Here is a 94,511-nt window from a genome sequence, read left to right as displayed (position 1 = left end):
CTGTGTTGTCCGACTTCACGCGGACCTTCACGTTGTAGTCCACCACGCGCTTGACGGGTACGAGAACTTTCATGGGAACGTCTTTCCTTGGTTTTTGTTGCTGGTGTGCGGGTGGCACATTGAGAGCGGCTGACAAAACTCGGCGAAGCGGCCCTGGCTAGGCGTTCCGCCGCAGACAGTACAAACAGTACGACAAGGCGGAACAACGACGCCAGGGGAGTTTTGGGAGCTGCTCTTACTCGTTCGAGATGCCCTTGTCGCGGATGACAGCGCCCCACTTGGCGTAGTCGCTCTTGATGCGCTGGGCCATCTGGTCAGGCGACTGGAAGGCGGCGATGGCACCGGCGGTGAGCAGCTTGTCCTGAATTTCCTTGTCGGCCAGGATCTGCTTGACCTCGCTGGCGATGCGGTCCACCACGGCCTTGGGCGTGCCGGGTGGCGCCATCAGGCCACCCCACGACACGGCTTCGTAGCCCTTGAAGCCCTGCTCGGCAATGGTCTTCACATCGGGCAGCATGGCCACGCGCTGGGGCGAACCCACGGCAATGGCGCGCAGCTTGCCTGCCTGGATGTGGGGCAGCGCTGCCACCAGGTCGGCATACATCAGCGGCACCTGGCCGCCGATGGTGTCGGTGATGGCGGGCACGCCGCCCTTGTAGGGCACATGCTGCATTTCAAAGCCGCCCATCTGCTTGAGCAGTTCCATGCTCAGGTGGCCAAAGCTGCCTGCGCCCGAGCTGGTGTAGTTGAGCTGGCCAGGCCGCGCCTTGGCGTGGGTGATGAGCTTTTGCACATCGGTCACCGAAGGCATCTGCGCGGGGTTGACGACCACCACGATGGGCAAGTCGTACACCGTGGCCACGGGCGTGAAGTCTTTCGTCGTGTCGTAGCCTGCCTTCTTGTAGAGGTGCGGCGCCAGCAGCGTGGGCGTGGCCAGCATCATCAGCGTGTAGCCATCGGCCGGACTCTTGGCCACCTGGGCTGCCGCGATGGAACCCGAAGCACCTGCGCGGTTTTCCACCACCACCGGCTGGCCCAGGCGCTCAGACAGGCGCTGACCGACGATGCGCGAGGCCGTGTCGGTGGGGCCGCCCGCCGGGAATGGCACCACCAGCTTGATCATCTTGGTGGGCCAGGCCTGGGCATGCGCCGGGGCCGTGCCCAGCAGACCGATGGCAGAGACTGCTGCAGTTGCGGCGAGCACCGCGCGGCGCGAAAAGGTGGCGGGGAAAAGGGATTGTTTTTTCATCAGGAATCCGTTTTTTCTACTTTCAGTTGTTGCGCTGGGCGCGCCCTATGCAAACGACGCTGCCCAAGCGCGGGCGGCCACGCAGGGGCAGCGGCTCCGAGGGCGTTAGTCGAGCTTTGCGCCAGAGACCTTCACCACCCGTTCCCACACAGGCGCATCTTTCTTGAACTGGGCGTTGAACTGCTCGGGGCTGCTACCCACGGGGATGAAGCCCATCTGCTGGATGCGCTCGCGCACTTCGGGCATGGCGATCACGGCCTGCAGCTCGGTGCCCAGGCGGGCGATCACTTCAGGGGGCGTCTTGGCAGGTGCGCTCATGCCAAGCCAGCCGGTCACCTGGAACACCTCGTCCTTGATGCCCTGTTCGGACATGGTGGCAACCTTGGGCAGTGCGTCCATGCGCTGCGTGCCGGTCACGGCCAAGGTCTTGAGTCGACCTGACTCGATATAGGGCCGAGCCGACTGCAGGCTGGCAAACGCCATCTGGAGCTGACCGCCCACCAAGTCTTGCAGCATGGGCGCCTCGCCCTTGTAGGGCACATGGTTCATGTCGGCCTTGAGCTTGTCCGAAAGCCACGCGCCGGCCAGATGAGCATACGAGCCCGCGCCCCACGATCCGTAGGCGACCTTGCCTTTGTTGCGGTCGATGTACGCCATCAGCTCCTGCGCGTTGGACACCGGCAGTTGCGGGGGCACCACCAGCACCACCGGCGCCAGGGCAATCTGCGTGATGAGGGCCTGGTCTTTTTGCGGCTGGTAGGGAAGGCGCTCGTACAGGAACTGGTTGATGAGCATGGTGGTGCCCAAAGACACCAGCAGCGTGTAGCCATCGGCAGGTGACTTGAGGGCGTGGTCGGTGCCGCTCACGCCGCCCGCGCCACCCCGGTTGTCCACCAACACGGGCTGGCCCAGGCGGGCCGAGAGCTTTTCGCCCAGAGCGCGGGCCGTGATGTCGGTCGCGCCGCCCGCCTGGTAGGGCACCACCAGCCGGATGGGTTTGCTGGGCCAGCCGTCTTTGCCCGCCTGGGCCAGGGCCGAGCCCAGCAGGCCCGTGCTGCCCAAAGCGGCCAGGCCTCGCAATACGCTGCGGCGGTGGATGTTCGATGTACGCATGTTTTGTCTCCTTGGGTTGTAGTGAAATCCGGCTGCAGCGCCCTATTTAAAAGCGCTAGCAGCTATTACTTATATAGCAATCAAAGCGGTGGCAGGGTCAGTACACCCTTGTCGCGCAGGGCTTGCAGCTCGGCCTCGGGCAGTTGCAGCAGCTGCTGCAGCACATCGCGCGTGGCCGCGCCCAGCGTGGGCGGCGCGTTGCGAATGGGCAGGCGCTGGCCGTCGAGCCGGTACGGCGGCGCGAACACATGCGTGGTGCCGGCCACGGGGTGAGGCATCTCTTGGAGCAGGCCGCCACGGCGTGTGCGTTCGCTGGTCAGCGCTTCATGCAAACCAGCCACCTTGCCGCAGGGAATGCCCGCAGCAGACAGGCGCTCCAGCAGCACATCGCGCGGGAAGCCGGCAATCAACTCCTTGAGCATGGGGCCCAGCACCAGGCGGTTCTTGGCGCGCTCCACATTGGTGGCAAAGCGGGGGTCTTCGACGATGTCGGGGCGCTGCACCACCTGGCGGCAGAACTTGTCGAACTGCGCGTTGTTGCCCACACCGATGATGAGCGGGCCATCGGCCGCGTCGTACATGCCGTAGGGCACGATGGACGGGTGCGCGTTGCCATAGCGCTGCGGGTCGTGGCCCAGCAGCAGGGCATCGAGCCCGTAATAGCCGGTGATCATCAGGCCGCAGTCGTACAGCGCCATTTCAATGTGGCGGCCCTTGCCCGTGCGTTCGCGGCGGAACAGCGCGGCCAGCACGGCCTGCGCGGCGTACATGCCGGTCATCATGTCCACCGCGGCCACGCCAAACTTCAGCGGCGGCTGGCTGGCTTCACCGTTGATGGCCATGAGCCCCGCCTCGGCCTGGATCACCAGGTCGTAGCCCGGCCGCTTGGCTTCGGGCCCCGAGCTGTCGTAGCCCGACACCGAGCAATAGATCAGATCAGGCTTGATGGCCTTGAGCTGCTCGTAGCCCAGGCCCAGTTTTTCGGCGCCACCGGTCTTGAAGTTCTGGACCACCACGTCGCACTGCGGCAGCAGGCTGTGGATGATCTTCACGCCCTCGGGCGTCTGCAAATCCACCGTGATGGACCGCTTGTTGCGGTTCATGCTGTTGTAGTAGGTGGTCTCGGTCTTGCCGATGCGCATGCCCCAGTCGCGGGTGTCGTCGCCCCGGCCGGGGTGCTCCACCTTGATGACATCGGCACCAAAGTCGGCCAGCACCTGGCCGCACAGCGGGCCGGCGAACACGCGCGAGAGGTCGAGCACGCGCACGCCTTCGAGCGGGAAGTCCATGCCCTCGGGCAGCGGGGGTGTCGGTGTTGTAGTGGTCATTTCGTAGTGTCGGGTTGGGTAGCGGCAGTGGCAGGAGCCTGGCGCAAGCGTGCGAAATCGGCCGGGCGCTTTTCCAGAAACGCAGCGATGCCTTCGCGGGATTCTTCGGTGGCCTGTGACAGCACCATCAGCTGCGCCTCCAGCTCCAGCTGGTCAGCCAGCGGCTGCGCGTAGGCGCTGCGGCACAGGGCCTTGATGTTCGCCATCGCGGTGTCAGGCCCGGTGGCTACCTGCGCAGCCAATGCCAATGCCTGCGTCAGCGCCTCACCCGGTTCGGCCAGTCGGTTGACCGGGCCGAGTGCATGCAGCCGCTCGCCCGAAATGCGCTCGCCCGTCAGGCACAGCTCGGTCAGCACCTGGCGCGACACGAACTCGGCCAGGAAGGCCGTGGCGCCACCATCGGGCGTGAGCCCAACCTTCACGTACGCGACCGAGAACACGGCGTTGCGCGCAGCCACCAGCATGTCGCAAGCCAGCGCCAGCGACAGGCCGGCACCGGCAGCAGCGCCCTCCACTGCGGCAATCACCGGCTTGCGGCAATCGCGCACGGCGCGGATCAGGTCGTGCAGGCCTTCGAGCTTGGCGCGGCGCTCTTCCACGGGCAGCTCGCGCCGCTTGGCCAACTGGCGCAAGTCACCGCCCGCGCAAAAGTGCCCGCCCTCGCCCGTGAGCACGATGGCACCCACGGTGGGGTCGGCCTCGGCCTGCGCCAGGGCCTCCGTCAGCGCCGCGTAGAACGCGGGCGACAGCGCATTGCGCGCCGCAGGGTTGTTGTTGGAGAGCACGAGCACCGCGCCCTCGCGGCGTTGCAGCAGAGGCAGTGGCTGCTCCATGGCTTCAGCTCCGACCAAGTTCAATGAAGCGCACCAGGTGGTGGTCTTCATCACCAAACTGGTGGTCCACCATGACCAGGCGCTTGGCGTAGTGCGACAGCGGCAGCTCCCATGTCATGCCGATGCCGCCGTGCAGCTGGATGCTTTCTTCAGCCACCAGCGCACCAATGCGGCCCATGGTGACCTTGGCGGCCGACAGTGCGCGCTCGCGCTCGGCGCGATCGTTGCTGTCCATGGCGGCCGCGGCATTGATGACGGCGGAGCGGGCCTGCTCCACTTCCAGCAGCAAGTCGGCCATGCGGTGCTGCAGGGCCTGGAAGCTGCCAATCGGCACACCAAACTGCTTGCGCGTTTGCAGGTATTCCAGCGTGTGCTTCTTGGCCACATCCATCGCACCCAGCGCTTCGGCACACACGGCCAGAATGCCCCAGCCCACGGCGCGCTCCAGCGTGGCAAAGCCCTGCCCTTCCGCGCCCAGCAGCGCACCCGCGCCGACTTGCACGTTCTGCAGCGTGACTTCGGCCACGCGGCCACCGTCGATGCGGCCCATGCCGCGGCGGGTGAGGCGCGCGGCATCGGCCGGCACCAGGAACAGCGAGATGCCGTCTTCATCGTCCACCGCGCCCGAGGTGCGGGCGCTTACCAGCAGCATCTGCGCCTGGTCACCATGCACCACCACCGCCTTGTGGCCGGTGAGCAGCCAGCCGTCGCCATTGCGCACAGCACGGGTCGTCACGCGGTTCAGGGCGTAGTGCGCACCAGGCTCTTCGTGCGCCAGAGTCACCACGGTGCTGCCGTCGATGATGCTGGCAATGTGTTCCTTTTGCGCTGCGCTACCGGCCAGGCCCAGCGCCCGGCCCACCACCAGTGCGCCCAGGAAAGGCTCCACCACCAGGCCGCCGCCCAGGGCTTCAAACACCACAGCCACATCAAAGCCTGCGCCACCAAAGCCACCATCGGCTTCGGGGAACAGCGCGCCAATCGCGCCCAGTTCGGCAAAGCGGGACCACAGGGCGGGGTCCATACCCTTGTCGCCGTAGGCAATGTGGTTGCGGGTTTCGATGCCGTACTGCTCGGCCACGAAGCGGTTCAGGGTGTCCGCCAGCATGCGGCGGTCTTCGGTATGTTCAAAGTTCATCGCGGCAACCTCACAGGCCCAAGATCATTTTTGAAATGATGTTCTTCTGGATTTCATTGGAGCCGCCAAAGATCGACAGCTTGCGGTAGTTGAAGTAGTTGGCGGCAGCCGTGGCAGCCTCTTTCGGGCCCACGGGTTCGTCGGCATAGCCTTCGTACTGGGCTTCTTCAATGAAGGGCAGCGCGTACGGGCCCACGGCGCGGCGCATCAGCGACAAAATTTCCTGGCGAATCTCGGTGCCGCGGATCTTGAGCATGGAGCTTTCAGCCCCCGGCACTCCGCCACCCGCCACGGCGGCAATCACGCGCAGGTTGGTGGTCTTCATGTTCTCCAGGTCGATCTCGACCTGGGCCATGCGGGCGGCAAACAGCGGGTCCTGGTCCAGCGGCTTGCCGTTTTTCATGACCTTGGCGGCAATCACCTGGAGCTTGGCCAGCGCGGCAATGCAAAAGCCCACGCCTGCGATGCCGGTGCGCTCGTAGGTCAGCAGGTACTTGGCGTACGTCCAGCCCTTGTTTTCCTCGCCCACCAGGTTTTCCACCGGCACCTTCACGTCGGTGAAGAACACCTCGTTGACTTCCTTGTCACCATCGAGCGTGCGGATGGGGCGCAGCTCTACGCCGGGCGACTTCATGTCCACCAGCAAGAAGCTGATGCCCGACTGCGCCTTGGCCTCACGGTCTGTGCGCACCAGGCAGAAGATCATGTTGGCGTGCTGGCCCTGCGTGGTCCAGGTCTTTTGGCCATTGACGATGTAGTGATCCCCCTGGCGCACGGCTGTGGTTTTCACCGAAGCCAGGTCCGAGCCCGCGCCAGGTTCGGAGTAGCCCTGGCACCACCAGTCCTCACCGCTCAGGATGCGCGGCAACCAGTATTTCTTCTGCGCCTCGTTGCCAAACTTGATGAGCACCGGGCCCAGCATGTTCACGCCAAAGGGCACGATGCGCGGGCCACCGGCCAGGGCGCATTCGGTGTCGAAGATGAACTTCTCGACAGCACCCCAGCCGGGGCCGCCATATTCCTCGGGCCAGTGGTTGGCCAGCCAGCCGCGTTCGTTCAGGATGGCGTGCCACTCGTCCTGGTCGGCCTTGGTCAGGCGCTGGCCAGCCTTGACCTTGTTGGCGATGCGTGCGGGCAGCTTGTCTTTCAGGAAAGCCTGCACCTCGGCGCGGAAGGCTTCTTCTTCAGGGGTGAAATTCAGGTCCATGTCGGTCGTCTGCTTCAGGAAAAAGTTGCGTTGTGTGGATCAGAAAATCTCGAACAGGCCGGCTGCGCCTTGGCCGCCGCCGATGCACATGGTCACCACGGCCCACTTCACGGAAGAGTCCTTGGCCTTGCGGCGCTGGCCTTCGAGCAGGATGTGACCGGCCAGGCGCGCGCCCGTCATGCCAAAGGGGTGGCCGATTGAGATGGCACCGCCGTTGACGTTGAGCCGCTCCATCGGAATACCGAGCTGGCGCTGGCAGTACAGGGCTTGCGAGGCAAAGGCCTCGTTCAGCTCCCACAGGGCGATGTCTTCGACCTTGAGGCCCGCGCGCTCCAGCAGGCGGGGCACGGCAAACACGGGGCCAATGCCCATCTCGTCGGGCTCGCAGCCCGCCACGGCAAAGCCACGGAAAGCGCCCAGGGCCTGCAGGCCACGGCGCTCGGCCTCTTTGGCTTCCATCATCACGCAGGCGGCCGAGCCGTCTGACAGCTGCGAGGCATTGCCTGCCGTGACGAACTTGCCCGCGCCCTTCACGGGCTCCAGCTTGGCCAGGCCCTCCAGCGTGGTGCTGGGGCGGTTGCAGTTGTCCATGGTGGCCACCACCTCGCGGTAGGTCACCTCGCCGGTGTCCTTGTTCTTCTCGGCCATAGTGGTTTTGCAGGGCACGATTTCGTTGTCGAACACACCGCTGGCCTGCGCGGCTGCGGTGCGCTGCTGGCTTTGCAGCGAGAACGCGTCCTGGTCTTCCCGCGTGATGCCGTAGCGCTGGGCCACCACATCGGCGGTGTCGATCATTTCCATGAACAGCGCAGGCTTGTGCTCGACCAGCCAGGGGTCCAGGTGCGATGCACCGCTGCGGCCGGCGGGGTTCATCAGCGAAATGCTTTCCACGCCACCCGCCACGATGGCCGGCACGCCTTCAAGCACGATGCGCCCGGCGGCCACGGCAATGGCCTGCAGGCCCGAGGAGCAGAAGCGGTTGATGACCGTGCCGCCCACGGTGACGGGCAGGCCTGCGCGCAGCGCCGTCTGGCGGCCAATGTTGCGGCCGGTGGTGCCCTCAGGGTAGCCGCAGCCCCAGATCAAGTCTTCGATCAGGCCGGGGTCAATGCCTGCGCGCTGCACGGCAGCCTGCACCGAGAAGGCACCCAGCTGGGCGCCAGGGGTTTGGTTGAATTCGCCGCGGTGCGACTTGGCCAGCGGGGTACGGGCGGTGGAAACGATGACGGCTTCGCGCATGGCGGGCTCCTGGGTGTGTGAGAGTGCTTTGTTTTTGATAGCTGCTGGCGCTTGATTCACGGGGCTTTCAGCATGAAAACCCTTTGAAATTATTGAAATACAAGCGCTGGCAGCTCCTGTTTTTGATGACCGCTGGGGCGATCAAGCCGCCTTGTTCAGGCTGTCGAAATTGCGGCCTTCGGCCACCAGTTGTTCCAGCAGCGGCGCGGGCTTCCAGAACAGCGGGTCTTCCTTGGCAAAGGCCTGGATGTCGGCCAGCACCTTGTCCAGTCCGGTCATGTCGGCCCACTTCATGGGGCCGCCACGGTGGCGCGGGAAGCCGTAGCCCGCGACGAAGGTCACGTCCACATCCAGCGGGCGCAGGGCAATGCCTTCGGCCACCACCTTGGCACCTTCATTCACCATGGCCGCCATGTAGCGGCGCATGATGTCGTCGGCACTGAAGCTGCGCGGCGTGATGCCTTTCTTGGCGCGCTCGGCATCCACAATGGCCAGCACTTCAGGGTCGGGCTGGCCTACGCGGGCGCCTTCGGGGTAGAGGTAGAACCCGCGCCCGGTCTTCTGGCCAAACCAGCCGCGCTCGCAGATGCGGTCGGCAATTTCCACGTAGCGGGCCTTGGGGTCGCGCGTGGCGGCGCGGCGCTTGCGCGTGGCCCAGCCAATGTCTCCACCGGCCAGGTCCGTCACCTGGAACGGGCCCATGGCAAAGCCAAAGCCGCGCACGGCCGCGTCGATTTCGTAAGGGCTGGCGCCGTCTTCCATGAGGTAGTCAGCCGCCTGCTTGTACACGGCCAGGATGCGGTTGCCGATGAAACCGTCGCACACACCGGCGCGCACGGGCACCTTCTTGAGCTTCTTGGCCAGCTCGAACGCCGTGGCCACCACGTCGGCCGCCACCTTGGCGGGCACCACGATCTCCAGCAGCTTCATGATGTTGGCGGGGCTGAAGAAGTGCAGGCCAATCACGTCCTGCGGGCGGCTGGTGGCTGCGGCGATGGCGTCGATGTCAAGGTAAGAAGTGTTGGTGGCCAGCACGGCACCGGGCTTGCACACGCGGTCCAGCTCGCGGAACACGGCCTTCTTCACCTCAATGTCTTCAAACACGGCTTCGATCACCAGGTCCACCTGGGCGATGTCGGCGTAATTGGTACTGCCGGTGTAGCGCGCCATCACGGCAGCCTTGGCGGCTTCAGTCATGCGGCCCTTGGCCACCAGGCCGTTGTAAACCTTCTCGACATTGGCACGGCCACGGGCGATGGACTCGGCATCGCGCTCGATCATGGTCACCGGCAGGCCGGCATCCAGCGCCGCCACGGCAATGCCCGCACCCATGGTGCCGCCACCGATCACGGCAACACTGGCCACGGGGCGTGGCTGCGCGGCCTGGGCTTCAGGCACCTTGGCCACTTCACGCTCGGCAAAGAAGGCGTGGATGAGGCCGGCGCGTTGGGGGCTGTCCAGGCATTCGATGAACAGCGCGCGTTCGCGGGCCAGGCCTTCGTCAAACGGCAGTTGCACAGCGGCTTGCACGCATTCGATGATCTTGAGGGGCGAAAACAGGCCACGCGCTTTCTTCGCGGTCTCGGCCTTTTGCTCTTCCAGCCAGGCCAGCGCAGCCTGAGGTTCGGCAATCGCCAGGTCACGGGTGCGGCGCACGGGGGCCTTGGCGGCGAGCAGTTCTCGCACATAGGCCAGGCCTGCGGCCTGCGCGTCGGCGCCTTCAACCAATTTGTCCACCAGACCAGCCTGCAGCGCAGCCTGGGCCTTGAGGTGCTGGCCGCTGAGCATCATGGCCGTAGCCCCCTGCACGCCCATCAGGCGCGGTGCGCGCTGCGTGCCGCCCGAGCCGGGCAGCAGGCCCAGGTTCACTTCGGGCAAGCCCACCGTGGCGGCGGGCAATGCCAGGCGGTAGTGGGCGGACAAGGCCACTTCCAGCCCGCCACCCAGCGCTGCGCCGTGCAGCACGGCCACCACGGGCTTGTCCGAGCCTTCGATGGCGCGGCAGACCTCGGGCAGTGCCGGGGGCACGGGCGGCTTGCCAAATTCGCGAATGTCGGCCCCGGCGATGAAGGCCTTGCCTGCGCCCACCAGCAGCACGGCGGCCACGGCCGCGTCGGCCTGCGCCTGTTGCATGGCGGCCAGCAGGCCCTGGCGCACGGCAGCGCCGAGGGCGTTGACCGGTGGGTTGTCGATGGTGACCACCAGCACGTCACCATGCAAGGCGGTGGTAACAACGGAAGAGGCGGAAGCGGCAGCGCCCATGCGGGGAGTCTCCTGGTCGGTGGCTGTTGATGACCGGGTGATTGTTGATGCGCGAAACTATCTTGACAATTACATAGTCCATTGACAGACTGTCAAAACGCTTTTGACAAAAGCGGCGCATGGCCTCATCACACCACCTTTGTTATGGAACTCACTTCGCTCACCGTGCTGGTGGACATCCTGGACGCAGGCAACCTCAGCCAGGCAGCCCGCAATTTGAAGATGACGCGGGCCAACGTGAGCTACCACCTGCACCAGCTGGAAAAGTCAGTCGGCGTGCAACTGGTGCGCCGCACCACGCGCCGGGTGGAGCCGACCGAAGTGGGCCTGCGCCTGTACGCGCATGGCCGCGCCATCCAGAACGAGATGCTGGCCGCGCGCGAAACCATTGCGACGCTGGGCCAGGGCCTGCAGGGCCGCGTGGGCCTGAGCGTGCCCAGCGGTTACGGGCAGATGGTGATGTCTGACTGGCTGATCGACTTCAAGCGCCTGTACCCCGGCATCGTGCTGGATGTGCGCTTTGAAAACCGGGTAGACGACCTGATCCGCGACGAAGTGGACATCGCCATCCGCGTGATGCCCGAGCCCCCGCCCACGCTGGTGGCCCGCGACCTGGGCAGCGTGCGCTACATCGCCTGCGCATCCCGCGCCTATGCCGAAGCGCAGGGCCTGCCGCAAACCTTCGAGGCGCTGCGGGCTGCGCCGGTGATCACGTCAGGCGTGGTGGGCAAGCAGCTGCGCCTGCGGGGCTACCAGGGTGAGCAGCGCCAGGAGGTGCTGCTGGAGCCAACCATCATCTCCGAGCACTTTCCGTTTCTGCGCCAGGGCATTCTGGCCGGGCTGGGCGTGGGCCTGGTGCCCGACTACGTGGTGCAAGACGCCGTGACCAGCGGTGAGGTGCTGACCACGCTGGACGAATGGCGCCTGAGCATTTTTGGCACGCAGATGTTCATGCTCTACATGCCCGACAGGCACCAGACGCGCGCGGTGCGCACCTGCATCGACTACCTGCTGGGGCGCGCACTGCCCACGCAGGCGTGATTCAGATCCACATACAAAAATAGCCTCTAGCGCTTGATAGATAAGCGCCAGAAGCTATTTTTTTGATAGCAAGCCTTACCCACAGGTATGGGCAGAGATGGCTATTGAGATCAGAAAGCGTACCGGGTGTGCGTTTTCACGCCCCCTCAGATGCGCCCTTCTTCCACCGCATGGCACGCAATGCGGATGCCGCCCAGCGTGAGCAGTTGGGGCCGCTCGGTGCGGCAGCGCTCGTTCACATGCGGGCAGCGCGGGTTGAAGGCGCAGCCCGGTGGCGGGTTCAGCGGGTTGGGCACCTCGCCCTGCACGGGGGTGCGGGCCTTGCCGGTGTCGTGCATCTTGGGGATGGCATCGAGCAGCATGCGCGTGTAGGGGTGGCGGGGCGTGTCAAACAGCGTGTGCTTGTCGGCCAACTCCACCAGGCGGCCCAGGTACATCACGCCCACCTGGTCACTCACATGGCGCACCACGGCCAGGTTGTGGCTGATGAACAGGTAGGTGAGCTGCCGCTCGCGCTGCAGGTCCTTCATGATGTTGAGCACCTGCGCCTGCACCGACACGTCGAGCGCGCTGGTGGGCTCGTCGCACACCAGGAACTCGGGCTCGGTGGCCAGGGCGCGCGCAATCGAGATGCGCTGGCGCTGGCCGCCCGAGAACTGGTGCGGGTACTTCACCATGTCCAGCGGCGACAAACCCACCGACTGCAGCAGCTCGCCCACGCGTTGCTTGAGCTGGGCCTTGTCGGTGATGAGGCCATGCTCCTTGAGCGGCTCACCAATGATGTCTTCCACCAGCCAGCGCGGGTTCAGGCTGGCATAGGGGTCCTGGAAGATCATCTGGATGCGGCGGCGCATGGCCTTGGCATTGCCGCCCTTGAAGGCGGCGTGGGCGTCTTGCCCATCAAAAGTGAGGCCACCACGAGTGGGGTCGTACAGGCCCACCAGCAGGCGGGCCACGGTGCTCTTGCCACAGCCGGATTCGCCCACCAGGGCCAGCGTCTTGCCCTTCTCGATCTCGAAGCTCACCCCGTCCACAGCGTGCAGCAGCGTGCGGGGTTTGCCCTCCAGCACGCGGTTGAGCCAGGGGGCGGACACGTCGAAGGTCTTGGCCAGGTCGTGCGCCTGCACCAGGGGCTTGTGTGTGGAATTCACTGCGCTGCTCATGCGGCCACCTTGGTGTTGTCAGCGGCGTGCAGCCAGCAGGCGGCGCGGGTGTTTCCGGCACTCATCAGGTCGGGACGGTCGGTCATGCAGCGGTCAAATTTCTGTGGGCAGCGCGGGTTGTAGGCGCAGCCCTGGGGAATGGCGTTCAGGCGCGGCATGGCGCCATCGATCTGGTTCAGGCGCTCGCGGTCTTGCTCCATGTCGGGGATGGAGGCCATGAGGCCGGCGGTGTAGGGGTGCGAGGGCTGGTTGATCACATCGTGCACCGGGCCAATCTCGGCCACGCGCCCGGCGTACAGCACGGCCACGCGGTCGCAGGTTTCGGCAATCACGCCCATGTCGTGGGTGATGAGCATGACAGCCGCACCGCGCGATTTGCAGATGTTTTTCAGCAGCGTGATGATCTGCGCCTGGATGGACACATCCAGCGCCGTGGTGGGCTCGTCGGCCACGATCAGCTTGGGCTCGGCCGCCAGGGCCAGGGCAATCACCACGCGCTGGCGCATGCCGCCCGAGAACTGGTGCGGGTAGTGGTCAATGCGCTCTTCGGCCGCCGGAATGCCGGTGTCCTTGAGCAGCTGGATGGCGCGCTGGCGGGCTTCGGCCGCGTTCACGGGCAGGTGGGCCAGGATGGTTTCCGTCAACTGGCGGCCCACTGTGTACAGCGGGTTCAGCGAGGTCAGCGGGTCCTGAAAAATCGCACCGATGCGGCGGCCACGGATGTGGCGCATTTCTTCGTCGCCCAGGTTGTCGATGCGCTGGCCTTCGAGCAGGATCTGGCCCGAGGCCACACGGCCTGGAGGTTCGAGCAGGCCGATGATGGCCGCGCCGGTGAGCGACTTGCCCGCGCCCGATTCACCCACCACGCCCAGGATCTCGCCGGGTGCGATGGAGAAGGAAATGTCGTCCAGAGCGCGCAGGGTGCCGCGGCGGCCTGGAAATTCGACGACGAGGTTTTTGACTTCTAGAAGGCTCATGGGAGTATCGACTTTTGTTCTTGTGATGGCTTAGCGAAGGCGCGGGTTCAGGGCATCACGCAGCCAGTCGCCCAGCAGGTTCACAGAAAGCGCAATCAGCACCAGCATGACGCCGGGGAACACGGTAATCCACCATTCGCCCGAGAACAGGTAGTCGTTACCAATGCGGATCAGGGTGCCCAGCGAGGGCGATGTGGGAGGCGCGCCCACCCCCAGGAAGGACAGCGTGGCCTCGGTGATGATGGCCGTGGCCACCTGGATGGTGGCCAGCACCATGACGGGGCCCAGCACATTGGGCAGCACATGCTTGCGCATGATGCGCAGCGGCGAGACACCGGTGACGCGGGCTGCCTGCACATATTCCTTGTTGCGCTCCACCAGCGTGGAGCCGCGCACGGTGCGCGCGTACTGCACCCAACCGGTGAGCGAAATCGAGATGATGAGCACGCCAAACGCCAGCGACTCGTGCGCGTTGGGGAACAAGGCCCGGCCCACACCAGCGATCAACAGAGCCACCAGGATGGCTGGGAACGACAGCATCACGTCGCACAGGCGCATCAGCACGGCATCGATCCAGCCGCCCCGAAAGCCGGCCAGCAAGCCCAGGCCCACGCCCACGACCACCGACAGCAGCACCGACGCCAGGCCCACCACCAGCGAGATGCGGGCGCCGTAGATCAGTGCAGAAAGAATGTCACGGCCCTGGTCGTCCGTGCCGAGCAGATATTTGGTGGTGCCATGCTCGCTCCAGGCGGGTGGCAGGCGCGCATCGCTCAATTCGAGCGTGGCCAGGTCAAAGGGGTTGTGCGGTGCCACCCAGCCGGCAAAGATCGAGCAGAACACGCACACCAGTGCAATCAAGGCCGCCACCATCGCCATGGGCGAGGTGCGGAAGCTGTAGCCAACGTCGCTGTCGAGCCAGCGGGCAAGTGTTTTTTTCATCGTAAGAACCAGAGGCATCCGCCAGCGCACCAGGCTTGTGGCCTTCGTGCGCTGCGGTCAACAGAAAAAGCGAAACGGGAAACAGCGTGGAATCAGGGCAGGCTGATCCACTTGAAGTACATGAAGTTGTCGGCCAGCTGCACGAGCTTGACCTTCTTGTTCACGCCCCAGGCCAGTGCTTGCTGGTGCAGTGGGATGTGGCCCACATCGGCGGCATGCAGGTCAAACGCTTCCTTGATGTAGGCGTTGCGCTTGTTCTTGTCCGTCTCGGCCTGGACCTTGAGGGTCAGCTCGTCCACCTTGGGGTTGCAATAGGCCCCTAGGTTGAACTGGCCTGCGCCCTTGTCGTCCACGCAGCGCATGATGGCATTCATGACGTTGTGCGCGTCGTAGGTCGCGGGGGTCCAGCCCAGCATGTAGAAGCTGGTGTCGCGGCGCAGCACCTTGGGGAAGTAGGTGCCCTTGGTTTCGGCCTGCAGGTTGATCTTGACATTGATGCGCGAGAGGTTGGCCGCCACCGTCTGGCAAATGCGCCCGTCGTTCACGTAACGGTCGTTGGGGCAGTTCATCGACACTTCAAAGCCGTTGGGGTAACCGGCCTCTGCCATCAGCTTCTTGGCGGCTTCCACGTCGTAGGGCAGTCGCTTCATCTCAGGCTGGAAGCCGTTGATGCCAGGGCCCACCAGTTGCGCGGAGGGGTTGGAAGCACCGCGCATCACGGTCTTCTTGATGCCTTTGATGTCGATGGCCTGATAGAAGGCCTGGCGCACGCGCTTGTCCTTGAAGGGGTTCTTGCCCTTGACGTTGGAATACAGCAGCTCGTCGCGCTTTTGGTCCATGCCCAGGAAGATGGTGCGCAGCTCAGGGCCGGTGACGGCGCGGGTGTTGGCGCTGCTGTTGACACGGTCAATGTCCTGAACGGGCACGGGCTCCATCACATCCACTTCGCCCGAAAGCAAGGCCGCCACGCGGGTGGCATCGTTGCCGATGGGGGTGAACACCACCTCGGTCACGTTGCCTTCGATCTTGCCCCAGTAAGAGCCGTTGCGCGTGAACACGGTGCGCACGTTGGGCTGGCGCTCGCGCACACGGAAGGGCCCGGTGCCATTCGCCTTGAACGATGCCGTGTTCTCCACCCCCTTGCGGCGGTCCACAGGCACGGTGGCCTGGTTGGTCTCGCACCACTTCTTGCTCATGATGTACACGAGCGAGAGCACGTCGGGCAGGATGGGGAAAGGCGTCTTGGTTTCAATCTCGACCGTATGGCTGTCGATCTTGCGCACTTCCTTGAAGTCGTTGGTGTAGCTCTTCATGTCCGAGCCTTCGACCTGGGTGCGGGCCAGGCTGAACACCACGTCATCGGCGGTGAAGGGAGTGCCGTCGTGGAATTGCACGCCCTTGCGCAGCTCAAAGCGCCACACCGTGGGCGATGTCTGCTTCCAGCTGGTAGCCAGCATGGGGGTGAGGCTCAGGTCCTTGTTGCGGCCCACCAGGGGTTCGTAGACGTTGCCCGTCACGCTCAACTGCAGGGTCTCGTTGAGCGAGTGCGGGTCCATCGACAAGGCGTCGCCCTGGTTGGCGATGCGCACAGTCTGCGCGCTGGCTACAACGCCGACTGCAGACAGGGCAACAAACAATGCTGTCGCGGCCATTTTCCGTTCGATCTTCATGCGGTTCTCCTGGGAGGGGTGGGGAATTGCGGGTGTGCCCATCATCGTCAAACGGGTTGCGTCAAGGCGTGGGCAGCGGCATGGCCTGCTCGATCAGGCTCGCATGCAAGGCCGAGCCCAGCGGCAGGATGTCGTCATTGAAGTCGTAGCGGCTGTTGTGCAATGCACTGCCGCTGGAGCCGGTGCCCTGCCCTATGCGCAGGTAGGCGCCAGGCTTGGTCTGCAGCATGAAAGAGAAGTCCTCTGCGCCCATGCTGGGCTCCAGGTCGCGCACCACATGGTCCGCCCCCACCAGAGATTCAGCCACATCGCCAGCAAACAGCGCTTCACTTTCGGTGTTGATGGTGGCGGGGTAAATGCGCTCGTAATGCACCGTGGCGGTGGCGCCAAAGCCCAGGGCAATGGCGTTGCACAGATCTTTAAGGCGGTTCTCCACCATCTCCTGCACGAGGGGATCGAACGTGCGCACGGTGCCCACCAGCGTGGCCGACCCGGGCAGCACACTGAAGGCCCCCAACTCGCCAGCCTTCATCGCGCACAGGCTGATGACTGCGCTCTCAATCGGGCGCACGTTGCGCGAGACGATGCTCTGCGCCGCCGTGATGATGTGGGCTGCCACCAGCACCACGTCCACCGTCTGGTAGGCGTGTGCGCCATGGCCGCCACGGCCTGTGATCTCGATGGTGATGCGGTCTGCCGCGGCCATCATGGGGCCCGGGTTGATGCCAATCGTGCCCGGCTTCATGGCGGGCCAGTTGTGCATGGCGTAGATAGACTGCACCGGAAAGCGGTCAAACAATCCGTCTTCCATCATTACCCGCGCACCGGCAAAGCCTTCCTCGCCCGGCTGGAATACCAGCACGGCCGTGCCGTCGAAGTTACGCGTCTGCGCAAGGTAACGCGCAGCCCCTACCAGCATGGCCGTGTGCCCGTCATGGCCGCAACCGTGCATCAGTCCGGGCTTGCAAGACTTCCAGGAAAAGTCGTTGTGCTCCGTCAGCGGAAGCGCATCCATGTCAGCCCGCAAGCCCACCATGGCGCCGCTGGCCACGCTGCGCCCACGGATCACCGCCACGATGCCTGTGCGGCCAATGCCTTGGTGGATCTCATCCACCCCGCAGACCTTGAGCGCCTCTACCACCCGCTTGCCGGTGTAAACCTCTTCAAAACCCAGTTCAGGATGCGCGTGCAGGTCGCGGCGCAATGCAGTCAGCTCAGGATGAAACTGGGCGATGTGGGCAAACGCCCGCCCGCCCGCTTTCAGGCGAGAGCCTTGCATCAGTGCCCCCCGGCCTTGCCCACGCGCAGGCGCGGGTCGACCACGAAGTACAGCAAGTCCACCACCAGATTGATGACCACGAAAATCAAGGCAATCAGGCACAGGTAGGCTGCCATCACAGGGATGTCAGCGAACGTCACCGCCTGGATGAACAGCAAGCCCATGCCGGGCCACTGGAACACCGTCTCGGTGATGATGGCGAATGCGATCAGACCACCCAGCTGCAGACCCGTGATCGTGAGCACCGGAACGAGCGTGTTCTTGAGGGCGTGACCAAAGTGGATGGCCCGGTTGGACAGGCCCCGCGCGCGGGCAAACTTGATGTAGTCGGTGCGCAGCACCTCCAGCATTTCAGCACGCACCAGACGCATGATCAGGGTGAGCTGGAAAATGGCCAGCGTGATGGCTGGCAAAGTGATGTGGTGCCAGCCCTTGGCTGTCATCAGCCCCGAGCTCCACCAACCCATCTGCACGACCTGACCCCGACCGAAGCTGGGGAACCAGCCTAGCGTCACCGAGAACACCAGAATCAGCAAGATACCGATCAGGAAGGTGGGCAGCGATACGCCCAGCAGCGAGATCGTCATGAACAGCTGGCTGGTGAAAGTGCCGCGCTTCAGCGCCGCATACACGCCCATCGGAACGCCCACAATCAGGGCGAGGAACGCGGCTACCAGAGCCAGCTCCAGGGTAGCGGGGAAGCGTTCTGCAATCAGGCGCGACACCTTCGCCCCCTGACGCAGACTCAGGCCAAACTCGCCCTGCGCCGCATTGACCAAGAAGTGCCAGAACTGCACGATGAAGGGCTGATCCAGCCCCAGTTGTGCGCGCAATTCACGAATTTGCTCAGGGGTGGCGTCCTGCCCCAGCAAGAACACCACGGGATCGCCCACATACTGGAACAGCATGAAAGCGATGAAAGCCACCGTGACCATGACAATCACGGCCTGAATCAGGCGGCGCAAAATAAAAGCAAGCATCAGAAAAGCGAAGAATGATGGACCATGCTAACAGGGAAGTTTCTGGCAACGAACGATGGTTTTCGAGCACGCACTGCCGAAAATGACAGGTCCTTCACTCCCTGCATGCAGGAACAGTGCCAGCCATCCCGCCGCTGCAGGCACCTGAAAAATGCCTCGTCCCGCGCCCATTCGGGTTGGGGGGCGAATTCTTGGTTTTTTTTTGTGCCGCCCGCGAGATTCGGATTTTTCCAAAAAAGAAAAAAACCGGATCACTATCGCTAGCGACCCGGTTTTCCCTTGGAAACCTGCGCCACTCTGTTGCCAGAGCAGCGCTTTTCCCCCACCAGTGATTAGAAGCGGTGACGAATACCCATGGTGACACCGGTACGGCTGCGGGCGTTGCCGCCGCTGCCGTCGAGCACCAGCGCACTACCGCCGCTTATGCTGGTGTGGTCCACGCCAAAGTAGGCGTCAGTGCGCTTGCTGAAAGCATAGTCCGCCACGGCGACATAGAAGTTGACGTTGCCATTAGACGTGCCGTTGACCGAGCCTGATTGCTTGCCGCGGAAGTAATGCGCACCCAGGTTCAGTTGAGGCGTCAGCTGATAGCCCACGCCCACCTTGAACATTTGGCGCTTGTCGGCATCACCCGGCTGGAAGCCGCCGTTGGTCTGACCCGCCCAGAACTGGCCCAGGAGTGCTCGGTCTACGATGTTACGGAAACCCTGGACCGGGCTGGTCACCGCAGCGTATTTCGCCTTGTTCAGGCCGTAGCCGGTGCTGAAGTACCAAGGGCCGGTGCGATACGAACCGCCCAGGGTCCAGGCATCGACATCGGTGCCGCCAGGCAGCGTCGTGCGCATGTAACCGCCACCCAATGCGAAGCCGTTGGCGGCGTAGCGCAGATAGCCGCCAGCCGTCTGCCAGGCGCCGCCGTTGAGCGTGCCAGCCACATAGGCAGGAACCTGTGCCGCAGAAGCTGGCAGCCCCGCTTCCAGTGCCTTGGTGTCGTTGTTCTCGTCAAACGAATATTGCAGCGAACCCACGAAGCTGCGGTCCGGCGTTGCGAAGGTGTACTTCAGCATGTTGCTGGTGCGCGCTCCCATGGCCATGCCCAGCTCAGGCTTGTAGGCCTCCATGTACGGAGAATAGGGGAATGAAGCGTAGGTGCTGGTCACGACGTCGAACAGCACGTTCCACTGGCGCCCGGCGGTCAGGCGACCATAGGGGCCCTGCAGGCCCACATGGGCGAGCTGGAAAAACGGCGCATTGGCGGCGGGTGTGCCTGAATCGGCGTCAAAACGGTTTTCCAGGGTCACCAAGGCCTTGGAACCACCGCCCAGATCTTCCTCCACGTTGATACCCAAGCGGCTTTGCGACATGCCGCCACCAATCATCTTCGACAGACCATCTTTACCGGCGCCTTCGTTATTGGTATGGCGATAAGCCACATCAACGATACCGTAAAGCTGCACCGAACTGGTGCTGGTGCTGGCTTGTGCAAATGCAGAACCAGAAGCGAGAGCAATAGCTCCCAGAGCAAAGAATTTCTTAGCAGCGACTTTTTTCATGGATCCCATCTCTTTCTGAGGTTGAAGTGGCTAGGGGCAGTTTAGTAAGCACCCTCCCCGTCAGGACCCCTTTGTTGCTCAATCCCTACACAGGGTTTCCCTAATAGAACGACCGTTCACTTATAAAAGATTCACGCAGAACCCCTCTTCTGCAAAAGTGGATGCGTGACCCTCATCCACCCACTTCTGCAACGCCAGGCTTCAAGGCCATATCCACCTCCCACAAAGTGGCGAAACAAAGCATCCGTAAAGAAAATAAACACCCATGAAAAAAGCCACCCGTCTTTCGACGGGTGGCTTGGGTCACGTCTGTGAATGCTGGCACAAGGCCAGCAAGTCATCAGAAGGCGTGACGGATACCGACTTGGTAGCCGGTCTGGCTGTCGCCAGCGCGGGCATCAATGGTACCCAGGCCCTTGGCAGACAGATTCAGTTTCGAGGCATCCTTGTTGTCCATGTATGCCACGGTGCCGTACACAGCGGTGCGCTTGGACAGGTTGTGGACATAACCCAGGCTGATCTGGTGGGCCTTGGAGTCGATGGCCTTCTGGTCATACAGAGCGTATTGCAGCTTGACTTCGCCAGCGCCCACAGGAGCGGATGCGCCCAACATGTAGGCGTTAACCTTGCGCTCGGAACCGCCAGGGACATCATCCTTGGTCTGCTGCAGGATGGCGTTCAGCTTGACAACGTTCAGGTTGTACGAACCGCCCAAGGTCAGACGATTGCGGTCAGCACCATTGACGGCAGTAGCACCGGAGCCCAGGGTCAGGGCGCTGCTCTCGTCATAAGACAGGGCAACACTCAAAGGGCCGTTGTCATAGGCAACATAACCACCAACGTAACGACCCTTCTTCGAGTTCGTCGTGTCAGCCTTTTCGTCGAAGCCATAGCCCAGGCCAGCGGTGAAGCCGCTGAAGTTGGGGGTGTAGTAGCTGATCATGTTGCTCGAACGGATGCCGTTGGCATCGTTGTTGTTGTTAGCCGTGGTTTGGTTGTTGCCATTCCAGTCGCTCCAGCCCATGAATTGGCCGATGCCGACCTGGCCGAACAGGTCGTAGGAGATGAACTTGGAGTAGCCAGGGGTCAGGTCACGGCCCAGGCGCACTTCACCGAAACCACCAGCCAGGCTGACCGTGGAACGACGCTTGAAATTGAAGCCAGAAGCATTGCCGTCGTCACCGAAGATTTCGCCTTCCAGCCAGAAGCCAGCCTTCAGACCGCCACCCAGGTCTTCCACGCCGCGGAAGCCCAGACGGCTCGTTGCGTTGCCGCTGGTGCCAATGCCATACTTGCTGTCAGTGTTGGTGCCAGCAGCGTTGGAAACGCCGTCGAGGTAGCTGACGTTGGTATCAACAATACCAAACAGGGTCACGGAAGATTGGGCCATTGCAGCGCCGGAAGCAGCCAGCACAGCCAGGGCAATCAGGGATTTTTTCATTGCGAGTTACTCCAAGGTTAAACATAGGGCGCCGGTACGGGGGGTCTATGGTGAAAGCACCTGCACAGTCCCGCCGGTTCCCCGGGCCAACCTCCTGGTGGGGAAGTTGCCCCTATTGCACCAGAGCCCGCCGGGTTTCGCAAAGGAATTCACCCACAATCGGCCGGAACGGAGAAAATCGTTGCAGTGGTGCAACATCCACCAGAGTCATCAATTCGCAGCATTTCCTTGCAAAGAAGGATCTGAGCGGCATGATTTCTGTATCTTTGTGAAATTGATACGTCAAAACACCTTTGAAGCATGGACCGCCTACTTTCCAGTCTCGACAATGCCCTGCGCACCTTGTTTGCTCAGCCTCATGCGCATGAAAATTCACCAGCCCAGGGGGTGAACGAAGCCGCGTTGAACGACGAGCAGAAAAAACTGGCGGGAGCTTTGATGCGGGTGAACCATGTGGGTGAAGTTTGCGCCCAGGCGCTGTACAGCGCACAGGCCCTGGCCACCAAAGACGAGCATTTGAGACAGCATTTGCTTCAGGCAGCCCGAGAAGAAACAGACCACCTGGCCTGGACCCACGAGCGACTGCAAGCGCTGGGCGCCCGCCCGAGCTTGCTCAACCCCCTCTGGTTTGCAGGGGCATTTGCCCTGGGCTTTGTGGCTGCCAAGGTGAGTGACCGGGCCAGCCTGGGTTTTGTGGTGGAAACGGAACGCCAGGTGGCAGAACACCTGCAAAGCCACCTTTCCAGACTGCCAGAGGAAGATGCCGCCTCCCGCGCAGTGGTTGAACGCATGAAACAGGACGAGGAACGGCATGCCGAGGAGGCTGCATACCGCGGCGCCTTGCCCCTGCCCAAAGCGGCTCAGGGCTTGATGCGTTTTGCAGCCAAGGTGATGACAACCACGGCGCACCGCATCTGAGGGGCGCGCCGGGAGGCGGCCGCCCTCCTTGCTGCAACCTTAGGCCTCTACCAGGTCAAAACCAGTGGTGATCTCGGCCGTTTTGCCCAGCATGATGCTGGCGGAACAGTATTTTTCGTGGCTCATCGCAATGGCACGTTCCACGGCCGCCGCAGGAATGCCACGCCCCGTTACGGTGAACTGCATGTGGATCTTGGTGAACACCTTGGGATCGGTGTCCGCCCGCTCGGAAGTCAACTTGACGCTGCAGCCCCGCACATCGTGGCGCCCCCGCTTGAGGATCAGCACCACGTCATAGGCCGTGCAACCGCCGGTGCCGGCCAGCACGGTTTCCATCGGCCTGGGGGCCAGGTTTTGGCCTCCATTGGCGGGGTTGGCCGCGTCGGGCGCACCATCCATGACCAAAACGTGGCCGCTCCCGGTTTCTGCGACAAAGCCCATTCCGGACCGGGTACCGGCCGCGGCCGTCCAACTGACTGTGCATTCCATGTGTTTTTCTCCTGGGGATCGCATGGGGGCAGGACCCATGCGTGGTTTTTTTCTTACGGTTTTACCAAGCCGTCAAAAACGGCTGCGAATTTTTGCTGCATCGCAACAAGCATGAGGATACAATTCACCCATGCGCGGTTGTTCAAACAAACAACCAAAAGCAATCAGTACAAACGCTGGTTTGCTCGCTCCGATTGTCTCCTCCATCTCCTCAAAGGATGGATTCAGCCCCAGGCCTCACGGCCTGGGGCTTTTTTTTGCCCCGGGTTTGGTCGCAATGCACCCAGCGCCACCCAGGCCAGCACCGCAGAGACTGTTTAAAAAACAAGCGCCAACCGCCCCCACTATGATGTGTGCCCCGCCTGCTCTGCTGGGCGGGTGATCCTATCGCCCCATGACACAGCCACTCACCCCCGCCGATTACCTGAAAAAAATCCTCACCGCCCGCGTGTACGACGTGGCCGTGGAGTCCCCCCTGGAGCCTGCCAAAAACCTGAGCCAGCGCCTGAAGAACCGGGTGCTCTTGAAGCGTGAGGACCAGCAGCCTGTCTTCAGCTTCAAGCTGCGGGGGGCGTACAACAAGATGGCGCACCTGACGCCTGCGCAGCTGGAACGCGGCGTGATCTGCGCTTCGGCCGGCAACCACGCGCAGGGCGTGGCCATGAGCGCCAAGCGCCTGGGCGTGCGCGCCGTGATCGTGATGCCCACCACCACCCCACAGCTCAAGATTGACGCGGTGAAGAGCCTGGGCGGCGAAGTGGTGCTGTTTGGCGACAGCTACTCGGACGCTTACGGCCATTCGCTCAAGCTCGAAAAGGAGCAGGGCCTGACCTTTGTGCACCCGTTCGACGACCCCGACGTGATTGCCGGGCAAGGCACGATTGCGATGGAAATCCTGCGGCAGCTGCAAAGCCTGGGCAGCAACCAGCTCAATGCGGTGTTCGTGGCGATTGGCGGCGGCGGGCTGGTCAGCGGTGTGGCCAATTACATCAAGGCCGTGCGGCCCGAGGTCAAGATCATTGGCGTGCAGATGAATGACTCGGACGCGATGATCCAGTCCGTCAAGGCACATGAACGCGTCACCCTGCCCGATGTGGGCCTGTTCTCGGACGGCACCGCCGTCAAGCTGGTGGGCGAGGAAACCTTCCGCATCGCCTCCGGGCTGGTCGATGAATTCATCACCGTGGACACCGATGCCGTCTGCGCTGCCATCAAGGACGTGTTTGTGGACACGCGCAGCATCGTCGAGCCCGCCGGCGCACTGGCCGTGGCCGCCATCAAACAGTATGTGGACACGCACCACACCGAAGGCGAGACCTATGCCGCCATTTTGTGCGGCGCCAACATGAACTTCGACCGCCTGCGCTTCGTGGCCGAGCGCGCCGAGGTAGGCGAAGAGCGCGAAGCCCTGTTCGCCATCACCATCCCTGAAGAGCGTGGCAGTTTCCGCCGCTTCTGCGAAGCCGTGGGCGCCCTGCCCGGTGGCCCGCGCAACGTGACGGAGTTCAACTACCGCATCAGCGATGCCGCCCGCGCCCACGTGTTTGTGGGACTGACCACGCGCGGCAAGGGTGAATCGACCACGATTGCGCAGCATTTCAACCAGCAAGGGTTTGAAACGCTGGACCTGACGCACGACGAGCTGGCCAAGGAGCACTTGCGCCACCTGGTGGGCGGCCACTCGGCCCTGGCGCAAGACGAGCGCCTGCTGCGCTTTGTCTTCCCCGAGCGGCCTGGCGCACTGCTCAAGTTCCTCAGCTTGATGCAGCCGACCTGGAACATCAGCCTCTTCCACTACCGCAACCAGGGGGCCGATTACGGACGCATCCTGGTCGGCATGCAGGTGCCCGCCGAAGACACGGCCACGTTCGACGCGTTCCTGGACACGCTGGGCTACCCCTATGTGGAAGAGACGAACAACCCGGCGTATCGCCTGTTCCTGCGCGCAGGGTCTTGATCAAAATGGCCTCTAGCGCTTATTCAGCAAGCGCAAGCAGCTACTGAATCAATAGCACCTTCAACACAACCGATGCAAGCCCTGCGCCACTACCTGCTGGCCGTGCAGTTCTTCACCCGCATCCCCGTCACGGGGCGACTGGCTGCGTGGGTGGGTTACAGCCCGGCCATGCTGCGTGCCAGCGCGGCGCATTTTCCTGGTGTTGGCTGGCTGGCGGCCGCCTTGTCGTGCGCCGTGTTTGCCTTGCTGCACCAAGGGCTGGGGGCGCAGCAGCCGCTGGCATCCCTGGTGGCTGCGGTGCTGTGCACGGTGGCCACGGTGATGATGACGGGCGGCTTTCACGAGGATGGCCTGGCCGATGTGGCCGACGGCCTGGGCGGCAGCTACGACCGCGAACGGGCGCTGGACATCATGAAGGACTCGCGCATTGGTGCCTTTGGCGCCATGGCCCTGGTGCTGGCGCTGCTGGCCAAGGTCAGCCTGCTGGCGCTGCTGGGCGCGCACAGCCTGGGGGCGGCGCTGGCGGCACTGGCGGGGGGGCATGTGCTCTCGCGGCTGTGGCCGCTGTTCATCGTGCGGTGGCTGCCGCATGTGGGTGACACGGCCCGATCCAAAAGCAAGCCACTGGCCGACCAGATTTCTCGCGGCGCGTTGGCGGCGGCAGCTTTGTGGTGTTTTTTGCCTCTGGCGCTTGTCTATCAAGCGCAAGCAGCTATGTTTTTAATAGCGTCCATCACCATCAGCATGGCGGCAGCCGCCTGGATGGGGCGCTGGTTTGCGCGCCGTCTGCAAGGTTTTACGGGTGACTGCCTGGGCGCCACCCAGCAGGTGGGTGAAATCGGTTTTTACCTGGGTGCCGCCCTGGCGCTGGGCGCGGCGCGATGAACTCGGCTGCGTGGTGGCTGGTGCGGCACGCGGCACCGCAGGTGGCACCCGGCACCTGTTACGGCGCGCTGGATGTGCCTGCCAACCCCCAGGCCACCCAGCAAACAGCACGGCGACTGGCCGAGGCCCTGCCAACGGGTACGCTGATGAGCCACTCGCCGCTACAAAGATGTGAGCAGCTTGCGCACTACCTGATTGCGCTGCGGCCCGATTTGGCTAGCAACCCCGACCCGCGGTTGCGCGAAATGGATTTTGGCGACTGGGAAGGCCGCCCGTGGGCCGACATTGCGCGTGGCGAGATTGACGCCTGGACGCAAGACTTTGCCCACTACCGCCCCGGGGCCGGTGAAAACCTGCACTCCATGCTCGCCCGTGTAGACACAGCACGGCGCGAAGCCCTCAAGGCCCTGGAGCAAGGCCGCCCCGTAGCGTGGATCACGCACGCAGGCGTCACGCGCTGCGTGGCGTGGCTGAGCAATCACGGAGGCAAACTGCCGCTATCGCACCAATGGCCGCTGGAAGCGCCAGGCTGGGGAGATTGGGTGATGGTCCGACCCGGTTTGACCGGTGAAGCACCGGCGCAACAGACGTGACGAGTCGTAGAAGAAAGAGCCCGCCTGCCGACCACAGCAAGGGGTAAGCCCCAAAAAGCAGGCCCGGTGAATAAGAGAAACCGTCAGCCCTTGGGAGGCATCTCCAGGCGCACCGTGGTGGGCCCATCCACCGACGCCCCCAGCGACGCCTGGCGCGGGCCCAGCGACTGCAGCACCAGCCCCGAATCCACCTGTGCTCCCACGCGGAACGGGCGGGCCGGTTTGCCATCCAGAGAGATCAACGCCGCGCCGCCACCGCTGCTGCGGCCTGACAGCACGCCCAGCAGCGCAAAACGACTGGAGGGCGCGGCCACGGCCACCGGTGCCGCAGGCCCGGCGGGTACAGCACCCAGCAGGCGCGCCAGCGCAGTGCCATCCGGCGCAGCCTGGGGCGCGGGGGCCACGGGTGCCGCCATGCCTGAAGGCCGCGAGGACAAACGCAGCCCCCAATAAACCACACTGGCACCCGCAGCGGCCCACAAGACCAAAGTTGCCAGTCGGATGCCCCATTGAGAGTGTGTGTTTGTCACCATGTGGCGATTATGATTCAGCCGATTCGAGACCACCCCGAGAACGCTTGCAGTGAACACACCCTCTTTCTTCTCTCTGTGCCGCGCACGCCGCAGCCTGGCCCGTGGCTTCACGCTCATCGAGTTGATGGTGGTGATGGTCATCATCGGCGTGCTGGCCGCGCTGATCGTGCCCAACGTGCTGGACCGCGCCGACGACGCCCGCGTGACGGCTGCCAAGACCGACATCGCCAACATCGTCCAGCAGCTCAAGATGTACCGCCTGGACAACCAGCGCTACCCCACGGCAGAGCAAGGCCTGCAGGCGCTCATCGCCAAGCCTACCACCGGCCCCATTCCCAACAACTGGAAACCTTATCTGGACAAGCTGCCCAATGACCCCTGGGGCCGCCCCTACCAATACCTGAGCCCCGGCATCAAGGGCGAGATCGACGTGATGTCGTTCGGCGCAGACGGGCAATCGGGCGGCGAAGGCAAGGACGCGGACATTGGCAGCTGGCAGTGACGCCACGCACCGCCGCCCTCGCGTGCATGTCCCCGCATCATTGTTGGCTGGCCTGCTGATTCCGCCGTGCCCGTGCGGCTGCCTGCCTTGAACCTTTTCCACACCGCCCGCCCAGCGCGTGGCTTCACGCTGCTGGAGCTGCTGGTGGTCATCAGCATCATGGCGCTGGCCACGGCGGGCGTTTCCATCGCCATGCGCGACAACGGACAGACGGTGCTGGAGCGCGAAGGCGCCCGGCTTGCCGCGCTGCTGGAGTCGGGCCGGGCCCAGTCCCGCGCGACGGGTGCCCCAGTGCGCTGGCGCGTGACGGAACAAGGTTTTCGGTTTGAAGGCCTGCCCCCTTCGGCCCTGCCCAGCCAGTGGCTGGACCCGGGCATCATCGTGCGCGGCCAGGCCATCGTGGTGCTGGGGCCCGAGCCCCTGATCGGCCCCCAGCAAGTGATCTTGTCGCACCAGCAGCGGCCCGACCAGGCCCTGCGCGTGGTGACCGACGGGCTGCGCCCGTTCACCGTGGAGTCCATGCCATGAGCGCTCAACGCGCGGCGGGCGGGTTCACACTGGTGGAAGTGCTGGTGGCGCTGGCCATCGTGGCGATTGCGCTGCTGGCGGGCACACGGGCGGCCAGCACGCTGACGAGCAATGCACAGCGGCAGACGGACATCGTTCTGGCCCACCTGTGCGCCGAGAATGAGCTCGTCAAGGCACGCCTGTCGCGCCAAATGCCCAGCGTGGGCGACAGCACCCAGATTTGCGAACAGGCGGGGCGGCAGTTCAGCGTGAGCGTGATCGTGCGCCCCACCCCCAACCCGCAATTCCGGCGCATGGACGCGCAGGTGTTTGATGCCGACACGCCCATCCTGCGCATCTCCACCATCATCGGAAGGAACTGAATGGCCACGCTGCGCCGCTCGGCTTTCTTCATCCATTTGCGCAGCCGCTGCTCCAGCGGGGCTGCAACATCCGTGCGTGGCTTCACGCTGATCGAACTGCTGGTGGCCATCAGTGTCATGGCTCTGATCGCCATTTTGAGCTGGCGCGGCATTGACGGCATGGTGCGCACCCAAGAGGCCACCCGCCAGCGCGCGGACGAAATGCTGGTGCTGCAGGCAGCCCTGGCCCAGTGGGGTGCCGATCTGGACGCCCTGGCCCCGCTGGCACAGACCACCCCCCTGGACTGGGACGGGCAAGTGCTGCGCATGACGCGTCGCAGCTCCGCCATCCCCGACGAAGGCCCCGTGGTCGTGGCGTGGACGCGCCGCGCCACCAACAACGGCGCCCAATGGCTGCGCTGGCAATCGCCCCCCGTGCGCACCCGTGCCCAGTGGCAAGAAGCCTGGGCCCAGGCGGCCCAATGGGCGCGCACACCGGGCGATGCAGACCGACGTTATGAAGTGGCGCTGATTCCCATCGATGGATGGCAGGTGTTCTATTACCGCGGCGGGGCCTGGTCCAACGCACTCTCCAGCGCGGGCACAACGCAAGGCACTGCGCCGGGAGTGGGCCAAGGCGCTGACCCCAGCAGCGCCATTCCCGAGGGCATCCGGCTGCAGCTCACGCTCTCGCCCGGCGGGGCGCTGAGCGGCCAGCTGGTGCGTGACTGGGTGAACCCCGCGCTGGGAGGGCGACGCACATGACCAAGCCCATGGCGCAGCACACCATTGACGAGCCCGCGGGCCGCCGCCGGCAGCGAGGGGCGGCCCTGCTGGCTGCCATGCTCACGGTCACGTTGGTAGCCACCTTGGCGGCTTCGGCCATGTGGCAGCAATGGCGCGCGGTGGAGGTGGAGACAGCCGAACGCGGCCGCGTGCAATCCGCATGGATTCTGGTGGGCGCCCTTGACTGGTCACGACTCATTCTTGCGTCCGACGGCCGTGCGGGTGGCCCCGACCACCTGGCCGAACCTTGGGCCATTCCGCTGCAAGAGGCACGCCTGTCCACCTTCCTCGCGGCAGACCGCAACGTGGCCCAGGTGGACGATGCCAGCACCGACACCACGGAAGCCTTCCTCTCCGGCCAGATCACCGACATGCAAAGCCGCCTCAACCTCACCAGCCTGGTCGAAGGCGGGCAGGTACAGGCCGGCGCCCTGCGACAGTTCACGCGGCTTTTTGAGCGCCTGGGGTTGCCCCCGCAGCAGCTCAACGCCTTGGTGGATGCCCTGCGCAACGCCCAGGCAGCGCCGGGCAAGGACGATGCCAACGCACCGCTGATGCCGCAAATGGTGTCTCAACTGGGCTGGCTGGGCCTGCCCGCCAGCACGGTGGCGGCACTGGCACCGCATGTCACCATCCTGCCCGTGCGCACCCCGGTGAATCTCAATACCGCCCAGCTGGATGTGTTGTGGGCCGCTATCGACGGCATTGACCTGGCCGGTGCGCAAAAGCTCATCGCGGCACGCGAATCGCGTCACTTCCGCAGGTCAGACGATGTGAAAGAGGTGCTGGGCGCCAACATGCTGTGGGATGACCAGTTGCACGCCATTGCCTCACGCTACTTTGAAGTGCGTGGGCGCTTACGCCTGGGCCCCTCCACCGTGGATGAGCTTTCGCTGGTGCGAAAAGACGGCACCGTGGCCACCACGCTGTGGCGCCAACGTGGTGTTTTGGACCGCGATTCCGCCGCTGCCGCACAGCCTCTGCGCTGACGCATTGCCAGCCGCGCATTACCGTCATGCCAGCCCCCTAAAATGGTTTGCAAAACCTGCCCATGAGCTCTCTGATCCTTACCCTGCCCCTGACGCCACCGGGCATCACCACCACCTACAGCTACGCACTCACATCCGACGGCCACACGGCCGCTGCCCATGCGCACGCGGCTGCCGGTTTGCTGCCCGAGCCATCGCGCCCTGGCGGCGAAGTGGTGGCGGTGGTGCCTCTGGCCGCGCTGTCGTGGCAGCGTGTCCAGCTGCCGCCCGGCATTCCGCTGGGGGCCAACCAGCAGACACCCCGCCTGCGCTCCATTCTGGAAGGCCTGCTGGAAGACCGCTTGCTGGACGACCCCGCCCAGTTGCACTTTGCCCTGCAGCCTGGCGCCCGCGCTGGCAGCCCGGTGTGGGTGGCCGTGTGCGACCGCAGCTGGCTGCGCGACCACCTGCAGGCGCTGGAGGCAGTCGGCCGACCCGTATCTCGCGTGGTACCTGAATTTGCCCCCGGCCCCACAGCCAGTGGCGGCACTGAAATCTTTGCCATTGGCACCCCTGACGACCCGCAGATGGTTCTGTGCGGCCAGGGGGCAGACCACAGCGTCACCATGCTGCCGCTCTCGGCCGCCGTGCTGGCCTTGGCCGGCCTGACGCCGCAAGCCGAAGACGATGCCGCCGCCCCTGCGGTGCGTGCCGACCCGGCGGTGGCCGAGGCTGCGGAGCGCACTCTGTGCCGCCCGGTCACGCTGCACACATCCACCCAGCGTGCTTTGGACGCAGCGCGCGGTGACTGGGATTTGGCGCAGTTCGAGCTGGCCAGCACCGGCCGCCTGCGGGCCATGCGCAAGGCGGGCTCCGCAGCCAGTGCCTTCCTGTACGGCCCCCAGTGGCGCGCAGCGCGCTGGGCGACAGGGCTGCTGGCAGCGGCGCACCTGGTGGGCCTGAATGCCTGGGCATGGCAAGAAAAGCAGGCCCTGGCGGCCAAGCAAGCGGCCGTGCGCGGCGCGCTCACCACAACGTTCCCCCAGGTCAAGGTAGTCGTCGATGCCCCTGTGCAAATGGAGCGCGAGCTGACCCTCTTGCGCCAGAAGGCGGGCAGCGTGTCGCCCCGCGACCTGGAACCCCTGATGGCCGCTGCTGGGGGCGCCCTGCCCGATGGCCGCGTGCCCAGTGCGGTCGAATTTGCGCCCGGTGAACTGCGCCTGCGTGGCGTGACCCTGGCCCCTGATGAGGAATCTGTGTTCAACACCCGACTGCAAGCTGCGGGCTACCGCGCACGGACCGAAGATGGCACCCTGCTGGTGCGCAGCGAGGGGACGCCATGAGCCGCACCACCGCCCTGCAGGCGCGCTGGAAGGCGCTGGCACCGCGCGAACAAAACCTGGTGCTGGCCGCTGGCGGCATCGTCGCCCTCGCTCTGGTCTGGTGGGTGGCCCTGGCGCCCGCGCTGGCCACGCTGCGCCAGGCCCCAGAGTTGCACCGCAAGCTCGACCTGCAACTGCAGCACATGCAGCGCCTGCAGGCAGAAGCACAGCAACTGCAGGCCCAGCCACAAACCTCGCCCAGCGATGCCGTGGGCGCACTGCGCACCGCGCTGACGCAGCGCCTGGGCACCGCCGCGCAAATGAACGTGCTGGGTGACCGCGTGACGGTCACGCTCAAGGCCGCCCCTGCCGATGCCACCGCCGAATGGTTGGCCCTGGCGCGCACCAATGCGCGGGCCGTGACGGTGGAGGCGCGACTGACGCGCAGCAACGCCGCAGCGCCCTCCAATGCAGGCCCGGCCACACTGGGCAATGCCGCCGCCCCTGCCGCCCCACGCTGGGACGGCACGGTGGTGCTGGCCCTGCCCGCCCGTTAATTTCTCAATCGCCCAGCCGACGCCCTACGCCGTGTTCAACCGCACCCGATCCAGCCCCCGTTCTGCCGATGCCGCCTTGCGCGGCAAGGCACGGTCGCGCTCGCGCGCACTGCCGATGACAGCGGCGCGTGCACCCTGGGGCTGGGCCGTGGCGGGTGCGATGGCAGGGGTGTTGCCCGCGATCGTCGCCTTTGCGCCATCGCAATGGCTGACGCAGCGCCTGGGGGCCGCCACGGGCGGACAGGTGCAACTGACCCAGGCCCGCGGCACCGTCTGGACCGGATCTGCCCAACTCGTCTTGACCGGCGGCGGCGCCAGCCAGGACAGCGCCGCCCTGCCCGGCCGCCTGGAATGGCAACTGCGCCCGTCATGGAACGGCCTGCGGCTCCAAATCAACGCCACCTGCTGCACTCCACAGCCCCTGCAGGCGCAGGTTCGCGTGCAACTGGGGCAGGTGCGCGTGGCACTGCAAGACAGCCGTAGCCAATGGCCCGCTGCCGTGCTGGCAGGTCTGGGCACGCCGTGGAACACCCTGCAACCGCAAGGGCAGTTGATGCTGCAGACCCAGGGGCTGGAGGCCGTCTGGTCCGCGGGCCGCATGGCCCTGGCCGGGCGCGCCCAGCTTGACGCCATGTCCATGTCATCGCGGCTATCGACCTTGCGCCCCATGGGCAGTTACCGGCTGGAGCTGACGGGCGGCGAAGTGCCAGCCCTGGCCCTCAGCACCTTGCAGGGGCCGTTGCAACTGACGGGCAGCGGCCAATGGGTGAGCCAGCGGCTGCGCTTTGCGGGCGAGGCCTCTGCCGCGCCAGACCGTGAAGCGGCCCTGGCCAATCTCCTGAATATCATCGGGCGGCGCAGCGGCGCACGCTCCCTCATCACCGTGGGTTGACCCTATGACGACTTCCATCCTTTCGCCACGCCTGCGCTTTGCTATGAATAGCATAGCTTTCAGCGCTTTCCTGGCGTGCCTTAGCGGCCAAATTCATGCCCAAACTGCGATAGGCACGGGCACCAGCAGCGTGCGCGCCGGGGAGCCGGTCACGCTCAATTTCGCCAACGCCGAGATCGAAGCCGTGGCCCGCACCATGGCCACCATCACCGGGCGCAACGTGGTGGTGGACCCCCGCGTCAAAGGCCAGCTCACGCTGATCACCGAACGGGCGGTGCCGCCCATGGCCGCGTTCCAGCAATTCCTGGCGGCGCTGCGCCTGCAAGGCTTCACAGTGGTGGAGTCTGCAGGTTTGTACAAGGTGGTGCCGGAAGCCGATGCCAAGCTGCAGGGCGGCAGCGTGAGCGTGTCGCAGGGCGGTGCCACGGGCGGGCCCGCCGGTGGGCAGATCGTCACGCAAATCTTCAAGCTGAACTTTGAAAACGCGGCCAATCTGGTGCCGGTGCTGCGCCCGCTGATCAGCCCCAACAACACCATCAACGTGAACCCCGGCAACAACTCGCTGGTGATCACCGACTATGCCGACAACCTGCAGCGCCTGGCGCGCATCGTGGCGGCGATGGATGTGTCCAACGCCACCGACGTGGAGGTGATTCCACTGCGCAATGCGATTGCGGCCGATTTGGTGCCGCTGGTATCGCGCCTGATTGATGGCGGCAGCAACGGCGCAGCGCCAACTGCCGTGCAGGGGCAAACCGACAACGCCTTCAAGACCACGCTGCTGGCCGAGCCCCGCAGCAATTCGCTGATTCTCCGGGCTGCCAACCCTGCCCGCGTGGCCATGGTGCGTTCGCTGGTTGAGAAGCTGGACCAGCCACCAGCGCCCGGCAGCAGCGCATCCACCGGCAACATCCACGTGGTGTACCTGAAGAATGCCGACGCCACCAAACTGGCCACCACCCTGCGCGCGGCCATGTCCAGCGCCAGCGGCGCGGCCACCATGAGCACAGGTGGCAATGGCTCGTCCACGCCCAGTACCAGCACCGGCATCACCAACACATCGATGCTGGGCAGCGGCACCAGCAGCAGTTCCGCAGGCCTGGGCTCTGGCACGGCTCTGGGGGCTGGGGCCGGCAGCAGCAATACCAACAGCAACCAGCCTTCCACCGGCGGGCAAATCCAGGCCGACCCGACCACCAACTCGCTCATCATCAGCGCACCCGAGCCCCAATACCGCCAGCTGCGCGCGGTGATCGACAAGCTGGACGGCCGCCGCGCGCAGGTGCTGGTGGAAAGCCTGATCGTGGAAGTGTCGGCCAGCAAGCTCGCGCAGTTTGGCATTCAGTGGCAAGGCACCATCGGTGCGGGCAACAACGGCACGGTGGGCGTGATCGGCACCAACTCGGGCACCGCAGGCGCCAACATCCTGGGCGCGACAGCGGCCATCGCCTCAGGCAACGCCACCACCATCGCCACCGCCGTTGGCTCGCTGGGCGGCGGGCTCAACATGGCGCTAGCCCCCCGCATCAATGGCCAGTACTACCTGGGCGCACTGGCCAACTTCCTGCAAAACAGCGGCGATGCCAACGTGCTCTCCACCCCCAACCTGATGACGCTGGACAACGAGGAAGCCAAGATCGTGATCGGCAACAACGTGCCGTTCGTCACGGGCTCCTACGCCAACACCGGCGGCAATTCTGGTGCGGTGAACCCATTCAACACGGTGGAGCGCAAGGATGTCGGCCTGATGCTGCGCGTGCGCCCGCAGATCAGCGAGAACGGCACGGTGAAGATGTCGATCTACCAGGAAGTCTCAAAGATTGACGACTCCACGCGCAAGGACACCAACGGCCCCACCACCAGCAAGCGCTCCATCGAGTCGAACGTGGTGGTGGACGACGGCAACATCATCGTGATTGGCGGTCTGCTGGAAGACAGCTATTCGCAGGCCGAGGACAAGGTGCCGGTGATGGGCGACATCCCCGTGGTGGGTGCGCTGTTCCGCAGCGAGAACCGCTCGCGCAAGAAGACCAACCTGATGGTGTTCCTGCGCCCCGTGGTGGTGCGCGATTCCATGACCAGCGATGCGCTGATGACCGACCGCTACGAAGCCATTCGCGCGCTGCAGCAAGTGGTGCAGCCTGACAACAACCTGGTGATGCGTTCGGTGTCAGGCGCCCCCATCCTGCCACCGCTGGAGCCCCGCGCAATGCCAGCAGCGGCAGAGCCTGCACTGCAACCCGCCCCTGTTCCCGCTGCGGCACAGCCGCCCGCGCCCATGCCGCCACAAACGGCTGTGCCTGCGGCCCTTGCGGCACCAGCACCTGTCGTGGCGACATTGCCGCCCACAGCGGAAGCGGAACCAGCTGAAGCCGCCCCATCGCCAGCGCCTGCCAATGCACTGCCGCCCTCATATTTCGTGAACGTTGGCATTTTTTCCAACGGCAAGACGACGCGCGACACCGTGGCCAAGCTGCGCAAAGCAGACTTGCCCGTGAATGTGCAGGCCGTGAACACCAACCGTGGCTCGCGCACCCGCGTGCGGGTGGGGCCCTTCAATACATTGAAGGCGGCCGACAAGGCAGCGGTATCGGTGCGGGCGCTGGCGCTCGAAGCCGACGTGATCCGCCAGTGAGGCACAGGCTCACCTTTTTGGCCCTTTTACCCCTCCGATAGAACCGCTGATCGACACGCCATGCGCCACCCCCTGCCCTATGCCTTTGCCCGCTCATCACAGCTGCTGCTGGAGGATGATGGGCAACAGCTTGTTCTCTGGCATGGCCCCGCGCCCGACGTGACCGCGCTGTCGGAGGTCTTGCGCAAGCACAAGGTGCGGCACCTGCTGTCGCTGGACGCTACCAGCCTGGCCCAGCGCATCAGCGCCGCCTACGCGCAGGGAGAATCCAGCGCTGCCACGGTGGTGAGCGAGGTCGAGAGCGATGCCGACCTCTCCCGCATGATGCAGGACCTGCCCGCCGTGGAAGACCTGCTGGAAACCGCAGACGACGCCCCCATCATCCGCATGCTCAACGCCCTGCTGACGCAGGCCGCGCGCGACGGGGCGAGCGACATCCACATCGAGCCGTACGAGCGCCACAGCAGCGTGCGCTTTCGCGTGGACGGCACGCTGCGTGAAGTGGTGCAGCCCAACCGCGCGCTGCATGCGGCCCTGATCTCGCGCCTGAAGATCATGGCGGACCTGGATATTTCGGAAAAACGCCTGCCGCAAGATGGCCGTATCAGCCTGCGCCTGGGCACGCGCGCCATCGACGTGCGCGTATCCACATTGCCCAGCGCCCATGGCGAGCGCGCCGTGCTGCGCCTCTTGGACAAGAGCGAGAACAAGATCAGCCTGGAAGCCGTGGGCATGCAGGGCGAAACCCTGCGCCGCTTTGAGGGGCTGATCAGCCAGCCCCACGGCATCATCCTGGTGACCGGACCCACGGGCTCGGGCAAAACCACCACGCTGTATGCCGGCCTGGGCCGCCTCGACGCCACGCGCAACAACATCATGACGGTGGAAGACCCGATTGAGTACGAGTTGCCCGGCGTGGGCCAGACGCAGGTCAACAGCAAGATCGACCTGACATTTGCCAAGGCCTTGCGCGCCATCCTGCGCCAAGACCCGGACATCATCATGATCGGTGAAATCCGCGACTTCGAAACCGCGCAGATCGCCATCCAGGCCTCGCTCACCGGTCACCTGGTGCTGGCCACGCTGCATACCAACGATGCGGCCAGCGCCGTGACGCGCTTGATCGACATGGGGGTGGAGCCCTTCCTGCTGTCTTCCTCACTGCTGGGCGTGCTGGCCCAGCGGCTGGTGCGCAAATACTGCGGCAGCTGCCACGGCAAGGGTTGCGAGGCCTGCGGCCACACAGGCTACGCAGGGCGCACCGGCGTGTTTGAGTTGCTGGTGACGGACGACGCCATCCGCGCTCAGATCCACGCCCAGGCGTCAGAAGCCGAAATTCGCACCGCAGCCCTGGCTGCTGGCATGACGCTGATGCGCGAGGATGGCGAGCGGCTGATTGCTGCAGGCATCACCAGCCGCGAGGAAGTGCTGCGAGTCACCAGGGATTGAGCCCCGCAGCAGGTGAGGGCGCCCCACCGCTCAGGTGAAGCCCCCTACCTGGCAAACCGGCCCTAACCCGGGGCCCTGGGTCAGGCCAGTCGGGGCACTGCCTGCCCCAGCAAGGCCGTAGGAGCATCGTGGCGGTAGCCATCGTCCTCGTGCCGACTCAGACGCATACCCTCTGCAGGCAACTTGAACTGCGCCACCGCACGCGTGAGCTGCACGGCCTGTTCGCGCAGCGATTCGGAGGCCGCCGTCGATTCCTCCACCAGCGCCGCGTTCTGCTGTGTCATGTTGTCCAGCTGGCTCACCGACTGGCTGATTTGCGCCACGTTGTCGCTTTGCTCGGAAGACGCAGCGGTGATCTCTTCGATGATGCCGGACACGCGGCGCACGCTGCTCACGATCTCTGTCATCGTCTCCCCCGCCTGGCTCACCAGGCGCGAGCCATCTTCAACGCGTTCCACAGACGATCCGATCAGGCCCTTGATTTCCTTGGCTGCTTCGGCGCTGCGCTGGGCAAGGCTACGCACCTCGCTGGCCACCACGGCAAAACCCCGGCCTTGCTCGCCCGCGCGGGCCGCTTCCACGGCCGCGTTCAGCGCCAGGATGTTGGTCTGGAAGGCAATCGAATCGATCACGCCGGTGATGTCGGCAATCTTGCGCGAGCTGGCAGTAATCTGGTCCATGGTGGTCACCACCTGCGACACCACGGCGCCCCCGCGGGCCGCCACTTGAGCGGCAGACGATGCAAAGTCGCTGGCCTGACGTGAAGACTGGGCGCTTTGCTGGATGGTGCCGGTCAGCACTTCCATGGACGAGGCGGCCTCTTCCAGGTTGGCGGCGGTCTGCTCAGTGCGTTGGCTCAGGTCGTGGTTGCCAGTGGCAATTTCCGAGCTGGCAGTAGAAATGTTGCTGGCAGCCTCTTGCACCTGGTGCACCAGCCCGCGCAGCGCATCCTGCATGCGGGACATCGCGCCCACCAGTTGCCCAACCTCATCGCTGGAAGTCACTTGCACATCACGCGAAAGGTCGCCACCCGCGATGCGCTCAGCCAATTCACTCGCTTGCGAAATCGACTGGGTGATGGAACGCACGCTGAAGAACGTGAGAGGAATCAGCACGGCCAGCGCCAGCAGCAGGGCTCCGCCAATCATTCCAGACATGGTGGAGGCCAGTGCGTCCACACCCTGGCGGGCTTCGTCCATTTTCTTGCGGGCATCCATGGCCAGGTCGAACAGCAGTTTGTCGCTGGCCTCCATGTGCTTCTTGTACTTCTCGGCATAGGCACCGCCCACTGCCCCGTCAATCTGCGCACGCTCGATCTGCTCGAATACGGGCGAAATGCCGGCCTCGTACTCTTTCACTTCAGCCAAGGCCTTGTCGATAGCTTCTGCAAAACTCGCATCGCCCGCCTGCACCTTGCGCACATCAGCCATGCCCTTGGTCAGGTTTTGCAGCGACTTCTTCCACAAGTCCCGCCCATTCGACACTTCAATCGTGTTGTTGAAGTTGATGATGATGTCTTTTTCAGCGCGGCGCAGATCCCCCAAAGTAGTGCGCAACTCGCCCATGTCGGTCAGGGTCTGCACCCTTTGGGTGAACAGCACTTCCAGCGTGTTACGGGTCCGCTCCAGCGCCAGGTACCCCATTGCACCGATCACGACCAGCAAGACCAGAGAGAAGACAGTACCGAAATAAAGGCGGGTGCGAATGGAGAGTCGATTCAGAGCGTTCATGGCGCTTCCTTACACTTTTTAACAAATCGACTACAGGATAGCAACTTTGGTGCCATTGAGATGTAGCGTTTGCCCTAGACGCCATGGCACGCTGATGGACAGTGTCTGCCGCCCCTGAAAATAGAGTCCTGATGGGACAAGCCACGCCAGGCTGACACTGCAGACCACCCATGCCAATAGCTTGAGCAAACCCCCAAGGCAGGCAGCCTTGGGGCGAGTGAAAACCTGCGCACGACTGTAGGTGCCACAGCCATGGTGCTCCAGAGGGTATTCACCCGTGACCCTGCCATGAACAGGGAAATGCTCAACCCATTAGCGCTGCTTATTCAGCTTTCAGCGGCACATACAGCTGACCGCCATTGCGCTGGAATTCCACCGCTTTGACTTGCATGCCTTGTGCCAGCGCGTTCTGCTCATCCAGCCCCTTCTGCGCCGCAAAGTCGCGCACTTCCTGGGTGATCTTCATCGAGCAGAACTTGGGCCCGCACATCGAGCAGAAATGCGCCACCTTGGCCGAGTCCTTGGGCAGGGTTTCGTCGTGGTATTCCTTGGCCGTCTCGGGGTCCAGGCCCAGATTGAACTGGTCCTGCCAACGGAAGTCGAAGCGCGCCTGGCTCAGCGCATCGTCGCGCGCGCGGGCACCGGGGTGGCCCTTGGCCACATCGGCCGCGTGGGCGGCAATCTTGTAGGCAATGATCCCCTGCTTCACGTCGTCGCGGTCGGGCAGGCCCAGGTGTTCCTTGGGCGTCACGTAGCACAGCATAGCCGTGCCCATCCAGCCGATCATGGCGGCGCCGATCGCGCTGGCGATGTGGTCGTAGCCCGGCGCGATGTCGATGGTCAGCGGGCCCAGGGTGTAGAACGGCGCCTCGTGGCAGGTCTTGAGCTGCTCGGTCATGTTGGCCTGGATCATGTGCATGGGCACATGGCCGGGGCCTTCGATCATGGTCTGCACGTCGTGCTTCCAGGCCACCTGGGTCAGCTCTCCCAGGGTGTGCAGTTCGGCAAACTGGGCCTCGTCGTTGGCGTCCGATGCGCAGCCGGGGCGCAGGCCGTCGCCCAGGCTGAACGACACGTCGTACGCCTTCATGATGTCGCAGATGTCTTCGAAGTGCTCGTACAGAAAGCTCTCGCGGTGGTGCGCCATGCACCACTTGGCCATGATGGAGCCGCCACGCGAGACGATGCCCGTGCGCCGCTGCGCCGTGAGGTGGATGTAGGCCAGGCGCACACCCGCGTGGATGGTGAAGTAGTCCACGCCCTGCTCGGCCTGTTCGATCAGCGTGTCGCGGAAGATTTCCCAGGTCAGGTCTTCGGCCACGCCGCCCACCTTCTCGAGCGCCTGGTAGATGGGCACCGTGCCAATCGGCACGGGCGAGTTGCGCACGATCCAGTCGCGTGTGGTGTGGATGTTCTTGCCGGTCGAGAGATCCATCACGTTGTCGGCGCCCCAGCGGATGGCCCACACCAGCTTTTCCACTTCTTCTTCGATGCTCGACGTGACGGCCGAGTTGCCGATGTTGGCGTTGATCTTGACCAGGAAGTTGCGGCCAATCGCCATCGGCTCCACCTCGGGGTGGTTGATGTTGGCGGGGATGATGGCGCGGCCCCGGGCCACTTCGTCGCGCACGAATTCGGGGGTGATGATGCGCGGGATGCTCGCACCCAGGGGGTTGCCCATCAGGCGCTTTTCACGGCCTCCGTCGGCCATGTATTGCTCCATCCACTCGCGCTTGCCGTTTTCGCGGAGGGCCACGTATTCCATCTCGGGGGTGATGATGCCCTTCTTGGCGTAGTGCATTTGCGTCACATTGGCGCCTGCCTTGGCACGCAGGGGCTTGCGCTGCAGCGCGGCGGCCTCGGCACGCAGCTGGGCCAGGCGGGTGGCGTCTTCGCTCTTTTGCCCGTCGTCCAGCGCTACGGGCGCGCGGCCTTCGTAGTGCTCCACATCGCCACGGCCGGTGATCCAGCCGCCGCGCACGCTGGCCAAGCCCTTGCGCACGTCAATCAGGGCATCGGGGTCGGTGTAAGGGCCCGAGGTGTCATACACGCTGACCACTTCGCCATTCGTCAGGGCAATGTCGCGCACAGGCACGCGCAGGTCGGCGTGCAGCTGGCCGGGAATGTAGGCCTTGCGCGATGCAGGGAAAGGCTCACGCGTCAGCGCCAGCAGTTCGGCAAATTTCTCGCGGGTGATGGGGTCGGGGGCGTTCATGGTGCAGGTCTCCTGGTTCCGGTAGCGGTGGGTTGTGCTCCGGAATGGACCTGTGCACCCCTCGGGTGCGGCAGCACCTAAGGCAAGCGGTGCCCGCAATGAATGCAGGCACGGGGACAAGGAGGTCGGCTCTTCTTCCGCCGGTATGAACCGGATCAAGTTCGTCGGGTTCGCAAGCTCGCCTGAATTTCGTCAGGTCTCTTGCATCTCAGCGCATCAGCACACCCCGGAGCAGGCGCGAGTATAGGCCAGCTCCGTTGTGGTGCTGTGTGGTCAGAGCAATCGTTCGAAGAGAACCACCACAAAGAAGACGACAGCGGCGATGGTCGTCCACTTGAGAATCACCAGCCCCAGCCGTTTGTAGAACGCTTGCCCGGTGCCCACATAAAAACCGAAACACACGGCAGATGCGAGCAACAGGAACAGGGCCAGCCAGCGGACGATCAGCATGACACGTGATTTACCAGGCCCGTGCAGGCTGAGCAAAGCCCGTGGGTGCCTGGCGCTCGTCCTCGAACGTGACCACGTCCCAGGCATCGCGCTGGGCCAGCAACTCACGCAGCAGCAGGTTGTTCATGGCATGGCCCGAGCGGAACGCGCTGTAGGCGGCCAGCAGCGGCTTGCCGATGAGGTACAGGTCGCCCATGGCGTCCAGGATCTTGTGCTTCACAAACTCGTCGTCGTAGCGCAGGCCGTCGCTGTTGAGCACCTTGTAGTCGTCCATCACGATGGCGTTGTCCAGCCCACCGCCCAGCGCCAGGCCGTTGGAGCGCATCATCTCCACATCACGGGTGAAGCCAAACGTGCGCGCACGGGCAATGTCACGGCTGTAGTTGCCTTGCCCCAGGTCAAACTCCACCCGCTGGCCGGTGGAGTCCACGGCGGGGTGGTGGAAGTCAATTTCAAAACTGAGCTTGTAGCCGTGGTACGGCGTGAGGCGCGCCCACTTGGCATTGGCGCCTTCGCCCTCGCGCACTTCGACGGGGCGATTGACGCGAATAAAGCGCTTGGGCGCGCGTTGCAACTCGATGCCTGCGCTTTGCAAAAGAAACACGAACGATGCCGAAGAACCGTCCAGAATCGGCACTTCTTCTGCAGTGATGTCCACGTAAAGATTATCGATACCCAGGCCCGCGCAGGCCGACATCAGATGCTCGACCGTGTGCACCTTGGCACCGCCCACCGAAATGGTGGAAGCCAGACGCGTGTCGGTCACGGCTTCTGCGTTGATCGGGATATCGACCGGCTGCGGCAAATCCACGCGCCGAAAAACGATGCCTGTGTCCGGCTGGGCCGGGCGCAGGGTCAGCTCCACGCGCTGTCCGCTGTGCAATCCCACGCCAACGGCGCGGGTCAAGGTTTTGAGGGTGCGTTGCTGGAGCATCCGGGCATTTTAGTTTCCCAGGCTCCATCGCGCTTGATCGACATCGACCAGCCCTTTCACAGACACGTTTTCCCTGACAGCCAAGTGACCCGATCAGCCCTAGAACCTATGTGGTTACTTATTGTTGCATATCAAGACATCTTCACAGACCTCTGGCATGCCCCCCCCGAAACCGCCAAGCGTTGCTACAGCTTTGGAAGCCCCACGGAGACTCACAATGAATAAACTCGGTTTCAAAATGAAGGTGCTGCCCATGCTCGGCACCGCGCTGGTGGCGCTGCTGTTCATGGCCATCACAACGCTACTGCAGGAGCGCTCGCTGATCATCGAATCGCGGCGCGAACAACTGGCCACGGCCGTGCAGTCGGCGCACAGCATCGTGGCAGCCTTCCAGGCCAAGGCCGCCAGCGGTGCCATGAGCCAGGAAGATGCCCAGAAGGCGGCCAAGGATGCGCTGCGGGTCTCCCGCTACGGCGGCCCCGACGGCAAGACCGAGTACTTCTACATCTGGACGCCGGACTCCAGGGGCGTGATGCACCCCATCAAGCCCGAATGGGAAGGCCAGGACATGGCCGGCAAGGTCAAGGACGGTGAAGGCACCGACATCCTCAAGACCATCTCCGACGCGCTCAAGGCGAGCAAAGACGGGCGGGTGTTCGTGCCCACCATGTTTGCGCGGCCGGGCCAGCAGGCGCTGGTGCCCAAGCTGCATTACGTGATTCGCGTGGATGGCTGGAACTGGATGGTGGGCTCGGGGCTGTACACCGACGACATCGACGCCCTGGTGCGCAAGACCCTGCTGGCTGACCTGGTGCTGGTGTTGATGGCGGTGGTGGGCGGTGTGGGCTTCACCGTGGCGCGCTCGGTGCTGCGCCAAATCGGTGGTGAGCCCAGCGAAGCCATCGGCATCATGTCGCAAGTGGCGCAAGGCAACCTGGACACGCAGATTCCCAACGCCTACCCCGGCTCCATGCTCGATGGGCTGGCGCACATGGTGACGTCACTGCGCCGCCTGGTGACAGAAGTGCGGTCGGCCACCGACAGCATTGCCACGGCATCCACCGAAATCGCCCAAGGCAACAACGACCTGGCGCGGCGCACGGAAGACACGGCCAGCAACCTGCAGACCACGGCCAGCAGCATGGAAGAGCTGACCAGCACCGTGAAGCAGACCTCCGACTCGGCCCAGACCGCCAACCAGATGGCGACCTCGGCCGCCGAAGTGGCAGCGCGCGGCGGCCAGGTGGTGGCGCAAGTGGTGTCCACCATGCAGGACATCAACGCCAGCAGCAACAAGATCTCCGACATCATCGGCGTGATCGATGGCATTGCCTTCCAGACCAACATCCTGGCGCTGAATGCTGCCGTGGAAGCCGCCCGCGCGGGCGAACAAGGCCGCGGCTTTGCTGTGGTGGCCGGTGAAGTGCGCAGCCTGGCCCAGCGCAGTGCGGATGCCGCGAAGGAAATCAAGTCGCTGATCAACGCCTCGGTCGAGAAGGTGGAATCTGGCACCGCTCTGGTGGGCAACGCCGGAGCCACCATGAACGAAATCGTGGCCAGCGTGCAGCGCGTGACCGACATCATTGGCGAGATCCGCGCAGCCACATCGGAGCAGAGCCAGGGCATCGAGCAGGTCAACACGGCCGTGAACCAGCTTGACCAGATGACGCAGCAGAACTCGGCCCTGGTAGAAGAATCTTCCGCCGCCGCCGACAGCCTGCGTGAGCAAGCCCTCAAGCTGACCGAAGTCGTCGCGCTGTTCCGCGTGAATGGCAGCTCGGCCAGCACGCCACGCCCACCCGCTCCACCAGCACCAGCCCGCGCTGCTGCGCCCCGCGCCGCCACAACGCTGCCCAAGGCCAAGTCTCCTGCAGTCACGGCGCGCCCCCCGCCCCCAAGCCCGCAGCGGCGCTGCCGCCCAAGGCCAGCCCCAAGCCCGCCTCTGAAGACTCAGGCGATTGGGAAAGCTTCTGATCACAAGGCGTTGGCCACCCACAAAAAAGCCCCGGTGACGGGGCTTTTTTGTGGGCAATGCAGTACGGGTACAACGCTATTAATTACATAGCTGCTTGCGCTTATTTCATAAGACTTTTGAGGCTTAAAACCCTCAAAGCCCCGCAAATAAAGCGCAACCAGCTCTCTTTTTCATAGCACTCCTGTGACTGCGCGGCCCTGAGTTTCTGGTGGGCAGCCAGGGGCGCATAGCCATGCGCCCCGGCCGCAAGCCGCCTCAGTCAGCCTGCTTGCGCAGGAACGCGGGGATTTCCAGATCGTCCATGCCACCGGACGACAGCGCGTCCACACGGGCTGCGGCCTGGGTGCGGTTGGTACGCCACACGCTGGGCACCGACATGCTGCCGTAGTCCGCCGCCTGTGCACCACCGGCCACGCCCACCGCACTGCCCACGGCGCCCATGGCACCGGCCACAGGCATCTGGTAGGCGATGTTGTCGGTGCCGGTACGCAGGCCGCCCTGCACCACCGAGATAGGCTGGCGGCGCGCGTTGGGGCGCGACAGGCCGGTAGCCACCACAGTCACGCGAATCTCATCACCCAGGCTGTCGTCGTAGGCAGCGCCGTAGATGACATGCGCGTCGGGCGAAGCGTAGGCGTTGATGGTGCTCATGGCCAGGCGCGACTCGGACAGCTTGAGGCTGCCCTTGGCGGCCGTCACCAGCACCAGCACGCCCTTGGCACCCGAGAGATCGATGCCTTCCAGCAGTGGGCAGGCCACGGCCTGCTCGGCAGCGATGCGGGCGCGGTCAGGGCCGCTGGCGGTAGCCGTGCCCATCATGGCCTTGCCGGGCTCGCCCATCACGGTGCGCACGTCTTCAAAGTCGACGTTCACATGGCCGTATTCATTGATGATTTCGGCAATGCCGCCCACGGCGTTCTTGAGCACGTCGTTGGCGTGGGCAAAGGCTTCGTCCTGGGTGATGTCATCGCCCAGCACTTCGAGCAGCTTTTCGTTCAGCACCACGATCAGCGAATCAACGTTGGCTTCCAGCTCGGCCAGGCCGTTGTCGGCGTTTTGCATGCGGCGGCCACCTTCCCAGTCGAAAGGCTTGGTCACCACGCCCACGGTCAGGATGCCCATTTCCTTGGCCACGCGGGCGATCACAGGCGCAGCGCCCGTGCCCGTGCCGCCACCCATACCAGCAGTGATGAACAGCATGTGCGCGCCATCAATGGCAGCGCGGATGTCTTCCACGGCCGCTTCCGCAGCATCGCGGCCCTTGTCGGGCTTGCTGCCCGCACCCAGGCCGCTGCCGCCGAGCTGGATGATGCGGTGGGCCGAGCTGCGGGTCAGGGCCTGCGCGTCGGTGTTGGCGCAAACGAATTCCACGCCCTGCACGTTGCGGGCAATCATGTGCTCAACGGCGTTGCTGCCGCCACCGCCCACGCCGATCACCTTGATCTGGGTGCCCTGGTTGAATTCTTCGGCTTCGATCATTTCGATGGACATCTGGGAGCTCCTGTTTCTTTACGGGTATGGATTTGCCAATGAATGAATGGGGTCAACTTCGCGGGGGGTGAGCCTGGTGGTCCGGTACATCGCCATCGCTCACGGTGGCGCAGGTGGGGGCTTTCCCGGGCGAGGGTCGTGGGGAAGTGCTGCATCAGAAATTCCCCACGATGAAATCTTTGAAACGGCCAAACGCGGTCTTCACAGAGCCGCTCTTTTGCGCCACCTTGAAGCCGCGCAGACGGGCCAGGCGGGCCTCTTCGAGCAGGCCCATCACGGTGGCAGCACGGGGCTGGGCCACCATGTCGGCCAGTGCGCTGGAATACTTGGGCATGCCACGGCGCACGGGCTTGAGGAAAATATCTTCGCCCAGTTCGATCATGCCGGGCATCACAGAACTGCCGCCAGTGAGAACAATGCCCGAAGACAGCACTTCTTCGTAGCCCGACTCGCGCACCACCTGCTGCACCAGCGAGAAGATTTCTTCGACACGCGGCTCGATCACACCGGCCAGCGCCTGCTTGCTGAGCATGCGGGGGCTGCGGTCGCCCAGGCCTGGCACTTCCACCTGGGCTTCGGGGTCGGCCAGCAGTTGCTTGGCATAGCCGCTTTCGACCTTGATGTCTTCGGCGTCCTTCGTGGGCGTGCGCAGCGCCATGGCGATGTCGCTGGTGATGAGGTCGCCCGCAATCGGGATCACCGCCGTGTGGCGAATGGCACCGCCGGTGAAGATGGCCACATCGGTCGTGCCTGCGCCAATGTCCACCACCACCACGCCCAGCTCGCGCTCGTCATCGGTCAGCACGGCCTGGCTGCTGGCCAGGGGGTTGAGCAGCAACTGCTCCACTTCCAGGCCGCAGCGACGCACGCATTTGATGATGTTCTCGGCCGCGCTCTGGGCACCGGTCACGATGTGGATCTTGGCTTCCAGGCGGATGCCGCTCATGCCGATAGGCTCTTTCACGTCTTGCCCGTCGATCACAAACTCTTGTGGCTCCACCAGCAATAGGCGCTGGTCGCTGCTGATGTTGATGGCCTTGGCCGTCTCCACCACACGCGCCACGTCGGCCGCGGTGACTTCCTTGTCCTTCACGGCCACCATGCCGCTCGAATTGAGGCCACGGATATGGCTGCCGGTGATGCCGGTGTAGACGCGCTGGATCTTGCAGTCCGCCATCAGCTCGGCTTCTTTGAGCGCCTGCTGAATGCTCTGCACCGTGGCGTCGATGTTGACCACCACACCGCGCTTGAGACCATTGCTGGGTGCCACACCCAGCCCGGCCAGCTTGAGCTCGCCACTGGGCAGGACTTCGGCGACCACGGCCATGACCTTGGCTGTGCCAATGTCCAGGCCCACCACCACGTCTTTGTATTCTCTTGCCATATCAGTTTCTGCCCTTCATGGTTCTTTTCTGCTGCGCATTGCCTCTGGCGTCACCGGCGCACGGCGGGGGTTGCTTCCACCCCAGCCGTGGTGGTCACCCCCCTCAGCTTCAACGCGTAGCCCCCAACATGTCTCAAATCTGCCGATTCCAGCGCATCCGCCCGCCGCTGGTATTGCGCAGCCACCTGTGCCAGCGTGCGGGCAAAGCGGCGCGTGCGCTGCAGCAGCTCTTGCTCGTCGCCACCGCCCAGTTGCACCACGGCGTTGTTCGCCAGCTTGGCGCGCCAGCCGCCGCGTCCGTTCAACTCCAGCTCCTCCAGCTCCAGCCCCATGGTTTTGAACACCGGGGCCACCACGCCGTACATGGCCAATACCTCTTGCGAACTGCCTTCGGGGCCTGACAGGCGCGGCAGGTCTTCCTGCTCGACATCGCCCACGTTCGCTTCAAATACTTCGCCCTGGCTGTTGACCAGCGCCGAGCCCGACTCCGGGCCCCAATACGCCACAGCGTCGTGCTCTTCCAGCTCTACATGCAGCAGACCGGGGTATTCGCGGCGCACAGCCGCCTTGCGCACCCAGGGCACCTGCTCGAACGCCTCGCGCGCTGCACGCAAGTCCACCGTGAAAAAGTTGCCCGCCAGCCGGGGCCCCACATTGGCCCGCAGGGTGACAGCGTTGTTGTGCACCAAGTCTCCGTGCACCACGATGCGTGCGATGGCAAAGCCGGGGTAGCGCATCACCCACCAGGCACCCGCTGCCAGCACAAGCAGGGCGCAGCCCACAAACAGGACCGAGGCGGTCATGTTCATGAGCTTGACGTCCAGCGGTGCTGGCATGGCGGCGGTCATGGCTGAATGGCTCCTTCATGCCCGGCGGCAGAGTCCAGCGACGCGGTGGCCAAAATGCCCACGCACAGGTCTTCGTAGCTCAGCCCCGCAGCGCGGGCCGACATGGGCACCAGCGAATGGCCGGTCATACCGGGCGAGGTGTTGATTTCGAGCAGGAAGGGCTGGCGGTCGCTGGCGCGAATCATGATGTCGGCACGTGCCCAGCCCCGGCAACCCAGGGCGCGGAAGGCCTTTTCCACCAGACGCTGGATGGCGGCTTCCTCATGCGCTGGCAAGCCGCTCGGGCAGTGGTACTGGGTGGTGTCGGTGAAGTACTTGTTCTGGTAGTCGTAGTTGCCCTCTGGGGCCACGATGCGGATCACCGGCAGTGCCTGGGCAGCAGCCCCCTCGCCCAGCACGGGGCAGGTGGTTTCATCGCCTTCGATGAACTGTTCGCACAGCACTTCGGGGTCGTATTGCGAAGCCAGCGCATACGCCTTGGCGCATTGCTCGGCCGAGGTGACCTTGGTCAGCCCGATGGTCGATCCCTCACGCGAGGGCTTGACGATCATGGGAGCGCCCAGGGCCTGCAGCGCCTGCTCGGTTTCCGCTGCGCTGGACACCAGACGCCAGTCGGGGGTGGACAGACCTTCAAAGCGCCAGATGCGCTTGGTCATGATCTTGTCGATGGCAATGCTGGACGCCATCACGCCAGGGCCGGTGTACGGAATACCCAGCAGCTCGAGCGCGCCCTGCACGGTGCCGTCTTCGCCGTGGCGGCCATGCAGCGCGATGAAACAGCGGGCGTAACCACCGCGCTTGAGTTCGATCAGATCGGTTTCCGAGGGGTCGAACGCATGGGCATCGACACCGCGCGAGCGCAGGGCCTGCAGCACGCCGGTGCCCGACATCAGCGAAACCTCCCGCTCTGCCGAGGAGCCGCCCATCAACACGGCCACCTTGCCCAGGGCCTTCACATCAACATTGGTATTCAATTGCGTCATTGCGCTTTCCCCGCAAGCGGTGCTAGCTCACTATTTTGTAGCAAATCGACCACCTTTCCGGGCACCAACCCTATGGAACCAGCGCCCATGCACATGACAACATCGCCATCGCGTGCGTTGTCGGCAATGGTCTGTGGCAGATCCGCCACGTTGTCCACAAAAAGCGGCTCCACGCGGCCCGCCACGCGCAGCGCGCGGGCGAGAGAACGCCCGTCCGCAGCCACCACCGGAGCCTCACCGGCGGCATACACCTCGGTCAGCAGCACCGCGTCGGCACTGCCAATCACCTTCACGAAATCTTCAAAGCAATCGCGTGTGCGGCTGTAACGGTGGGGCTGGAAGGCCAGCACCAGCCGGCGCCCAGGAAAGGCACCGCGCGCGGCGGCCAGCGTGGCGGCCATCTCGACCGGGTGGTGGCCGTAGTCGTCGATCACGGTGAACTGGCCGCCGTCCTTGGCGGGCAGGTTGCCATAGCTCTGGAAGCGCCGCCCCACGCCCTTGAATCCCGCCAGCGCGCGCTGCACGGCTTCGTCGGGAATGTTCAGCTCCACCGCAATGGCGATGGCCGACAAGGCATTGAGCACGTTGTGCTCGCCCGCCAGGTTGAGCACGATGTCCAGGTCTGGCAGCGTGACGCCGTTGCGCCGCTGCACCGTGAAATGCATTTGCCCGGCTTGGGCGCGCACGTTGACGGCACGCACCTGGGCGTCTTCCGAGAAGCCGTAGCTGGTCACCGGGCAGGTCACGTGGGGCAAGATCTCGCGCACCGCGGGGCTGTCCACGCACAGCACTGCGGTGCCATAGAACGGCATGCGGTGCAGAAAATCCACAAACGCACCCTTGAGCCGGCCAAAGTCATGGCCGTAGGTTTCCATGTGGTCGGCGTCGATGTTGGTCACCACCGCCATCACCGGCAGCAGGTTCAGGAACGAGGCGTCGGACTCGTCCGCCTCCACCACGATGTAGTCACCGCTGCCCAGCTTGGCATTGGCGCCCGCGCTGTTGAGCTTGCCGCCAATCACGAAGGTCGGGTCCAGCCCCGCCTCGGCCAGCACGCTGGTCACCAGGCTGGTGGTGGTGGTCTTGCCATGGGTGCCTGCGATGGCAATGCCCTGCTTCAGGCGCATCAGCTCGGCCAGCATGAGAGCGCGGGGCACCACAGGAATCTTCTTGGCGCGTGCCGCTAGCACCTCGGGGTTGTCAGCGGTGACGGCGGTGGAGGTCACCACGGCGTCGGCACCATCGATGTGCTCCGCGGCGTGGCCCAGGCAGGTCTTGATGCCCAGGCCCTGCAGGCGGCGCAGCGTGGCGCTGTCGGCCAGGTCTGAACCCGAAATGCGGTAACCCAGGTTGAACAGCACTTCGGCAATGCCGCTCATGCCCGCACCGCCCAGGCCTACGAAGTGGATATGGCGAATGGCGTGTTTCATAGAGCCTGTCCAAAGTCTTTTCGTGGTGCCCGCAAGGCATCAAAAGGCTGCAATCGAGGCGCGCGCCGCAGGCCATGCTGGTGGCCTGGACAAGACGCGCAACGACGAGTGCGGCCTTTTGCTGCGTTGCCCGAAGGGTTGCCCCGCAAAGGGGGCATCTGCGGCGTTGCCCATCCTCGCCGCACTCCAGTGCGGCTTGCGGTGTGCGCCTTGCACCTACCCCCTTTGCGGGGCAACGGACACCACGAAAAGACTTTGGACAGGCTCATGCCAACTCCTCGCACGCGGCCACCACTTCGCGGGTGGCATTGATTTTTTGCATGTTTTTGGCCTTCTCGGCAATCTCTACAAGCGCTGGGCGCTCTGAATTCAATAGCATTTTGGCCAACCCCTCGGGGGTCAGGTCGCTTTGCTGCACCAGCCAGCCGCCGCCCGCGCCCACCAGAAACTGCGCGTTGGTGGTCTGGTGGTCGTCCACCGCCGAAGGGAATGGCACAAAGATGGCCGCGGCACCCACGGCGGCAATTTCGGTCACGGTGCTGGCCCCGGCACGGCAGACGATGATGTCGGCGTGGGCAAACGCACTGGCCGTGTCTTCGATGAACGGAGTCAACTCGGCCTGCACGCCAGCGGCCTCGTAGTTGGCGCGCAAGGCATCGATCTGCGTGGCCCCGCTTTGGTGGAGGACCACGGGGCGTTGCTCGGGCGGAATCAGGGCCAGCGCCTGGGGCACGATCTCGTTGAGCGCCCGGGCGCCCAGGCTACCGCCCACCACCAGCAGCCGCAGCGGGCCGGTGCGGCCTGCAAAACGCTCTGCCGGTGCCGCCTGGCGCGTGAACGCAGTGCGCAGCGGGTTCCCCACCCACTGGGCCTTCTTGAACACGTTGGGGAAGGCGGTGAACACCCGGTCGGCCACGCCCGCCAGCACCTTGTTGGCCATGCCCGCCACCGAGTTCTGCTCATGCAGCACCAGCGGCTTGCCACACAGCACGCCCATCATCCCGCCCGGGAAGGTGATGTAGCCACCCAGGCCCACCACCACATCGGGCTTGACGCGGCGCACGACCTGCAATGCCTGCCAGAACGCACGCAGCAGGCGCAGCGGCAGCAAGGCCAGCGTGACCAGACCCTTGCCGCGCACGCCAGAAAAATCAATCAGCTCCAGCGCAAAGCCGTGCTGGGGCACGATGCGCGATTCCATGCTGCCGGGCGCGCCCAGCCAGTGCACTCGCCAGCCGCGCGCACGCAGCTCTTCGGCCACTGCAAGGCCAGGGAAGATGTGGCCGCCGGTGCCGCCGGCCATGATGAGAGCAGTCTTCTGGCTCATACGCGACCTCCGCGCATGGGCTGCTGCGCAGCCCGCATTGCTGGTGCAATGCAGCGCATATTTTTAAGAAACAAGCTGCTCATACGCGGCCTCCGTGCATCGAATGCTTCGCATTCGGCAGCGCTGACGCGCTGCAGTTGCTTGCTTTGATGAAACAAACTCCTCATACGCGGCCTCCGCGCATCGAATGCTTCGCATTCGGCAGCGTTGCACGCTGCTGCAGCTTGTTTTTGTGAAACAAACTCCTCATACGCGGCCTCCGCGCATGAGCAGCTTGTTTTCATAGTCCACTCGCATCACGATGGCCAGGGCCACCAGGTTGAGCAGGATGGCCGAGCCGCCGAAACTCATCAACGGCAAGGTCAGCCCCTTGGTGGGCAAGGCGCCCAGGTTCACGCCCATGTTGATGAAGGCCTGAAAGCCGATCCAGATGGCTACGCCCTGCGCGACCAGACCCGAGAAGACACGGTCCAGGGCAATGGCTTGGCGGCCAATGTGCATGATGCGGCGCGTCATCCAGAGGAACAGGACGATGAGCGTGATCACGCCCACCAGGCCAAACTCCTCGCCGATCACGGCCAGCAAAAAGTCGGTGTGCGCTTCGGGCAGCCAGTGCAGCTTTTCCACACTGCCGCCCAGCCCCACACCAAAAATCTCGCCGCGCCCGATGGCGATCAGCGAGTGCGACAGCTGGTAGCCCTTGCCCAAGGCGTGTTGCTCGCTAAACGGATCGAGATACGCAAACACGCGCTCACGCCGCCAGGGGGAACTGGCAATCATCAAGGCGAAGGCCCCCACCAGCACGCCAGCAATCAGGAAGAACATGCGGGCGTTGACGCCCCCGAGAAACAGAATGCCCATGGCAATCACCGCCACCACCATGAAGGCGCCCATGTCGGGCTCGGCCAGCAGCAGTACGCCCACAATGCCCACCGCAGCGCCCATGGGTAGCACGGCGCGGAAGAAGCGCTCCTTCACTTCCATCTTGCGCACCATGTAATCGGCGGCGTAGATCAGCACGGCCAGCTTGGCCACCTCGGAAGGCTGAAAGCCAATGGGGCCGATGGCCAGCCAGCGGCGGGCGCCGTTCACCACCTTGCCCACACCTGGGATGAGTACCGCCACCAGCAACAGCAACGCGCCCACAAACAGCCAGGGCGCCAGGCGCTCCCACACCTTCATGGGCACCTGAAAAGCCAGCAGCGCCGCCACAAAGCCAAACACCAGGTACATCATGTGCCGGGTGAGGAAATGGGTGGGGGCGTAGTTGGCAAAGCGCGGGTTGTCTGGCAACGCAATCGAGGCCGAATACACCATCACCAGCCCCCAGGCCAGCAATGCCACCACCACCCACATCAGCGCCTGGTCGTAGCCCAGCACGCTGGCAGGCGTGGTGGTGGACTGGCGGTACTCCGTGCCGCCCACGCGCACGGGCAGCACATCACCGGCCTTGCCTGTCAGGCTGCCAAACCAGCCGCCCAGGCGTGACAGCAAGCCTGTGCCGGATTCGGGGGATGTGTCGGCGGATGCGGGCATCACTCGCCCTCCAGGGTTTGGCCTGCGTCCTGCGCCAGGCTGCGCACGGTGTCGCAGAACACATGCGCGCGGTGTTCGTAGTCTTTGAACATGTCAAAGCTGGCGCAGGCAGGGGACATCAGCACTGCATCGCCCGCGTGCGCACGCTGCGTGGCCAGGGCCACGGCCTGGGGCAGGTCGGGCGCGTCGATCAGGGCCACGCCCGTGTCGGACAAGGCGCTGCGGATCTGCGGGGCATCGCGGCCGATGAGCACCACGGCACGCGCGTACCGCGCCACGGGCGTTGCCAGGGGCGAAAAATCCTGCCCCTTGCCTTCCCCACCCAGGATGAGGACGATGCGGCGATCCGCCCCCAGGCCCGTCAACGCGGCCACTGTGGCGCCCACGTTCGTGCCCTTGCTGTCGTCAAAATATTCCACGCCATTGACCAACGCTACAGGCTCCACGCGGTGCGGCTCGCCGCGGTATTCGCGCAGGCCGTAGAGCATGGGCGCCAGCGGGCAGCCAGCGGCAGAGGCCAGCGCCAGGGCAGCGAGGGCATTGGTGGCGTTGTGCCGACCGCGAATGCGCAGGGCATCGGCAGGCATGAGGCGCTGGATGTGCAGTTCTTCTTCCTCCTCGCTGCGGCTGCGCTTGCGGGTTTCGTCGGCTTCCAGCGCGCGCACCAGCCAGGGCATGCCGTTGACGATTTCAATCCCGAAATCGCCCGGCCGGCGCGGCATGTCGGCACCAAAGGTGACGTGTTCACGCTGCTGTGGCTTCTGGAGCTTCACCCGCACGGGCGGGGGCAGCATCTGCATCACCTCGGGGTCTTCGCGGTTGAGCACCATGAGGCCGGTCTGGCCAAAAATGCGGGCCTTGGCCGCAGCATAGGCGTTGATGTCACCGTGCCAGTCGAGGTGATCCTGCGTGATGTTCAGCACCGTGGCGGCCGTGGGTTCAAAGCCAGTCACGCCATCGAGCTGAAAGCTGGAAAGCTCCAGCACCCAGGCCTGGGGCAATGTGTCCGCGTCGATATGACCTGCCAGGGTGTCGAGCAGTGTGGGGCCAATGTTGCCGGCCACCGCCACGGTTTTGCCAGCACGCTCCACCAGTTGCCCGGTGAGCGATGTGACCGTGGTTTTGCCATTGGTGCCAGTGATGGCCAGCATGCACGGTGCGTAGCCGTGCTGGCTGCGCAGGTAGGCCAGCGCTGCAGCATACAAGGTCAACTCGCTGCCCGTGACCAGGCCAATCGCCTGGGCTGCCTGGAACACCGGGGCAAACGTGGCCGGGCTCAGGCCAGGAGAACGGTACACCGCATGCAGGCCCTTGCCATCGACCAGCGATGCATCGAAGGGCCCCGCCACAAACCGCACCTGCGGCAGCTCTTGCTGCAGCAAAGCCAGTTGCGGGGGCGCTTCGCGCGTATCGGCCACCGTGACCTGGGCGCCGCAGCGCACGCACCAGCGGGCCATGGCCAGGCCCGAAGCGCCCAGCCCCAGCACCAGCACGTTCTGGCCTTGCATGAGGGCCATGCCTTCGCCGGGACGCCCCTGAGGCTCCAGTTCAGCGGGCTGCGCTTCAGCCACAGGAAGGTCATTGACCACGGGTGCCGCGGCGCCCTCGGGCACATCGCTCGCGCGGACCTCGGCAAAAATCTGGGCGACAAAATCGGCAGCGGCCTTGGCCGCAGAAACAGCGGGCGCCACGTAGTTGTCAAGCACCGCCACGCTGGGCGTGGACTCTGCTACAGGCTCGGCACCTTCTGCTGGAGGTTCACCCGCGCAGGGTTGCAGATTGTCAGATGCTGCTGGGTCCGCTGCAGGTTGTTCGTCAGGGGCATCCGCCATGGCGCACTCTGCCGCGGGCTGTACGGCCTCGCCGGCTGGGCCAGCGCTGTCAGCAGGCTCGCTCGCTGCGGGCGTTTCTTGCCTCTCCAACGCAGCTTCCTCCAGCCCGGAGGGTACAGCCGCGCCCGGCACTTCGGCACCGTGGTTCAGAGAAGAGGAATCCAGCGTACTCATCGCAGTTTCAACGTGGACAGGCCGATGAGGCACAGCAGCATGGTGATGATCCAGAAGCGGATGACCACTTGCGTTTCTTTCCAGCCACTCTTTTCAAAATGGTGGTGCAGCGGCGCCATCTTGAGCAGGCGACGGCCTTCGCCGTAGCGCTTTTTCGTGTACTTGAACCAGGTCACCTGCAGCATCACGGACAGAGCTTCCACCACGAAGATGCCGCCCATGATGGCCAGCACGATTTCCTGGCGCACGATGACGGCGATGGTGCCCAGCGCGCCGCCCAGCGCCAAAGCGCCCACGTCACCCATGAAGACCTGCGCGGGGTGGGCGTTGAACCACAGAAAGGCCAGCCCCGCCCCGGCCATGGCCGCACAGAAGATCAACAACTCGCCCGAGCCAGGGATGTGCGGGAAGAACAGGTACTTGGAGTACACCGAGCTGCCGGTGACGTAGGCAAACACGCCCAGGGCCGAGCCCACCATCACCACCGGCATGATGGCCAGGCCATCGAGCCCGTCGGTGAGGTTGACGGCATTGCTGGAGCCCACGATGACCAGATAGGTCAGGATGACAAAGCCCAGCACACCCAGTGGGTAGCTCACCTCTTTGAAGAAGGGCAGTTGCAAGCCAGCCTTGGGCGGCAAATCGAGCGAGAAACCCGATTGCACCCAGCTCATAAACAGCTCCAGCACCTTGGCGTTGGAGCTTTCCGAAATGCTGAACGCCAGGTACAGGGCCGCCACGAGCCCGATCACCGACTGCCAGAAATACTTCTCGCGCGAGCGCATGCCTTCGGGGTCTTTGTTGACGACCTTGCGCCAGTCATCCACCCACCCAATGGCACCAAAGCCCAACGTGACAATGAGCACGATCCAGACAAAACGGTTGGACAGGTCAAACCACAGCAGGGTGGAGATCGCAATCGACAACAGAATCAGCACCCCGCCCATGGTGGGCGTGCCGCTTTTGGACAGGTGCGACTGCATGCCGTAGCCCCGAATGGGCTGGCCGATCTTGAGCGCGGTGAGCACACGGATCACCTTCGGGCCCGCCACCAGCCCGATCAGCAGCGCTGTCATCGCCGCCATCACGGCGCGGAAGGTGAGGTACTGGAAGACCCGGAAAAAGCCGAACTCGGGCGAGAGCCCCTGCAGCCATTGCGAAAGCATCAGTAGCATGCGAATCCTCCCTGCACCGTGACCTGGTTCATTGCCTGAGTCATCACTGCACGCCCCCCGCACCTGCTGCGGCGGGCTGTTGTTGTTCTTGTGCGGTGGCGACCATCGCCTCCACCACCTGTTCCATCTTCATGAACCGGGATCCCTTCACCAGCACGCTGCCCACCTGGGGCAGCGCCTTGCGCACCGCTGCCTGCAGCGATGCCATGTCTTCAAAATGTTGTGCGGCCGGGCCACAAGCCGCAGCAGCGTGAGCCGACAGCGCACCCAGCGTGTAAACGTGCGAAATGCCTGCGCTGCGTGCGTGCTCACCGGCTTCTGCATGGAACGCGGGGCCCTGGTTGCCCACTTCGCCCATGTCGCCCATCACCAGCAACTGGGGAGCGGGCAGATCGGCCAGCACGTCGATCGCGGCGCGCATCGAATCGGGGTTGGCGTTGTAGCTGTCGTCCACCACCGTGATGCCGCGACCGCCATGGGTGATTCGCAGGGCGCGCGAGCGGCCCTTGACGGGAACAAATGCTTCCAGCCCTTGCACCACCGCATCCAGCGGCGCGCCCGCCGCCAACGCACAGGCTGCGGCGGCCAAGGCGTTGACTACGTTATGGCGGCCTGCAATGTGCAGACGGCAGCGCGCAACACCCGCCGGGGTGGCCATAGCAACGCTCCAGGCCCCTTGCTGCCAAAGAGCCTGCGTGCACTGCACATCGCCACCTTCCCCAAAGGTGATGCAGCGGCGCCCACCCGCCAACCGGCGCCACAGCGGTGTGTAGGTGTCTTGCGCCGGGAACACGGCCACCCCGTCGGCAGGCAGAGAGGCCAGCACAGAGCCGTTTTCCTCCGCCACCGCCTGCACGGTGTGCATGAACTCCAGGTGCTCGCGCTGGGCGTTGTTGACCAGGGCCACCGTGGGGCAGGCCATGGCTGCCAGCGTGGCAATTTCGCCGGGGTGGTTCATGCCCAGTTCGATCACGGCGGCCTCGTGGGCAGCCGTGAGGCGCAGCAGCATCAGCGGCACGCCGATGTCGTTGTTGAAGTTGCCCTGCGTGGCAAAGGCCGCCTCGCCCTTCCAGGCCCGCAGGATGGAGGCAATCATCTGCGTGACGGTGGTCTTGCCGTTGCTACCCGTCACGCCGATCAGCGGCAAAGTGAACTGGGCGCGCCAGCCTGCCGCGAGGGCGCCAAACGCAGCCAGAGTGTCTGGCACTTCAATACCGGGCAGCCCCGCCGCTGCCACGCCACCATGCGCCAGGGCGGCCGCAGCGCCGCTGGCCTGGGCTTGGGGCAGGAAGGCGTTGGCATCAAATCGCTCACCCTTGAGCGCGACAAACAGGTCGCCGGCCTGCAAGGTGCGGGTGTCGGTGTGCACACGGGCCAGGGGCGTGGCGCCGTCCCCCACCAGTTGGGCGCTGGGGATGCGCTGGCGAACAAAGCCCAGGGCCTGTTGAAGGGTCATCATGCCCATGTGCTGCCTCCGCGGGCCTGCAGCGCTGCGCGCGCCTGGGCCATGTCTGAAAACGGGCGGCGCACGCCCGCCACCTCTTGGTAATCCTCGTGCCCCTTGCCGGCAATCAGCACCACATCCGCAGGGTCGGCCTCGTTCAATGCCAGGGCGATGGCGGCGGCGCGATCGGGCTCCACCCGCACAGTTTCGCCGGCAATAGTGCCTTGCAGAATCTGGTGCAGTATGTGGGCGAGGTCTTCGCTGCGGGGGTTGTCGCTGGTGGCCACCACCCAGTCGGCATGGTGCTGGGCGGCAGCGCCCATGAGCGGGCGTTTGGTGGCATCACGATCCCCCCCGCAGCCGAACACGCACCACAGTTGCCCACCGCGCTGCTGCGCCAGGGGGCGCAATGCTTGCAGCGCTTTTTCCAGAGCATCGGGCGTGTGGGCGTAGTCCACGGCCACCAGGGGCTGGCCGGGCAGCGCCAGTTGCTCCATGCGGCCCGGCACGGGGCTGAGCTGCGCGCAGGCGTGCACGGCATCCGCCAGCGGCACTCCCAGGCTGCGCAGCGTGGCCACCACGCCCAGCAGGTTGAGCACGTTGTAATGGCCCACCACGCGGGATTGCAGCAAGTGTTGCTCTGCCCCTTCAACCACTAGCCATTGCAGGCCGTACGGGCCAGCGGCAATGTCGCGCGCGGCAATGCGTGCGTTGCCCGTGGCAGACACGCTCCACACATCCAAGGCAGCGGCACCGCTGCGCTGAAGCAGTTCAGCGTGCAACTGCGCGCCGTGGGGGTCGTCGATGTTCACCACCGCGGCGCGCAACCCGGGCCAGTCGAACAAGGCCCGTTTGGCCAGCCAGTAGTCGGCCATGGAGCCGTGGTAGTCCAGGTGGTCTTGCGTGAAGTTGGTGAACACACCCACGCGGATCTGGGTGCCCGCCAGGCGGTGCTCGGCCAAGCCAATCGACGACGCTTCGATCGCACAGGCTGCCAAGCCTTGATCGGCAAACTGGCGGAAGGCCCGGTGCAGGCGCACGGGGTCGGGCGTGGTCATGCCAGTGGTGAGCAGGGAGGGCGGAACACCCACACCCAAAGTACCCACTACCGCACAACCAGCAAGCGCAGGCAGCTCATTTTTTGATAGCAAATTCAAGGCTTCTGCCAACCACCAGGTGCTGCTGGTCTTGCCATTGGTGCCCGTCACGGCCAGCACCTGCAGGGCGTGGGACGGGTCGTGAAACCATTGGGATGCCATCTCGCCCGTGGCGGCCTTGAGCCCACTGAACGCGGCGATGGGCGCAGCTGCGGGGAAGACAAAGTCCTGCACGCCCTGGGCTTCGACCAAGCAGGCCGCAGCACCGCGCCGAAGCGCATCTGCCACATGGGCGCGCCCATCGGTGGCAGCACCGGGCCAGGCGATGAAGCCGTCTCCCGGCTGCACACTGCGGCTGTCCGTCTGCAAGGTACCCGCGACACGGGCACGCAGCCACGCCACGGCTTCAGCCGCCTGGTGCAGGGTGGTCAAGGGGGCTGTCACAGCGACTCCTCCACCGGGTTGGCCACGATCTGGGGTTTGACGGCCATGTCGGGCTGCACATTCATCATGCGCAGGGTTTGCTGCACCACCTCGCTGAACACCGGGGCGGCCACCAGGCCGCCGTAGACCTGCCCTGCGCTGGGCTCGTCCACCATCACAGCCACGATGATGCGGGGCTTGTCAACAGGGGCCAAGCCGGTGAACCATGCGCGGTATTTGCCGGCGGCGTAGCTCTTGCCCACCTGCTTGCGGGCCGTGCCCGACTTGCCACCCACCGAGTACCCCACCGTCTGGGCCTTCTGGCCCGTGCCGCCGGGGCCTGCCGCCATCTGCAGCATCTTGCGCACCTGGTCGGCGGTGCGCTCAGAAAAAACGGGAACGCCCACAGCGGGCTCATCGGTCTTGAGCAGCGTGGCAGGAATCACGCGCCCGCCGTTGGCAAACACGGTGTACGAGCGGGCCATCTGGAACAGGCTGGCCGACAGGCCGTAGCCGTAAGACATGGTGGCCTGCTCGACGGGGCGCCAGGTTTTGTAGGGACGCAAGCGCCCGCTGATCGCGCCGGGAAAACCGATCTGCGGCTTCTGCCCAAAGCCAGCGGCCGAGAAAGTTTCCCACATCTCCTTGGCGGGCATTTGCATGGCGAGCTTGGTAGTGCCCACATTGCTGGACTTCTGGATCACGCCTTCAACGGTGAGCGCGCCGTAGTTGTGCGTGTCGGAAATGGTGGAGCCAGTGATGTTGATGCGCCCAGGCGAGGTGTCGATCACGGTTTCAGGCTTGACACGGCCAGACTCCAGCGCCAGACCAATGGTGAAGGGCTTCATAGTCGAGCCGGGCTCGAACACGTCGGTGAGCGCGCGGTTGCGTAGCTGCTCACCGGTCAGGTTCTGGCGCTTGTCGGGCACGTAGCTGGGGTAGTTGGCCAGGGCCAGCAGCTCGCCGGTGTGGGCGTCCATCACCACCACGCTGCCCGCCTTGGCCTTGTGCAGGGTCACCTGGTCGCGCAGTTTTTGGTAGGCAAAGAACTGCACCTTGCTGTCGATGGACAGCTGCATGTCTTTTCCGTCGATCGGTGGAATGGTCTCGCCCACGCCTTCGACCACGCGGCCCAGGCGATCCTTGATCACGCGGCGTGAGCCAGGCTTGCCAGCCAGCTGGCTGTTGAAGGCCAGCTCCATGCCTTCCTGCCCCTTGTCTTCCACATTGGTGAAGCCAACGATGTGGGCAGCCGCTTCACCCTCGGGGTACTGGCGCTTGTATTCCTTGCGCTGGTAGATGCCCTTGATGTCGAGTGCCGCAATCTTCTGGCCCACATCCCAGTCCAGCTGGCGCTTCACCCAGACAAAGGTCTTGTCTTCGTCGGAGAGCTTGGCCATCAGGTCGGCAAAAGGCATTTCCATCAGCTTGGCCAGCTGGCGCAGCTTGGCCTTGACCTCGGGCTTTTCGTGCTCCACGTCTTCTGGAATCGCCCAGATGCTGGCAGCGGGCACGCTGGACGCCAGGATGAGCCCGTTGCGGTCCAGAATCTTGCCGCGGTTGGCGGGCAGCTCCAGCGTGCGGGCAAACCGCACCTCGCCTTGCCGCTGGAAAAAATCATTGCCAAACACCTGCACATAGGCTGCGCGGGCGCCCAGCCCTACGAAGCCCAGCCCGATCATCGCCACGATGAACTTACTGCGCCAGACGGGCGTCTTGCTCGCCAGCAACGGGCTGGAGGTGTAGAGCACGCTGCGGCTCATCGCGCGCCCTCCACCGCAGGCGCAGGCTTGGCCTTGGCACCGGAAGCAGCGGCCTCAACCCCGGCAGGGTCACTTACGTACTGCGTGATGGCCGGCGTGGCCGTGCGCATGTTCAGCTGGGCGCGGGCCATCTTTTCCACGCGCAAGGGTGTGGCCTGCGCGCGTTTTTCAACCTGCAACCGCTGGTGCTCCGTGTCCAGGCGGCGCGCTTCGGCCACCGCGCGATCCAGCTCGGTGAACAAGCGGCGCGACTGGTACTGCGTGTGCACCAGATACAGGGCGCTCACCAGCACCGCCAGCAAGAGCATCAGGTTCAGGCGCGCCATGCAGCCTCCTGAACGCGGCGCACGCGCACGCTCTCACCGCCCCAGACAGGGGCGGCGGCGTACAGCGGTGCGCCATGCAAGATCATGCATCCGTCCTTTGCGCGACGCGCATGATGGCGCTGCGTGAGCGGGGGTTGGCCGCCACTTCTTGCTCGCTGGGCTTGATGCGATCGAGCGCGATGAGCTTCATGGCTTGCGGCACAGCAAACGGCGCACGGCGGTCAAACACCTCTTTGGAATGCTTGGCGATGAACTGCTTGACGATGCGGTCTTCCAAAGAATGGAAGCTGATGACCACCAGCCGCCCGCCAGGGCGCAGCACCGTCAGACTGGCCTCTAGGGCCTGCTGCAGCTCTTCAAGCTCAGCGTTGATGAAAATCCGTAAAGCCTGAAATGTGCGCGTTGCAGGGTTCTGGCCCGCCTCGCGGGTCTTGACCGCGCCAGCCACGAGCTCGGCAAGCTCGGAGGTGGTGGCAAGGGGGCCCCGTTCCTCGCGCCGAGCAACAATCGCCTTTGCAATGGGGCCAGCAAACCGTTCTTCACCGTATTCACGTATCACCTCCGCAATCTGCCCGACTTCGGCCGTGGCCAGCCACTCGGCCACGCTTTCGCCGCGCGTGGTATCCATGCGCATGTCCAGCGGGCCATCGAAACGGAAACTAAAACCCCGCTCGGGGCTGTCGATCTGGGGCGAGCTCACCCCGATGTCCATCAGCACGCCCGAGGCACTGCCCGCAGGCAACTCGCCCAGATGGCGAAAACCTTCGTGCCGAATGGAAAAACGCGCATCAGTGATGCGCGCTGCCTCCTGGATGGCTTCGGGGTCTTTGTCGAATGCGACAAGATTCCCCTGCGGCCCCAGCCTCTGCAGGATCAGCCTGGAATGCCCCCCTCGCCCGAAGGTGGCATCCACCCAGGTACCGGAAGGCTCAGGGCCCGCATTGCCCAGCAAGGCATCGACTGCCTCATGCAGCAAAACCGTGGTGTGTTGAAGAGATGGGGTCACCGCGGCCTCAGAAAGAAAAATCCTTGAAGGCATCGGGCATTTCGCCTTGCATGGCTTGTGCCTCCTGCTCGTCGTACGTGGCCTTGTCCCACAGTTCAAAGTGGTTGCCCATGCCCAGCAGCACGGCTTCTTTGGTCAGGCCTGCGGCTGCGCGCAGTTCTGGGGAGATCAACACACGGCCCGTTCCATCCATGTCCACATCCATGGCGTTGCCTAAAAAGATGCGTTTCCACCACTGGGCGGACATGGGAAGCTGCGCCAGGCGTTCGCGGAACTTCTCCCACTCGGGGCGCGGGAACACCATCAGACAACCGTGCGGGTGCTTGGTGATGGTGAGCTGGCTGGATGCCGTCGCCGCCAGGACGTCACGATGCCGGGTCGGCACGGAAAGCCGACCCTTCGCATCGAGACTGAGCGATGAGGCACCTTGGAACACGGATGGATTTCCCAGATTGGTGGACCGCCAGACACTCCGCGAATCGGAGCAAATGGCACTTTCCCCCACTTATTTGCACTTTTTTCCACTGTAGCAGGAAAACCATGTTCATCAACAGGGTCGCTACAAAGTTTTTCAATGAAATCAATGACTTAGCGCCGAATTGTAAGGTGATTAGGTGAGAAAATATGTTCAAAAATAAGCACTTAGAACAGGCTATGCAAGTGATACCTGAAGCGCAGGCAAGCCGATAGGACTTGTTAACTTTGGTGACCTGCCGATAGGCACCCCTGATCGGCTCTCATCGACGCAGACATGCCACCCCGATACCGGGCGACTTGCGCGCTACCGGCATAAAAAAGCCCCGCCAAGTGGGGCGGGGCTGAATCACGGCAAGCATTGGCGCAAACATGCGCCCTCTTGCATCAAAGGATGTAACGTGACAGGTCTTCGTCCTGGCTGAGCGACTGCAGGCGTGCATCCACATAGGCCGCATCGATGCGCACGGTTTGACCGCCCAGGCGGGTGGCGTCAAAACTCACCTCGTCCAGCAGGCGCTCCATCACGGTGGACAGTCGGCGGGCGCCGATGTTCTCAGTGCGTTCGTTCACTTCGTAGGCAATGTGGGCCAGGCGCGTGATGCCCTCAGGCAGAAATTCCAGCGTCACCCCTTCGGTAGCCAGCAAGGCCTGGTACTGCTTGACCAGGGACGCATGGGTCTGGGTGAGGATGGCCTCGAAGTCCTTCACCGACAGCGACTCCAGCTCCACACGAATGGGGAAACGCCCTTGCAGCTCAGGAATGAGGTCGCTGGGCTTGGAGAGATGGAAGGCCCCCGATGCGATGAACAGGATGTGGTCCGTCTTGATCATGCCGTACTTGGTGGAGACGGTGGTGCCCTCCACCAGCGGCAGCAAATCGCGCTGTACGCCCTGGCGGGAAACGTCGGAGCCACTGGTTTCCTGACGCGCGGCCACCTTGTCGATTTCGTCGATGAAGACGATGCCGTTTTGCTCGGCGTTGGCAATGGCGCGGACCTTGATTTCCTCTTCATTCACCAGCTTGCCTGCTTCCTCGTCGGTGATGAGCTTGAGGGCCTCGGCGATCTTGAGCTTGCGGGTGCGGCGACGGTCCTGGCCCAGCTGGCTGAACATGCCACGCAGCTGGTCGGCCATTTCCTCCATGCCCTGGGGGCCCATGATCTCGACCTGCGGGCGGGCATCGGCCACGTCGATCTCGATCTCCTTGTCGTCCAGCTGGCCTTCGCGCAGCTTTTTGCGAAACACCTGGCGCGCAGTGTTGTCGGCAGCGGGCTCAGCCCCGGCCGCTGTGCGGGCCTGAGGAATCAGCACGTCCAGAATACGCTCCTCGGCCGCGTCTTCGGCGCGGGTGCGCACCTTCTTCATCTCGGCTTCACGCGTCTGCTTGACGGCCATCTCGGCCAGGTCGCGGATGATGGCGTCCACATCCTTGCCCACATAGCCCACTTCGGTGAACTTGGTGGCCTCGACCTTGATGAAGGGAGCATCGGCCAGCTTGGCCAAGCGGCGCGCGATCTCGGTCTTGCCCACGCCCGTGGGGCCAATCATGAGGATGTTCTTCGGGGTGATCTCGTGGCGCAGGCTGCCTTCGACCTGCTGGCGGCGCCAGCGGTTGCGCAGCGCGATGGCCACGGCGCGCTTGGCGCTGGCCTGGCCCACGATGTGGTTGTCCAGCTCGGAGACGATTTCCTGGGGGGTCATGGAAGACATGGTGTCAGCCTGAATTCAATCAAAAATGGCTCTAGCGCTTATTAATAAAGCGCCAGCAGCTATCAAAATAATAGTAAACCTGCGCAGTCGCCGCTCAGAGCGTCTCGATGGTGTGGTTCATGTTGGTGTAGATGCAAAGTTCACCCGCAATTTCGAGCGACTTCTTCACGATCTCCTGCGCGGACAGATCCGTGTTGACCAGCAGCGCCTTGGCAGCCGAGTGCGCATACGCCCCACCCGATCCAATCGCCACGATGCCCTGCTCCGGCTCCAGCACATCGCCGTTGCCGGTGATGATGAGAGACGCGCTGGCATCGGCCACGGCCAGCATGGCTTCGAGGCGGCGCAGCACGCGGTCGGTGCGCCAATCCTTGGTCAGCTCGATGGCCGCGCGCGTCAAGTGGCCCTGGTGCTTTTCCAGCTTGGCCTCAAAGCGCTCAAACAACGTGAAGGCATCGGCCGTGGCGCCCGCGAACCCCGCCAGCACCTTGCCGTGGTACAGCTTGCGCACCTTGCGTGCCGAGCCCTTGACGACGATATTGCCCAGCGTGACCTGGCCATCGCCACCGATGGCGACCTGCATGCCCTGCGGCGTCTGGCGGCGCACGCTCAAGATCGTGGTGCCATGAAACACCGGTGTGTTGTGTGTTGAGTCCATAGCTGCCGCAGGTGGGGATGGTCTGCGCAATTGCAAGCACTCCCGCAGGAGAAACGCCGCCGCAGCAAGGGCTTCAGTTCTTGCGCGGGATGACCCAGGCGTGCTCGTTGATACCGATCACGTTGAAGAACACAGCAATGAGGCGGTGCAGGTTCTGGAAATGCACCACATGCCCCTGCGATTGCAGATCAGCCGCCCAGTTAAGCACGGAGCCAGCCGCCGCAAAGTCGATGCGCATGAGCTTGTCGCACGCAATAACGAGAGGCACACCCGGCTTGACCAACTCTTGCAGCGGCTGCAGCAAAGGCACTGCATCGCCCTCAATGACGCCACTGAGCAGTGCTGCCGGCCCGTTGTCGATGGGCGGCGGCAATGTCAGCTCTCCAAAATCAGAGGCCAGCATGTCGCGCTCGTTGACCTGTGGCTGTGCAGTAGCCGACGCGTTGTCATCGGAATAGCTGCACTTGGGCGCCACCCACGATGGAGGCGAAACTTCAAACGTCACGCAGTAGTCCAGCGCGACCAGTTCGAATTCATCCGGGCGTCCCATCAGGCGCAAAGCCGACATGCGCAAACGCCACCATTCCGTGCCGGAGGTGCGATCTCCCGACTGGGTCATGATCTCCAGCAGGGTTTCCAACCGGTCCACGCCAGAGAAAACAAACTGGCCCTGCTTGTCTGCCCAGCGGGTGAACAGATCGGCCAGCAGCGGCACCGCAGCATCGTCAATACCCGCAATGCGCGACCAGGCCAGCGTCCAAGGGGAAGCCGCGCGCTCGACAGAGGCCTGCAATGCAGCCACAGAGGACACAGCCAGCCGCTGAGGGGCATTCCAGCTGAACTCACGGCGCCCCGGCGCATCACCAGCCGCCTTAGACGAGGAAACTTGCACACCCAACTGCTCAGGCAACGAGAACCACAGCGGGGCGGAGCGGCTGTACTGCGCCGCAAAATCAATGGCCAGGCTCTCAAAGCGGTCTTGCTGCCCGGTGGCGCGGTACAAGTCGAACAGCGTCATCCACAGTTCCAGCTGCTGCTCAGGGTCATCCTGCCGGTGCTGCTCCAGCACCTGCAGCAAGCCCGACTCAGCGCCTTCGTGGTCGCCGTTGGCATAGCTGATGGCCGCTTCTTCAAGATCGGGTTCGTGCACGAATCTCTCCAGCTGGACAGCCACAGGGGCAACCCCGCCTGGCACAGTGGGGCTGAACGAAGGGTGTACCTCTGGTTCCGCTTGCAGCGCAGCGTCCACACCGCCAAAGCGGCCTACCGCCATGCTGTCGTTGGCAAACAAGGGCGCCACCGGGCTGGGGGCCGTAGGCGCAGCGGCATTGGTGGCCCCCAACGGGCTGCCCAGGGTAACAGGCGCCGTGGGCGCAAATGCTCGGGCATCGGCCGCCTGGGTGTCCAGCCCCGGTGCGGGCTGTGTTGCGCCAGGGGGCATGGTGAGCGGCATGGTTTCGCCAGCTTCGTTGCCCGACTGCTTGCTCTTCCACCACTGCTGCGACATCTGGGCTTCAATCTCGTCGATCTTCTTGAGCGTCACGGCGCGCTCGTCGGGCGAGGCCATGCTGCTTTGGAAGAGCGAAGGCCGATTGCTCGCATCTTCAGTGCGATGGCCTTGCAACACCTCGCGCTGGCGCAGCTTGCGCAGTTGATCGAACTCGCGGCGGCGCACAAAGTCGTTGCGGCGCTTGCGCTCAATCATCTCCTTGAGCATCTGCTTGCTGTACTGGCTCTCCCGGTCCTCGGCCAGGGAGTCCAGCTCTGTCCACTGCACGGTGGGATTGCGCACAAACCTCACCATCTTGGACAGCAGTCCGCCGGCTGGTGGGGTTTCTTCCTTGCTCATGGTGATGCGGGTACGGTGGTGAAGAGGCTACTCAGGATACAGCCCGCCTCAATCCCCGAACATCTTTTGCTTGAGCTCACGGCGCTGCTGAGCTTCCAGCGACAGCGTGGCCGTGGGGCGCGCGATCAGGCGGCCCACGCCGATGGGCTCGCCCGTTTCGTCGCAGTAGCCGTAGTCGCCCGCGTCGATGCGCGCGATCGATTGTTCGATCTTCTTGAGCAGCTTGCGCTCGCGGTCGCGGGTGCGCAGCTCCAGGGCGTGCTCTTCCTCGATGGTGGCACGGTCGGCGGGGTCGGGCACCACCACGGTGTCTTCGCGCAGGTGCTCGGTGGTTTCACCGGCACTGTTATGGATGTCTTGCTTGAGCTGAACGAGCTTGAGGCGGAAAAACGCCATTTGCTTGTCGTTCATGTACTCGCTGTCCGGCATCGCCATCACTTCAGCGTCTGTCAGCTCCTCGGCCGTCTTGGTCTTCCAGTTGTTGGCGAGCTTGGGGTCTTTTTTGGCAGCGGTGTAGGTAGGTTGCACTGGCGCGGTCGTGGGCATGGTGTGTTGATAACTAGCTTTGGCAGCGGTGGAAGCCACTGTCTGGGCCATCGATGGTACGGTCAATTGGGCCAATCGCGAAGAAGGCCGAGTGGCGCGCAGCGGAACTTGCGGGCTCTCGGCCACGGGGGCCGCAGCGACAGCGGCAGCCTTGGTGGAAGCCGCAGGCTTGGTCGCCTTGGCGGATACCGGGGCGGCAGCACCTTTGGCCGCAGTGGCAGGCGCTTTGGTCACCGCTTTGGGTTTGCTGGTATCGGCTTTCACTTCCTGGTCTCCTCGCTATACGGGCAGGCCCCGGCTGCGGGGGCAGTCAGGGGCGGATGGCAAGCCTTCCGGGGTTTTACCGGGGCGCGATTGTATCGATCTGCGCCGCCGCAAACGAAAACGTTGCAGATACAACACACCCCGGTGTTTCCCCAAGGGAAACGGCCTCAGACCAGGCTTTGGTCCAGACCCTGACGGAAGATGTCCTGCGGCAGATCGATGCCGATGAACACCATCTTGCTCACCCGTGCCTCACCTTCGGCCCACTGAGGGCCCAAATCGCTGCCCATGAGCTGGTGCACGCCCTGGAAGATCACCTTGCGATCGGTGCCCTTCATGTTCAAGACGCCCTTGTAACGCAGCATGCGCGGGCCATAAATGTTGACAATGGCGCCCAGGAAGTCTTCAAGCTTGGCGGGGTCGAACGGACGGTCGGAGCGGTAGACAAAGCTCTTGACGTCGTCATCGTGGTGATGGTGGTGACCATGCCCGTGGCCGTGCTGGTGCGAGGGGTGATTGCACGCCTCGCCCGGCGCATGGTCGTGGTGCTCATGGCCATGGTCGTGATCGTGGTCGCAATGCCCATGGTCGTGGTCGCAGTGGCTGTGGTCGTGCTCGTCTTCCTTGAGGAAGTCGGGATCGATGTCCAGCTTGGCGTTGAGGTTAAAGCCCCGCAGATCCAGCACCTCCTTGAGCGGCACCTCGCCAAAATGCACCGCCTTGATGGGCGCACGCGGGTTCATGTGCTTGAGGCGGTGCGTCAGGGCATCCACGTCCTCGGCACTCACCAGATCCGTCTTGGACAGGAAAATCTGGTCGGCAAAACCCACCTGGCGGCGTGCTTCCTGGCGGTCGTTGAGCTGCTGCGCTGCGTGCTTGGCGTCCACCAGGGTGATGATGGAATCGATCAGGTACGTCTCGGCGATCTCTTCGTCCATGAAGAAGGTCTGCGCCACAGGGCCGGGGTCGGCCAGGCCGGTGGTTTCGATCACGATGCGCTCAAAGTCCAGCAAGCCCTTGCGCTTCTTGGCGGCCAGCAGTTGCAGGGTTTCACGCAGGTCTTCACGGATGGTGCAGCAGATGCAGCCGTTGCTCATCTGCACGATCTGCTCTTTCGACTCCGTCACCAGGATGTCGTTGTCGATGTTTTCTTCACCAAACTCGTTCTCGATCACGGCGATCTTCTGGCCGTGGGCCTCGGTCAAGACGCGCTTGAGCAAGGTGGTTTTGCCCGAGCCCAAAAAGCCCGTGAGGATGGTGACTGGAATGAGTGCCATGGGAATCTCTTTCAAATGAACTAGGGCGGGGGCCACAGCCCTCTGCCCGCTGGAATACCGTGCCCGCAGATCGGGGCAGAACTGGTTTTTTCCAGTGTAGCGATCGTGTCAAGCCCCTGCGGGCGACAAAGTGTGCCCGCTCAGGCCTTGCGCATCACCACCAGGCCCTTGAGGTATTCCCCTTCAGGAAACTCCAGTGTCATCGGGTGGTCAGGTGCGCCCCCCAGGCGTTCGGTGATGTAGCCATCCACGCCCGCATCGGCCCCGGCGGAGGCCACGATCTTGTGGAACAGATCAGCACTGATGCCGCCCGAGCACGAGAAGGTGAACAACACGCCGCCCGGCTCCAGCAGTTGCAGCGCCAGGCGGTTGATGTCTTTGTAGGCGCGCGCCGCACGCTCGGCATGCGCCGCAGTGGGCGCAAACTTGGGCGGGTCGAGCACGATGGCGTCAAAGCGCACGCCGTCCTTCAAGAACTGGCGCAGCGATGCATTCACATCGGCATCCATGAACCGGGCCTGTGCCACGTCAAAGCCATTCAGCAAAACATGGGCGCGGGCCCGCTCCAGCGCGGGGCCGGACGAATCGATGGAAGTCACCACACCACCGCCCAGCCCGCCGGCCTGCTCGGCCGCCCGCATGCCCGCCAGCGCCGCTACGCTGAAGCCGCCGGTGTAACAAAAGCAGTTCAATACCTTGCGCAGGTTCAGCCGCAGAACGCAGTCGGCAAAACGCTTTCGGCTGTCGCGCTGGTCCAGGTAAAAGCCGGTCTTGTGGCCTTCGGCAATGTTCAGCGTCAGGCGCCAGTCGTGTTCGTGGATGGTCAACTCCAGTGGCGGCTCAGGCTGCCCTGTCTGCCCAGCCGCAGGCCCGCCCCGCAGCCAGCCGGTGGCGGCCTCCAGGCCTTCGAGCTGGCGCACGTTGGCGTCCGATCGCTCATACAGCTTGCTCAGCCCCGTTTCTTTCAGCAGCGCATCGGCCAGCACCGCCTTCCAGCGCTCGGTGCCTGCGCTGGTGAACTGGGCCACCAGCGTGTCGCCGTAGCGGTCCACGATCAGGCCCGGCAACCCGTCAGACTCACCGTGCACCAGCCGCACGCCATCGCTCTTGACGTCAAATCGGGCTCTAGCGCTTATGGAGCTTGCGCAAGCAGCTATGAAAAATGAAGCATCAATGCGCTGCTTTTCATCAAAGCTCCACACCCGGGCTCGGATGCGCGAATGCGGACTGAACGCCGCCCAAGCCAGAAACTGCCCCTCGTGCGACTCCACACGCACCGTCTCACCACTGTCGCCACCGCCTTTGGCGATGGCAGATTCAAATATCCAGGGGTGGCGGCGCTGCAGCGAGCGTTCTTTGCCTTGCTTGAGTCGTATCGTTTTCATCCCTGGATTGTGCAGGCAGCCATCCCGTTAGCCACCGGCCCGAACAGCGGCGAATGACCTCACAGTCAAATAAAAATTTGTCAAAATTGACACAATTTTTCTCATTGATAAAATTTGATTCATATTGTTATCATTTAAGCCAGGGCATCCGATGATCAACGCCGCAACTGCCACATCTACCTCCCTCTCCGCCGCCTCCAGTGGCACCGGGGCGCTGACCCAAATTCGGGAATTCCTGGCATTCAAGATCGCCAACGAGGAATACGGCGTGGACATCCTGCGCGTGCAGGAAATCCGCTCGTACGAAAAGCCCACCAGCATTGCCAATGCACCAGAGCACCTCAAAGGAGTGGTAAACCTGCGCGGCGTGATCGTTCCCATCATCGACCTGCGCATCAAGCTGGGCGTGGGTGAGGTGCGATACGACCACCTCACCGTGGTGATCGTGCTCAACATCGGCGACCGCGTGGTCGGCGTGGTGGTGGATGGGGTGTCAGACGTGCTCACGCTGGAGCCATCGCAGCTGCGCCCCGTGCCCGCGCTGGACTCCAACTTCGACCCTGAGCACCTTCTGGCCATTGGCTCGGTGGACGAACGCATGCTCATCTTGCTGGACATCGAGAAGTTCCTATCAGACACAGTGCTGGGTGAGTCCACTGTCGGCGCGCATTGACGCCAAAGCGCAGCCTGAGTAGCTGACCAGCGCGTAGCGCCAGGCTTCAGGGCTTTTTGCGCGCCCGCGGGTGGGCTGCGTCGTATACCTTGGCCAAGTGCTGAAAATCGAGCCGCGTGTAGACCTGTGTGGTAGTGATGTTGGCGTGGCCCAGCAACTCCTGCACCGCCCGTAAATCGCTGCTGGACTGCAGCACATGGCTGGCAAACGAATGGCGCAGCATGTGCGGGTGCACCGGGGTGGTGAGCCCCGCCAGCTGGCTGCGCTGGCGCAGCCGCAGCCACACAGATTGGGCGGTGAGCCGCTTGCCGCGCTGGCCCACAAACAAGGCCCCGTCGAGCCGGGCTGGGGAGGCCCCAAACGGTTGAGTCCGCAGGGCCAGCCAGGCCTGCAGCGCCTGCACCGCCGCCCGGCCTACGGGCACGCTGCGGCGCTTGCTGCCTTTGCCAAACACATGGGCTTCGCCCGCCTGCAGATCGACCCAGCCACGGCCTTCGCGCTGGGCCTCGGTGCTGGCCACGGCGTCAAGCCCCACCAGCTCGCCCACACGCAGGCCGCAGCCATACAGCAGCTCGACCATGGCCGCATCGCGCGCCTCCAGCCAGGGGTCGGCTCCGGTGTTTTCGTAATCGGCCAGGCGCACCGCATCGTCCACGCCCAGGGCCTTGGGCAGCGGCTTGGGCGCCTTGGGCGCGCGCACGTCCTGCACCGGGTTGTGCGCCACCAGGCCCTGGCGCCCGGCCCAGGTGTAAAACCCGCGCCAGCCCGACAGAATCAGCGCAATCCCCCGCCCGCTGCGCCCGCCGCTGTGCATCTGCGCCACAAAGCGGCGGATGTGCGCACTGGTGAGTTGCAGCAACGGCAGATTCACCCCCGCCGCAAACTGCGCGAGCTTTTCCAGATCCAGCGTGTACAGCGTGAGCGTGCGCGCCGCCAGCCGCTTCTCTACCCGCACATGCTCCAGGTAGCGCAGAACGTGCGGATCGGTGGGCAGCGAAGCGACCAGGGCGTCGGGCATGGGGATTTAGAAGGCCGTGAGCGCAGGCCCCGAGGTGTCCGTGCACCCACTGTGGCGCAGCGTGCGCAACCGGCGCTGCCCCAGGCCAGTGCCACCGTGGAGCCGGCTTTGCCGGTCCAGGGGTGGCGTCCCCCCCTTGGGGGGGGAAGACGCGAAGCGGCTCAGGGGGGGCGTCACTTCAACCGCACCAGCGCCGCGCTGGCCAGCTCCGCAATGCGTGAGAGAAATTCCGTGCCCATGGTGGCGTCAAAGCGCTGCGGGTCGGGCGAGCCCAGCACCAGCAGGCCAAACGCTGGCGTGGCGCTGTCGATGGCGCCTTCGCGCAGCGGCAGCAGGGCCAGCGACTGGGCGGGCTCGCCTGCCTCCTGTGCCAGCCAGCCCGCAGGCTCAAAGCCCAGGTTGGGGCCGCAAAACGGCATGGTCAGCGACGAGGCAAACGCCCGCGCGTCTTCACTCGCGCCTTGCGTGAAGTCAGCGTCGATGTAGGGGCCAGCCACCGTCCACACACGCACGGCCGCCTGGGGCACGTCGAACAGGGTGCGGATGCCGCTGACCACCGCCTCGGGCAGGTCGAAGGGGTCCTTCACGCGCAGCAAGGCGCTGGTCCACTGGTGCACCTTGGTGGCAATGGCGGTGTTGTCGTTGCTGTTGCGCACCATGTCCATGATGCGGTGCTCCAGCCCCTTGATCTTCTCGCGCAGCATCTCGGCCTGGCGCTCTTGCAGGCTCACGGCGCGCTGGCCGTGGGGGCTGGTGATCTGCACGCTGGCCAACACCTCGGCATGGCGTTCAAAGAAGCCGGGGGTGTTGGTCAGAAAGTTGGCGATGTCTTCTTCGGTGATCGGGGGAACGTGGGTGCTGGTCATAGGTGGTCTGGAATGTCGATCTGGCCTTCGAACACGGTGGTGGCCGGGCCGGTCATGTAAAGGGTGTCGGTGTCCTGGCCGGTCCAGGCGATGGTGAGGCGGCCGCCGCGCATGTCCACATGCACTTCGTTGTCGAGCAGCCCCAGGCGAATGCCGGCCGCTACAGCCGCGCAGGCGCCTGTGCCGCAGGCCAGCGTTTCGCCCGTGCCGCGCTCGAACACGCGCAGACGTACATGGCTGCGGCTCACCACCTGCATGAAGCCGGCGTTCACGCGCTGCGGAAAGCGCACATGCCGCTCCACCAGCGGGCCCCAAACAGCCACGGGGGCGGTGTCCACGTCTTCTACCAATTGCACAGCATGCGGGTTGCCCATGGATACCACTGCTACCAAAACAGTAGCTGGTTGCGCAGGTAAATCAAGCGCTAGCGGCCATTTTTGCCCTGAGCCTTGCGCCACGGGCTGCAGGCCGGCGGTGTCAAACGGCACGCGGGCGGGTTCCAGCACGGGTCGGCCCATGTCCACCGTCACGCGGCCATCGGGTGTGAGGCGCGGGGCGATGACGCCGCTGAGCGTCTGCACGCGGATGGTGTCCTTGTCCGTCAGGCCCTTGTCGCGCACGTAGCGGGCGAAGCAGCGCGAGCCGTTGCCGCACTGCTCCACCTCGCCGCCGTCGGCGTTGTGGATCACGTATTCAAAGTCGATGCCTTGCGCGGCGGCATCTGCGGTGGGTCGGCGCACCGTGAGGATCTGGTCCGCGCCCACGCCAAAGTGGCGATCGGCCAGGTAGCGGTAGTGCGCAGCCGTGAGCCCCAGGCGGCCCTGGGTTTCGTCCAGCACGACGAAATCGTTGCCAGCGCCCTGCATTTTGGTGAAGCGAATCTGCATGCGCGGATTATCGTCGCTGCCCGGCCGCGTGATGGGGCCTCCAGCCCCGAGAGCCCCACGCCCCACTGCTCCCCCACGCACTTCGCCTGCAGGAACCCGCCCGGCCGCGGCCAGGTGCTGGGCGGCGCGGTTTCTGGCCCGCGTTTGATCTTGATCATGCGCGCGGCATGACCGCAGTCAATCCCAGCGCCTACCATGGGGCCCGCAAAAAAAGGAGTGCCCCATGGGTTTGACGGTGGAAGTTCTGAACGATCTGGAGGCCAGCAACCTCCAGGCTGCATCGCAGGCAGCCTTGATGGAAAACAACGCGATTGCGCTGATCGAATTGCTTGAAATGCTGTGGAGCTGCAACCTGGAAGGCGCCAACACGGTGATCGACGCCGTGCTGCAGCGCCTGCTGCAGTTGCGCGCCGCGCGCTGAAGCCCAGCCGCCCCGCAGCGTGTGGCCGGGTGCACCCCCGGCCAGAGTGCCGATAATGGCCCCATGCCACGCACCAGCCAGCACCTGCACCCCTCCCGCCAGCCCGTGAGCCCCCTGCACGCAGCCACCGTGCTGCTGCTGCGCGATGCCTCGCCGGGCGGCGATCTTGAAGTTTTGATGACCCGGCGCTCTGGCAAAGCCAGCTTTGCGCCGGGGGCGTATGTCTTCCCCGGCGGGGGCATTGACGAGGCAGACCGCCTGGCCCACCCGGTGGCCGACCGGCGCCCCACGCAAAGCGACGAACACCTCACCCAGGCCATTGCGGCCATTCGCGAGAGCTTTGAAGAGCTGGGCATTTTGCTGGCGCGCCATGCCAGCGGCCCCCGCCAAGGCCAGATGGCCGACGCGCAAGACATTGCCGCGCTGGACCGCCACCAGCCCTTTGCCGAGCAATGCAGCGCCCGCGGCCTGCGCCTGGCCGCCGACAGCGTGTTCCTGCTGGCCCACTGGACGGCCGACCGCGACCTGCCCCGGCGCTTTGCCGTGCCCTTCCTGGTGGCGCGCATGCCCGAGGGGCAAGAGCCCGTGGCCGACGAAACCGAGCAGTTTGAGCCCGTGTGGGTGCGCCCGGCCGACGCACTGGCGCGGCACGAGGCAGGCCAGTTCTTCATGATCTTCCCGACCATCCGCACCCTGCAGTGGCTGGCCCGCTTTGCCAATACCGACGCCGTGCTGGCCGCCCTGGCGCACGAAAAGCCGCTGTGGACCAGCTGCCCCCGCGCCGGGCTGCTGGGCGGCAAGGAAGCGCACTACATGGAAGGCGATGCCCCCTTCGGCGAACTGGCCCTGGTGTGCCCCGACGGCCAGATCGCGCACCCGCTGGACTGGCAGAGCGAGCGGCCCGTGCCGCTGCTCAAGAACGTGCAGCGCCTCACCGCCCCCAATTCGGGCGTGATGACCGGCCCCGGCACCAACAGCTACCTGGTGGGTGAGCCGGGCACCGGCTTCATCGCCATCGACCCCGGCCCGGCCGACCCCGACCACCTGGAAAAGCTGTGGCGCGCTGCGGGCGGCGATATCCGCATGATCGTGTGCACCCACTCGCATCCCGACCATTCCCCTGGTGCAGCCCCGCTGCAAGCGATGTGCGAACGCGCGGGCCGGGCCAAGCCGCCCATTTTGGGCCTGCCATCGGCCCCCACCGCGCGGGTGGTGAGCCAGTTCACGCCCGACAGGGCGCTACAAAATAATGAGCTGCTGGCGCTTTCTGGTAAAGCGCTGGAGGGCGAAATCACCCATACCCTGCAAGTGGTGCACACCCCCGGCCACGCAGCCAACCACCTGTGCCTGATCCTGCGCGAAGACGGCCTGCTGTTCAGCGGGGACCACATCCTCAACGGCAGCACCACCGTGATCGACCCGCCCGACGGCAACATGGCCGACTACCTCGACTCGCTCGACCGGCTCGATGCCCTGTGCGCCGAACACGACGTGCAATTCATCCTGCCCGCACACGGCTATGTGCTGGACAATGCGCGGGGCGCCATCGCGCAGCTCAAAGCCCACCGCCTGGCGCGCGAAGCGAAAGTGCTGGCCGCCATGCAAGCCCTGCCCGACGGCACGCCCGAAGACTGGGTGCGCCACGCCTACAGCGATGTGCCCCCGCGCATGTGGCCCGTGGCCCAGCGTTCGCTGCTGGCCCATGTCGAGCGCATCCGCACCCTGCCACCCGGCAACAATTGACCCCTGCCCCCTCCACAAGAAAAACGAGCCCCGCCTCCATGACCGCACCGAATCCCGATCCCAACCACATCCGCCTGGCCAAGCGGGTGGCCGAGCAGTTGAACTGCTCGCGCAGCACCGCAGAACAGTTCATCGAGGGCGGCTTTGTGAGCGTGGACGGGCAGCTGGAAGAAGCCCCCGGCGCGCGCGTGCGCCCGGACCAGGTCGTCACCGTAGCGCCCGACGCCAGCCTGCTGGAGCTGACGCCGGTCACGCTGCTGCTGCACAAGCCCGTGGGCTTTGAAGCGGGCCTGGGCCTGCCGCAGGGCGCTGCTGCCCACGGCAGCCGCAGCCAGGGCGCAGCGCAGGCCATCACGCTGCTGAGCGCCGCATCGCACCTGCCTGAAGACGCCAGCGGCATCCGTGTGCTGCAGCGCCACTTCAAGCAGCAGGAATGTTTCACACCGCTGCCCACCGAAGCCAGCGGCCTGGTGGTCTACACGCAAGACAAGCGCATCGCGCGCAAACTGGTGGAAGACATTGAGTCGCTGGAGCAGGAGTGCATCGTCGAGGTGGCGGGCGAGATTGCGCCCAACGGGCTGCAGCGCCTGTGCCACGGCCTGTCGTTCAACGGGCGGCCACTGCCCCCCATCAAGGTGAGTTGGCAAAACGAGACCAAACTGCGCTTTGCCTTGAAGGGCATCCGCCCCGGCCAGATTCCGGCCATGTGCGAGGCTGTGGGCCTGCGCGTGCTGGGCATCAAGCGCATCCGCATCGGGCGGGTGCCGCTGGCCAAGGTGCCTGAAGGGCAGTGGCGCTACCTGCAGCCCTGGGAAAAGTTCTGACTGCGCCCACCCCAGAGCTACCAAAACCATAGCTGCCAGCGCTTGCCACGATTGCGCCAAAGGCACTTTTCGCTTCAAACAAACCCCTCCTGGTCGGCTGCTAAACTGCGCCCACAAAAGGGAGGGAGAGAATGCACCACAACACCCAAGGCGGCGCTGCAGAACAGCCGTCGGTTTTCATGTCTCAGAACATTGAGGCGTATCCGATGGAATTCACCGGCAGCGGCGGTGAGTACTTCCGGGTCTGGATCGTGAACGTGCTGCTGGGCATCGTCACGCTGGGGTTCTACACCCCCTGGGCGCGCCGGCGCACCGCCATGTATTTCTACGGCCACAGCCTGGTCGCCCACAGCCCGCTCGAATTCACGGCGCAGCAGCGCAAGATGGTGCTGGGCTTCGTGCTGCTGGCCCTCATTTCCATCGCCTACCAAATTGCCGCCAAAACGGGGCAGGACCTGGCCGTGGGACTGATGCTGCTGGCCGGCGCCGCGCTGGCCCCCTACCTGTGGGCCAGCGCCATGCGTTTTCGGCTGGGGGCCACGCGCTGGAAGGGGCTGCGGCTGCAGTTTTCTGCCAGCTGGAAAGAGGTGTACCTGGCCAGCTGGCCCGTGTTTGCCCTGGCGCTGGTGTGGTTTGGTGTTTTCTTTGGCATGCAGATCCTCTCGCCCGAACTGGCCCAGGCCCTCGATGGCCCGGCCGCCAGCGGTGCCCCCAAGGTCAAGCCGCAGTTCACCGCCCCCATGGGCACCCTGCTGGGCCTGGGGCTGCTGCTGTCCATCCTGTGCTTTATCCGACTCGAATACAACTACAAAAGCCTGCTGGTGCTGCGTGCCCGCCTGGGCAACGAGCACGGGCGCTGGAAGCCTGTGTACACCGATTTCGTGAAGGTATGGCTGGCCACCGTGGCAGTGTTCATTGCCTGCGTGCTGGTGGTGTGGCTGGCCGTGACGGCGCTGGCCGGTGGCTCCATCGCCATGCTGCTGATGAGCAAGGGCGCGGGCAAGGGCAACATCTTCTGGATCATCGTGATTGCCATCGTGGGCGTCATCGGCTTCTTCTTTCTGCTGCTGCTCGCATCGGCCCCCGCCCGCGCCTACCGCGAGGCGCGCATGTTCCAGCTGCTGTGGAACAACATCGGCGTGAGCCAGATCGCGCGCTTCAAGTGCAACCTGCGCGCCGGCCGTTTTGTGCGGCTGCGCCTGAAGAACATGGTGCTGACGCTGCTGACCCTGGGCTTTTACCGCCCTTTCGCACGGGTGAGCGAATACCGCATGAAGCTCGAATCGGTCACCCTGCACATCAAGGGCGGGGCCGACCAGGTGGCAGGCGTGCTGGTGCGCCAGCAAGAAGGTGGCCTGGGCGATGCGCTGGCCGACGCCGCTGGCCTGGACCTGATCGGCTGACGCATGACCCCCACCGCAGGCCCAGAGGCCGCAGCCCCCATGCTGCCCGCCCGCTGGTTTGATGGGCTCAGCAGCAAGCCACGCCCCGTGATGGTGGTGCTGCAGGCCGGGGCCAAGGGGCCTTCACTGCTGCTGCACCCCTTGAACGAACCGGGCGCTGCGCCCCAGGTGTTCACCCACGCCCAGGTGGGCTGGCCCGAGGCCTGGAGCGACCGCCGCCCCCAGCGCCGTGTGGTGGTGGACCTGCGCGAGCGCGGCAGCCTGGAGGTGGACGCCGTGGCCGCGTGGTACAGCGCCTGGGCGGCTGCGGGCGCCAGGCCCGGCGTGGCCCAGCGCATGCAAACGCGCTGGCCCTTGCTGCTGGGCGCGGTGGCGGTGTCCGTCGTGGCACTGGGTCTGTTCTACCGCTATGGCACCCCGTGGGCAGCGGCGCAGCTCACGCGCTGGGTGCCCCTGGGGTGGGAAACGCGCCTGTCCGGCGACTTGCTGCAGCGCCTGGACGACGGCTTCCTCAAGCCCAGCAAGCTGCCCGCCGAGCGGCGCGCCCAGCTCAACGCACGCTTTGCAGCCCTGGCCCAGCAAGCCCCCCACGCCGCCCAGCGCTACGCCAGTTACCGGCCGCCGCTCAAGCTGGAGTTCCGCTCTGGCATGCCTGCCAATGCCTTTGCCCTGCCGGGCGGCACGGTGGTGATGACAGACGCCATCGTCCAGGCTGCGGCCGACAAGGGCATCAGCGACGACGCCCTGGTGGGCGTGCTGGCCCACGAGATCGGCCACGTGGTGCACCGCCACGGCATGCGCATGGTGGTGGAACAAGGCGTGCTGAACATGGGCCTGGGGCTGGCCTTGGGCGATGTGTCGGGCGTGGTGTCCTCCGGGGCCACCTTGCTCACCAGCCGCGCCTACAGCCGCAGCCACGAGCGCGAGGCCGACTGCTACGCCATCGCCCTCATGGGCCGTGCATCGCTGCCCACGGCACCCATGGGCCAGTTGCTGCTGGCGATTGCGCACGATGAGGAAGACGAAGCCCACAAGCCCAAGGGCACCAAGCCTGCTGAATCGACCGCCCCTGCCGCCGAGCCGGCCTCTGCCCCCAAGGCCAAGGACAAAGCGGCCACCCCACGGGAATCGAGCCCGGTGTGGTCGCTGCTCGCCTCCCACCCCGATACCGTGCAGCGCGCCACCGAGCTGCAGCAAGGGCACGCGCCGCATTGCGCGCGTTGAGCGTATTGAGCGCGCCCAAGCAAAAGGGCCGGACCGCGTTGGCAGTCCAGCCCTTGAAAATAAAGTGTGAAGCGCGCCGATAAGCCGGATTCTGTGCACCACGGTTGCCCGCAGTGTGACCGCCATTAATCTGGGCCGGGTGTCGCCACCACGGCTCGGTGCTACCTACCCGCCAGCTCTCCCCGCGGATCCACAAGGTCGAGAGAGGTCGCCCTGCTCCCGTGGCTGGCCTACTTGGTATTGCTGCGCGTAGAGATTGCCCGTTTCACCCCCAGTGGTCTACCTTGCGGCACTCCCCTGGGACTCGTCTCTGTTGCTCTGATCCTCACCTCACGGTGGGCAGCCATTAGCTGCTACGCTGTCCTGTGCAGTCCGGACGTTCCTCCAGTGCCTGGTTTCCCAGATTGCACCAGCGGCGGTCTGGCGTGCTTCACGGCGCTGATTATCCCAGAGCATGGCGTGCGCTGCGCCGAGGGCATTGAAAATAGATGCTCCACCAGCCACCAACGAGCCATGACAGAACCCACCCACTTCGACACCGGCGCCCGCGAATGGGACCAGCGCCCCACCTCACTGCAACTGGCCGCCGTGCCCCCGCGCCTGCTGGCACAGGTTCCCTTCGCCGCCACCGACCGCGTGCTGGACTTTGGCGCAGGCACCGGTCTGCTGGCGACCGCCATCGCCCCGCATGTGGCGCATGTCACCGCGCTGGACAGCTCCGGCCCCATGCTGCAGGTGCTGCGCGAAAAGGGTTTTGCCAACATCACCACGCTGCTGCGGGACATCTTCGACGGCCTGCCCGAGCGCTACGACGCCATCGTGAGCTGCATGGCCATGCACCATGTGCCGGACACGCGCGCCCTCATGCAGGCCTTTGCTGACGCGCTCCAGCCCGGCGGCCGCATCGCGCTGGTGGACCTGTATGCCGAGGACGGCAGCTTCCACGGCGACAACGCGGCCAAGGGCGTGCACCACTTCGGCTTTGCACCCGATGCACTGCAGGCGCTGGCCGAGCAGGCGGGGCTGAAGGGCATTGCATTCACCGAAGTGCTGCGCGTGCACCGCTCCAATGGGCGCGAATACCCGCTTTTCCTGATGACAGGGCACAAGCCCTGAGCCGGCACGCTCATCAAAAACCATAGCGCCTGCCGCTTTCTGCGCGGGCGCTGGACGGTTTTTTGGCACCCAATCCGCATCTTTTTGCAGCGGCATATCCACATGCCCAGGCAGGCAGAACAAGTGGTTCAGAATGTGCGTCACCTTTTCACCCCCCTTCTCCAGGAGACGCCATGAGAGTCGAGAACATTCTGCAAACTATCGGCAACACGCCCCACGTTCGCATCAACCGCCTGTTTGGCCCGTCGGCCAACGTGTGGGTGAAGTCCGAGCGCAGCAACCCCGGTGGCTCGGTCAAGGACCGCATTGCGCTGGCCATGGTGGAAGACGCAGAAAAATCGGGTGCGCTGCAGCCCGGCGGCACCATCATCGAGCCCACCTCAGGCAACACGGGCATTGGCCTGGCCCTGGTGGCCGCCGTCAAGGGCTACAAGCTGATTCTGGTGATGCCCGACAGCATGAGCATCGAGCGCCGCCGCCTGATGCTGGCCTACGGCGCGCAGTTTGACCTGACACCCCGCGAAAAGGGCATGAAGGGCGCCATCGCCCGTGCCCAGGAACTGCAGGCACAAACCCCCGGCGCGTGGATTCCGCAGCAATTTGAAAACCCCGCCAACATCGACATCCACGTGCGCACCACCGCCCAGGAAATCCTGGCCGACTTCCCCGATGGGCTGGACGCGCTCATCACCGGCGTGGGCACGGGCGGCCACCTCTCGGGCACCGCCCGCGTGCTCAAGGCCAAGTTCCCACAGCTCAAGGTGTTCGCGGTCGAGCCCACGGCATCGCCCGTGATCTCGGGCGGCGCACCGGCACCCCACCCCATCCAGGGCATTGGCGCGGGCTTCATCCCCAAGAACCTGGACACCAGCCTGCTGGACGGCGTGATCCAGGTCGATGCAGAACCCGCTCGCGAATACGCCCGCCGCTGCGCGCGCGAAGAGGGCATGCTGGTGGGCATCTCCTCGGGGGCGACGCTCGCGGCCATCGCGCAAAAGCTGCCCGAGCTGCCCGCTGGCGCCAAGGTGCTGGGTTTCAACTACGACACGGGCGAGCGCTACCTGTCGGTCGAGGGCTTCCTGCCCGCGTGATACCGCTCACGGTGCAGCAACGCACCTGAATGACCAGGGCCCTGCGGGGCCTTTGGTTTTTGCGCCACGGCAGCACACCGCCACGGCCAGCCGTCCTACACGGGTAGAGCCCCGTGGCTTCAACAATCGTTTGCACCCCTTGGGATTCCCGTAGCGCGATTCAACCCAGGGGCTTGTTCACAACGATTTGTTCACCCATGGCCACCCCACCCTCCCTGCCGATTGCGTTCAAGGTGCTCACCGTGAATGTGCACAAAGGCTTCACCACCTTCAACCGTCGCTTCATGCTGCACGAGCTGCGCGAGGCCGTGCGCGGTGTGGCGGCAGACCTGGTGTTTTTGCAAGAGGTGCAAGGCAGCCACCAGCGCCATGCGCAGCGCGTGGCCAATTTTCCGCAGGTGCCGCATTACGAATTTCTGGCCGACACGATCTGGTCGCAATACGCCTACGGGCGCAACGCGGTGTATGACAACGGCGACCACGGCAACGCCCTGCTGTCGAAGTTTCCCATCACGCATTACGAAAATCACGACATCTCCATCCGGGGGCCGGAGCGGCGCGGCATGCTGCATTGCGTCCTGCAGCCGCCGGGCCACCACCTGCCGGTGCATGCGGTGTGCGTGCACCTGGGGCTGCAGGAATCGCACCGCCAGCAGCAGTTGCAGCGCGTGTGCGATCTGATCAACGGCTTTCCGGCCGACGAGCCCGTGGTGCTGGCGGGCGATTTCAACGACTGGCGCCAACGCGCCCATGCCGTGCTGCAGCGCGAAGCCGGTTTGGAGGAAGTGTTCGTCCACGCATTCGGCCGTGCGGTACGCACCTTTCCGGCATCGATGCCGCTGCTGGCGCTGGACCGCATTTACGTGCGCAACGCCGCCGTGCACGCGCCGCTGGAGCTGCCCCGCAAACCCTGGGACCAACTCTCGGACCACGCCCCACTGGCAGCGGAGATTCTGCTATGACCCGCCCCTTCTTTGCACCGCGCTCCTCCCGCTGGGTGCCGGGCAACCACTTCGAGTTGCTGGAGAACGGCGAGGAGTTCTTCCCCCGCGTGTTCGATGCGATTGCCAACGCCCGGCACGAGGTGATGCTGGAGACCTTCATCCTGTTTGAAGACAAGATAGGCCAGCAACTGCACGCAGCGCTGCTGGGCGCCGCGCAACGTGGCGTGGAAGTGCACGTGCTGGTGGACGGCTTTGGCTCGCCCGACCTGTCTGAACAGTTCGTGGGCAGCCTGGTGGCCGCCGGAGTGCATTTCCGCATTTTTGACCCGGGGCGGCGCATTCTGGGCCAGCGGCTGAACGTGCTGCGGCGCATGCACCGCAAGATCGTGGTGGTGGATGGGCAGCTGGGCTTCATCGGCGGCATCAACTACTCGGCCGACCACGTGGCCGAATTCGGCCCCGAGGCCAAGCAGGACTACGCCGTACAGGTGCGCGGCCCCGTGGTGGCCCACTTGCACCACTTCACGCGCCAAGCCGTGCTGCCCAAGGCAGAACGCCAGCGCGCCCGGCAGGCGGGCGTGCTGGGGCGCCCCCACGCGGGCACGGCGCACGCCATGTTCGTCACCCGCGACAACCAACAGCACACCAATGACATTGAGCGCCACTACCGCGTGGCCCTGCGTGCCGCGCGCAGCCGCGTGGTGATTGCCAATGCCTACTTCTTTCCGGGCTACCGCTTCATTCGGGAAATGCGCCGCGCAGCCAAGCGCGGTGTGGATGTGCGGTTGATCCTGCAGGGCCAGCCCGACATGCCCATCGTGCGCACGGCCGCGTCGCTGCTCTATGACCACCTGTTGCGCGCCGGGGTGCGCATTTACGAATACTGCGACCGCCCTCTGCACGGCAAGGTGGCGCTGGTGGACGAGGCCTGGGCCACCGTGGGGTCCAGCAACCTCGATCCGCTGAGCCTGTCGCTGAACCTGGAGGCCAACGTCATCATCCAGGACCGCGCCTTCAACGCGCAGCTGCACCGCCGCCTGTCGCACCTCATGAACCACAGCTGCCGCCAGGTGCAAGCTTCGCCCTCGGGGCCGTGGGAGGGGCTGCGCCTGCTGCGCAGCTATGTGGTGTTCCACCTCATGCGCTGGTTCCCCACCTGGGCCGGATGGCTGCCCCGCCATGAGCCGGTCATCACCAAGGCCAAAGCCGGTCCAGCCGCTGAGCCCACGCGCCATGCAACCCGCAGCCCTGCCTGAACTGCACCCGCAGCACGAGCTGCGGCACGGCTGGCGCAGCCTTGCGCAACGCCCGTGGTGGCCCTGGCTGACACGCGGGGCTGCCGCGGCATTCTTTGTGCTTGTGGCCGGGTTGCTGTTTCGCCAGGCCCGCACGGTGGACTGGCCCGCCGTGCTGCAGGCGTTGCGTGCCCTGCCCCCGGGCACCCTCGCCGTGGCCGGTGCGCTGGCGCTGGCCAGCCACTGCCTGTATGGCACGTTTGACCTGGTGGCGCGCCACTGCTGCGGGCACCACCTGCGGCGCAGCACCACGCTGGACATTGCCATGACCAGCTATGCCTTCACACTGAACCTGGGCTCGCTCGTGGGAGGGGTGGGCGTGCGCTACCGGCTCTATGCGCGGCGCGGGGTGGATGCGGGCACCATCGGCCAGGTGGTGGGCACCAGCGTATTGACCAACTGGGTAGGCTACCTGCTGCTGGCTGCCGTGCTGCCTTGGCTGTGGGCACCGCCGCCTCTGGCAGGCTGGAGTGCACCCGCATGGCAATGGCGCCTGGGCGGCGCCTTGCTGGGCTGCATTCCACTGGCTTACGGTGTGGTGTGTGCGCTGCGCGCGGGGCGTGCCCTCACGCTGCGGGGCCACGCGTTTGCACTGCCCCGCTGGCCCGTAGCCTTGTGGCAAATGGCTGCGTCGGCCGGCAACTGGATGCTGATGGGTGCCGCGCTGTGGGCCACGCTGCAGGCGCAGGTGAGTTACCCCGCTGCCTTGGCTACCGTGCTGCTGGGCGCCGTGGCGGGGCTGGTGCTGCGGGTTCCCGCGGGCCTGGGGGTACTGGAAGCCGTGGGCGTTGCCCTGCTGACCAGCCCCAGCCTGGGGCAGGACAAGGTGCTGGCTGCCCTGCTCGCCTACCGTGCGCTGTATTACTTCGTGCCCCTGGTGCTGGCGTCGCTGGCCCTGGGTGCAGCAGAACTGCGCTGGCGCCACAGTGCAGCAGCTTCTGCCAAAAATTAGGGTAAATCGGCCTGTAGCGCTTACTACACAAGCGCTTGCAGCTATCAATTTTGAATCAGTGCATTCACCATGGGCGGGCGCCGCACGGTTTGGCGGTGCGCAGGAAGGCCACCCCCGGTAAAATCACGGCCCCTCGACTTTGCCTGCCGCCCGATCGACACGGGCCCGCAAAACCATGATCCGACTCTCTGAAATCCGGCTGCCCTTCACGGTGGCCGAGGCCCCCGAGGCGCCCCTGCGCGCTGCCGTTTCGCAACTGCTGGGCCTGCCGGCCTCCGACATCGCGCACATCCACGTTTTCAAGCGCAGCTTTGACGCCCGCAAGGCCGACCTGCTGGCCGTCTACATCGTCGATGTCACGCTGACCCAGCCCGAGCGCGAAGCCGCGCTGCTCGCCAGGTTCGCCAGCAACCCGCACATCCAGCCCACGCCTGACATGGCCTGGCACCCGGTGGGCCAGGCGCCTGCCGACCTGCCCCTGCGCCCGGTGGTGGTGGGCTTTGGCCCCTGCGGCATCTTTGCCGCGCTGGTGCTGGCGCAGATGGGCTTCAAGCCCATCGTGCTGGAGCGTGGCAAGACCGTGCGCGAGCGCACGAAGGACACCTGGGGCCTGTGGCGCAAGCGCGCGCTCAACCCCGAGAGCAACGTGCAGTTTGGCGAGGGTGGCGCTGGCACCTTCTCGGACGGCAAGCTCTACAGCCAGATCAAGGACCCGCGCCACCTGGGCCGCAAGGTGATGAACGAGTTCGTCAAAGCCGGTGCACCCGAAGAAATTTTGTACGTCGCCCACCCGCACATCGGCACCTTCAAGCTGGTGAAGGTGGTGGAAAACCTGCGCGAGCAGATCATTGCGCTGGGCGGCGAAATCCGCTTCGAGCAGCGCGTGACGGACGTCATCGTGGAAGGCACTGGCGATAAACGCCACCTGCGCGGCCTCAAGGTGCTGAACCAGGCGACGGGCGAAACCACCGAGCTCGCTGCCTCCCATGTGGTGATGGCGCTGGGCCACAGCTCGCGAGACACCTTTGCCATGCTGTACGAGCGCGGCGTGGCCATGGAAGCCAAGCCGTTTTCCATCGGCTTTCGCATCGAGCACCCGCAAAGCGTCATCGACCGCGCCCGCTGGGGCCGCCACGCGGGCCACCCGCTGCTGGGCGCGGCCGACTACAAGCTGGTGCACCACGCACAAAACGGCCGTGCGGTCTACAGCTTCTGCATGTGCCCCGGAGGCACGGTGGTGGCCGCCACCAGCGAGCCGAACCGCGTGGTGACCAACGGTATGAGCCAGTACTCACGCAACGAACGCAACGCCAACGCTGGCATGGTGGTGGGCATTGACCCGCGCGACTATCCGCACGACCCCGCTGCGTTCGAGGCCCACCTGGGCCAGACCTATGGCGTGGAGGCGCTGCCTGCCGGGCAGTTCCACCCACTGTCGGGCAGCGTGCTGCAGCGCCAGCTCGAGTCCAACGCCTTTGTGCTGGGCGGGCGCGACTACAGCGCGCCGGGCCAGCTGGTGGGCGAATTCATCGCGGGCAAGCCGTCCACCCAACTGGGCGGGGTGGAGCCCTCGTACAAGCCCGGCGTGGCCCTGGGTGACCTGCACGCCGCCCTGCCCGGCTACGCCATCGAGGCCATGCGCGAAGCCCTGCCCGCGTTTGGGCGCAAGATCAAGGGCTTTGACATGCACGACGCGGTGCTGACGGGGGTGGAAACACGCACGTCCTCGCCGCTCAAGATCCCGCGGGGCGATAACCTGCAAAGCCTGAATACCGCCGGCCTGTACCCGGCGGGTGAAGGCGCCAGCTACGCGGGCGGCATCTTGTCGGCCGGTGTGGATGGCATCAAGGTGGGTGAGGCCGTGGCGCGCAGTCTGCTGGGCACAGGTGCCGCATGACAGTCGCGCCCCTGCAACGCCCCAGCAAGGCGCAGTTTGCCGCCGCAGCGCTGGCCATGGCGGTGGTGGTGCTGGCCTCCAACATCCTGGTGCAGTTCCCCATCAACGACTGGCTGACCTGGGGCGCCATCACCTACCCGGTGGCCTTCTTGGTGAGCGAGCTGGTCAACCGTGCCCATGGGCCAGCACAGGCCCGGCGCGTGGCCTGGGTGGGGTTTGCCGCAGCCGTAGCGGCATCGCTGGTGCTGGCACCCGCGCGCATTGCCGTAGCCTCAGGCACCGCCTTTTTGCTGTCGCAATGGCTGGACATTGGTGTGTTTGACCGGTTGCGGCATGCCACTTGGTGGCGCGCTCCGCTGGTGGCCACCTTGCTGGCTGCGGTGCTGGACACCGCCGTGTTCTGGAGCATTGCCTTTGCGGGCACCGAGGACCCCTGGGTGACCTGGGCACTGGGCGACCTGGCCGTGAAGCTGGCACTGGGCGTGGCGCTGCTGCTGCCGTTTCGCCTGTTCATCGGCCGGCAGCTGGCACAGCGCGCCGCCTGACGCCGTGGCGCGGCCGCACCGCGCCCCCTCCTGACTTGCATCAACCCGCGCGCCGGGCAGCGCGCAACACTTGGGGTCTGCGCGCATCTCGCTGAAGTGGCCTTCGGCGGATTGCTCCCGCGCTTTCACAAACCGGAGTTGTTCCATGTCTTCCAGCGCGCCCAGTGCAACCCCCGCAGCCCCTTCGGGCAGTCTCTCCAAACGGCTCGGCCTGGTCGGCGCGGTGCTCGCGCTGATACTGGTGCTGGCGCTGCCCACCCCGGCGGGCTTGCCCTTGGCGGGGCAGACGATGCTGGCCATCCTGGCCTTCGCCGTGATCGTGTGGATGACCGAGGCGCTCGAATATTCGGCAAGCGCGGTGGTGATTGCTGCGCTGATGGTGTTTTTGCTGGCCTATGCGCCCAGCGTGGCCAAGCCCGACGGGCCGGACATGGGCACCGGCGCGGCGCTGAACCTCGCGCTTTCGGGCTTTGCCAACAGTGCCGTGGCACTTGTGGCAGCTGCGTGCTTTATCGCATCGGCCATGACGGCCACCGGGCTTGATCGGCGCATTGCGCTCACGGTGCTGTCGAAAGTAGGGGCCAAGACGCACCACATCGTGATCGGCGCCATGGTGGTGGGCTTTCTGTTGTCGTTCATCGTGCCCAGCACCACGGCCCGCGTGGCCTGCCTCATGCCGATCATGATGGGCTTCGTGCTCGCCTTCAAGGTGGACCGCAAGAGCCGCTTTGCCGCCCTGCTGGTCATCACCACGGCGCAAACCGCCAGCATCTGGAACGTGGGCATCAAGACGGCTGCCGCACAAAACATGGTGGCCATCGGCTTCATCGAAAAGCAGCTGGGCGCCCAGATCACCTGGGGTGAATGGTTTGTGGCAGCGGCCCCGTTTGCCGGGCTGATGACGGTGGCGCTGTTCTTCATCATGACGCGCATGATGGAGCCCGAGATGAAGGAAATTGCTGGCGGGCAGGAAGCCATTCGCCAGCAACTGGCCGAACTCGGCCCCATGACGCTGAACCAGTGGAAGCTGCTGGCGGTGGTGCTGGTGCTGCTGGGGTTCTGGTCCACCGAAAAGGTGCTGCACAACTTTGACACCACTTCCACCACCATCGCCGCCGTGGCGCTGATGCTGTTCCCACGCATCGGCGTGATGGACTGGAAGCAGTCGCAAAAGGGCTTCCCCTGGGGCACCGTGGTGCTGTTTGCCGTGGGCATCAGCGTGGGGTCTGCGCTGCTGCAGACCAAGGCCGCTGGCTGGCTGGCGCAGCTCATTGTGAGCAACCTTGGCCTGCAAATGGCCTCGGCCTTCGTGATTCTGATGCTGCTGTCGGCCTTCCTGATCGTCATCCACCTGGGCTTCGCCAGCGCCACGGCCCTGGCGTCCACCATGATCCCGATCGTCATCAGCGTGCTGTCCACCGTGCAAACGCCGGGCATCAACATCGTGGGCATGACGATGATCCTGCAGTTCGTGGTGAGCTTCGGCTTCATCCTGCCGGTGAACGCACCGCAGAACATGATTGCCTACGGCACCGACACCTTCGAGGCGCGCGACTTCGTGCGCACCGGCATCGTGATCACGCTGGCGGCGGTGGTTCTGCTGGTGGTGTTTGCGCTGACCTACTGGCCCTGGCTGGGGCTGATGGTGACCCGCGCCTGATGCGCCCCTATCACCGCAGCGCCTTTAGTACACCTGCCGCAGCGGGCAGGCGGAAGGCCTCTACCAAACCTGCCAGCTGCTGCGCCTGCACTCGCAAGCCCTGCGCAGCGGCGGAGGACTCCTCCACCAGCGCGGCATTCTGCTGGGTCATCTGGTCAAGCTGCGACACGGCTTCGCTCACCTGGCTCAGGCCCGTGGTCTGTTAGCGGGCGGCAGTGCTGATCTCGCCAATGATCGTGGCCACCTGCTGCACCGATTGGACAATCTCGCCCATGGTGCCGCCCGCAGCGTGGACCAGTTGGGTGCCTTCGTCCACCTGCCGCACGCTGTCGCTGATCAACCCACCGATCTCCTTGGCCGCCGTGGCCGAGCGCTGCGCCAGGCTGCGCACCTCGCTGGCCACCACGGCAAAGCCCCGGCCTTGCTCACCGGCCCGCGCCGCTTCAACCGCCGCATTCAGTGCCAGGATATTGGTCTGGAACGCAATACCGTCAATCACGCTGGTGATGTCCGCAATGCGGCGCGACGACAGTGCGATACCGTCCATGGTGCCCACCACACGGTCCACAGCGTCACGGCCGCGCTGGGCAACGCTGCTGGCATCCGTGGCCAGGGTGTTGGCCTGTACAGCCGCATCAGCACTGTGCCGCACGGTGGCCAGGAGTTCCTCCATGCTCGCAGCGATCTCTTCAAGGTTGGAGGCCGTCTGCTCGGTACGCGCCGACAGATCGCTGTTGCCTGCAGCTATCTCGCTGCTGGCGCCCGCTACCGACGTACTGGCCTGGCGCATGCCCACCACCAACTCCGCCAGGCGCGCCTGCATGCCCGCTAGGCGCGCCAACAGGGCACGCAGTTCGTCCCGGCTGCCCGTTTGCGGCTCGGGCACAGCCGAGGTGAGGTCACCTTCGGCAATGCGATCGGTCACTTCGGAGGCATGAGCCAGAGGCCGCAGAATGGAACGCGACAGCAGCCAAGCGCAGGCCAGACTGAGCAACAGGCCCACCAGCGAGCCCGCCGCCAGCAGCGTGTGCCTTGGCGTTCGCTGCGCGCGGCGGCCTCACGGGCCTCTGCCACGCGCTGGCGCTGGAATTCGGCCAGCTTGTTCACCGCTGCCGCATAGGCATCAGCCGCAGGCCGCAGCTGGTTGGCAATGGCGTCTGGCGGCAAAGCCTCGCCCGCCTTGCGGCGCTTTACGAGGTCATCCCGCGCCGTGCGAAAGCCATTGCCAGCCTTGTCGATGGCGTCGAACAGCGCCTGAGACTCCGCATCTGCTGCCAGCTCGTCCAGGCGCTTGCGCACTTCAGAGGAACGGACCGAGGTGGTTTTGCGGTCGGCTTCGATGCGCGCGGCGTAAGCTGGGTTGTCGATCTCTAACAGCGTTTCCGCGCGGGCGGAGCTGGGCACCACGATCGCGTGCAGTTAACGCGCCAGCAACGCGCGCTCGGACGATGCACCGCCCAGGTCATCCGCAATGTCCTGCAAGCCCGCCAGTCGCCAGATGCCTACCGCTGCCGACAGGGACATGACGAGACAGACCACTCCAAAAGCCAGGGCCAAGCGGACTGCAACACGTGCGTGGGAGATAGATATAGGGTTCTCGTGAGGAGGAAATGACAATCGCGGCCTTACCGGTGCGGCCGCTACCGAAGTGATATCGACAAATGGTGACGAACCCTTGAACGAACCGACACCAGCTTGCCACTGCGCGCGCGAGAGCAGCCCCAAAACAAAAAAGCCGCCGCAGTACCAGACTGCGGCGGCCTTGAGGGCCGAGAAGGCGTTGCGCCGGTCGTTATTGCTGCTGCGCGTTTTGCAGGGCGGCAATGCGCTCTTCAATGGGTGGGTGGGTGCTGAACAGCTTGCCAATGCTACCGACAATGCCCATGGCGGCCACGCTCTTGGGCAGTTCGCCGGGGTGCATGCCGCCCAGGCGGGCCAGGGCGTTGATCATGGGCTGGCGGCGGCCCATCAGCTGGGCTGCACCGGCGTCGGCGCGGAATTCCCGCTGGCGACTGAACCAGGCCACGATGATCGCAGCCAGGAAGCCAAGCACGATGTCGAGCACGATGGTGGTCACGTAGTAACCGATGCCGGGGCCGGAGCTTTCCTCGTCGTTCTTGCGCAGGAAGCTGTCCACTGCATAGCCAATGACGCGCGACAGGAACACCACGAAGGTGTTCATCACACCCTGGATCAGCGTCATGGTCACCATGTCGCCGTTGGCGATGTGGGCCACTTCGTGGCCGATCACGGCCTCGATTTCTTCGCGGGTCATGCCTTGCAGCAGGCCTGTGGACACGGCCACCAGGGCCGAGTTCTTGAACGCGCCCGTGGCAAAGGCATTGGGGTCGCCTTCAAAGATGCCGACTTCGGGCATGCCGATGCCCGCCTTGTCGGCAAACTTGCGCACGGTCTCGACGATCCAGCGCTCGTCGGGCGAGCCGGAGCCGTCGATCACGCGCACGCCCGAGGTCCACTTGGCCATGGGCTTGCTGATGAGCAGCGAGATGATGGCGCCGCCAAAGCCCATGACCAGCGCGAAGCCCAGCAGCGCGCCCAGGTTCAGGCCGTTGGCGGTGAGATAGCGGTTTACACCCAGCAGGCTGGCCACCACCCCAAGCACCAGCACGACGGCCAGGTTGGTCAATACAAATAACAAGATCCGTTTCATGTTCTCTCCGTGGGGTCAACAACAAGTGTTTGTTCGCTCATGTGGGGGCTGGTTCCGTGCAGTTCAAGCATGGATGGCAGGATTGCCGGCCCGCCGCCCCTTCATGGACGCGATTGCATCGCGCTATGGTAGGGGCAAACTCACTGCAGGGCTTATCACACAGGCCATGGCGGGAATTACGCCGCCTGCCCAGGATGTGGCCCTGGCTGGTGTCTGCTCACCGGGGCGGGCGAAACACCTGGGCGTCTGCGTAAAACTCCGGCGCTTCGTTGCCCGGCCACCAGCCGGGCACCCCCAGCACCGGCAGGGGTGCGAAAGGCTTGGCATCCCAGGGCTGGGGCTGCATGGCCTGCGCCAGCCAGCCATCCAAAGCAGCTATGGATTTTATAGCTTGCGGCGCTTGATAGACGTGCGCTACCATCGGTTTTCGTGGTGAAACCAGCTTTTCCAGCAGGGCGTGGCCGAACAGCAACAGCCGGGCCTCGGCCCACAAAGGGCGCAGCTCGATGAAAAGGCGCTGCCAGTCCCGCGCGCGCAGGGCCTGCCACAGCGCAGCGGGCGCTTGCAGCAGGGCCCCGTTTTCATCAAACACCGTGAGCGCGTCACGCAGCGGGCCGCGCACCGCGCCCACGCCGTCTTGCGCAATCGCCTGGGCCTGCAGTTCGTTGATGCGCCGCTTGGCCTGCGGAAATTCCAGCCACACCAGGCCGTTGAAAAAATCGTGCAGGTTGTCGCGCGTGGGCACGCAGCGGGTGTCCCAGATGAATTGTTCGTAGGCCTGCCCCTCGGGCAGATCGCTCTGGGGCACAAAACGCACCGGCGCGGGGGCGGCTGAAAGCGCGGCATGCACTGGCACACCGGCCGCTTGCAGCGCAGCCGCCAGAGGCTCTCCCCGGGTCTGCCAGGGCTGCAGCCAGGGGGCAGCCCAGTCGATGCGCTCTACACCAGGCGCCACGGCAACGCTTCGCCAGCGCGCAGGGGCTTGAGGTTGGCCTCGCCAAACACAAAGCTTTCGGGCGGCGTCCACGACTCGCGGCGCAGGGTGATGGTGCCGGTGTTGCGCGGCAGGTCGTAGAAGTCGGGGCCGTGGAAGCTGGCAAAGCCCTCGAGCTTGTCGAGCGCGCCCGCGTTGTCAAACGCCTCGGCATACATCTCCATGGCGGCGTGCGCGGTGTAGCAGCCTGCGCAGCCGGTGGCGTGTTCCTTGAGGTGTGCAGGGTGCGGGGCGCTGTCGGTACCCAGGAAGAACTTGTGGCTGCCGCTGGTGGCGGCCTGCACCAGGGCCACACGGTGCGTTTCGCGCTTGAGCACGGGCAGGCAGTAGTAATGGGGGCGCACGCCGCCCACAAAGATGGCGTTGCGGTTGTAGAGCAGGTGGTGCGCGGTAATGGTGGCGGCCGTGTAGCGGTCGGCCTCGGCCACGTAGTCGGCAGCGTCTTTGGTGGTGATGTGCTCGAAGACGATCTTCAATTCGGGAAAGTCGCGGCGCAGCGGGATGAGCTGCTGCTCAATGAAGACGGCCTCGCGGTCAAACAGGTCGATGTCGCTGCTGGTCACTTCGCCGTGCACCAAGAGCAGCATGCCTGCCTTCTGCATGGCTTCGAGGGTCTTGTAGGTTTTGCGGATGTCGGTCACGCCCGCATCGCTGTTGGTGGTGGCACCGGCGGGGTAGAGCTTGCAGGCGACCACACCAGCGGCCTTGGCGCGCGCGATTTCTTCGGGCGGCAGGTTGTCGGTGAGGTACAGCGTCATCAGCGGCTCAAAGCTCACACCTGCGGGCACGGCGGCCAGAATGCGCTGCTTGTAGGCCAGGGCCTGCTCGGCCGTGGTGACCGGCGGGCGCAGGTTGGGCATGATGATGGCACGGCCAAACTGGGCGGCCGTGTGGGGCACGACGGTGTGCAGGGGTTCGCCGTCGCGCACATGCAGATGCCAGTCGTCAGGGCGGGTGATGGTGAGGGTGTGGGGTGCTGCAGTCATGGGCTCCATTGTCCCATTGCCTCCAGCCCTGCCACAGCCTTCTGTAGAATTGCTATGTTTTTCATAGCTGCCTGCGCTTTACATACGGGCGCTAGAGCCATAAATCACTTCAAACCCAAGAAGCGCACACAGCGATTGGCCTCTATTGCCCGAGGCCTTGAGACACTGTGCCCGGAGCGTGATGGAAGCCGGCCTTGACCGTCGCACCCCGATCTCGACGACCCACACCGCACCTGTCCACATAAAAAAAGGCACCCGAGGGCCAATGCCAGTCAGTTAAGAGCTGACTGGCATTTTTTTCGTTGGGAATTTGGAAGCGCGTTTTTTGACGACCCTTGGGAAGCTGCGCCCAGTGCGGCGTGGCGGCAGCACGAAGTGTCGCGATTGCGCCAACAGGGCTGCCAACTGCTTGGGCAAGGTGCCGGCAGAGTCCAGGCTGGGGACCGCCAGTAAGTTCACGATGGCGTAGCTGGCTGTGTGGAAGCTGATGCGCTGGGGCTCGACCTGGACGTGCGCTGCCATCTCGCGCATCCAGCGGCGCAGCAGCGTGTAGGCGATCAGCACACCCCACAGCTCCTGGCGCACCAGCGCGGGCTGCTTGCTGCGCAGCACCGGCTCACCTTCCTGCAGGGTCTGCTTGATCTCCCGGAACCCCAACTCGATCTCCCAGCGCTGGTGGTAGAGCTCGGCCAGCTCCTGCGCCGGATGCGTGCGGGGACACAGCAAGGATGTGATGAAGCGGCGCAGCCGTCCACCCACGCTCACCTCGATCAGGCGTGCCTGCCAGTGGCTGGGCAGATGCGGGTGTGCCTTGCGCGCTTG

At 64.7% G+C, this 94,511-nt stretch carries 80 protein-coding genes, 1 other RNA gene, 1 pseudogene and 1 riboswitch; of the genes and pseudogenes, 30 read left to right on the top strand and 52 right to left on the bottom strand.

The genetic code is table 11. The features are described 5' to 3' along the window. Nucleotides 1-235: 235 nt before the first annotated feature. From IHV84_RS10280 to IHV84_RS10245, 8 genes are all read right to left on the bottom strand, one after another. Complete coding sequence (locus IHV84_RS10280) at nucleotides 236-1,249, bottom strand: tripartite tricarboxylate transporter substrate binding protein (RefSeq protein WP_198846784.1); 1,014 nt, start codon at nucleotides 1,247-1,249, stop codon at nucleotides 236-238. Between the two features lie 105 nt (nucleotides 1,250-1,354). Continuing rightward, nucleotides 1,355-2,362 (bottom strand): tripartite tricarboxylate transporter substrate binding protein, encoded by a 1,008-nt coding sequence (locus tag IHV84_RS10275; protein ID WP_198846783.1) that lies wholly within the window; start codon nucleotides 2,360-2,362, stop codon nucleotides 1,355-1,357. An 80-nt stretch (nucleotides 2,363-2,442) separates the two neighbouring features. Then, nucleotides 2,443-3,690 carry a CaiB/BaiF CoA-transferase family protein gene (locus IHV84_RS10270; RefSeq protein ID WP_198846782.1) on the bottom strand — a complete coding sequence of 416 codons (1,248 nt, stop codon included), beginning with the start codon at nucleotides 3,688-3,690 and terminating at the stop codon, nucleotides 2,443-2,445. Beyond that, nucleotides 3,687-4,523 (bottom strand): oxepin-CoA hydrolase, alternative type, encoded by an 837-nt coding sequence (locus IHV84_RS10265; RefSeq protein WP_198846781.1) that lies wholly within the window; start codon nucleotides 4,521-4,523, stop codon nucleotides 3,687-3,689. Before IHV84_RS10265 ends, IHV84_RS10270 begins: the two co-directional genes overlap by 4 nt. Before the next feature lie 4 nt (nucleotides 4,524-4,527). After that, nucleotides 4,528-5,661 carry an acyl-CoA dehydrogenase family protein gene (locus tag IHV84_RS10260; RefSeq protein ID WP_198846780.1) on the bottom strand — a complete coding sequence of 378 codons (1,134 nt, stop codon included), beginning with the start codon at nucleotides 5,659-5,661 and terminating at the stop codon, nucleotides 4,528-4,530. Between the two features lie 10 nt (nucleotides 5,662-5,671). Next, nucleotides 5,672-6,868, bottom strand: a complete 1,197-nt coding sequence (locus IHV84_RS10255) for an acyl-CoA dehydrogenase family protein (RefSeq protein WP_198846779.1) — start codon at nucleotides 6,866-6,868, stop codon at nucleotides 5,672-5,674. A gap of 39 nt (nucleotides 6,869-6,907) precedes the next feature. Beyond that, entirely contained in the window at nucleotides 6,908-8,107 is a 1,200-nt protein-coding gene (locus IHV84_RS10250) for an acetyl-CoA C-acyltransferase (protein ID WP_198846778.1), read from the bottom strand. Nucleotides 8,108-8,248: 141 nt separating this feature from the next. Next, complete coding sequence (locus IHV84_RS10245; RefSeq protein ID WP_198846777.1) at nucleotides 8,249-10,369, bottom strand: 3-hydroxyacyl-CoA dehydrogenase NAD-binding domain-containing protein; 2,121 nt, start codon at nucleotides 10,367-10,369, stop codon at nucleotides 8,249-8,251. A 144-nt stretch (nucleotides 10,370-10,513) separates the two neighbouring features. On the opposite strand from IHV84_RS10245, the gene IHV84_RS10240 reads away from it, so the two are divergent. Next, complete coding sequence (locus IHV84_RS10240; RefSeq protein ID WP_198846776.1) at nucleotides 10,514-11,410, top strand: LysR family transcriptional regulator; 897 nt, start codon at nucleotides 10,514-10,516, stop codon at nucleotides 11,408-11,410. A gap of 146 nt (nucleotides 11,411-11,556) precedes the next feature. On the opposite strand, the gene IHV84_RS10235 is transcribed toward IHV84_RS10240, so the two are convergent. From IHV84_RS10235 to IHV84_RS10200, 8 genes are all read right to left on the bottom strand, one after another. After that, nucleotides 11,557-12,573, bottom strand: a complete 1,017-nt coding sequence (locus tag IHV84_RS10235; RefSeq protein WP_198846775.1) for an ABC transporter ATP-binding protein — start codon at nucleotides 12,571-12,573, stop codon at nucleotides 11,557-11,559. After that, nucleotides 12,570-13,550: an ABC transporter ATP-binding protein gene (locus IHV84_RS10230; protein WP_198846774.1), complete on the bottom strand. Its 981-nt coding sequence runs from the start codon at nucleotides 13,548-13,550 to the stop codon at nucleotides 12,570-12,572. Before IHV84_RS10230 ends, IHV84_RS10235 begins: the two co-directional genes overlap by 4 nt. A gap of 30 nt (nucleotides 13,551-13,580) precedes the next feature. Further along, entirely contained in the window at nucleotides 13,581-14,492 is a 912-nt protein-coding gene (locus IHV84_RS10225; RefSeq protein WP_044399790.1) for an ABC transporter permease, read from the bottom strand. 92 nt (nucleotides 14,493-14,584) lie between these two features. After that, nucleotides 14,585-16,144, bottom strand: a complete 1,560-nt coding sequence (locus tag IHV84_RS10220; RefSeq protein ID WP_370541247.1) for an ABC transporter substrate-binding protein — start codon at nucleotides 16,142-16,144, stop codon at nucleotides 14,585-14,587. A 79-nt stretch (nucleotides 16,145-16,223) separates the two neighbouring features. After that, nucleotides 16,224-17,441, bottom strand: a complete 1,218-nt coding sequence (locus tag IHV84_RS10215) for a M20 aminoacylase family protein (protein WP_198846772.1) — start codon at nucleotides 17,439-17,441, stop codon at nucleotides 16,224-16,226. Next, nucleotides 17,441-18,421 (bottom strand): ABC transporter permease, encoded by a 981-nt coding sequence (locus IHV84_RS10210; protein ID WP_044399781.1) that lies wholly within the window; start codon nucleotides 18,419-18,421, stop codon nucleotides 17,441-17,443. Before IHV84_RS10210 ends, IHV84_RS10215 begins: the two co-directional genes overlap by 1 nt. Nucleotides 18,422-18,753: 332 nt before the next feature. Beyond that, nucleotides 18,754-19,974, bottom strand: a complete 1,221-nt coding sequence (locus IHV84_RS10205) for a porin (protein WP_198846771.1) — start codon at nucleotides 19,972-19,974, stop codon at nucleotides 18,754-18,756. Between the two features lie 340 nt (nucleotides 19,975-20,314). Next, on the bottom strand, nucleotides 20,315-21,415 hold the full coding sequence (locus IHV84_RS10200; protein WP_198846770.1) for a porin: 1,101 nt from the start codon (nucleotides 21,413-21,415) through the stop codon (nucleotides 20,315-20,317). A 300-nt stretch (nucleotides 21,416-21,715) separates the two neighbouring features. Here IHV84_RS10200 and coq7 point away from each other — a divergent pair, with 300 nt between their 5' ends. Next, nucleotides 21,716-22,333 (top strand): 2-polyprenyl-3-methyl-6-methoxy-1,4-benzoquinone monooxygenase, encoded by a 618-nt coding sequence (gene coq7, locus IHV84_RS10195; RefSeq protein ID WP_198846769.1) that lies wholly within the window; start codon nucleotides 21,716-21,718, stop codon nucleotides 22,331-22,333. 39 nt (nucleotides 22,334-22,372) lie between these two features. On the opposite strand, the gene IHV84_RS10190 is transcribed toward coq7, so the two are convergent. Then, entirely contained in the window at nucleotides 22,373-22,822 is a 450-nt protein-coding gene (locus tag IHV84_RS10190) for an OsmC family protein (RefSeq protein ID WP_198846768.1), read from the bottom strand. A gap of 394 nt (nucleotides 22,823-23,216) precedes the next feature. On the opposite strand from IHV84_RS10190, the gene ilvA reads away from it, so the two are divergent. The 3 genes from ilvA to IHV84_RS10175 all read left to right on the top strand — a co-directional run bounded on the left by ilvA (nucleotide 23,217) and on the right by IHV84_RS10175 (nucleotide 26,257). Continuing rightward, a complete protein-coding gene (ilvA, locus tag IHV84_RS10185; protein WP_198846767.1) occupies nucleotides 23,217-24,779 on the top strand; it encodes a threonine ammonia-lyase, biosynthetic in 1,563 nt (520 codons plus the stop codon). Nucleotides 24,780-24,851: 72 nt separating this feature from the next. Continuing rightward, nucleotides 24,852-25,664 carry an adenosylcobinamide-GDP ribazoletransferase gene (locus IHV84_RS10180; protein WP_198846766.1) on the top strand — a complete coding sequence of 271 codons (813 nt, stop codon included), beginning with the start codon at nucleotides 24,852-24,854 and terminating at the stop codon, nucleotides 25,662-25,664. Next, entirely contained in the window at nucleotides 25,661-26,257 is a 597-nt protein-coding gene (locus tag IHV84_RS10175) for a histidine phosphatase family protein (protein ID WP_198846765.1), read from the top strand. The genes IHV84_RS10180 and IHV84_RS10175 overlap by 4 nt, the downstream gene beginning before the upstream one ends. 83 nt (nucleotides 26,258-26,340) lie before the next feature. Here the strand turns inward: IHV84_RS10175 and IHV84_RS10170 are convergent, their stop codons facing one another. Next, complete coding sequence (locus IHV84_RS10170) at nucleotides 26,341-26,790, bottom strand: type II secretion system protein N (protein ID WP_066782495.1); 450 nt, start codon at nucleotides 26,788-26,790, stop codon at nucleotides 26,341-26,343. 49 nt (nucleotides 26,791-26,839) lie between these two features. On the opposite strand from IHV84_RS10170, the gene gspG reads away from it, so the two are divergent. From gspG to IHV84_RS10120, 10 genes are all read left to right on the top strand, one after another. Continuing rightward, a complete protein-coding gene (gene gspG, locus IHV84_RS10165; RefSeq protein ID WP_370541245.1) occupies nucleotides 26,840-27,292 on the top strand; it encodes a type II secretion system major pseudopilin GspG in 453 nt (150 codons plus the stop codon). A gap of 78 nt (nucleotides 27,293-27,370) precedes the next feature. After that, a complete protein-coding gene (locus IHV84_RS10160) occupies nucleotides 27,371-27,820 on the top strand; it encodes a prepilin-type N-terminal cleavage/methylation domain-containing protein (protein ID WP_198846788.1) in 450 nt (149 codons plus the stop codon). Then, complete coding sequence (gspI, locus tag IHV84_RS10155) at nucleotides 27,817-28,182, top strand: type II secretion system minor pseudopilin GspI (RefSeq protein WP_198846764.1); 366 nt, start codon at nucleotides 27,817-27,819, stop codon at nucleotides 28,180-28,182. Before IHV84_RS10160 ends, gspI begins: the two co-directional genes overlap by 4 nt. Further along, a complete protein-coding gene (locus tag IHV84_RS10150) occupies nucleotides 28,183-28,926 on the top strand; it encodes a prepilin-type N-terminal cleavage/methylation domain-containing protein (RefSeq protein ID WP_198846763.1) in 744 nt (247 codons plus the stop codon). Then, the gene (gspK, locus tag IHV84_RS10145) at nucleotides 28,923-29,936 is read left to right on the top strand and encodes a type II secretion system minor pseudopilin GspK (RefSeq protein ID WP_233099942.1); all 1,014 of its coding nucleotides are present in this window, start codon (nucleotides 28,923-28,925) and stop codon (nucleotides 29,934-29,936) included. The genes IHV84_RS10150 and gspK overlap by 4 nt, the downstream gene beginning before the upstream one ends. A 62-nt stretch (nucleotides 29,937-29,998) precedes the next feature. Continuing rightward, nucleotides 29,999-31,258 (top strand): type II secretion system protein GspL, encoded by a 1,260-nt coding sequence (gene gspL / locus IHV84_RS10140; protein WP_198846762.1) that lies wholly within the window; start codon nucleotides 29,999-30,001, stop codon nucleotides 31,256-31,258. Then, nucleotides 31,255-31,794 (top strand): type II secretion system protein GspM, encoded by a 540-nt coding sequence (gspM, locus tag IHV84_RS10135; RefSeq protein ID WP_044399741.1) that lies wholly within the window; start codon nucleotides 31,255-31,257, stop codon nucleotides 31,792-31,794. The genes gspL and gspM overlap by 4 nt, the downstream gene beginning before the upstream one ends. A gap of 115 nt (nucleotides 31,795-31,909) precedes the next feature. Further along, on the top strand, nucleotides 31,910-32,686 hold the full coding sequence (gene gspN / locus IHV84_RS10130; RefSeq protein ID WP_198846786.1) for a type II secretion system protein N: 777 nt from the start codon (nucleotides 31,910-31,912) through the stop codon (nucleotides 32,684-32,686). A gap of 4 nt (nucleotides 32,687-32,690) precedes the next feature. Next, entirely contained in the window at nucleotides 32,691-35,321 is a 2,631-nt protein-coding gene (gene gspD, locus IHV84_RS10125; protein WP_198846761.1) for a type II secretion system secretin GspD, read from the top strand. Between the two features lie 60 nt (nucleotides 35,322-35,381). Continuing rightward, a complete protein-coding gene (locus IHV84_RS10120; RefSeq protein WP_066692732.1) occupies nucleotides 35,382-36,770 on the top strand; it encodes a GspE/PulE family protein in 1,389 nt (462 codons plus the stop codon). A gap of 80 nt (nucleotides 36,771-36,850) precedes the next feature. Here the strand turns inward: IHV84_RS10120 and IHV84_RS10115 are convergent, their stop codons facing one another. From IHV84_RS10115 to lpxC, 4 genes are all read right to left on the bottom strand, one after another. Beyond that, the gene (locus IHV84_RS10115) at nucleotides 36,851-38,500 is read right to left on the bottom strand and encodes a methyl-accepting chemotaxis protein (protein ID WP_198846760.1); all 1,650 of its coding nucleotides are present in this window, start codon (nucleotides 38,498-38,500) and stop codon (nucleotides 36,851-36,853) included. Nucleotides 38,501-38,822: 322 nt separating this feature from the next. Then, nucleotides 38,823-40,715, bottom strand: a complete 1,893-nt coding sequence (thiC, locus tag IHV84_RS10110; RefSeq protein WP_198846759.1) for a phosphomethylpyrimidine synthase ThiC — start codon at nucleotides 40,713-40,715, stop codon at nucleotides 38,823-38,825. A 115-nt stretch (nucleotides 40,716-40,830) separates the two neighbouring features. Continuing rightward, nucleotides 40,831-40,954, bottom strand: a riboswitch (TPP riboswitch). Nucleotides 40,955-40,988: 34 nt separating this feature from the next. Next, entirely contained in the window at nucleotides 40,989-41,165 is a 177-nt protein-coding gene (locus IHV84_RS10105) for a hypothetical protein (RefSeq protein ID WP_167336969.1), read from the bottom strand. A 10-nt stretch (nucleotides 41,166-41,175) separates the two neighbouring features. Further along, entirely contained in the window at nucleotides 41,176-42,099 is a 924-nt protein-coding gene (gene lpxC / locus IHV84_RS10100) for a UDP-3-O-acyl-N-acetylglucosamine deacetylase (protein WP_198846758.1), read from the bottom strand. A gap of 217 nt (nucleotides 42,100-42,316) precedes the next feature. On the opposite strand from lpxC, the gene IHV84_RS10095 reads away from it, so the two are divergent. Beyond that, nucleotides 42,317-44,164 carry a methyl-accepting chemotaxis protein gene (locus IHV84_RS10095; protein WP_198846757.1) on the top strand — a complete coding sequence of 616 codons (1,848 nt, stop codon included), beginning with the start codon at nucleotides 42,317-42,319 and terminating at the stop codon, nucleotides 44,162-44,164. Between the two features lie 165 nt (nucleotides 44,165-44,329). Here the strand turns inward: IHV84_RS10095 and ftsZ are convergent, their stop codons facing one another. From ftsZ to IHV84_RS09990, 21 genes are all read right to left on the bottom strand, one after another. Then, nucleotides 44,330-45,565, bottom strand: a complete 1,236-nt coding sequence (gene ftsZ / locus IHV84_RS10090; protein ID WP_066691429.1) for a cell division protein FtsZ — start codon at nucleotides 45,563-45,565, stop codon at nucleotides 44,330-44,332. A gap of 154 nt (nucleotides 45,566-45,719) precedes the next feature. Continuing rightward, nucleotides 45,720-46,949: a cell division protein FtsA gene (gene ftsA / locus IHV84_RS10085; RefSeq protein WP_066691430.1), complete on the bottom strand. Its 1,230-nt coding sequence runs from the start codon at nucleotides 46,947-46,949 to the stop codon at nucleotides 45,720-45,722. A 50-nt stretch (nucleotides 46,950-46,999) separates the two neighbouring features. After that, the gene (locus tag IHV84_RS10080) at nucleotides 47,000-47,797 is read right to left on the bottom strand and encodes a cell division protein FtsQ/DivIB (protein ID WP_044397680.1); all 798 of its coding nucleotides are present in this window, start codon (nucleotides 47,795-47,797) and stop codon (nucleotides 47,000-47,002) included. Next, nucleotides 47,794-48,780, bottom strand: coding sequence for a D-alanine--D-alanine ligase (locus tag IHV84_RS10075; protein WP_066691432.1), 987 nt, complete (start codon nucleotides 48,778-48,780; stop codon nucleotides 47,794-47,796). The genes IHV84_RS10080 and IHV84_RS10075 overlap by 4 nt, the downstream gene beginning before the upstream one ends. After that, nucleotides 48,777-50,210 (bottom strand): UDP-N-acetylmuramate--L-alanine ligase, encoded by a 1,434-nt coding sequence (gene murC, locus IHV84_RS10070; protein ID WP_198846756.1) that lies wholly within the window; start codon nucleotides 50,208-50,210, stop codon nucleotides 48,777-48,779. Before murC ends, IHV84_RS10075 begins: the two co-directional genes overlap by 4 nt. A gap of 265 nt (nucleotides 50,211-50,475) precedes the next feature. Further along, a complete protein-coding gene (gene murG, locus IHV84_RS10065; RefSeq protein WP_198846755.1) occupies nucleotides 50,476-51,537 on the bottom strand; it encodes an undecaprenyldiphospho-muramoylpentapeptide beta-N-acetylglucosaminyltransferase in 1,062 nt (353 codons plus the stop codon). A 246-nt stretch (nucleotides 51,538-51,783) separates the two neighbouring features. Continuing rightward, nucleotides 51,784-53,073: a putative lipid II flippase FtsW gene (ftsW, locus tag IHV84_RS10060; RefSeq protein WP_198846754.1), complete on the bottom strand. Its 1,290-nt coding sequence runs from the start codon at nucleotides 53,071-53,073 to the stop codon at nucleotides 51,784-51,786. After that, complete coding sequence (gene murD, locus IHV84_RS10055; protein ID WP_370541246.1) at nucleotides 53,073-54,590, bottom strand: UDP-N-acetylmuramoyl-L-alanine--D-glutamate ligase; 1,518 nt, start codon at nucleotides 54,588-54,590, stop codon at nucleotides 53,073-53,075. Before murD ends, ftsW begins: the two co-directional genes overlap by 1 nt. Nucleotides 54,591-55,075: 485 nt before the next feature. Continuing rightward, nucleotides 55,076-56,254 (bottom strand): phospho-N-acetylmuramoyl-pentapeptide-transferase, encoded by a 1,179-nt coding sequence (mraY, locus tag IHV84_RS10050; RefSeq protein WP_066691752.1) that lies wholly within the window; start codon nucleotides 56,252-56,254, stop codon nucleotides 55,076-55,078. A 43-nt stretch (nucleotides 56,255-56,297) separates the two neighbouring features. Next, nucleotides 56,298-57,719, bottom strand: coding sequence for a UDP-N-acetylmuramoyl-tripeptide--D-alanyl-D-alanine ligase (gene murF, locus IHV84_RS10045; protein ID WP_198846753.1), 1,422 nt, complete (start codon nucleotides 57,717-57,719; stop codon nucleotides 56,298-56,300). Beyond that, nucleotides 57,710-59,239 (bottom strand): UDP-N-acetylmuramoyl-L-alanyl-D-glutamate--2,6-diaminopimelate ligase, encoded by a 1,530-nt coding sequence (locus tag IHV84_RS10040; RefSeq protein ID WP_198846752.1) that lies wholly within the window; start codon nucleotides 59,237-59,239, stop codon nucleotides 57,710-57,712. The genes murF and IHV84_RS10040 overlap by 10 nt, the downstream gene beginning before the upstream one ends. Then, complete coding sequence (locus tag IHV84_RS10035) at nucleotides 59,236-60,981, bottom strand: penicillin-binding protein 2 (RefSeq protein WP_198846751.1); 1,746 nt, start codon at nucleotides 60,979-60,981, stop codon at nucleotides 59,236-59,238. Before IHV84_RS10035 ends, IHV84_RS10040 begins: the two co-directional genes overlap by 4 nt. Beyond that, complete coding sequence (gene ftsL / locus IHV84_RS10030) at nucleotides 60,978-61,307, bottom strand: cell division protein FtsL (RefSeq protein ID WP_198846750.1); 330 nt, start codon at nucleotides 61,305-61,307, stop codon at nucleotides 60,978-60,980. Before ftsL ends, IHV84_RS10035 begins: the two co-directional genes overlap by 4 nt. Before the next feature lie 82 nt (nucleotides 61,308-61,389). Further along, nucleotides 61,390-62,313 (bottom strand): 16S rRNA (cytosine(1402)-N(4))-methyltransferase RsmH, encoded by a 924-nt coding sequence (gene rsmH, locus IHV84_RS10025; protein ID WP_156445024.1) that lies wholly within the window; start codon nucleotides 62,311-62,313, stop codon nucleotides 61,390-61,392. Nucleotides 62,314-62,320: 7 nt separating this feature from the next. Further along, the gene (mraZ, locus tag IHV84_RS10020) at nucleotides 62,321-62,749 is read right to left on the bottom strand and encodes a division/cell wall cluster transcriptional repressor MraZ (RefSeq protein ID WP_044397702.1); all 429 of its coding nucleotides are present in this window, start codon (nucleotides 62,747-62,749) and stop codon (nucleotides 62,321-62,323) included. Nucleotides 62,750-63,174: 425 nt separating this feature from the next. After that, nucleotides 63,175-64,500, bottom strand: a complete 1,326-nt coding sequence (hslU, locus tag IHV84_RS10015; RefSeq protein WP_142082094.1) for an ATP-dependent protease ATPase subunit HslU — start codon at nucleotides 64,498-64,500, stop codon at nucleotides 63,175-63,177. Nucleotides 64,501-64,594: 94 nt separating this feature from the next. Continuing rightward, the gene (hslV, locus tag IHV84_RS10010) at nucleotides 64,595-65,158 is read right to left on the bottom strand and encodes an ATP-dependent protease subunit HslV (protein WP_198846749.1); all 564 of its coding nucleotides are present in this window, start codon (nucleotides 65,156-65,158) and stop codon (nucleotides 64,595-64,597) included. A 73-nt stretch (nucleotides 65,159-65,231) separates the two neighbouring features. Continuing rightward, nucleotides 65,232-67,007, bottom strand: a complete 1,776-nt coding sequence (locus IHV84_RS10005; RefSeq protein ID WP_198846748.1) for an STAS domain-containing protein — start codon at nucleotides 67,005-67,007, stop codon at nucleotides 65,232-65,234. A 48-nt stretch (nucleotides 67,008-67,055) separates the two neighbouring features. Continuing rightward, complete coding sequence (gene dksA, locus IHV84_RS10000) at nucleotides 67,056-67,817, bottom strand: RNA polymerase-binding protein DksA (RefSeq protein WP_198846747.1); 762 nt, start codon at nucleotides 67,815-67,817, stop codon at nucleotides 67,056-67,058. 167 nt (nucleotides 67,818-67,984) lie between these two features. Beyond that, nucleotides 67,985-69,094 carry a GTP-binding protein gene (locus IHV84_RS09995; protein ID WP_142082100.1) on the bottom strand — a complete coding sequence of 370 codons (1,110 nt, stop codon included), beginning with the start codon at nucleotides 69,092-69,094 and terminating at the stop codon, nucleotides 67,985-67,987. 140 nt (nucleotides 69,095-69,234) lie between these two features. Further along, the gene (locus IHV84_RS09990; RefSeq protein WP_198846746.1) at nucleotides 69,235-70,479 is read right to left on the bottom strand and encodes a class I SAM-dependent rRNA methyltransferase; all 1,245 of its coding nucleotides are present in this window, start codon (nucleotides 70,477-70,479) and stop codon (nucleotides 69,235-69,237) included. 151 nt (nucleotides 70,480-70,630) lie between these two features. On the opposite strand from IHV84_RS09990, the gene IHV84_RS09985 reads away from it, so the two are divergent. Continuing rightward, the gene (locus IHV84_RS09985; RefSeq protein ID WP_066695636.1) at nucleotides 70,631-71,152 is read left to right on the top strand and encodes a chemotaxis protein CheW; all 522 of its coding nucleotides are present in this window, start codon (nucleotides 70,631-70,633) and stop codon (nucleotides 71,150-71,152) included. A 46-nt stretch (nucleotides 71,153-71,198) separates the two neighbouring features. Here the strand turns inward: IHV84_RS09985 and IHV84_RS09980 are convergent, their stop codons facing one another. The 3 genes from IHV84_RS09980 to dapF all read right to left on the bottom strand — a co-directional run bounded on the left by IHV84_RS09980 (nucleotide 71,199) and on the right by dapF (nucleotide 73,923). After that, nucleotides 71,199-72,170 carry a tyrosine recombinase XerC gene (locus tag IHV84_RS09980; protein WP_198846745.1) on the bottom strand — a complete coding sequence of 324 codons (972 nt, stop codon included), beginning with the start codon at nucleotides 72,168-72,170 and terminating at the stop codon, nucleotides 71,199-71,201. A 173-nt stretch (nucleotides 72,171-72,343) separates the two neighbouring features. Then, on the bottom strand, nucleotides 72,344-73,036 hold the full coding sequence (locus tag IHV84_RS09975; protein WP_044397717.1) for a DUF484 family protein: 693 nt from the start codon (nucleotides 73,034-73,036) through the stop codon (nucleotides 72,344-72,346). Further along, nucleotides 73,033-73,923: a diaminopimelate epimerase gene (dapF, locus tag IHV84_RS09970; protein ID WP_066695646.1), complete on the bottom strand. Its 891-nt coding sequence runs from the start codon at nucleotides 73,921-73,923 to the stop codon at nucleotides 73,033-73,035. The genes IHV84_RS09975 and dapF overlap by 4 nt, the downstream gene beginning before the upstream one ends. A gap of 223 nt (nucleotides 73,924-74,146) precedes the next feature. On the opposite strand from dapF, the gene IHV84_RS09965 reads away from it, so the two are divergent. From IHV84_RS09965 to IHV84_RS09945, 5 genes are all read left to right on the top strand, one after another. Beyond that, on the top strand, nucleotides 74,147-74,344 hold the full coding sequence (locus tag IHV84_RS09965) for a hypothetical protein (RefSeq protein WP_044397721.1): 198 nt from the start codon (nucleotides 74,147-74,149) through the stop codon (nucleotides 74,342-74,344). 63 nt (nucleotides 74,345-74,407) lie between these two features. Beyond that, nucleotides 74,408-76,087, top strand: coding sequence for an MBL fold metallo-hydrolase (locus IHV84_RS09960; RefSeq protein WP_198846744.1), 1,680 nt, complete (start codon nucleotides 74,408-74,410; stop codon nucleotides 76,085-76,087). A gap of 38 nt (nucleotides 76,088-76,125) precedes the next feature. Beyond that, nucleotides 76,126-76,911 carry an rRNA pseudouridine synthase gene (locus IHV84_RS09955; RefSeq protein WP_198846743.1) on the top strand — a complete coding sequence of 262 codons (786 nt, stop codon included), beginning with the start codon at nucleotides 76,126-76,128 and terminating at the stop codon, nucleotides 76,909-76,911. Nucleotides 76,912-77,042: 131 nt separating this feature from the next. Further along, nucleotides 77,043-78,314, top strand: a complete 1,272-nt coding sequence (locus tag IHV84_RS09950) for a YjgN family protein (protein ID WP_044397727.1) — start codon at nucleotides 77,043-77,045, stop codon at nucleotides 78,312-78,314. Nucleotides 78,315-78,317: 3 nt separating this feature from the next. Continuing rightward, nucleotides 78,318-79,538: a M48 family metallopeptidase gene (locus IHV84_RS09945; protein WP_198846742.1), complete on the top strand. Its 1,221-nt coding sequence runs from the start codon at nucleotides 78,318-78,320 to the stop codon at nucleotides 79,536-79,538. 64 nt (nucleotides 79,539-79,602) lie between these two features. On the opposite strand, the gene rnpB is transcribed toward IHV84_RS09945, so the two are convergent. Further along, nucleotides 79,603-79,970: RNase P RNA component class A (gene rnpB, locus IHV84_RS09940), an RNA gene on the bottom strand. An 81-nt stretch (nucleotides 79,971-80,051) separates the two neighbouring features. Between rnpB and IHV84_RS09935 the strand changes: the two genes are divergently transcribed. The 8 genes from IHV84_RS09935 to IHV84_RS09900 all read left to right on the top strand — a co-directional run bounded on the left by IHV84_RS09935 (nucleotide 80,052) and on the right by IHV84_RS09900 (nucleotide 89,038). Next, nucleotides 80,052-80,654: a class I SAM-dependent methyltransferase gene (locus IHV84_RS09935; protein ID WP_198846741.1), complete on the top strand. Its 603-nt coding sequence runs from the start codon at nucleotides 80,052-80,054 to the stop codon at nucleotides 80,652-80,654. A 173-nt stretch (nucleotides 80,655-80,827) separates the two neighbouring features. Beyond that, a complete protein-coding gene (cysK, locus tag IHV84_RS09930; protein WP_066691378.1) occupies nucleotides 80,828-81,745 on the top strand; it encodes a cysteine synthase A in 918 nt (305 codons plus the stop codon). A gap of 197 nt (nucleotides 81,746-81,942) precedes the next feature. Then, on the top strand, nucleotides 81,943-82,707 hold the full coding sequence (locus tag IHV84_RS09925; protein WP_198846740.1) for an endonuclease/exonuclease/phosphatase family protein: 765 nt from the start codon (nucleotides 81,943-81,945) through the stop codon (nucleotides 82,705-82,707). Next, complete coding sequence (gene clsB, locus IHV84_RS09920; RefSeq protein WP_198846739.1) at nucleotides 82,704-83,945, top strand: cardiolipin synthase ClsB; 1,242 nt, start codon at nucleotides 82,704-82,706, stop codon at nucleotides 83,943-83,945. Before IHV84_RS09925 ends, clsB begins: the two co-directional genes overlap by 4 nt. Further along, nucleotides 83,923-84,936, top strand: coding sequence for a lysylphosphatidylglycerol synthase domain-containing protein (locus IHV84_RS09915; RefSeq protein ID WP_198846738.1), 1,014 nt, complete (start codon nucleotides 83,923-83,925; stop codon nucleotides 84,934-84,936). Before clsB ends, IHV84_RS09915 begins: the two co-directional genes overlap by 23 nt. Before the next feature lie 175 nt (nucleotides 84,937-85,111). Continuing rightward, complete coding sequence (locus tag IHV84_RS09910) at nucleotides 85,112-86,833, top strand: NAD(P)/FAD-dependent oxidoreductase (RefSeq protein WP_198846737.1); 1,722 nt, start codon at nucleotides 85,112-85,114, stop codon at nucleotides 86,831-86,833. Continuing rightward, nucleotides 86,830-87,378, top strand: a complete 549-nt coding sequence (locus IHV84_RS09905; RefSeq protein WP_198846736.1) for a VUT family protein — start codon at nucleotides 86,830-86,832, stop codon at nucleotides 87,376-87,378. Before IHV84_RS09910 ends, IHV84_RS09905 begins: the two co-directional genes overlap by 4 nt. A 145-nt stretch (nucleotides 87,379-87,523) precedes the next feature. Continuing rightward, entirely contained in the window at nucleotides 87,524-89,038 is a 1,515-nt protein-coding gene (locus tag IHV84_RS09900; protein ID WP_198846735.1) for a DASS family sodium-coupled anion symporter, read from the top strand. A 10-nt stretch (nucleotides 89,039-89,048) separates the two neighbouring features. On the opposite strand, the pseudogene IHV84_RS20675 reads toward IHV84_RS09900, so the two are convergent. The 5 genes and pseudogenes from IHV84_RS20675 to IHV84_RS09875 form a co-directional block, all read right to left on the bottom strand. Further along, nucleotides 89,049-90,628, bottom strand: a pseudogene (locus IHV84_RS20675) (methyl-accepting chemotaxis protein). A gap of 202 nt (nucleotides 90,629-90,830) precedes the next feature. Next, nucleotides 90,831-91,709, bottom strand: a complete 879-nt coding sequence (gene htpX / locus IHV84_RS09890) for a protease HtpX (RefSeq protein WP_198846734.1) — start codon at nucleotides 91,707-91,709, stop codon at nucleotides 90,831-90,833. 217 nt (nucleotides 91,710-91,926) lie between these two features. Next, complete coding sequence (locus IHV84_RS09885) at nucleotides 91,927-92,664, bottom strand: DUF3025 domain-containing protein (RefSeq protein ID WP_240485308.1); 738 nt, start codon at nucleotides 92,662-92,664, stop codon at nucleotides 91,927-91,929. Next, nucleotides 92,649-93,689, bottom strand: a complete 1,041-nt coding sequence (gene pyrC, locus IHV84_RS09880; RefSeq protein ID WP_198846733.1) for a dihydroorotase — start codon at nucleotides 93,687-93,689, stop codon at nucleotides 92,649-92,651. Before pyrC ends, IHV84_RS09885 begins: the two co-directional genes overlap by 16 nt. 276 nt (nucleotides 93,690-93,965) lie before the next feature. Next, on the bottom strand, nucleotides 93,966-94,511 hold a 546-nt coding region (locus IHV84_RS09875; RefSeq protein ID WP_198846732.1), incomplete at its 5' end, for a transposase.

This window comes from Acidovorax sp. IB03 (assembly GCF_016406015.1).
GTDB classification, from domain to species: domain Bacteria; phylum Pseudomonadota; class Gammaproteobacteria; order Burkholderiales; family Burkholderiaceae_C; genus Acidovorax; species Acidovorax temperans.
Note: the sequence above shows the minus strand (reverse complement) of the source record. Positions and strands in the feature narration are given on the sequence as shown.

Bases quoted from the DNA above. Each gene is read 5' to 3' on its own strand.
- murF (WP_198846753.1), bottom strand. From the start codon at position 57,719: ATGGGCATGATGACCCTTCAACAGGCCCTGGGCTTTGTTCGCCAGCGC.
- IHV84_RS10005 (WP_198846748.1), bottom strand. From the start codon at position 67,007: ATGAGCAAGGAAGAAACCCCACCAGCCGGCGGACTGCTGTCCAAGATG.
- IHV84_RS09955 (WP_198846743.1), top strand. From the start codon at position 76,126: ATGACCGCACCGAATCCCGATCCCAACCACATCCGCCTGGCCAAGCGG.
- murG (WP_198846755.1), bottom strand. From the start codon at position 51,537: ATGAGCCAGAAGACTGCTCTCATCATGGCCGGCGGCACCGGCGGCCAC.
- IHV84_RS10210 (WP_044399781.1), bottom strand. From the start codon at position 18,421: ATGCTTGCTTTTATTTTGCGCCGCCTGATTCAGGCCGTGATTGTCATG.
- gspM (WP_044399741.1), top strand. From the start codon at position 31,255: ATGAGCCGCACCACCGCCCTGCAGGCGCGCTGGAAGGCGCTGGCACCG.
- IHV84_RS10255 (WP_198846779.1), bottom strand. From the start codon at position 6,868: ATGGACCTGAATTTCACCCCTGAAGAAGAAGCCTTCCGCGCCGAGGTG.
- IHV84_RS09925 (WP_198846740.1), top strand. From the start codon at position 81,943: ATGGCCACCCCACCCTCCCTGCCGATTGCGTTCAAGGTGCTCACCGTG.
- IHV84_RS10230 (WP_198846774.1), bottom strand. From the start codon at position 13,550: ATGAGCCTTCTAGAAGTCAAAAACCTCGTCGTCGAATTTCCAGGCCGC.
- ftsL (WP_198846750.1), bottom strand. From the start codon at position 61,307: ATGGCGCGCCTGAACCTGATGCTCTTGCTGGCGGTGCTGGTGAGCGCC.
- clsB (WP_198846739.1), top strand. From the start codon at position 82,704: ATGACCCGCCCCTTCTTTGCACCGCGCTCCTCCCGCTGGGTGCCGGGC.
- IHV84_RS10245 (WP_198846777.1), bottom strand. From the start codon at position 10,369: ATGGGCGCTGCCGCTTCCGCCTCTTCCGTTGTTACCACCGCCTTGCAT.
- IHV84_RS10205 (WP_198846771.1), bottom strand. From the start codon at position 19,974: ATGAAAAAAGTCGCTGCTAAGAAATTCTTTGCTCTGGGAGCTATTGCT.
- IHV84_RS09960 (WP_198846744.1), top strand. From the start codon at position 74,408: ATGCCACGCACCAGCCAGCACCTGCACCCCTCCCGCCAGCCCGTGAGC.
- IHV84_RS09905 (WP_198846736.1), top strand. From the start codon at position 86,830: ATGACAGTCGCGCCCCTGCAACGCCCCAGCAAGGCGCAGTTTGCCGCC.
- IHV84_RS10225 (WP_044399790.1), bottom strand. From the start codon at position 14,492: ATGAAAAAAACACTTGCCCGCTGGCTCGACAGCGACGTTGGCTACAGC.
- IHV84_RS10190 (WP_198846768.1), bottom strand. From the start codon at position 22,822: ATGGAATGCACAGTCAGTTGGACGGCCGCGGCCGGTACCCGGTCCGGA.
- IHV84_RS10235 (WP_198846775.1), bottom strand. From the start codon at position 12,573: ATGAGCAGCGCAGTGAATTCCACACACAAGCCCCTGGTGCAGGCGCAC.
- IHV84_RS10175 (WP_198846765.1), top strand. From the start codon at position 25,661: ATGAACTCGGCTGCGTGGTGGCTGGTGCGGCACGCGGCACCGCAGGTG.
- mraY (WP_066691752.1), bottom strand. From the start codon at position 56,254: ATGCTACTGATGCTTTCGCAATGGCTGCAGGGGCTCTCGCCCGAGTTC.
- gspN (WP_198846786.1), top strand. From the start codon at position 31,910: ATGACAGCGGCGCGTGCACCCTGGGGCTGGGCCGTGGCGGGTGCGATG.
- cysK (WP_066691378.1), top strand. From the start codon at position 80,828: ATGAGAGTCGAGAACATTCTGCAAACTATCGGCAACACGCCCCACGTT.
- lpxC (WP_198846758.1), bottom strand. From the start codon at position 42,099: ATGCTCCAGCAACGCACCCTCAAAACCTTGACCCGCGCCGTTGGCGTG.
- IHV84_RS10280 (WP_198846784.1), bottom strand. From the start codon at position 1,249: ATGAAAAAACAATCCCTTTTCCCCGCCACCTTTTCGCGCCGCGCGGTG.
- IHV84_RS10275 (WP_198846783.1), bottom strand. From the start codon at position 2,362: ATGCGTACATCGAACATCCACCGCCGCAGCGTATTGCGAGGCCTGGCC.
- murC (WP_198846756.1), bottom strand. From the start codon at position 50,210: ATGAAACACGCCATTCGCCATATCCACTTCGTAGGCCTGGGCGGTGCG.
- IHV84_RS09980 (WP_198846745.1), bottom strand. From the start codon at position 72,170: ATGCCCGACGCCCTGGTCGCTTCGCTGCCCACCGATCCGCACGTTCTG.
- gspI (WP_198846764.1), top strand. From the start codon at position 27,817: ATGAGCGCTCAACGCGCGGCGGGCGGGTTCACACTGGTGGAAGTGCTG.
- IHV84_RS10075 (WP_066691432.1), bottom strand. From the start codon at position 48,780: ATGACGCAATTGAATACCAATGTTGATGTGAAGGCCCTGGGCAAGGTG.
- ftsW (WP_198846754.1), bottom strand. From the start codon at position 53,073: ATGCCCGCATCCGCCGACACATCCCCCGAATCCGGCACAGGCTTGCTG.
- coq7 (WP_198846769.1), top strand. From the start codon at position 21,716: ATGGACCGCCTACTTTCCAGTCTCGACAATGCCCTGCGCACCTTGTTT.
- murD (WP_370541246.1), bottom strand. From the start codon at position 54,590: ATGGCCCTCATGCAAGGCCAGAACGTGCTGGTGCTGGGGCTGGGCGCT.
- hslV (WP_198846749.1), bottom strand. From the start codon at position 65,158: ATGGACTCAACACACAACACACCGGTGTTTCATGGCACCACGATCTTG.
- gspL (WP_198846762.1), top strand. From the start codon at position 29,999: ATGAGCTCTCTGATCCTTACCCTGCCCCTGACGCCACCGGGCATCACC.
- gspK (WP_233099942.1), top strand. From the start codon at position 28,923: ATGACCAAGCCCATGGCGCAGCACACCATTGACGAGCCCGCGGGCCGC.
- IHV84_RS09975 (WP_044397717.1), bottom strand. From the start codon at position 73,036: ATGACCAGCACCCACGTTCCCCCGATCACCGAAGAAGACATCGCCAAC.
- IHV84_RS09945 (WP_198846742.1), top strand. From the start codon at position 78,318: ATGACCCCCACCGCAGGCCCAGAGGCCGCAGCCCCCATGCTGCCCGCC.
- IHV84_RS10260 (WP_198846780.1), bottom strand. From the start codon at position 5,661: ATGAACTTTGAACATACCGAAGACCGCCGCATGCTGGCGGACACCCTG.
- IHV84_RS10105 (WP_167336969.1), bottom strand. From the start codon at position 41,165: ATGCTGATCGTCCGCTGGCTGGCCCTGTTCCTGTTGCTCGCATCTGCC.
- IHV84_RS10115 (WP_198846760.1), bottom strand. From the start codon at position 38,500: ATGAACGCTCTGAATCGACTCTCCATTCGCACCCGCCTTTATTTCGGT.
- IHV84_RS09950 (WP_044397727.1), top strand. From the start codon at position 77,043: ATGCACCACAACACCCAAGGCGGCGCTGCAGAACAGCCGTCGGTTTTC.
- IHV84_RS10250 (WP_198846778.1), bottom strand. From the start codon at position 8,107: ATGCGCGAAGCCGTCATCGTTTCCACCGCCCGTACCCCGCTGGCCAAG.
- IHV84_RS10150 (WP_198846763.1), top strand. From the start codon at position 28,183: ATGGCCACGCTGCGCCGCTCGGCTTTCTTCATCCATTTGCGCAGCCGC.
- IHV84_RS10120 (WP_066692732.1), top strand. From the start codon at position 35,382: ATGCGCCACCCCCTGCCCTATGCCTTTGCCCGCTCATCACAGCTGCTG.
- hslU (WP_142082094.1), bottom strand. From the start codon at position 64,500: ATGTCTTCCATGACCCCCCAGGAAATCGTCTCCGAGCTGGACAACCAC.
- htpX (WP_198846734.1), bottom strand. From the start codon at position 91,709: ATGAAACGGATCTTGTTATTTGTATTGACCAACCTGGCCGTCGTGCTG.
- IHV84_RS10220 (WP_370541247.1), bottom strand. From the start codon at position 16,144: ATGGCCGCGACAGCATTGTTTGTTGCCCTGTCTGCAGTCGGCGTTGTA.
- IHV84_RS10035 (WP_198846751.1), bottom strand. From the start codon at position 60,981: ATGAGCCGCAGCGTGCTCTACACCTCCAGCCCGTTGCTGGCGAGCAAG.
- IHV84_RS10180 (WP_198846766.1), top strand. From the start codon at position 24,852: ATGCAAGCCCTGCGCCACTACCTGCTGGCCGTGCAGTTCTTCACCCGC.
- IHV84_RS10265 (WP_198846781.1), bottom strand. From the start codon at position 4,523: ATGGAGCAGCCACTGCCTCTGCTGCAACGCCGCGAGGGCGCGGTGCTC.
- IHV84_RS10080 (WP_044397680.1), bottom strand. From the start codon at position 47,797: ATGACCGCCGCCATGCCAGCACCGCTGGACGTCAAGCTCATGAACATG.
- pyrC (WP_198846733.1), bottom strand. From the start codon at position 93,689: ATGACTGCAGCACCCCACACCCTCACCATCACCCGCCCTGACGACTGG.
- dapF (WP_066695646.1), bottom strand. From the start codon at position 73,923: ATGCAGATTCGCTTCACCAAAATGCAGGGCGCTGGCAACGATTTCGTC.
- IHV84_RS09990 (WP_198846746.1), bottom strand. From the start codon at position 70,479: ATGAAAACGATACGACTCAAGCAAGGCAAAGAACGCTCGCTGCAGCGC.
- IHV84_RS10240 (WP_198846776.1), top strand. From the start codon at position 10,514: ATGGAACTCACTTCGCTCACCGTGCTGGTGGACATCCTGGACGCAGGC.
- IHV84_RS09900 (WP_198846735.1), top strand. From the start codon at position 87,524: ATGTCTTCCAGCGCGCCCAGTGCAACCCCCGCAGCCCCTTCGGGCAGT.
- IHV84_RS10215 (WP_198846772.1), bottom strand. From the start codon at position 17,441: ATGCAAGGCTCTCGCCTGAAAGCGGGCGGGCGGGCGTTTGCCCACATC.
- IHV84_RS09995 (WP_142082100.1), bottom strand. From the start codon at position 69,094: ATGGCACTCATTCCAGTCACCATCCTCACGGGCTTTTTGGGCTCGGGC.
- thiC (WP_198846759.1), bottom strand. From the start codon at position 40,715: ATGAACGCCCCCGACCCCATCACCCGCGAGAAATTTGCCGAACTGCTG.
- IHV84_RS10095 (WP_198846757.1), top strand. From the start codon at position 42,317: ATGAATAAACTCGGTTTCAAAATGAAGGTGCTGCCCATGCTCGGCACC.
- ilvA (WP_198846767.1), top strand. From the start codon at position 23,217: ATGACACAGCCACTCACCCCCGCCGATTACCTGAAAAAAATCCTCACC.
- ftsZ (WP_066691429.1), bottom strand. From the start codon at position 45,565: ATGTCCATCGAAATGATCGAAGCCGAAGAATTCAACCAGGGCACCCAG.
- IHV84_RS09985 (WP_066695636.1), top strand. From the start codon at position 70,631: ATGATCAACGCCGCAACTGCCACATCTACCTCCCTCTCCGCCGCCTCC.
- IHV84_RS10270 (WP_198846782.1), bottom strand. From the start codon at position 3,690: ATGACCACTACAACACCGACACCCCCGCTGCCCGAGGGCATGGACTTC.
- IHV84_RS09910 (WP_198846737.1), top strand. From the start codon at position 85,112: ATGATCCGACTCTCTGAAATCCGGCTGCCCTTCACGGTGGCCGAGGCC.
- gspD (WP_198846761.1), top strand. From the start codon at position 32,691: ATGACGACTTCCATCCTTTCGCCACGCCTGCGCTTTGCTATGAATAGC.
- IHV84_RS10170 (WP_066782495.1), bottom strand. From the start codon at position 26,790: ATGGTGACAAACACACACTCTCAATGGGGCATCCGACTGGCAACTTTG.
- IHV84_RS09915 (WP_198846738.1), top strand. From the start codon at position 83,923: ATGCAACCCGCAGCCCTGCCTGAACTGCACCCGCAGCACGAGCTGCGG.
- IHV84_RS10200 (WP_198846770.1), bottom strand. From the start codon at position 21,415: ATGAAAAAATCCCTGATTGCCCTGGCTGTGCTGGCTGCTTCCGGCGCT.
- IHV84_RS09965 (WP_044397721.1), top strand. From the start codon at position 74,147: ATGGGTTTGACGGTGGAAGTTCTGAACGATCTGGAGGCCAGCAACCTC.
- ftsA (WP_066691430.1), bottom strand. From the start codon at position 46,949: ATGGCAAGAGAATACAAAGACGTGGTGGTGGGCCTGGACATTGGCACA.
- IHV84_RS09935 (WP_198846741.1), top strand. From the start codon at position 80,052: ATGACAGAACCCACCCACTTCGACACCGGCGCCCGCGAATGGGACCAG.